Genomic DNA, 115,343 nt, shown 5'->3' with positions numbered 1-115,343 from the left:
GCCTCGCTGGAGGAGATGTTCCACGGGGTGGTCGGCGAATCGGAGACGGTGCGGGACCTGGTGGCGGGCGGCACCTTCCGGGGGCCGGTGCGGGTCGAGCAGGACTTCAGTTACGTGGCCGACGAGTTCTGCGGGCCCGGCTACTTCATGGCGGGCGACGCCGCCTGTTTCCTGGACCCCCTGCTGTCGACCGGCGTGCACCTCGCCATGTACAGCGGGCTGCTGGCGGCGGCATCGATCAACGCGATCGAGCACGGCGACGTGACCGAGCCGGAGGCGCAGGGCTTCTACGAGGCCCTCTATCGCAATGCCTACCAGCGGGCGTTCTCACTGGTCTCCGGGATGTACGGCAAGTACCAGGGCCGTAAGCACTACTTCTGGCTCGCGCAGACCCTGCTGCGCGAGGGCAGCCGCACCGAGGAGCCGGACAGCGCGTTCGGCGCGATCATCGCGGGGCTGAGCGATCTGCAGGACGCCACATCGGGGCGCGGCGTCGCCCCGGCGCTCGGTCTCGGCGAGGCAGCCGAAATAGCCCGCCGGCGGGCGGTGGACCAGCAGCAGCCGTCCGGAATGACCACGGCGCCGATGAAGATCGACCCGGACGATCTCTACGACGCGGTGTCGGGGCTCAGCCTGGTCACCGAGGACCGGCTCGGCATCCGCCGCCGCGTCTGACCGGGCGGCCGTACCGGGTTCTGAGCGAGGTACAAGTGAGGGGAAGTCATGCCTGTGCGCACCACCTATGACGCCGGTGCGGCCTGCTGGATCGACCGCATCTCCGCGGAACCGGCCGGGGCCGAGGCGTTCTACGCCGCGCTGCTCGGCTGGGAGTACGCCGAAGAGGGCGGTTACCGCACGGCCCGAAGTGCCGGGGAGCTGGTGGCCGGGTTCGGTACGGCGCCGGGGCGGCTGGAGCTCTGGGTGGTCTATCTGGCCGCGAAGGACCTGGACGCCACGGCGGCACGGGTCGTCGAACTGGGCGGCACCGTGGTGCTCGCGCCCCTGGACGCGGGGGAGAACGGCCGGTTGCTGCTGGCCGCCGATCCGGCAGGCACCCTGGTCGGTTTCTGGCAGGGCCGGCGCGCGGACGGGGTGGTGCTGGCAGACGAGACCGGCGCCGCCTGCCGTTACGAACTGCACGTACCCGAGACGGCCGCGGTGGCCGGTTTCTATGCCGGTCTGGGCGCGGACCCGGCCATCCGGCTGGTGGCGGACCCCTCCGGACCCGCGCACTGGCTGGTGCACTTCGGCGTCGACTCGCTGACCGGCGCGGTGCGTACGGCGCTGGCCGCGGGCGCCCGGGTCACCGGGTACGACGACGGATCCGTGCGGCTGCTCGACGCGCGCGGTGCCCGCTTCGGTCTCGTCGCGACGGACGTGCCGGCGTCCGCCGCGTGAACGGGTCCATGCGTAATCGGATACGCAGCCGAGATACGTACTGCCGAAGAAACTGAAGTATGTTCGAGCCATCGCCCCCGTGATTGACTTGTCCCGCATTCAAAGAAAGCAAGACAACTTTGAGCCAGGGGGGCAGAGAATTGGAGCGTCCTCGTCTAAAAGCGCATTTCAATACGGAAATCGTGGACGGCGACAAGGTGTTTCTCGTCGCTGAGGACCAGCACTACATGGTCCGCGGCGCCGATCCGGTGGCGGTACTGCCCTATCTCGACGGCCGACGGACCGTCGGCGACATCGTCCAGGCCCTGCACGGCGAACTCTCGATTCCCCGGGTGCTCACGGCTCTGCGGCGTTACGAGGCGGCCGGTCATCTGGCCGAAGGCCGCCCCGAACTGCCCGATCAGGTACTCGCCTTCTGGGACGCCCAGGGCATCGACCCGGCCGCCGTGGCCGCAGGGGCGAAGGGCGTGACCCTGATCGCGCTCGGCTCCACCGATCCGGCCCCGGTCGCGGAGGCGCTGCGGGCCAACGGGGTACGCGTCGCGGCGGGCGACGAAAGTGGCGAGGCCGGACTGGCCATCGTGCTCGCCGACGACTACCTCGATCCGGCGCTGGCGGAGGTCAACGACCGGCGGATCGCCGACGGGCGTCCCTGGCTGCTCGCCAGGCCGGCCGGAGTGACCGCCTGGCTCGGTCCGCTGATGCAGCCGGGACAGACCGGCTGCTGGTCCTGCATGGCCCAGCGGATATCCGAGAACCGGCAGGTCGAACGGTACTTGTCGGGGAAGCGGGGCGAATCGGTGCCCCGGCACGCGACCGCCGCCGCGCTGCCCACCGGACAGCAGGCGCTGGCCGGCCTGCTCGCCACCGAGGCCGCCCGGTTCCTGGCCACCGGCGAATCCGCCGCGCTGGCGGGCCGGATGGTGACCCTGGACCTGGCGGTCCTGGGCACCAACGAGCACACCCTGGTACGCCGCCCGCAGTGCCCCTCCTGCGGTGACCCGGCGATCACCGCGCAGCGCAGCCCCAAGGTCGTCCTCAGCCCGGGGGCCGCCCGGCACACCACCGACGGCGGCTACCGCACGCTGCCTCCGCAGCTCACCTATGAGCGGCTCAAGCACCATGTCAGCCCGCACCTCGGGGCGATCACCAAACTCGGGGCGCACGACGACATCGGAAACGGCATCACCTACGCCTTTACGGCCGGCCACAACTTCGCCATGGTCAACGACAACATGGATTTGCTGCGCCGCAATATGCGCGGCCAGAGCGGCGGAAAAGGCAGGTCGGAAACACAGGCGAAAGTCAGTGCGCTCTGTGAGGCGATCGAGCGTTATTCGGCGGTCTGGCGCGGTGGCGAACCGGTCCGCCGCGCGGCCTACGAAGAACTCGACCCGGCCGTCGCGCTCCACATGGACGAGCTGCTGAATTTCTCCCCGGCCCAGTTCGCCGGACGCGACGCCTGGAACGCCGATCCGGAGCACCGTATCCACCTCGTGCCGGAACGTTTCCGCACTGACCTGGAGCTGGACTGGTCGACCGCGTGGTCGCTCACCCACGACAGCGAGCGGCTCGTCCCGACCGGTTACGCCTACTACGGCCACCCGGACCTCGCCCGGCACTTCTACTGCGTCGGCGACTCCAACGGCGGGGCCAGCGGCAACACGCTCGAAGAGGCGATCCTGCAGGGGTTCTGCGAGGTCGTCGAGCGGGACGCGGTAGCGGTCTGGTGGTACAACCGGCTGCGCCGCCCAGCCTTCGACCTCGACTCCCTCGAAGACCCGTACATCGACGCGCTGCGCCGGTTCTACGCGGGCATGGACCGCGATCTGTGGGTCCTGGACATCACGTCCGACCTCGGCATCCCCACCTTCGCCGCGCTCTCCCACCGGCGGCACCAGGTCGAGGACATCATGGTCGGCTTCGGGGCCCACCCCGACCCGGCGATCGCGGTGATGCGGGCGCTGACCGAGGTGAACCAGTTCCTGCCGTTCGTCGAGCGGCGGGACGCGGACGGTAACACCGAGTACCGCACCGACGACGTCGAGACCCTCAAGTGGTGCCGCCAGGCCCGGTTGCAGGACGAGCCGTGGCTGCTGCCCGACCCGGCGCTCCCGACCACCACCCTCGCGGACCACCCGGGACTGCCCGGCCACGACCTCGCGAGCCACATCCGCGAGTGCGTCGCGCGGGCCGGGAAGGCCGGGGTCGAGGTGATCGTGCTCGACCAGAGCCAGCCCGACCTCGATCTGAACGTGGTGAAGGTGATCGCGCCCGGCATGCGGCACTTCTGGCGCCGGCTGGCCCCAGGACGCCTCTACGACGTACCCGTACAGCTCGGCCTGAGAGACCGGCCGACGCCCGAGGAGCAGGTGAACCCGTGGAACGTGTTCTTCTGACCGGACCCGCCCCGGCGCCCGGACCCGCCCCCGTGCCCGCCTCCGTAGCCGCCGCCCGCACCGTGCTCGGCCTGCGGTCCGACGCGGTGCTCACCGTCACCGACGAGGCGCTGGTGGTCACCGGACCGCTCTGCGTCCTGCGGCTGCGTGAACTGCCCGCGAGCGTGCGGGCGGTGGTCGCGGATCTCGCCGCGGGCGAGCACACCGAGGAGGACCTCGGTGCGGCAGTGGTGGCCGGGGACGGACTGCCGGCCCTGCTCCGGCTGCACGTGACGCTGCGTCGGCTCGACGCCGAGGGGCTGCTCGACCACACCCTGACCGCGGGCGGTCTGCCGCTGGTGCGGCTGCGACCGGTCGGCCGTGGCCGCACCGAGCTGCCGCCCGCCCCGGCGGCCGACACTCCCGTCAAGCTCTCCCGGTTCGCCCTCGCCCAGGTGCAGGACGGGCGGTTGACGGTCGCCGCACCCGGCAGCCACCTCAGGGTCGAACTCGCCCCGGCCGCCGCTGCCCTGCTCGGCGCGCTGGCCGACTGGACCACGCCGGCCGGCATCGGAACGCTGCCCGGGCTCCCGGAGGCCGGCCAGGCGCTGCGGCTCTTCGGCGCCGCCGGGCTGCTCGCCGCCGGGGGGCCCGGGGACGACACCGAGTCGCAGGAGCCGTCCCAGGCCCTGTGGGAGCCGTCCGACCTGTGGTTGCACGCCCGCAGCCGGGGCCCGATGACCGTCACCGAGTACGGCGGCACCTATCCGGGCGCCGGCCGTTTCGAGCCGCTCCCCGCCGTGCCGCCCGCCCGCTCCACCCGTACGGTCGCGCTGCCGGTACCCGACCTGGCGGCGGTCGCCCGGCAGGATCCCTCGCTCACCGAGGCCCTGGAGAGCCGCCGTTCGGTCCGCGAGCACGACGACGCGGCGCCCATCACCGACGTACAGCTCGGCGAACTCCTCTACCGCGCGGCTCGTTGCCGGCAGACCTTCACCGGCAGCGACGGTCAGGAGCTCGCCGACCGTCCCTACCCCAGCGGCGGCGCCGTTCACGAGCTGGAGATATATCCGCTGATCAGCCACTGCGCCGGTCTCGACCCGGGCCTGTGGCACTACCGCACCGACCGGCACGCGCTCGAACGGGTCGCCGAGGCGGGACCGGCGACGGCCGCACTCGTCCGGGGTGCCCGCGAGGGCGCCCTGATGGAGAGCGACCCGCAGATCGTGCTGCTGGTCGCGGCCCGTTTCGGCCGGGTGATGTGGAAGTACCGGACGGTCTCCTACCCGCTGTTGCTCAAGCACGTCGGCGTCTTCTACCAGACCGTGTACCTCATCGGCGCGGCCATGGGACTCGGCGTGTGCGGACTGGGCGGTGGGGACGCCGCCGACTTCGCCGCCGCCACCGGCCTCGACCCCCGCACGGAGGGCAGCGTCGGCGAACTCGTCCTCGGCAGCCGGCCCGCCGTGCTGCGGCACCCGTCCGGGGTGCCGGTGATCCAGGGGCGGGGCAGCGACGGGCCGGTCATCGCGGGTCCGGACATCGAGGGGGAGGAGCGGCCGTGAACTTCCGGTTCAAGGCGCTGCAGCGGATGCGCGAGCCCGACGAGCTGGACTCGCCGACGCTGCTGGCCGCACCGCGCGGCTGGATCGCTGTCTTCGTCGTCATGATCATCATGGCCGGTGCGACCCTCTGGGCCTTCCAGGGGAGCCTGCCCATCAGCGTGTCCGCACCGGGCCTGCTCACCCGCCCGCTGGGCAGTGCCAGCGTGCAGAGCCCCGTTCCCGGCACCGTGCGGCGTGTCCTGGTGCACGTCAAGGGCACCGTCGCGGAGGGCCAGCCGGTCGCCACGATCGAGGGAGCGGACGGCCGGAGCACCGACGTCACCAGTCCCTTCTCCGGTCATGTCGTCGGTCTCGGCGTCAGCCAGGGGCAGGTCGTGCCGGCCGGCTCGTCCGTCGCCACGGTCGAGCGCACCGACGCCTCCGACGACCGGATGGTCGCCATGGTCTTCGTGCCCGCCGCCCGCGCCGTCGGCCTGGCACCGGGCAAGTCGGTGGACCTCTCGGTGTCCACCGCGCCGCCTCGCTCCTTCGGCCTGCTGCGCGGACGGATCAGCTCCGTGAGCCCCTATCCGCTGACCTCCGGCGAACTCTCCGGTCTGGTCGGCGGTGAGCTCGCCGCCCGGAGTTACGTCTCGACCAGCCCACCCCGCCTGGTCGTCGTCGACCTGGTCAAGGACGCCGGTACGACATCGGGTTACGCCTGGTCCACCACGAACGGCCCGCCGAGTCCGCTGAGCACCCAGGTGTCCGTCAAGGCCACCATCAATCTGGGCAGCCAGACGCCGTTCAACCTGATCCTCGGGCGCTGAGGGGACAGCCATGTCACAGACCATCGACACCGATGCCCGTAAGAACGGCGATCCGTCCCCCGCCGCGAAGACCGAGCCGCCGGCCGCGCTCGATCCCCGTACCCGCACGATGCGGTGGCGGCACAAGGTGCCCACCGTCATCCAGATGGAGTCGGTGGAGTGCGGCGCCGCCAGTCTCGCCATGATCCTCGGCTACCACGGGCGGTTCGTCCCGCTGGAGGAGCTGCGCGGCCTGTGCGGGGTGTCCCGGGACGGCGCCAAGGCCTCCACCGTGCTGGCGGCCGCCCGCGCCCACGGAATGATCGCCAAGGGTTACCAGGCCGAGGCCGAAACGCTCAAGGACCTGTCCGCGCCGGTCATCATCTTCTGGGCCTTCCAGCACTTCATGGTCGTCGAAGGCGTACGCAGCCGGTTCGGCCGGACCGTCGTCGCCGTCAACGACCCCGCGGCCGGACCCCGGCTGATGGACTGGGAGGAGTTCGACTCCGGGTTCACCGGGATCGTGCTGTCCTTCGAGAAGGGTCCCGACTTCCGCCCCGGCGGCAAGGAGGGCAAGGTCGGTGCCGCGCTGCTGCAGCGCCGGCTGCCCTCCGGACGGGCCCTTCCGCTGGTCCTGCTGGCCAGCGCGCTGCTGGTACTGCCCGGCATCGCGGCTCCCGCCTTCAGCCGGGTCTTCATCGACCGCGTTCTGTCGGGCGGTCAGCAGGACTACCTGATGCCCCTGGTGATCTTCATGGTGGCCGCGGGTCTCGCCACCCTGATCCTCACCTCCGTACAGCGGCACTATCTGCTGCGGCTGGAAATGCGGCTGGGTCTGGCCGGCTCGGCCCGGTTCTTCCGGCATCTGCTGCGGCTGCCCATCGACTTCTTCCTGCAACGGCGGCCCGCCGAGGTCGCCAAACGGGTCTCCGGCAACGACGTGGTCGCCGAGATCCTCTCCCGCGACCTGGCCCTTTCGGTCATCAACCTGGTGCTCGTCAGCTTCTACGCGGCCATCCTCATCCGGTACGACGTCCTGCTCGGCGTCATCGGCATCGGCATGGCGCTGCTCAACATCGCCGTGCTGCGCTGGGTCTCCCGCAGCCGCACGGACGCGGTGGTGGCGCTGCGCGCCGACCGGGGCAACCTGACCGCCACCACCTTCACCACGCTCAGCCTGATCGAGACCGTCAAGGCGACCGGTTCCGAACCCGACGCGTTCACCCGCTGGGCCGGCTACCTCGCCAAAGTCATCTCGGCGAAACAACGCCTCGGCCCGCCGACCGCCGTGCTGACCGTGGTACCCGCCATGCTCGCCGCGCTCAACAGCGGACTGATCCTGCTGGTCGGCGGCGAACGCGTGGTGGACGGGGCGATCAGCGTCGGCATCCTGGTCTCCTTCCAGACCCTGCTGTCCGCCCTGAGCCGCCCGGTCACCCAACTGACCAACCTGGGCAGCCGGCTCCAGGAGGTCACCGCCGACATCAAGCGGCTGTACGACGTCGAGCGCTACCCGGCCGCCGCCGTCTTCGATCTCCCCGACGACGACACCCTCAGCCGGCTCGACGGCTATCTGGAGTTCCGCGACGTCCGCTTCGGCTACAGCCCGCTCGCCGAACCGGTCATCAAGGACCTCAGCCTGAATCTGGTACCCGGCCGCCGGGTCGCCGTCGTCGGCAGCTCCGGCAGCGGCAAGTCCACCCTGGGGCGTCTGATCACCGGACTCTACGAACCCTGGTCCGGGCAGATCCTGCTGGACGGCAGGCCCCGCCAGGAGATCGCCCGCACCCAGCTCGCCGCCTCCGTGGCCTACGTCGACCAGGACATCGCCCTGTTCGAGGGGACCGTCCGCGACAACCTCACGCTGTGGAACAGCGACATCCCCGACGACGACGTGATCGCCGCCCTGCGGGACGCGGCGCTCTTCGACGTGATCGCGGCCCGGCCCGGCGGCATCAACAGCCTCATCGCCGAGGACGGCCGCAACTACAGCGGCGGACAGCGCCAGCGCCTGGAACTCGCCAGGGCGCTGGCCGTCCACCCCACCCTGCTGATCCTGGACGAGGCCACCAGCGCACTCGACCCGGAGACCGAACGGCAGATCATGGACAACCTGCGACGCCGCGGCTGCGCCTGCCTCACCATCGCGCACCGGCTCTCCACCGTCCGCGACGCCGACGAGATCATCGTCCTGGAGCAGGGCGTCATCACCGAACGCGGCACCCACGACGAACTGCTGGCGCTGAGCGGGCAGTACACCGCGCTCATCGAGTCCAGCCGAAGAGCGCAGGAGGACGCGTGACCGCCGCACCCAGCCTGGCCGGCGAGGAGTTCGTGCCGTTCCTCACCGAGGCCGCCACCCCGGTGGAACTCACCGGCGACCGTTTCGTGCACTTCGACGACATCCGCCGGGTCCTGCTCGTCGAATCCGGCGCGGTGGACCTCTTCGCGGTCGAGATGCGCGACGGCGTCCCGCACGGCCGCTGGACCTTCCTCAACCGGGTGGAACGCGGCACGATCCTCATCGGTACGCCCTACGGACCGCGCCACCGCATTGTCGGACGTCCGGTCCTCGGCTCCCGGCTCTCCTACCTCCCGTTCTCGCACGTCGAATCGCTCTCCGGTGAGGGCGCCCGGAGGCTGCCCGACGCCGAGTACCGGGCCACCGTCGAGCAGTTCGTGACCGGCGTCGAGCAGGGCATCGTGGCGCTCGCCGAGGCCCTGCGCAACGCCCTGCCACCCCGCAGCTTCGTCCCGCTGGCCGACACCGGAAGCACCGAGGCCGCCGACGGGCAGGCCATCCGTACGGTCGACGGGGTGCGCTGGGTGCTGATCGAAGAGGGCTCGGCGGAGATGGTCGAGGGGGTGGCCGGCCGCATCGGCCCCGGCACCGACATCTGTGTCACCGAGCGGGACTGGCTGATCGCCCACGGGGCCACCCGGCTGTACGCCCGCTCGCTGCAGGACCTGCTGCACAACGGCGAGTTGTGGGGGCGCTGGGTCACCCACGCCGCACGCCTGCTCTACGTCATCGACCGGCGGGTGGAACGCCGCCGCGTCGAGGAGGCCGAGACGCTGCTGCGCCGCCGGGCCCGCGACCGCTCCACGATCGTCACCGCGGCCCGCGGCTTCGAGTCCGTCATCCGGGACACCGAGGCGCGCATCAAACTCACCGAAGTGGCCGCCGACCCGGCGCCGCTGGCGGCGGCCCGGCTGGTCGCCTCGCACCAGGGCTTCACCGTCAGGACGCCCGTGTCGGGCAGCGGATACGGCCGGGACGTGAGCGATCTGCAGGCCATCGCGCTGGCCTCCGGAGTACGCACCCGCGCGGTCCGGCTGGACGGCGACTGGTGGCGGCAGGACCTCGGCCCGATGATCGGGTACCGGAAGATCGGCGACGCCCCGGTGGCCCTGCTGCCGATCGGCCGCGGCTATGTGCTGGCCGAGGGCGGCACGGTCGTGCCCGTGACGGCCAAGGTCGCCGGGGACCTCACCGGGCAGGGCACGGTGCTGTACCGGCCGCTGCCCCCCGGAGTGAAGTCCATCGCCGGACTGCTGCGCTTCGGCTTCCGCAACAACCGCCGGGACCTGTGGACGTTCGCCGTGATGGGGCTCGCCGTCTCACTGGTCGGGCTGCTCGTGCCGATCATGACGGGCGAGGTGCTGGGCGTCTTCGTGGCCGAGGCCCGCCGCGACCTCATCGTCGAGGGAGCCCTGGTGGTCATCGCCTCCGCGCTGGTGGTCGCGGCCCTATCCATCCTGCAGAACATCGCGGTGCTGCGCATCGAGAGCCGCACCACCGCGGCCATGCAGGTCGGCATGTGGACGCGGCTGCTCTCGCTGCCCGCGTCGTTCTTCGCCAGGTACTCCACCGGAGAACTCGGTACCACCGTGCTGGGCATCAGCGCGGCCCAGGAACTGCTCTCCGGCATGATGACCACGGCCGCCATCGGCCTGCTGACCGGGCTGGCCAACCTCGGCCTGGTCTACTTCTACAGCGTTCGGCTGGCCCTGCTCGCGACCGTACTGGTCGCGGCCGGCGCGCTGTTCGCGCTGGTCGCCGGCTACTTCGAGGTGCGCTCGCAGCGCCGCCTGTACACGTACGAGCAACGCATGTCGTCGCGGGTGTTCCAGCTGCTCACCGCCATCACCAAGCTGCGGGTGACCGCGTCCGAGGAGCGGGTCTTCGGGGTGTGGGCGGCGCTGTTCAGCAAGGGCCGGACCCAGGCGGCGGTCTCCCGGCGGGTGCAGAACGCGGTCACCACCTTCAACGCGGCCTACCCGGTGTTCTGTTCGGCGATCCTGTTCGCCGTGGTCGGCGGCCCGTTCAGCGGCAAGGTGCCGATCGCCGCCTTCCTGTCCTTCTTCGCCGCGTTCAATCTGCTGCTCGCCTCCAGCCTCCAGTTCACGGCCGCCGCCATCACCGCCATGGGCGTCGTACCGATGCTGGAGGAGCTGCGGCCGCTGCTCGAGGCGGAACCCGAGACGAACGACATCCAGGCGGACCCGGGTGACCTGTCGGGCAGGATCGCGCTCTCCCATGTCGCCTTCCGCTACAAGGAGGACGGGCCGCTCGTCCTCGACGACGTCACGCTGACCGTCGACCCGGGAGAGTTCGTCGCCCTGGTCGGCCCGTCGGGCAGCGGGAAGTCCACCGTGCTGCGGCTGCTGCTCGGCTTCGAGCAGCCGGGTGCGGGATCCGTGCTGTACGACGGCCAGGACCTCGCGGAGCTCGACGTGTCCGCCGTTCGCCGGCAGTGCGGGGTGGTGCTGCAGCACGGCGCGCTGCTGGCCGGCAGCATCAAGACCAACATCGTCGGCAGCAGCAGCTACACCGCCGACGACGCCTGGGAGGCCGCGACGATGGCGGGCATCGCCACCGACATCGAAGCGATGCCGATGGGCATGAACACGGTGCTCTCCGAGGGCACCAACACGCTGTCCGGCGGTCAGCGGCAACGGCTGATGATCGCCAGGGCGCTGGTGGCCAGGCCCCGCATCGTCTTCTTCGACGAGGCGACCAGCGCGCTCGACAACCCGACCCAGAAGCTGGTCGCGGAGTCCACCCGCAAGCTGAACGCCAGCCGGGTGGTCATCGCCCACCGGCTGTCCACCGTCGCGGACGCCGACAAGGTCGTCGTGCTGGACGGCGGCAAGGTCGTCCAGCAGGGCCGGTACGAGGAGCTGCTGGCGGACACCGGCGGCCTCTTCGCCCGGATGGCAAGCCGCCAGATCTCATGAAGCCACGCCAATCCGAGGGGGATGCCATGGAGTTCGCGCTGCTCATTTTCGGCGAGGAGAAGAGCTGGGACCAGATGTCCGAGGCGGAACGCGAGGAGCGGTTCACCGCCAACCGCGTCTTCGGCCGGTCCCTGGCCGAGGCCGGTGTCACCGTCAGATACGGCGCCCGGCTCGCCCGCCCCGAGATCCTCGAGGCCGAACCGCGGGCCGGGGACAGCGCCCTGGAGCTCGGCGGCATGTGGTTGATCGAGGTGGCCACCGAGGAGGAGGCCCTGGCGTGGGGCGAGAAGGTCCCGGTCGGCGAGGGCAACCGGGTGGAAGTGCGCCGCTGCGACCGGCCCCGGCCGGCCGGAGCGTGAGGCGGATGCGCACCGCGACGGCAGCGAAGGCAGCGCACGGCGCGTCCGAACCGAGCGCGTCCGAACCGAGCGCGTCCGAACCGAGAGGAACCAGAGTGAACGAGCGTACCGACGAATACTTCCTGTCCTGCTACCTGACCCCGCCGGGACCCGGGGCGATCTTCTCGGTCCGGCACGACCAGAACGTGGTGCTGTGGCGTCGTTCCGGCTCGTCCGTCGAGCTCGTACGCCTCTGGGAACTGGAACGTGTCAGCGGCCAGAAGCACCACTTCTGGCCGCTCTACACAACCGAGCGCACCGAGGCGTTCCTCGCCGCGCTGCTGGCCGAGGAAGGGCTCACGCCCGCCGACATCAGCGTCTGCTGGGGCACCCCCGGACTGCCCGCGGCGCAGCCCGTCCCGGTGCCTGCGGGCGCCGGTGACTTCCCGGTGCACAGCCTGGCCCATCTGTTCAGCGGTCTGATGACGGACACCCGGATGTTCCGGCAGGAGAAGATCGTCGCCATGGCGATCGACGCCCTGCCGGACTACGTCCAGGACAACGGCCCCACCCGCTACTGGTACGCGGGCTGCGTCGCCGACCGGGGGAGACTGACCTTCGCCCCCGTCGAGTCCCCGGCGCCGCTCTACACGGCGGCCGAAACCCTCTTCGGGCAGGAGCCGGGCACCCTCATGGCGCTCGCGTCGGCGAGCCGCACCGAGATCCGTTTCGACGCCGCCGCCGCGATCGCGGGCGTCAGCCTGCACGGGGGGCAGGTGCAGCCGTGGAAGGAGGCGTTCGCCCTGGTCCGGGCCATCGTCGACGCGGCCGAGGCCCAGCTCGACTCGGTCGCACTCGACGGCGCGTTCACCCGCGAGGAGAACCTGCGCAGTGCCGCCATGAAGGTGGTGCAGCGCTGCTCCGAACTGGTCGCCATCCGCAACGTCGAGCAGCTCATCGAACTCGGCGACCTGCGACCCGAGGAGTGCTATCTGTCGACCAGCGGCGGCTACGCGCTCAACTGCCCCACCAACACACTGCTGATGGACCGCTTCGGCTTCCGCGGCCTGCTCACCCCGCCGTGCGCCAACGACTCCGGGCAGGGCATCGGCCTCGGCCTCCTCGGACTGCACGGCACCGGCGTCCTCGCCGAAGCCGAGTTGCGGATCGACTCCGCCTACCTGGGCCGTGCGGCCGGTGATACGGAGGAGGCGCTCGCGGAATTCGCCCCCTGGGTCGAGTCGGCGGACGCGGCCGAAGCCTTCGACCCGGAGCGTTTCGTCACCGACGTGACCGACTCGGTGGTCGCGTGGGTCGACGGCCGCGCCGAGATCGGGCCGCGCGCACTCGGCCACCGCAGCCTCATCGGTGACCCGCGTTCCCCCCGGGTCAAGGACCTGCTCAACGGCTACAAGCAGCGCCAGTGGTGGCGGCCCGTCGCACCGATGGTGATGGCCGAACACACCGGTGAATGGTTCTCATCGGACCGCGAATCGCCGTACATGCTGGAAGCCGTGCAGGTCCGTCCGGAGGTCAGGGACCAGGTTCCGGCCATCCTCCACCTGGACGGCTCGGCACGCCACCAGACGCTCTCCGCCGACGCCAACCCGCTGCTGCACCGGGCACTGACCGCCTTCCGGGACGCCACCGGGGTGCCGATCCTCTGCAACACCTCGCTCAACGACCGGGGCGAGGCCGTCGTGGACACGGCGGCCGAAGCGCTCAACTTCTGCGTACGCAAGGGCATCGGTGTGCTCTACCTCAACGGCCGCCGCATCGCCCTGCGGACCGGGGACGAGCAGCTCGCCGCCCGCGCCCCGGCGGGACCCCGGCCGCGCGCGGTGGAGTTCTTCGCCGGCCAGGAGGAGGACCGCGACGCGATCTGGCAGGACTGGCTGGACCGGGGCTACACGGTCCCCGGCATGTTCCTGCTGGCCCGCTCGCCCGAGCTCCGCGCCGAAGGCACACTGGCCACCCCGGAACGCGTCAACCTGCTGGCCGGCTACCGGGCCTCGGTCGACGCCTCGTTCGCCGGCCTCGCCGACAACTTCCGCCGCACCCACGGCCCGGGTGCCTCGTTCTCCGACCCGTCCACGCTGACCGGGGCGTTCGGTGTGGTCAACGCGCTGCGAAACGGTGGAAGTTCCGCATAATTGACGCGTAGGCGTCACAGGGGACTACGGGGGCACACTGGTGATAGCGAGCAAGGAGGCAGCGGATGGGCCGAGAAGACCGGCGGGTCCGCTGCTGCACCGGGACGATGAACTGGCGGTCCTGGACGCGACCATGGCCGAGCTGGCCGAAGGACAACCCGCGGTCATCGCGATCCAGGGCCCCCGTGGCATAGGCAAGAGCTCGCTGCTGCGGGCCGCCCTGGCCCGGGCGCCCCGGCAGAGCGTGGTGCTGCGGGCCCGCTGCCACGAAAGCGAACGGGACTTCCCGTACGGGGTCGTCCGTCAGCTCTTCGACCGGGTGCTGGCCCAGCCGGGGCGGACGGGTACGGCCGGCCTCGAACTGCGGGCCGGTACCCGCGCCGAAGCCAGCGGCGCCGAGGTGCACGAACAGCTCCAGGACCTCTTCCAGGCGGCCCGTTCGCTGTCCGGCGGCAAACCGGTCGTCATCGCCGTCGACGATCTGACGTTCGCCGACCCGGCGTCCCTCGCCTGGCTCTCGTACATCGTGCGCCGCCTGGAGGGACTGCCGCTGGCTCTGGTCTTCACGGTGGACTCCGACGCCCACGACGCCCTGCCGGCCGATTTCGACACGCTCTCCCCCACCCGGCTGCTGCGGCCGGGGCCACTCTGCGACACCTGCGCGGCACGGTGGATGGCACAGCGGTTCGGCGCTCCGCTGGACACCGAACTGGCCTCCGCCTGCCACACCCTCTCGCTCGGCAACCCGCTGGTCCTCAGGGAACTCACCGACCGGCTGCTCGCCGCAGACGTCTCGGCGGGCTCACCGGACCCGGCCGCGGTCCTGGAGATCGGCGCCGCGACACTCTCCGACACCACGGTGGAGTGGCTGCACCGGAGCCGGCCGGCCGCCGTGGAACTGCTCACCAACCTGGCCGTACTCGGCCCCGGCGGGGACATCGAGACCGCCGCCGCCCTCGCCGGCCAGGGCGAGTTCGAGACCGCGCTGGCCGGCGAGGAACTGCGCCGCAGCGGGCTCATCGACCCCGGGCCGCCGCAGCGGTTCCGTCACGAGCTGGTGCGTACGGCGATCCTCTCCCGTATCGAGCCCAGGACCCGCCTCGATCTGCACGCCCGGGCCGCCGCCCTGCTGGTACGTCTCGGCGCCCCGGCCGCGCAGACCGCCGAGCACCTGATGTCGATGGGCGCCACCGGGCAGACCTGGGCGCTGCCCATCCTGCGTACCGCCGCCCGCGAAGCCGCGGCAGCCGGTGACTGGGCCACCGCCGCCCGCTATCTGCGCCGGGCTCTCGCCGAGTCCGCCGATCCGGAGACGGTCCTCGCGGTGACCGGCCAGCTCGGGGCCGTCGAACTCCACCAGGACGTGGCCGCCTGCGCCCGGTACGCGGCCACCGTCGCCGCGTCCGTCGGTCCACCGCCGGCCCGGGCCCGCGCCCTGCTGCCCTTCGCCGATGCCGTACTGACCCTCGACTCCCCCATGGCCGCCCGCTCCTTCGTGGAGGCTGCCGCAGCCCTGGACACCGGTTCCGGTGCCTCGCTGGAACTGCTGCTGCCACTCGGCACGCAGGCCCTGCTGGCCGGGCACCGGGGCACCGCCCGCCGCACCCTGGCAGCCCTGCGCCGGTCCCCGGGCAGGCAGGTCGCGGGCCCGGCCTTCCTCGGCGCGCTGGCCGCGCTGACCGCGGCGGGCGGCCGCTTCCCGCTCCGCGCCCAGCGGCTGGCCGAGCGGTGTGCGGAGGCCACCGCCCCGGCCGGGGCAGGCACCGGGGCGCCCGGCGCGGCCCTGGCGCTCGCCTGGTCCGGCCGGCTGGAGGATGCCGCGGCCCTGGCCGGTCGCGCGGTGCTCACCGCCCGGATCGCCGCGCACCCCGGCGAGCTGGCCCTGACCCTGCTGGTACGAGCCGACATCGCCCACCGCATGGACCGCACGGCAGCCTGCCTGAGCGATGCGCGGGAGGCGCTGCGGCTGGCCGAATCGGTCCGGGCGGCCGGTCTGGCCGCCGCGGCCGCCGCCTGCGCAGCCCGGGCCCTGGTGGTCCGCGGCCAGCACGAGGCGGCCGGCGCCGTACTGGCCCAGGCGCCACCCCCGTCCGGCGCGCACCCGCTGATCCGGGCGCTGTCGCTGCAGGCGAGGGGGGTGGTCGCGGCAGGTCTCGGCGAGCACGAGCAGGCGCTGCAACTGTTCCTGGAGTGCGGCCACCAGCTGGCCGCGCGGGGCATCGCCAACCCGGCCTGCGTGCCGTGGCGTGAGCATGCGGCGCGCGCGTACGAGCAGTTGGGCGAGCCGGGCGCCGCGCGAGCCATCGCGGGTGACGACGTGCCGGGCCACCGCACCGGGCTGCCCGCACCGCGCCCCGCGGCCGGGGCGGCCACCGCCGGGACGGAACCGGGGAGCCTCGCCGGCCCCGGGAGCCCCGTCGCTTCCGGGACTTCGGCCGCTCCGGTCGGCGCGCGACGGGTCGGACTCACGGCGAGCGAACGGCGGGTCACCGACCTGGTGCTCACCGGTCTCAGCAACCTGGAGGTGGCCGAGCGGCTGTTCCTGAGCAAGCGGACGGTGGACACCCACCTGGGCCGTATCTACCGGAAACTCGGCATCCGGGGCAGGCCCGAACTCGGCGAGGCGCTCAAAGAGCTGTGACCGCCGGGGGTACGGCCCACAGGCCGTACCCCCGGCGGTCACAGCGGTCGCGGACCGCGCGTCAGATCTGCAGTGATGCTCCGGCCGCCGCCGCGGCTTCCTCGACGCCACCGCCGGCCTCCGCCGTGCGGTCGTCGATCAGCCAGGCCGCCTCCTCGGCGCCGCCCTTGTCCGGCAGTTCCAGGCAGTAGTTGGGCAGCCCGGTCAGCTCGGCCGCCGCCTCGGGAGGCCAGACCGGCGGGGCGCTCCCGGCCGGCGACAGCCGGACCGCTTCGCCCGGCCCCCGGCACAGCTGCACCAAGGCCGGTGGCCCGAGCCGGGCCTGTCGCGGCACGGTACCGCCCAGCCGTTCGGGACGCACCTGCAGGACCGGGTGGCCGAACGACGACGGCCGACGGTTCCAGGTGCCGTCGGGCAGCGCGTCGGTGTTCACCCCGGCTGCCGACGCGCCATGGAATTCGAGCGGCACCAGATACGGCAGCACCCGACCGAGCGCCCGGTCCACGACGAGGAGCTGACCGGAGACGAACTGCCAGGACCGCTGCGCGAGCGCGACGGCGACGTCGGCCCGGGGCGAATACGGGCTGCCCATCAGCGCGACACTCACCGGCCCCTTGGCCAGCACCACCGCGGGAGCCAGCCAGAACCGCTGGGCGAGCGCGGCGAACGGCGGAACGGGCGGTGGCACGTTCGTCCAGGCCCGGAAGGCCCGGCGCAGCATCGGCGTACCGTCGGCGCCCCGCACCAGGAACTGCGCCGCTCCGCCCGGCCGTTCCTCACCGAACTCGACCAGCAGCCGGTCGGCGCCCCGGGCCTCCGGGACCAGATGCGGCGCGAAGCGGAAGCGCAGGGCGGCCAGGCCGGTGGCAGCCGTGACCGTCACCCCGATCCCGAAGAACTCGGCACACAGCGTCTCCACGCCCGTCGGATTGACGCCCGTCGGTTTCATTGGCCCCCGTCTCCTACTACCGCTGTTCCTGCTGTTGTTGCCGGCCGTGTGCAGCCCGCGGTGCGATGACACCGGGCCGGCGGGTCAGCAGCCGCACGATCGGCTCGGCCGGGTACGGCTCGCTTCCCGGCACCGGGTCGACGGTGTCGATCGTGATGCCGTGCCCGGCCCACTGCCGGACCGGCACCCAGGGACTCGGGTCCCCGCCGCCGTCCCCGCCCGGCGTACGCCGGTTGAGCAGCACGACGCGGCCGGGCCGTCCGGTGGCCCGTAGCGACTGGGCGATGGCCCAGGTCAGCCGGAACGGCACGGGCAGGGCCGGCCACGGTACGTCGGGCGTGGCCGGCCCGGTGGTGAGATCGTCGGGGTCGACGGGCGAGAGATCGACCAGTGCGTCCAACGGGCCCAGATCGGTGGCCAGGTCCGCGAGCAGCCGGGCGATGTCCTCGATGTTGCCCGGCCGGCTGTGAAAGGGCAGAGCGAGCAGTCCCGACGCGGTCAGATCGCGGCACAGGTAGGCGGCGGTGACCGGCTCCGGTGCGCAGATCCCCAAGGTCACACCCTGGTTGCCCAGGCCGGCGGCGACTGCCCGCGCGGTCGGAGTCATCTCACCGGCAAGGAGTACCGTCGGGGAGATCTGTGAGCGAAAGTCCACCGGTCATTACCTCGGGGTTGTCGGCGCACACGCGATCGAGTGCGTCCTCGGGAGCGTCGTCCCAGCGGAAGTCGACGCTGTGCACGGTCGGGGCGTTGGAAACGGAAGTGCGCGCACCGGTGCCGGTGCGGCCGATCAGGCGGCGGGCCGCCGGTACCCGCCTGTCGTGGTGGGTGCTGCCGAGAAGCCCGGCGGAGCCGAAGGCCAGCCCCGTCAACAGGACCGCTGCGGCGCAGCTCAGTGTGGTCAGCAGAACGACGGAGCGGCGCACGGTGGATCTGCTCAGCATGGAAAATCCCCCTGGTTCGTCTTGCACGTCTTCGTCTTGCACGTCGTGGGTCTTGCGGTGCCCGGCGGCGAGATCGAGCCAGGCTGTCCGACGTGGACAAGCGAACACCGAATTCATGGTTCTGCGGGGGTTCTGTGAAGGCCAGGAAGCTGCCTGGCACCAAGCTGCCTGACCTGCCGTGACTTCGCGCGGCCCGGGGTGCCGGGTGATCGGCGACCGGCAACTTCCGTGTGACCCGGCCGATTTCGTACTAGTATCTTCCTGATCGCGGTGACAGGCGGAATGTGGGCCGTCCTGGGGACCGGGTCCGCGTATGGGGGTGCGCTGTGGATCTGCCGGTCGGACTGGATCAGGACAGCCTGGCGGTCTATCGGGCCGTCCTGCTCCATCAGGAACAGGCCGTGCCCGCCCTCGCCAAACACCTGGCGCTGCCGGAGGACCGGGTCCGCGTCGCTGTCGACCGGTTGATCGGGTTGTCGTTGCTGACCCCTTCCTGGGACCAGCCGGGCAACTTCAGGGCGGTGAGCCCGACCCTCGGCCTCGAGGTCCTCATCCAGCAGGAACAGCGCGAACTCGCCGACCGCCAGTGGCGTATCGAACAGAACAGGGCAGCACTCGCCGCCCTGGCAGCCGAGTACACCGCGCAGGGCGAAGCCGGCGGGCTGACCGGTACGGAGCGGCTGGTCGGCATGGACCAGATCCGCACCCGGTTGGAGATGCTCTCCGAGGACTGCCGGTCGGAAGCGCTGGCGATCCACCCCAGCAGCATCCTGTCGGAAGAGGGCACCAAGGCCGCACAGCCCCTCAACCAGCGCGCGTTGGACCGGGGCGTGCGCTTCCGCAGCATCTACCTGGACAGCATCACCAAGGAACGGGCGACCCTGGAGTACGTCCGCTGGGTCAGGGAACGCGGCGGGGAGATCCGTACGGCTCCGTCCCTGCCGATGCGGCTGCTCATCGTGGACAACCGCTGCGTCGTCGTCGGGGAAGGAACCGAGGACGGGCGGCCCACCGCACTGGTGCTCGCCAATCGCACCATGGTGACTGCGATGACCGCCCTCTTCGAGTCGTACTGGAAGCACGCCACCCGCCTGGGCGTCCCCGCCCCGCCGGGCGACGGGGGCCTCACCCCCCAGGAACGCGAACTGATCCGCCTCCTCGCCTCCGGCGCCAAGGACGACGCGATCGCCCGCGCCCTGGGCATCGGTCTGCGCACGGAACGCCGGATGGTCGCCGAACTGTCCGAGCGCATCGGCGCCTCCAGCCGCTTCGAACTGGGCGCGAAGGCAGCACGGGCGGGCTGGCTCTGATCCGGGCCCCCGACCCCGCCCTAGTTCCGGGGATCAGGTCCCGGCCGGTACCCCGGCCCGTGCCGCGACCGTGGCGCCACGCTCCCCGAGGTGCGCGGTAGCGACCCGGGCCGTCTCACGGGCGGAGAGCGCGGCGACGACGGGCGGCAGACAGAGGGCTGCGGCGAAGAGGGCGACGCCCGACCAGTTGTCTCCGCCGGGGCCGGCGATCTGCGAGGCGAAGGCGGCCGCGAAGCCGGCGACGGCGAAGCCGACCTGGGTGCCGATGGCCATTCCCGAGAGCCTGACCCGGGTGGGGAACATCTCGCCGTAGAAGGAGGGCCAGACGCCGTTGGCCGCGCTGTAGATGATGCCGAACGTCAGTATCCCGAGGATCAGCACCAGAGGGTAGCTGCCGGTGGTGATCGCCCACAGGTACAGCGGCATCACCACGGCACTTCCGACGGCGCCGATCAGGAAGACCGGCCGACGTCCGATCCGGTCGGAGAGCCGGGCCCACAGCGGAATCGCGAAGAGGGCCACCAGGTTCGCCAGCGCGCCGACCCACAGCATGCCGGTCCGGCCCATGCCCACGGCGTCGCTGGTCGCGAAGGCCAGGGCCCATACCGTGAACACGGTGCTGACCGTGGCGATCAGGGCCGCTGCGACGACCCGCAGCACATCGCTCCAGTGGTCGCGGAAAAGCACGGCCAGCGGCAGCTTCGCCACCCCCTCGCTGGCTGCCTGCTCCGCGAAGACGGGGGTCTCCTCCAGGGTGCGACGGATGACGTATCCCGTCACGGCGACAGCGGCGCTCAGCCAGAACGGGATGCGCCACCCCCAGGAGAGCAACTGGTCCTCGGGCAGAGCGGCGACCGGGATGAAGACCAGGGTCGCGATCAGCTGGCCCGCCTGGGTGCCGTTGATCGTGAAGCTGGTGAAGTACCCGCGGCGGTCCTGCGGTGCGTGCTCCAGACTCATGGAGTTGGCGCTGGCCTGCTCACCCGCCGCCGAGAAACCCTGCAGGACGCGCAGGAGTACGAGCAGGACGGGGGCGCCGCCGCCGATCGCCGCCCGGCTGGGCAGACAGCCGATGAGGAACGTCGAGAGCCCCATCAGGAGCAGCGTGAAGACCATGATCTTCTTGCGCCCGAGCCGGTCCCCGACATGTCCGAGGAAGAACGCGCCGACCGGGCGGGCCGCGTAGGCGACACCGAAGGTGGCCAGCGACAGCAGCGTCGCGCTCGCCGGATCGGACGCGTCGAAGAAGACCTTGGGAAAGATCAGAGCGGCGGCGCTGCCGTAGATGAAGAAGTCGTAGTACTCCAGGGCGCTGCCGATCCAGGCGGCGAGTGCGGCCTTACGGGGCTGGGCCTGGGGCGGGGGACCGGCGGCAGGGGCGTGAACGGTCACGTCTGACTCCTTCGGGGACGTTCCGTGGGGACGGCCGCCGCTAATTAACGCACTGGATAGTTAATAGCGGGGTGGCTACGGATGTTGCGGGGATCTCGCCTCCACGTCAAGGGGTCGGGTCGAAAACAACACCGGCGGAAGTCGGAGAAGGAGCCGGACCGCGGGTGTGCCGCTCAGGCGCCGCGCTCCGCCGTCAGATAGGCGATGACCATGTCGCCCAGCATGTTCCGGTAGTGCGCACGCTGGTCGGCGGCGACCAGGTCGCGGCCGAAGAGTGCGCCGAAGGTGTGCCGGTTCGCGACCCGGAAGAAGCAGAACGAGCTGATCATCGCGTGCAGGTCCACGGCGTCCACATCCGCCGTGAACGCCCCCGAGGCCCGCCCGGCGTCGAGGATCCGACGCAGCACGTCGATGGCGGGGGAGCCGATCCGGGACAGCTCCTCGGAGGCGGTGATGTGCTCGGCCTCGTGGATGTTCTCGATGCTGACGAGGCGGATGAAATCGGGGTGATCCTCGTGGTGGTCGAAGGTCAGCTCGGCCAGCCGGCGGATCGCGGCGGCGGGGTCGAGGTGCTCGACGTCCAGCCGCTGCTCCGTCTGCCGGATCTCGTTGTACGCGCGTTCCAGGACGGCGGTGAACAGCTGCTCCTTGCCGCCGAAGTAGTAGTAGATCATCCGCTTCGTGGTGCGGGTGCGGGCGGCGATCTCGTCGACCCGCGCCCCGTCGTAGCCGAGCCGGGCGAATTCCCCCGTCGCCACCGCGAGGATCTCGGCCCGGGTGCGGGCCGCGTCGCGAGTGCGTCCGGAGGGGCGCGCGGGCTCTTCGGTGGTGGTCATCCGGATCCTTCACAGGCGGTCGGTCGGGTCTGGTGATTGTAGAAGCCGGCGAGGGACGGGCGACGAAATCGGTCGCGGGGCTTTCCAAGTCCACGCCCGTCCGGTATTACTAACTAACCAGTCCGTACATTGATGGGACGAACGATGCCGAACCACACCGGCACAGCGCCGGGCATCCCGGTGCTTGTACTGAACGGCCCCAACCTCAACCTGCTCGGCCTGCGCGAACCGGCTGTGTACGGCAAGGACACCCTCGCCGACGTCGAGGAGCTGTGCCGGAGCGCTGCGCGCACACACGGGCTGCGTGCCGACTGCCGGCAGAGCAACCACGAGGGCGGGCTCATCGACGCCGTGCACGAGGCCCGTACCGCGCACCGCGGCATCGTGATCAACCCGGCGGGCTACAGCCACACCTCCGTCGCACTGCGTGACGCGCTCGCCGCCGTCGAGCTGCCGGTGGTCGAAGTACACCTGTCGAACATCCACCGGCGGGAGGCCTTCCGGCACCACAGCTACGTCTCGGCGGTCGCCGACACCGTCATCTGCGGGGCCGGCGCCCATGGATACGCCGTGGCTCTCGACCATCTCGCCCAGCTCGTGAAGGAGACCCGGTGAGCCCCGACTCGTACCTCGTCGGCCTGGTGGGCTCCGGCATCGGCCCCTCGCTCAGCCCCTCACTCCATGAGCGCGAGGCGGACCGGCAGGGACTGCGCTACCTCTACCGCCTCATCGACATCGAGGCACTCGGCGTTCCGCCGGAGAAGACCGGTGAGCTCGTCCGCGCGGCGGGTGATCTCGGGTACGACGGACTCAACATCACCCACCCCTGCAAGCAGCAGGTACTCGCCCACCTCGACGAGCTGTCCCCGCAGGCCGCGGCGCTCGGCGCGGTGAACACGGTGGTATTCCGGCGGGGCCGGGCGATCGGCCACAACACCGATGTCACCGGCTTCGCCGCTTCCTTCGCCCGCGGTCTGCCCGAAGCGCCGCTCGACAGGGTCCTGCAGATCGGCGCGGGCGGGGCCGGAACCGCCGTCGCCCACGCACTGCTCACGCTCGGAGCCGGCTGCCTGACCCTGGTCGATGCCGAGCCGGCCCGCGCGGTGGCGCTCGCGGACTCCCTGAACCGGCACTTCGGCGCCGGACGCGCCGTCGCGGCCGGTGTTCCCGCGCTCGCCGCGGAGCTGGCCCGCGCCGACGGCCTCGTCCATGCCACCCCCGTCGGAATGGCCGCCCACCCCGGACTGCCGCTGCCCGCCGATCTGCTGCACCCGCGGCTGTGGGTCGCCGAGGTGGTCTACCGACCGCTGGAAACCGAGCTGGTGCGCACCGCCCGCGTGCTGGGCTGCGCCACCCTGGACGGCGGAGGCATGGCCGTCTTCCAGGCGGCCGAGGCGTTCCGACTGTTCACCGGCAGGGAACCCGACACCGCGCACATGCTCGCCGACATCGCCGATCTCACGGCAACCCACTGAGAAGGCTGTTGCTTCTGAGAAAGCTGTTGCTTCTGAGAAAGCCGGAGCCGGCCAAGCCGTCAGGAGAACCGAAATGCGCACCTCCATCGCCACCGTCTCGCTCAGTGGACCGCTCACCGAGAAGCTCACCGCGGCGGCGCGGGCCGGCTTCGACGGCGTCGAGATCTTCGAGAACGACCTCATCGGCTGCCCGCTCGGCCCCGAGGAGATACGGGACCGAACGGCCGACCTCGGCCTGACGATCGACCTGTATCAGCCGATGCGCGACATCGAGGCCGTGTCGCCGGACGAGTTCGCCGGCAACCTGCGGCGCGCCGAACACAAGTTCCGGCTGATGCGGCGGCTCGGCGCCGACACCGTGCTGGTCTGCTCGAGCGTCTCGCCGCACGCCGTGGACGATGACGCGCTGGCCGCCGCACAGCTGCGCCAACTCGCCGGACTCGCCCAGGGCTTCGGCATCCGGGTCGCCTACGAGGCGCTCGCCTGGGGGCGTCACGTCAGTACCTACGACCACGCGTGGCGCATCGTCGAAGCGGCGGACCACCCGGCTCTCGGGGTCTGCCTGGACAGCTTCCACATCCTGGCCCGGGGTTCCGACCCCGCCGGCATCGCGGCGATCCCCGGCGACAAGATCTTCTTCGTACAGCTCGCCGACGCCCCGCTGATGGCCCTGGACGTACTGCAGTGGAGCCGCCACTACCGGTGCTTCCCGGGCCAGGGCGACCTCGACGTGACCGCGCTGGTCCGCGCGGTGGTGCGGGCCGGCTACCGCGGCCCGCTCTCACTGGAGGTCTTCAACGACGTCTTCCGCCAGGCCGACGCCGGGCGCACCGCCACCGACGCCCAGCGCTCCCTCGCCGTACTCCAGGAGTCCGCAGGTCTGACCACGCCCCCGGCGCCGGTACTGCCCACCGGGTTCGCGTTCGCCGAGATCGCGACCGCGGACACCGAGCGGGTCGCCCCGCTGCTCACCGCGCTCGGCTTCTCCCGTACGGCCCGGCACCCGGGAAAACCGGTGGACCTCTGGGAACAGGGGGAGGCCCGCATCCTGCTCAACACCGACACGGACGGCCACCGCCCCGACCCCTGGCTCACCGCCATCGGTCTGGAGAGCCCCGACCCGGCGGCAGCCGCGTCCCGCGCCGAAGCCCTGCTCGCCCCGGTGCTGCCCAGGCGGCGCGCACCCGGGGACGCGCCCTTGGACGCGGTGGCCGCACCCGACGGCACGGAGTTCTTCTTCTGCGCCACCGACCGCCCCGGCCACCCGAGCTGGACCGGCGACTTCCCGCCCGCCCCGCACCGGCCGGGCGGCGACGGCATCGGCATCCGGCGCATCGATCACGTGGCGCTGACCCAGCCCTGGCACCACTTCGACGAGGCGGCCCTCTTCCACCGCAGCGTGCTCGGCCTCCAGCCGCACGCCAGCGTCGACCTGGCCGACCCGTACGGCCTGCTGCGCAGCCGCGCCGCCAGCAACCCCGAAGGCACCGTCCGTATCGCACTCGGCGTGGGCCCGTCCCCCACGGACGATCCCGCCCGCCCCCAGCACCTGGCCTTCGCGACCGACGACGTCGTCACCGCGGCCCGCCGCGCCCGCGCCGCGGGCCTGCCGATGCTGCAGGTCCCTGCGAACTACTACGACGACCTGGCGGCACGCCACGCGTTCGCCCCGGGCGAGCTGGAGACGTACCGCGAGCTCGGCATCCTCTACGACCGCGACGAGAAGGGGGAGTTCCGGCACTGCTACACCGAGACGATCGGCCGTCTCTTCTTCGAACTCGTCGAACGCCTCAACGGCTACGACGGCTACGGCGCCCAGAACGCCCCCGTTCGTCTCACGGCTCAGCGGACGTGACGCCTGGGGATGCGCGCCGCCGGAACGGCCCGCGACGCGCCGGTGTCCGGCAGGGTCGATCACCCTGCCGGACACCGTGAGCACAGATCGGACGGGAGATCAGCAGGCGCCGAGGTCCTGCCAGACACCCCACTCACCGGTGGTGCCCGGGGTCTCCCCGGTCGTCCACCACTTGGCCTTCCAGGTGTGGCCGCCGTACGAGACGGTGTTGCCGCCCACGTAGACCGCCGACTTGTTCCACTGCGCCGCGGTGCAGGCGGTGGCGCCGCCGGTCACGGTCAGCGTGTAGGTGGCCGCGTGGCTGGTGGAGCCCGCCGTGCCGGTCACCCGCAGGGTGTACGTGCCGGAGACGGCGGACGAGGTGGTGGAGACCGACAGGGTCGCGTTGCCGCCGGCGCTGACCGATCCGGGGCTCACCGAGGCGGTGACACCGGCGGGGGCGCCGCTCACCGCCAGGCCGACCGACTGGGCCGATCCCGCGGTGACGGCGGTGTGCACCGATGAGGTGGCGGAGCTGCCGGCCGCGACGGTGGCCGAGGCGGGGGACAGCGACACCGAGAAGTCGTTGGTGGGTGGCGGCGGGGTGGTGGTGCCGCTGGTGAACGGCTCGAAGGTGTGGCTGAACTGCCAGGTGCTCTGGTTGATCCCGGAGCAGGAATCCGAGGCTCCCTGGCCGGGGCAGCTGCCGTTGTCCCGCTGCAGCGCCCAGATGGACAGGGTGTTGATGCCCTTGTTGACAGCCCAGTTGTAGACGGCGGTGGCGTTGTCGGTGGTGAAGGTCTCGGCAGCACCGAAGTCATCGATACCCGGCATCTCGGTGACGCCGATCATGCCCCACAGTTGCGCGTCCGTCTTCGACGGGTACAGCGCCGCCAACTGGTCGTGCAGGCCCTGCGCGGCGGTCTGGGTGTCGTTGGCCATGTTGTGCGCGGCGTTGTCGTAGTAGTCGAACGTCATGAGGTTCGCGACGTCGATCCTGGCGCCGTTGGAGACCGCGTTCTTCAGTACGGCCAGACCGCTGGCGGCCAGTCCGTGCGTGGTGGTGGGCAGCGTGTAGGAGAACTGGACGGTGCGCCCGTTCGCGGCTGCCCAGTCCTGGACCTGCTTGACGGCCTTGTTGCGCCGGTCGATGCCCGCGGAGTTGGTGAGGGAGTTGTCCTCGGTGTCGAGGTCGATCCGGGTGATGTCGTAGGTGCTGATGACGCTCTCGTACGCGGCGGCTATCCGGCTGACGTCGGTGCAGCTGTCGGCTATCTCGGTGCCGGTGTTGTCGGCGGTGTAGCCGCCGAACGAGGCGATGACGTCACCGCCGCCCGCCTTGATGGTGGTGATGTCGCTGCCGAAACTGGCGGCCGAGATGGGCATGCTGCTGTCGCCGTTCCAGTACGGCGTGCAGGAACCCTTGGTCGCCGCCTGGATGAACGCCATCGTCAGGTACTTGTTGCCGGACTGCTGGGCCAGGGCAGCCGGGCTGTCCCCGGTCCAGGCTTCGAAGTACGGGGCGTACACGTGCGCCGGCATCGGCGCCGCCGCCTGGGCGGCGCCACCGCCGACGGTGACGAGCCCGGCCGCGGCGGCGGCCGTGACGAAGGCGGTGAGAAGAGAACGGATCGGTCTCATGCAATCTCCAGAGAAGAGAAGACCAGAGGGGGGTGGGGGCCCGCGACGCCCGGCCGGGGTGGGACGGCGGGGATGGATGGTCCCCGGCCGGGCATCGCGGGAGTTACGGAGTGATCAGCAGGCGCCGAGGTCCTGCCAGACCCCCCATTCACCCGTGGTGCCGGGCTCCTCGTTGGTGGTCCACCACTTGGCCTTCCAGCTGTGGCCCTTCCAGGAGACCTGGTTGCCGCCGACGTAGGTCGCGGACGCGCTCCAGGACGGCAGGGTGCAGGCGCCGGGCGGCGGGGTGGTCGGCGGTGGCGTGGTGGGCGGCGGTGTCGTCGGGGGCGGCGTGGTGGGCGGCGGGGTGGTGGGCGGCGTGGTCGGAGGCGCCGAGCAGGAGGACGCGGAACCGTTCGTCGCGGACACGATCTTGTTGAAGAGGGTGGCGGCGGGGTCGAGGTCGAGCAGCGAGTACATCATCGAGCCGGCCAGACCGTGGCAGTGCGCGTAGTCCGCCTTGGCCTGGATGCCCTTGTCGCCGAGGCCGGTCCAGAACTCCGTACCGTTGTAGAAGTAGTTGGACTGGGTGGCCGCGTCGTAGAACGTGGTGGACGGGTTGGCGACGATGCCGGTCAGTTCCTTGTAGTACGCGGTGCCCGCGACCTGACTGATGCCGCGCGCCTGCGCCGGTCCGGTGGCCGACCGGTACAGGCCGTGGCTGCTGCCCGCCGAAACCCCGGTCCAGCCGCGGTAGTACAGGGGGTAGCCCATGGTGATCTTGTTGGCTGGGAAGCCGCCGGGTATGCCGTAGGCCGGGTCACCGGTGGTCCACGCCTTGATGGCGTTGTCGGTGGAGTACTTCTCGGTTCCCGGTGTTATCGGCGTCGACGGGTCGTCGGGCGACACGTACGTCGGGTCCTGGTGGTTGGTCGGACCGGTCGCGTCCCAGGCGCCGTGCATGTCGTACGTCATGATGTTCGCGTAGTCGAGGTACTGGCCGAGCTTGTCGGTCTCGAGGTGCGCGATCTTGTCCTGGCCGGCCGGCAGGGCCGCGGTGAGCAGCATCTTCCTGCCGCCGTTGGCCGCGCCGTAGGCGTCCAGCTCGGTGCGGAACTCGGCCATCAGCTTGGTGTAGTTGGCCTTGTCGTCGGCGCTGTAGTGGTTGCCCGTATGTCCGTTGGGGGAACCGGGGTACTCCCAGTCGATGTCGAAGCCGTCGAAGATGCCGGCCGCGGTGCCGGCGCCGCCGTAACCGCCCTGGACCGGCAGGTTGCCCTTGATGAACATGTCGATGCAGGAGCTGACGAGCTTCTTGCGGCTGGCGTCGGTCGCGGCCGCGTCGGAGAAGAACTTGGAGTACGTCCAGCCGCCGATCGACGCGACGATCTTCAGCTTGGGGTACTTCGCCTTCAGCTTCTTCAACTGGTTGAAGTTGCCGACGATCGGCTGGTTCCAGGTGTCGCCGACCCCGTCCACGCTGATGTCGGCGCCGAACGACTTCTGGTAGTCCGCGAAGGCGTCGCCCGCGCCGTCACCGGCATTGGGGTCGCTCTCGTTCGTCGAGTCGGACGCCTTGTTCGCCTCGAAGCAGGTGTGGGTCGTCGGGTCGATGTTCTCGAACGAGTAGTTGAGGACATCCAGCTTGCCGGCGATCCCCTCGGTGTCGAGGTTCTTCGGGTAGAACGCGTTGCCGTACACGCTCCACTGGTCGTAGTACGCGATCTTGACGCCGCCGCTGCTCGCGGCGGCGGCCGCCGGTTCGGCGGCGGACGCGGTATCCGCCTGGGCGCTGTTGACACCGGCGGCGAGTGCGGTGAGCACTCCGGCGGCCAGCGCCGCGCTCGTGGCGGCCGCCACGAGCGTTCTCTTTCTGGACCTCACGCGAACCTCCAGATGGGGGATGTGGCACACCGTCATTCGCAGCGCGGATGCCAATGGGATACCGAGGTCCGGAGGGGCGCGTCAATAGTCTGGACTAATTGAGGACTAGACCAATTTCGGCGTGACTGGCGTTGTCATGGTCCTGACGCTGGGCGATTTGGACTAGACCAATTGTCAACCATGTGGGGGTGGTGGGAGCCCGTGGTGGGGCATCGGCGCCCCGAGGGGTGGCCGGCCGGCTGGGGGTCCGGGTGTCGTAAAGCCACCCCCGGGGCCGGGCCAGCACTCCGCCGGGTTTCGAAGCGTGGGCCGACGCGCTGACGGCGAGGCAGCAGCTGGAGGGGTCGCGGCCTCCCGTTGTGGGGTGGCCGGTGATCTGCCTCGGCCGCGCACTTGGGGGCGGGAGGATCTCGTACGCGCCTGGCGGCCTCGGTAGTCATAGCCGCTCAGTCCCCTCCGCCGTGCACGGCGGCAAGGACGGCTGCACCCGGCAGTTCAATGCGGGGAACCGGCTTCCTCGCGCTGTGGTCAAGCCGTCGGAGTACCACTCATGCGCCCAGGTGAGGAGGAGGTCACGTGCTCGCCCGGAGTCGTCGTCTCCGGCCAGGTCGTACGCGTCGGCTCCGAGCTCGGCGCCCGTGGCACTGAGGAAGTCCAGGAACGGTTCAGGACGCGTGCGCCCGGGAGGAGACCCCGGGCAGCGGATCGGCGCGGTGGGCCACGTCCAGGAGCGCCAGCAGTGGCCGTTCGGATAGGCCCAGACGGGGCTGCCACTGGGCGACGATGCTGACCGGGCGAATCTGCCCGGCGAGCGGCAGCTCGACCAGCTCGCCCTCCGTCAGCTCCCGCTGAACCGTGAGCTCCGGCAGCAGTGCGAGACCGCGACCATGCGCGGTCAGCCGCAGCAGTGCGGACAGCGAGCCCGTGATCACCGCGGTCTCGGCCCCCGCGAGCAGGTCGCGCCCGAAGCGGTCCACCAGCATCTCCGCGGTGCAGCCCGGCTCGGACACCAGGAAGTCGTATGCCAGCGTCTGTTCCGGTGTCACTGACTCCGCTCGCGCCAGCGGGTGGGCAGGCCCCGCCACGAGCACCGCGCGGTCGTGTCCGACCACCCTGTGCGGACCGAGCGCCCGTGCCCCGTTGTCGTACTGGAAAACCAGGTCCAGTTCACCGGCAGCGAAGGCGCGTTCCAGCCGGCTCCGGGACGCGACCGTGAGCTCGACGTCGACGCCCGGTCCGGGGCCGCTCGCGCCGTACTCCAGCGCCGTCAGCACCTCCGGCATCCACACATGCGCCAGCGACTCCTGAGCGCCGATCCGCAGTCTGGGCCTGCCGCCGAGCGTGGCCCGGCGCATCCGCTCCTCCAGTTCCAGCGCCTCGCGGGCGTGCGGCAGCAGCCGCTGCCCGGCCTCGGTGAGGGTCGCACCCGTCCCCGCACGCACCAGCACGGTCGTGCCCAGGTCCGCTTCGAGGCGCTTGAGCTGGGCGCTCACGCTCGACTGCGCGTACCCCAACTGCTGGGCGGCAGCGGAGATCCCACCGTGGTCTGCGACAGTGACGAAGGCGCGCAAATAGCGAGTGTCCACTCGGCCAGCGTACCGGCGTCCATCGGACATCCCGATGGGGTCATCGAAGTTACGCCGTCGCCTACCGGAGGCATGCCGGGCCACGCTTCCTCCATGACGACCGACAGCGTGGCCCCCGCCACCCGGACCACCTCACCCACCGCGCCGCCTGCCGTGGCGGTTCCCCCCTCAGCCGCCTGGCGCCGCCTCACCTTTGCCGGAATCGCGACGGGAAATCTGCTCGTCCCCCTCGACACCTCCATCCTCAATGTCGCTGTTCCCGACATGCAGAGCTCCCTCCACCCGGCTGCGGCCGCACTGCCCTGGGCCGTCGACGCGTACACCGTCGTCTTCGCCGGACTGCTGCTGGCCGGCGGGGTGTTCGCCGACAGGTGGGGTGCGCGCCGGGTCTACGGTTACGCGCTCGGCGCCTTCGCTGTGCTCTCCGTACTGTGTGCCCTCGCGCCCGACGTCGGTTCCCTCATCGGCGGTCGCGCCCTGCTCGGCGCCGCCGGAGCCGGACTTGTGCCCGCCTCGCTGGCACTGCTCATCCACATCAGCCCGGACCCTGCCCGCCGTACCCGTGCCATCGGTTCCTGGGCCGCGTTGAGCGGCTTGGGCGCCGCTGCCGGACCGGTGCTCGGTGGGGGTCTGGTCGAACTCGGCGGCTGGCGGCTGGTGTTCCTGGCGAACCCGCCCATCGCGCTCGCCGCCCTGCTGCTCGCCCGGCGTCTCCCGTCTTCGCCCGTCCGGGCAGCGCGCGCCCTCGACCGCGCCGGACTGCTGCTGTCCACCACAGGACTCGGCGCGCTCACCTTCGGACTGGTGGAGGCGGGCATCAAGAGCTGGAGCTCGCCCTACGCACTGTTCCCGATCGGTATCGCGGTGCTCGCCTTCGCCGCACTGACCGCCGTGGAGCGCCGCGTCGTCTCCCCGGTGCTGCCGCCCGCGCTGCTCGCCCTCCCGAAGGTACGCGCCGCCATGGTGGCCGCAGCGGTGTCCTGCTTCGCCTACTTCGGCGGTATGTACATGCTCGCCGTCTGGCTGCAGCACACCTACCAGCTCTCCCCGTTCAAGGCCGGTCTGGCCTCGTTGCCCATCGCCTTTCCGGTCTGCGTGATGCCCTTCTTCACCGGCCGGCTGGTGGCCAGATACGGACCGCGACCGGTACTGCTGTCGGGTATGTCCGCCTCCGTGCTGTCCGGTGTACTGCTGATCTTCACGACGGGGCATCACCCGTCGATCGTCCTGGTCATCGCGGCCGAGCTCGCACTCGCCGCCTCGGGCACTCTCTCCATCCCCGGTGCGGCCGCCGCGATGGCCCTGTCCGCGCCACCCGAGTACGCCGCCACCAGCCAGGGCGCGCTCAACGGCATTCGGCAGGCGGGCTCGGCGCTCGGCGTTGCGGCACTCGGCACGCTGGCCACCCTGCCCACGGCCGGGTTCGTCCTCCTCGTCGTGGGAGCGATCGCGGTCGTACTCGTCGCAAGCGCCACTTCGAAGGCCGGCGGTAACCGACACAGTCGTCGCCGCCAGGGGGCATAGTGCCAGGAACGCTGATGAGGCCCCGGTCGGTAGGACCGCGGCCTCATCAGCTCAGGCATCAGCTCAGCGTCGGTTCCCGACGCCTGTCCGGGCCCGGCGGCTCAGCGGAAGCGTGACATGAAATGTCGGCTCCGGGGATTCCGGGATCCGGCTGCCCGCCCCCTAGGAGCCGCACGTCGCCCCGCCCGCCGGGAAGGTTCACCCCGACTGGGCCATCGACCGGATCCGCACCGGACTCGCCAATCCCGGCCGCGAGCCCGCACCCTGATCAAAATCTCCCCGGTATCGGCGAAGGGCCCCTGCTCGGGAGCGCCGCGTCCGGTCCGCTACGGACGGGGGTAAGCCGTGACGGTCTCCTGGGCGTGGGGCGGCAGCGACGATCGCTCGCCGCCGGATGCCTCCCTGAGCCGGACCGGATCAGAGGCGTTCGAGTTCCTCCGCACGGCGCAGGTCCTTCGGGCTGCCGACCGCTCGGCGCATGCGGAACAGATCATCGCGCCGGACGTAGTCGACATCGAAGCCGCCCGGGGCGGCGACGGTCAGGCGCTGCGCCTGAACTGGGTCGCCGTCCCACAGCAGGTAGAGGTCCCCGGTCAACTCAGGAGAACCGTGCAGGATGCCGGCTACCTGACCGATGACCTTGGCGCGGGCGTCAACCTCGTACAAGGACCTGAGCAAAGGCAAGGGATCGAAGCCGTGCGCGTCAAAGCGGGCCCAGGGGCGAGTGTCAGTGACAAGCAGGGAAGTCCGTCGCTTATGCGTTCGCTACGGAGCGCCCGCTACGGTGCTGCGCACCAGCAAAAAGGCCCTCCCGGAGGGAGGGCCTGACGCCGTGCGGGCGGTGTGCCCCCGGCAGGACTCGAACCTGCGGCCAAGCGCTTAGAAGGCGCCTGCTCTATCCACTGAGCTACGGGGGCCGGACATGTGGCCTCGGTGGCCTGGAGCCCCGGGTCGGACGGGTGCGTGACCTTGCCGGGGAACAGGATAGGGCTCCGTTCGCCTGCACCCCGATGCTCCACCTCCATGACACGATGTGGAGGTTCGGTGAAGCGAACCGATAATCGCAGGCGGGTACGAATCTCGCACGGATTTTGGCGCCTCGCGGCCCGGGTGTTGTGCACTCGTTATGCCTGCGTCCCACTCGTCCCGAGTGTCCCTCGTGTCCGAACGGCCCTGATCACCCCCGATCGGCGCGCAGAAGTGGCTATACGCTTCAAAAAGCGAACCAAATTGGGCATTCTTCCCATGTGGTGACCTTGGATGTACGGCCTCAGCTGATTGACGCACTCTCCGCCCTGCGTGACCGAGTCGCCGCCGTGCGCCTTCCGCTCCCCCTCCCCGGGGCGCCGCGTGCGCGCCGGACACGGACCGAGCTGCTCGCACAGCTCGACGACTATCTGGTACCCCGGCTCAGATACCCGGAGGCGCCCCTGCTCGCCGTGATCGGTGGTTCGACCGGGGCCGGGAAATCCACCCTGGTCAATTCCCTGGTGGGTCGGCGGGTCAGTGAGGCCGGGGTGCTCAGACCGACGACCAGGACCCCCGTGCTGGTCTGCCATCCCGACGATCAGCACTGGTTCGCGGGACAGCGGGTGCTGCCCCAACTCACCCGGGTATGGCTGCCGGAGCAGGACGACACCGGGGACGACGCCGGATCGCACGAGTCCGCGCAGGGAACCTGCAGCACGCTCCGGGTCGAAGTGGCGGAGAGCCTGCCGCGCGGGCTCGCTCTGCTCGACGCGCCGGACATCGACTCGCTCGTCGCGGGCAACCGCGCCCTGGCAGCCGAGCTGATCTGCGCCGCCGACGTGTGGGTCATGGTTACCACGGCCTCGCGCTACGCGGACGCCGTGCCCTGGCATCTGCTGCGTACCGCGAAGGAGTACAACGCGACGCTCGTCACCGTGCTCGACCGGGTGCCGCACCAGATCGTCGGAGAGGTGTCGCGGCAGTACGGCGCGCTGCTCACCCGGGCCGGCCTCGGCGACGCGCCGCGGTTCACCATCCCCGAGCTCCCCGAGTCCGCCGGCGGCGGCAGCGGGCTGCTGCCGACCACAGCGGTGGCGCCGCTGCGCGCCTGGCTCACCCACCGGGTGCAGGACCCGGCCGCCCGGCAGCAGTCGGTGGACCGCACCGCCAACGGGGTGATCGATTCGCTCGGCTCACGGCTCCCCGAGCTGGCCGCGGCCGTTGCCGTGCAGTACGCGGCCGCCGTACGGCTCACCGGCACCGTCGAGGAGGCGTACGCGAGGGAAGGCGCGCGGGTGCGGGCGCGGCTGCGGGCCGGGGCGGCGCTGGCCGGCGACGCGCGGGCCAGATGGCGCGGTTATCCGCTGGTCAGCTCATCCGGGGAGTTGCTGGACGCGCTGGTGGAGAGTTTGACGGTCCTGCTGGAGTGCGCGGTGGCCGCCGCCGACGAGCGGGTGCGCGACACCTGGCGCCAGGAGTCCGCGGCGGCCGAGCTGCGGACGGAGGTGATGGACACCGGTGAGCGTGTCGGCGTCGCGGTGCGGCGCTGGCGCCGGGTGCTCGAGGAACTGGCCGAGGAAGAGGTGCAGCATCTCGACCGGCAGTCCGCGCCGGACCCCGAGGCGGTCGCGGCGCTTCTCGCCGCCGCGCTGCTCGGCGGGCGCCGGACACGCCGGGCGGGGGAGCGGCTGGCCGAGTGGATCGGCGCACAGGGGGTGCTGCGGCTACGGGACAAGGGCGGCGACCTGCTCAGCAGCTATATCGACCGGGTACTGCACGCCGAACGTGACCGCAGACTCGCACCGCTCGACGCACTCGATGTGGGGCCCGAGCCGCAGGCCGCACTGATCGCCGCGTTGTCCGTACTGCAGAAGGAGAGGTACCTGCGATGACCGGAACCTTTGGGGCGATCGAGGCCCGTGGCAGTGGGGCTCGTGATGCCGGCGATGCGGTGGATCGGGCCGATGCAGAGGATTCCCGTGAGGACGGCGAGGTGTTCGGCAGGCGTGAGGTGAGGGGTGAAGCCGCGGTGAACGGTGCGACCGGAGTCGCCGACGCACGCGATACGGAAGACGCCGCCGGCACCGACGGTCGCTCCGGCACCGCCGGAGCCGCCGAGCACAGCGCCGCCGCCGGGGCCGACGAGGCACCCGGGAGAGCCACGGCCGCGGGATTCCAGGACCTGGGTGACAGGCTCGGCGCCGCTGATACCCCGGATACGGCAGACGCTGCCGAGCCTTCCAGTTACCAGTGGGACGACGGCTTCATCGCCCGGCGCGCGACGGCGCGGGACGACGAAACCGGCGACTCACCCGACTTCGACCTGCGCAGGCTGCTCGAGCCTTACGAGGACTTCCCCCGCACCGTCGCATTCGGCACCGAACTCCGCACCCGGCTGGGCGCGCTGCGCGAGCTCGTCGGACTCTCCCGCACCCGGCTCGCGGAGCCGACACTCGGCGAGGCCGGCCGGGTGCTCGATGAGGCGTCGGCCAGGCAGCGGCTCTCCTCGCAGCACACCGTCGTCGCCATCGCGGGCGCGACCGGCAGCGGCAAGTCGACGCTTTTCAACGCCCTGGCCGGGGTGGCGATCTCCGAGACCGGGCTGCGCCGGCCCACCACGTCCGCGCCGCTAGCCTGCAGTTGGACGGACGGCGCCGCGGGACTGCTCGACCGGCTGTCGATTCCGGGGCGGCTGCGCCGCAGGCCTTGGATGAGCGCCGGACCGGGCGAGGCACTGCACGGGCTCGTCCTCATCGATCTGCCGGACCACGACTCGGCTGTGACCGCCCATCGCGACCAGGTGGACCGGGTGATGGAGCTGGTCGACGCGGTGATTTGGGTCGTCGATCCGGAGAAATACGCGGACGCGGCCCTGCACGACCGCTATCTGAAGCCGCTCGCCGGCCATGCCGAGGTCACCTTCGTGGTGCTCAACCAGGTGGACCGGCTGCCGGGGGACGCCACCGACCAGGTGCTCGACGATCTGCGCCGCCTGCTCGACGACGACGGCATGGCACTCGGCGAGCACGGTGAGCCGGGCGCCACCGTGCTGGCGCTTTCGGCGCTCACCGGTGACGGGGTGGGCGAACTGCGGGAGCTGCTGGGGCGGTTCGTCCAGGAGCGTGGCGCCGCGGCACGGCGGCTGTCCGCGGATGTCGACGCGGCGGCGAACGGGCTCCGTCCGGCGTACATCGCCGACCGGCACCCCGGGCTCGACGAACTGACCCGCGAGGAGTTCGGTGAGCGGCTCGGCGACGCGGTGGGCGCGGCGGCCGTGGGCGAGAGCGCGGAGCGCGAGTGGAGCCTGAACGCCATGAAGGCCTGCGGGACACCGTGGCTGCGGCTCTGGCGCTGGTACGAGTCCACCCGGGCCCCCGGCGGGCTCGAACCGACCGTGCAGGAAGCCGAATCGGAATCGGCGGGGACGAAGACGGAGCCGGAGGCCACCTCCCGGCACGAGGTGGAACAGGCGGTGCGCACGGTCGCCGACGAAACGACGGACGGGCTGCCGACGCCATGGGCCTTGGCGGTGCGCGAAGCGGCCGTACGCGGCGCGGAGTGCCTGCCCGAGGCACTGGACGAGCTGGCGGAGAAGGCGGTCGAGCAGGCCACCGACGGCAGCTCGTCCCGGCCGGCCTGGTGGCGGGCCGCCGTACTGACTCAGATCCTGATGACGGTGCACCAGGTCCTCGGCGTGCTCTGGCTGCTGGCCGAGGCGGCGGGCGTTCTGCACGCGGGGCCGCTGACCCCGGTGCTGGTCATCGTGGCCGGAACCGCCGGTGGCCCGCTCGTGGAGTGGCTCTGCGCGATGGCCGTACGGGGCCCGGCGCGCCGGCACGGCCAGGACGTCGAGCGGCGGCTGCGGGAGGCCGCCGGAGCCTGCGGGCGGGCCAAGGTGCTCGACCCGGTCGCGGGGGAGCTGCTGCGGTACCGGGAGGTGCGCGAGCAGTATGTGACGGTGGACGGTTTGTCCACAACCGACAAGTAATCCACAGGCTTGAGCGGGATCGCCCTTCTCCGGCCAGCATGGTCCGGAACAGGAAGGGCCAGGGATATGAACGACACTTTGGTGACGCTGGTAGGAAATGTGGCGACCCAGCCGGAATTCCGCGATTCGGTGACCGGAGGAATGGTTCGATTCAGGTTCGCGGTCACTGCGCGGCGTTGGGACCGCGGGCAGCAGACCTGGTCGGACGGACCAACGAGCTTCTACACCGTCTGGGCATGGCGGACGCTGGCGGCGAATCTGGCGGGTTCGGTCTCGGTGGGTGAACCCCTCGTGGTGCACGGCAGGTTGCGGGTGCGGGAGGAGGACCGCGACGGACAGCGCAGGTTCTCGGCGGACCTCGAAGCGGTCGCCGTGGGCCATGACCTGACGCGCGGAACATCGGCGTTCAAGCGGGTGGTCAAGGCCGACCCGGCCCTCGTCGAACGCACGAAGGAGCCGGTGCCCTGATCCCGCGCGGACGGCCGGCCGCGGCGTTGCCGAGGCGAAAACGCGCCAACTGCCCCTGACCGTAGAGATTTGTCGATATGCCCAGGTGGGACGGGGGTGTGATAACGATTTTGATTCAGAATGGTTATCTGACGGCATGTGTGGAGACTCTGTTGCCTCTGCGTCTCTAGGATCCGTGGATACTCACGGGGCATTTGAGTCCAGCGAGGAACCTCCCCACGCGCACCCGCGCCGCGCTTCGCGCGAAAGGTCCTTGCCCGAAGGGAATTCTGTGTTTTCTGGTTCTTCCATACGGCGACGGGCCACGTCCCGCCTTGCCGCTGCGGCTGTGGCCGCAGGACTGGTTGCCGGCGGCACGCTTGCCGTTGCCGGCCCTGCGTTTGCTGACGACTCGCCGACCAGCTCCTCCGGCGTCACCGCGACGCTCGACAAGGCGACCGTCGCGGTCGGCGACACGGTACAGATCGACGGTAAGGATGAGGGCGCCGGCCTCTTCGAGTTGAAGGTGGACGGCGGCGGGTCGATCAAGACCTACTGCATCGACCTGCACCACTACACCCAGCCGATGACCTCCTACAAGGAGGTCACCTGGGCCGAGTCGTCGCTCGTGCACAACGACAATGCGGGCAAGATTCGCTGGATTCTGGAGCACTCCTACCCGCAGGTGTCGCCCGACGCACTCGGCAAGACGTTCGGCGTCACGCTGAAGGAGGGCCAGGCGGCCGCCGCCACCCAGGCCGCCATCTGGCACTTCTCGGACAACGTCGACGCCACGTCGAAGAACCCGGACGTCCAGAAGCTGACTGACGCGCTGGAGCACGAAGCGCAGAACGTCGGCGAGCCCGGTGCGTCGCTGTCGCTCGGTTCCGCGGAGGTGGCCGGCCACCCGGGCGAGTCGCTCGGTCCGGTGACCGTGCACACCAACGCCTCCAGCGCCGAGGTCGCGCTCGCCCCCGGCGCGCCGCAGGGCGTCACCGTCGTGGGGAAGGACGGCAAGCCCGTCACCCAGGCCACCGACGGCGCGCAGCTGTTCTTCAAGGTGCCCGCCGGCACGCAGCCCGGCTCGGCCAAGCTGACCGTCAGCGCGCAGACCACGGTGCCGATCGGCCGTGCCTTCGTCAGCGAGTCCAAGAGCCAGACCCAGATCCTGGCCGGCACCAGCACCGCGTCGGTCGCGGCGGTCGCCACGGCCAACTGGGCCAGCAAGGGCGCCATCCCGGCGGTCTCCGCCATGAAGGACTGCGCCAAGGGCGGCGTCGACATCACCGCCAGCAACAAAGGTGACCAGCCGTTCACCTTCGAGCTGGGCGGCCAGAAGCACACCATCGAAGCGGGCAAGTCCCAGACGGTGACCATCCCGGTCGCCGAGGACCAGGCCTACGACTTCACCATCAAGGGCCCGAACGGCTTCGAGAAGCGCTTCCAGGGCGTCCTCGACTGCAAGACGGCCGGCACCCCCGCCCCCAGCGCCACCCCGTCGTCGCAGCCCAGCCCGGCCTCGGCCGGCGGCAGCTCCTCGGGCAGCAACGGTGGCGACCTCGCCGAGACCGGTAGCTCCAGCTCCACCCCGATGATCGCGGGCATCGCGGTCGTCCTCGTGGTCATCGGTGGCGGCGCGGTCTTCATGCTCCGCAGGAAGAACGCTTCGGGTCAGTAAGCCCCGCAGCGTAAGCAGTCGGTCAGCACGGCGTGAACGTGTGATGGCTGCTGCGGCCCCGGTACGCCTCGGCGTACCGGGGCCGTTTCCGTCGCGGCGCCCCCACCGGGTTGCCGGACGCGGAATGCCTGTCGGCGTGCACGCGTTGCTGATCATGCGACGGGCGTCCCGTCGACTCGGAGAAGGTGAAGGGCAGTCATGAGCGCATCGAATCCGGCCGTTGGACTGAGCGTTCGCTATGTCGGCGGGCCCACCGCGGTCCTCGAGTTCGCGGGTCTGCGGCTGCTGACCGATCCCACTTTCGACGCGCCGGGGGACTACCCCCTCGGCGACCGGAAGCTCGTCAAGAGTGTGGGCCCGGCGCTCGGTCCGGTCGAGATCGGCAGGGTCGACGCGGTGCTGCTTTCCCACGACCAGCACCCGGACAATCTCGATCGCTCTGGCCGCGCATACGTTGCCGAAGCCGCCCTGACCCTGTCGACCGCTTCCGCGCGCGAGCGACTCGGCGGAAACGTGCGGGCGTTGGCCGACGGCGAGCTGGTCGAGTTGAGGCGCCCGGACGGCGGAACGCTGCGTGTCACCGGAGTACCCGCCCAGCACGGACCTGACGGCAGCGAGCACCTGGTCGGAGAGGTCGCCGGCTTCGTGCTGTCCGGCGATGACCTGCCGACGGTCTACGTCAGCGGCGACAACGCGTCACTGGACGTGGTCCGTGCCATCGCTCAGCGGTTCGGGCCGTTCGACGTGGCGCTGTTGTTCGCAGGTGGCGCCCGGACCCCCCTGGTCGGCGACGCATATCTCACCCTTGCCAGTGATCAGGCCGCAGAGGCGGCCGCGCTCCTCGGCGCCCGGTGGGTCGTACCGCTGCACTTCGAGCACTGGGGGCACTTCACCCAGGGCGCCGAGACGCTGACCGAGGCGTTCGGGAAGGCCGGTCTGGCCGATCGGTTGCGGCTGCCGAAGCCCGGGGAGCGGATCGAGCTGTAACAGCCGCGGACGTGTGCCGCTCTCAGCCGGCACTTCCGCAGTAGCGCGGCCGTTGACGCGCTCACGTCATGGGCTTACCTTTTCCGTGTTCATGAACACACTCACTGTTCATGTGCGTGAACGCGGAGGTGCGGAGAGTTTCCGCGCCCCTGACCGAGACCACTGAGTCGACGGGAAGGCACCCCCCATGCGTACCCGCACGCTGTTCATCTCCCTGGCCGCTGTGACCGCCGCCTTCGGCGGCTTGGCCCTCGTGGCCCCCGTCGCGTCGGGCGCACCGAGCGCTCCGCGCCCCGCGCCCGCTGTGCAGGACGGGTCCCACGGCGGCGCCCGGGTCCTCGCGGACCCGTCGGTCGCACCCGGGGGCAACTTCGATCTGTCGGTGTGGCAGCTCCAGGAGCCGGTGGGCTCGGCGGGGCACCCGACCACGATCTCGTCGTCCCGGCTCCAAGGGGCGGACGGGTTCCAGGACTCGTACTTCTACACCGACACTCGCGACGGCGCGATGACGTTCTGGGCGCCTGAGAAGGGCGTCACCACCCCGAATTCCCACTACGCCCGTTCCGAACTGCGCGAGATGAACCGCGACGGCAGCGCCGCGAACTGGTCGCTCGGCGGCAGCCACCGCCTGAGCGCGACACTGCGGGTGGTGTCGGTGACATCGAACGTCTGCGTCGGGCAGATCCACCTCGGCACGGGCGGTTCGTCCACCAAGCCGCTGGTGGAGCTGTACTACCGGTCGAACGGCGACATCGTCGTCGGTACGGAGGACTCGCCTTCGGGCGGCCAGACGACCCATACGGTGGGCCACGTTTCGGTCGGCAAGACATGGAGCTACACGATCGCCGTCTCGGGCGGCCACACCATCGACCTGACGGTCAACGGCAGCACCACGCACTACGCCATCCCGTCATCCTTCAACGCGTACAAGCAGTACTTCAAGGCGGGCTCGTACAACCAGTCGTCCTCCAGCAGCACCACCAAGGGCGCCCGCGTCGGCTTCTACGGGCTCGCCGTCTCGCACGGCTGACTGCGCACGTCTCCGCACCCTGGCCGGAGGCCCGGCTCACGAAAGCCAGGCCTCCGGCGGGTTTGTCGGCCCGACGCCCACCGGACGCGGCAGACCCTCGCGAGCCGGTCCAGGCCGGCCAGTTGATCTGTCCGTGAGGGTGAGTCGTCTCGACCGGCTGCCTGTCCGGCGAGCGGGGGCGGAGCGGCAGATATTCCCCCGACCACGCGGAGAACGGCCAGCACTGGGAGAACCCGACGCTCGACAGGTTCCTGGAGTCCCTGGAAGCCTGGGTCGCCGGGGCTCCGGCCTGGTACCGGAACTCCGAGCACGAGCTGCCCCCCGATGGTGACTGCGCGTTCTTCGCTCGGGCCCTGACCGCTGCCCGGATCTACGAGTAAGCGCAACAGGCCATCGACTTTGATCAAGGACGGCGTCGGGCCGTCCCTGGGCCGCGCGCGGTCGCTCGGCCGTGACCGACAGCGACGGGCAGTGACAGGCCAGTTACCGGCGGGACAGGCGAAAGGCCAGGTCACGGCCCCTCGTCCATACGGGTTTCCATCCGGGGATGGACGTCAGGCAAGATGGGGTGTATCTGCCCACACATCTATTGCCGGACGGTTTCTCTTGGCTGAGTTCATCTACACCATGCGCAAGACGCGCAAGGCGCACGGCGACAAGGTGATTCTCGACGACGTCACCCTGAACTTCCTGCCCGGCGCGAAGATCGGTGTCGTGGGCCCCAACGGTGCCGGTAAGTCCACGGTGCTGAAGATCATGGCGGGGCTCGAGCAGCCCTCCAACGGCGAGGCGTACATCTCGCCCGGTTACAGCGTCGGCATCCTGATGCAGGAGCCGCAGCTCGACGAGTCGAAGACCGTGCTGCAGAACGTCCAGGACGGCGCCGCCGAGCTCATGGGCAAGCTGCAGCGGTTCAACGAGGTCGCCGAGCTGATGGCGACCGACTACTCGGACGCTCTGATGGAGGAGATGGGCAAGCTCCAGGAGGACCTGGACCATGCCAACGCCTGGGACCTGGACGCGCAGCTCGAGCAGGCCATGGACGCCCTGGGCTGCCCGCCCGGTGACTGGCCCGTGGTGAACCTCTCCGGTGGTGAGAAGCGCCGCGTCGCGCTCTGCAAGCTGCTGATCGAGGCGCCGGACCTGCTACTGCTCGACGAGCCCACCAACCACCTGGACGCCGAGTCGGTGAACTGGCTGGAGCAGCACCTGTCGAAGTACCCCGGTGCCGTGGTGGCCGTGACCCACGACCGGTACTTCCTGAACAACGTCGCCGAGTGGATCCTCGAGCTCGACCGCGGCCGCGCGCTGCCCTACGAGGGCAACTACTCCACCTACCTCGACAAGAAGGCGGCCCGCCTCAAGGTCGAGGGCCGCAAGGACGAGAAGCGCGCCAAGCGGCTCAAGGAGGAGCTGGAGTGGGTGCGCTCCAACGCCAAGGGCCGGCAGACGAAGTCCAAGGCGCGCCTCGCCCGCTACGAGGAGATGGCCGCCGAGGCGGACAAGATGCGGAAGCTGGACTTCGAGGAGATCCAGATCCCGCCGGGCCCGCGGCTGGGTTCCATCGTGGTCGAGGTCGAGAAGCTCTCGAAGGCCTTCGGCGACAAGGTGCTCATCGAGGACCTGTCCTTCACCCTGCCGCGCAACGGCATCGTCGGCGTCATCGGTCCGAACGGCGCGGGCAAGACCACGCTGTTCAAGATGATCCAGGGTCTGGAGACACCGGACACCGGTTCCATCAAGGTCGGCGACACGGTCAAGATCTCGTACGTCGACCAGACCCGGGGCAACATCGACCCGAAGAAGTCGCTCTGGGCGGTCGTCTCGGACGAGCTGGACTACATCAACGTCGGCCAGGTCGAGATGCCCTCGCGGGCGTACGTCTCGGCGTTCGGCTTCAAGGGGCCGGACCAGCAGAAGATGGCCGGGGTGCTCTCCGGTGGTGAGCGCAACCGCCTCAACCTGGCGCTGACCCTCAAGGAGGGCGGCAACCTGCTGCTCCTCGACGAGCCCACCAACGACCTCGACGTGGAGACGCTCTCCTCGCTGGAGAACGCGCTGCTCGAATTCCCCGGTGCGGCCGTGGTCATCTCCCACGACCGCTGGTTCCTGGACCGGGTCGCCACGCACATCCTGGCGTACGAGGGTGACTCCAAGTGGTACTGGTTCGAGGGCAACTTCGAGTCGTACGAGAAGAACAAGATCGAGCGCCTCGGCGCGGACGCGGTCCGCCCGCACCGTGCCACGTACAAGAAGCTGACGCGAGGCTGACCGTGCGGCACATCTACTCCTGCCCCCTGCGCTGGTCGGACATGGACGCCTTCGGGCACGTCAACAACGTGGTCTTCCTGCGGTACCTGGAAGAGGCACGGATCGACTTCATGTTCCGGCTCGCGCCGGGGGACGGTTCGCCGTCGTTCTCCGGCGGGTCGGTGGTGGCCCGGCACGAGATCGACTACGTCCGCCCGCTGGTCCACCGGCACGAGCCGGTGACCGTCGAGTCCTGGGTCACCAAGATCGGCGCGGCTTCGCTGACCATCGCCTACGAGGTCAAGGACGCCGAGCAGGTGTACGTACGGGCGTCGACGATCGTCGTCCCCTACGACCTCCGGGCCCAGCGGCCGCGGCGGATCACCGCCGAGGAGAAGGCCTACCTCCAGGAGTACCTGGACGCGCCGGGAGCGCTCGTCGCATGACGGCACGCCTGGCGTTCGCCGACGCGGGGGAAGCGGCCGATCTCGCCGCTTTCCTGTCCCGGCTGATCCACTACGACCGGGCGGCCGCGGTGCGGCTGCAGGCGGGCGCGGCCGGTGGCGGCGCCGGGCCCGGTGGCGCGCACAGCCTCGCGGTCTTCGGGCGCCCGCCCTCCTTCGAGGTGCTGGCGATCCGCACGGCCCGTCTGGCGACGCCCGCCGCGCTGGACGTCACGGTGTCCGCGGGGGAGCTCCTCGAGTCGGTCGACGAGACCACCGGCACGGCCGCCGTCCCCGCCGCGGTCACCGGGCCGCCCTGGGCCGGTCTGCTGCCGCCCCGCAGCGGCTGGCGGCAGGTCCAGGGCCTGCCGGCGCCCGAGGCGATACGGTCCGCCGTCGCGGCCGTCGTCGCCGAGTTCCGGGCGCGTACCGAGGGATTGGCCGCCGACCGGCGAACCCGGGCGGAGTTCGACCGGATCGGCCGGGAGATCTGGTCGCGGCCGGTCGGCGACACCGAACTCCCGGTACGGGCCGCGCACGCCGCCCAGTCGCTGGGTTTCCTGCGGCCGGTACGGGTCGCGGTGCCGGACTTCGGTACGGCGGGCGGGCCCGGCGAGCCGTTGGCGCTGCTCGCCGCCGGTTCCTGGCTGCGGCTGCGCACCCCGTACGGCTCGGTGGCGGTGCGCAGGGCGACGGAGTCGATCGGTCTCGGCGGGCTGAGCGTCACCCCGGCGTAGTACGGGTCCTGCGGCGGCCGGGCGGCGCGCGCCAGGCCTCGGACGCGGTCTACGCCGACCGGTCAGGCCTCGGACGCGGTCTACGCCGACCGGTCAGGCCTCGGGCGCGGCCTGCGCCGATGTGTCGGGCCACACCCCGATGTGGTCCTGTTCCAGCTCGAGCGCCACCCGGTCCCGCATCTGCAACGCCTCCGTGTACTCGGTGGGAAGCTGCAGCCGCCCCGCGCGGTCGAGCATCGCGTACTCGCGGGCCACCACCGACTCCTCACCGGTCGCCGCGTCCACCTGGGTGCGCCGCAGTACCTCCGTCGAGGTGCGCCCGTCGCGGATCGCCACCGTCCGCCGTACCTCGCTCGCGACGGCCTGGTCATGGGTGACGATCACGATGGTGGTGCCCAGTTCCTCGTTGGCGGTGCGGAAGGCGCCGAAGATCTGCTCGGCGGTGTGCGAGTCGAGTTCGCCCGTCGGTTCGTCCGCCAGCAGCACCGACGGTTCGTTGGCGAGGGCGACCGCGATCGCCACCCGCTGCTGCTCGCCGCCGGACATCTGCCGGGGCCTGCGGTCGCGGCAGTGTGCCACACCGAGCAGGGTCAGCAGCCGCTCCGCCCGCTCGGCCTTCTTGCGGGACCGGCCGCGCAGTTGCATCGGCAGCGCCACGTTCTGTACGGCGGTGAGATACGGCAGCAGGTTGCGCGCCGTCTGCTGCCAGACGAAGCCGACCACATCACGCCGGTAGCGCAGCCGCGCTCCGGCGTCCATGGTGAGCAGATCGCGGCCGGCGACGGACGCGGCGCCCGCCGTCGGGACGTCCAGCCCCGCCAGGATGTTCATCAGCGTCGACTTGCCACTGCCGGAAGCGCCGACCAGAGCCATCAACTCGCCATCGGCGACCAGCAGATCGAGCCCCTGGAGGGCCTGCACCTCGACCCCGTCGGTGCTGAAGATCCGTACCAATCGGTCGCAGGCGATCAGCGCGTCATGGCCGTACTGCGGCCTGCCGCGACGTGCCGTCGCCCGGCGTTCCAGCTCGGCGAGCGTCGTACCGGGAGTGGTTCCGGTGGACGGTGTGTCGGAGGTGGTTCCTGTCATCGCGCGTCTCCTGCCCTGAGTTCGGTGATCGATCCCCTGCGCCCGGACCACCAGGCCTGTACCGCGGCGACCCCGGCGGCGAGCAGCACGACGCCCAGGGTGGGCAGCGCCAGGGACCACGGATCCGCCCGCAGTTGGGCTTCGCCGCCGGGGGCCAGCGTGCTGGTGGTGGCCAGCGCGAGGCCGGTCAGGTCGATTCCGGGGGCCAGCAGGCGTACCGCCACCCAGCCGGTGAGCGCGCCGCCGGCTGCCGCGAGCACCGCTTGGGGCAGTGCCTCAAGGACAAGCAGTCTGCGGCCCTGTCCGCGGGCGAGCCCCATGGTGCGCAACCTGGCCAGCAGGGCCGTCCGCTCCGGAGCCGTCCGCAACAGGGAAAGCAGCAGCGCCAGCAGCGCGTACCCGGCCCCTGCCATGACCCCCACCCGGTAGATCCGCCCGGCGCCCCGCTGCATGGGCGAGTCGGCGTACTTCGCTCGCTCCTCACCGCGCGCCAGCAGGCCGGCGTCGGCGCCGCGCACCAACGCCCGCAGCGCTCCGGCGTCGGACGGGGGACCGGTGATCATCAGCGTGGTGGGGTCCGTCCTGCCGAGCCCCGCCGCGTTCACCACGATGAAGTCGGAGCCGGGCAGCACCGGCGTGAGGCGGTCCACCGAGGCGATCCGCAGCGGGATGTCGTATCCGGCGATCTTGAGCGTCCGGGACCCGGTGCCGAGCCGGTCGGCGACATCCGGCGAGACGATCGCGGGCAGCGGGTCCGAGTGGGCCGGCCGTTTCAACCGGTCGGCCGGGAACGCCCCGAGTCCGGTGCTGCGGGCGAGTTCCGCATACGAATCCGGGTCGACGCCCAGCACCGGCACGGCTTGCCCGGAGTCCGGCATCACCACGTCGTCCTCGATACGGACCGGCGCCACCGACCGCACCCCGGGCACGGCCGCGGCCTTCTTCGCCAGGCCGGCGGGCAGCGCGCCCGCTCCCGTCACCCGAAAGTCCCCGCCGGTCGACAACAGGGCCGCCCGGTCGCGGGCATGAGCGATCCCGGCCAGCACCGAGCCACCGAAGGCCGCGGTGCTCAGCGCGGTCAGCAGGGCGAGCAGCGGTAGCACGCCGCCCGCGGACGAGCGGCCCGCGCGGGCCAGCCACAGAAAGCCGACGGTGCCGCGCAGCCGGCTCGCAGGCCCGGCCAGCAGGCGCAAGGGGAACGGGTAGAGACGCACGAGTACCAGCGCCGCGATGACCCCGAGCAGTACCGGGGCCGCGCTCACCAGCTCGCCGCCACCCGCTGTGCCGCGTCGGCGCAGCGCCACCACCGCGCTCACCGCAAGCACCAGCACGGTGAGTTCGGCGACCGTACGCCGTCCGGACGGGCGGCTGCGGACGATGTCCTCGCGCGCGCCGTTCATCCGAAGTCTGCGGTGCGTGGCCACGGCGCGGACCGGCAGCGCCAGGCAGGCGACCACGGCCACCGCCAGCGCGCCCCACAGCCCGGGCCACCACCGGCCGTGCGGCACCGTCACGACCGCCAGACCCAGGCCGAGCGCGGCCGAGGGCAGCGCCACCACCACGGTCTCGGCGAGCAGCCGGCCACCGATGCCGCGCAGCGAACCGCCGCGGGAACGCAGCAGTGACAGTTCGGCCCGCCGGCGCGCGGTGGCCAGCCCGCCCGCCATCAGCAGCACCACGGCGGCCACGGTCGCCGTGCCGAAGGCAGCCACCACCACCACCGGGCTGATGGCGTCGCGCGTCACCGTGTAGTCATGGAAAATCTCGTCGAGATCGGTGACGACCACCCCCTCCTGGCCGATGACCGTGCGCAGCCGCACCAGTCCGGGGCCACCCTCGATGGAGCCGACCGCGGAAAGGGCCGCGGGCAGCCGGGGCGTGGTGAGACGAGTGGAGGCGGGGGCCAGGTGCCAGTAGACCTCCGGATTCCCCTCGGTCATCTGCAGGACGGGCGCCGCCTGCGGAGCGAGCAGCAGACCGCCGAGCCAGTAGTGGGGCGGGTTCGGCACCTTGGACGGCACCCGGGCCAGCTGCGGGGTGCGCAGCACGGAGTCCACCGACCAGTAACTTCCCGTCGGTCGCAGCGGTTCGACGATGCCGGTGATCAGGAAGCCGACCGAACCGCGCTGCACACCCTTGACGTGCACCACCGAACCGACCTTGATGTGCAGCTTCTCGGCCGTCTCCGGCGTGACGGCTGCTTCCACGTCCTGGGTGGTCCTGGACACCTGGCCCTCCGACGACGGCAGCCGTCCATGGACCACCCTGGCGTGCGAGGCGAGGGCGGACTGGCTGGAGACGGAGACCTTCGCGGCCAGCCCTTCGGGACGCGGAAGCCAGTCGTCCAGGGTCGTCACCGCCTTGGCGGTGCGGACTCCGTACGACGACTGTGGGCGGTCGAAGGTCAGTTCTCGCGGTATCTGTGCCAGCACCAACCGGGTGACCACGCTGAGCTGGGCGGGGCGCAACGCCTTGTCCTGGTCGGTGGGGCCGAGCTCCCTCGACGGCCGGGTGGTCACCTGCACCGCGCTGCGGTCGGGGCGGGCCGAGGCCACCGCATAGCGCAGCCCTTGGTCCTCGTAGGTGTCCACACCGCGTGGGAAGGCGGCCGCCAGAGCGGCGGTGAACAGCACCAGCACGGCGAGCGCGGCGGCCGCGCCGGGCGTGGTGCGCAGCCGGGTACGGACCCATGGGGCAACAGCCGGGGTACGCATCTCAGTTGCCTCCCTGGTGGCGCAGTGTCGATACGTGGTCGGCGCGGCGCAGTGCGATGGCGGCGACGATCAGCAGGGGCACGGCCGCGATACCGGCGAGCAACAGAGCGATCCGGCCGGCCGGCAGCTCCACCAGGACCCGCGGAACCGGCTGCGCCGCCTGCCCGGTCAGCACGATCAGCGGCACCACCGCCCTGGTCAGCAGCACGCCGAACACCGCGCCCACCAGTAGGGCGACGGCGATCAGGACGCTCTGCTCCGTAGCGATCAGCCGGGCCAGCCGGCGGCGCGGAGCGCCCAGTGCGCGCAGGACCGCGAACTCCTCCGAGCGCTCCCGCAGCGAACCCGCCGCACCCACGGCGAAGCCGACTGCCGCGAGGGCGGCGGCGGCCACCGCTGCCGCCGCGAGCGCTGCCTGCGGACCTGCTCCCAGCGGATCGTTCACCAGCTGGCCGGCGATGTCCTCGCGGGCCACGATCTGATCGGCGTCGAGGTCGGGCCGGTCCCGTAGGGCGGCCGCGACTTGCTTCTGCTTGCCCGGCTCGGTGGACAGCCACCACTCAGCGGGCGAGACAGGGCTGATGACGTTGTCGGGAGCGGCGGTGAGCAGTTGGTTCGCCGCCCGCAGATCGATCAGCAGCGCGCCGCCCCAGTTGTCGTCGGAGCCCGCATCGCCGGAGCCGCTGTCGCCGGAGCCGGTGTCGTCGGAGCCGGAGTCTGCGCCCGGACCGGTCGTCGGCAGTTCGCGTACCGCTCCGACGATTCTCGTCTTGACCGTCCGGCCGCCCAGCGGCACGTCCACCGTGTCCCCGACCCGCGCTGAGGCTGCCCGCAGGAACTGGTCCGTCGCGACGGCACGGAGCGCGGCGGGGTGGCTGCTGAGTGCGGTGAGCCGCACGGTGACCACGGGGACCTGCCCGTAAAGGTCGTCCGGGTCGGCGATGGCCCCCGTCGGATAGGTGACGGAGACCGGGCCTCCCGCGGAGCCGGCGGCCGCGAGTCTGAGTGAGGGTTCCGGCAACGCGAGCCCCGCGACGGTCCGCAGCCCCGACCAGTGGCTGCTTTCCGGCAGTGCGACCGGCTGTTCCCTGCCGTCCGGGTGCGCGGCACGCAGCCCTTCGAGGGAGAGCCGGTGGGTCTCCGCGGTGAACGGCTGGGTCAGATCGGTCTCCACACCGGTCAGCGCCACCGGACCGGCCGGTGTGCCATTCGGTGCGTCGGCCTCCTTCCGCAGGTCCAGTGTGAGGGTGTGGGGGCGGCCGTCGGCCGGCAGATCGCCGATCCGGAACTGGTACGGGATCCCATAGCGGTCCTCGACCAGGGCGGTCACCGCGCTGCTCACAGCGGCGGGCGAGGCGCCGTGCGGGGCGCCCTCCGATGTGAGCCGCAGCCGGAGTCTCAGCTGCCCGGTGCCGGCGGGCAGCAGGACGCCGGTCCTCCTGGTGTCGGCGGGTGCGATGCTCTCGAGCAGCGCGGCCGGTGACGTGTCGGCGAGATCGTCCCTGAGCTGCAGGTGGTCGGGGACATGGCGGCTGTCCAGTGCGAGCACCGTCGCTTCCCGGTTACCGGACAGCGTCATGGCGGAGCGGGCGGCGGGGGCGACATCGCGCACCCCGGACAGCCCGCTGTAGGCGCCTGCTTGGCCGAATACGCTGGTACGGGATCCGAGTATCCGGATCGGGGCCCCCGACCGGAAGTCCGCCCGGTCCGCCTGCGACCGGTCCCACGACGCGCTCTGGCCCACCGCCAGGATGCCCATCGACACGGCGAGGACGAGCAGCAGCACCGGCCCCGCGTTGCGGGTGGGACGGCGGCTGAACTGCCAGCCCGCAAGGGCCGTTGACAGCCCGCGGCCGCCGGCCGCGCGGCGCTCGGCCAGCTTCGCCACGGGCGGCAGCAGCCGCAGCGTCAGCACCGTGCCGGCGAGCAAAGCCAGCGCCGGCGCCGCCACCAGCAGCGGGTCGATTCCGAGTTTGCCGTGCGTGTCGCTGCCGAGTGCTCCGCTGCCCGAGGTCTGCCGGTCCAGCTGCCAGTAGGCGACCCCGGCGATGACCAGGAGGCCGACATCGGCACCGGCCCGTACCGGCGCGGGCAGCGCCCTGGGCCGGTTCCGCCGGGGCAGGCCGGACGCGCGGGACGGTGCGAGCGCCGGAACGATCACAGCGGCCGCGCATCCCAGTGCCATGGCGGCCGACACCAGCCAGACCGTCCGGCTGGCGCCCGTGTCGAGATGCAGCCCGATCCGGGCCAGGGCGCCCTGCCCGGACAGCAGCCGGGTCAGCGGACCGGCGAGCAGCGGTCCGCACACCGCGGCGGGCACCGCGAGCAGCAGCGCCTCCAGCGCGGCGAGTGCGGCGATCCGCAGCCGGGACCCGCCCCGGGCCCGCAGCAGCTCCGTCTCGCCGGACCGCTCGGAGCTGAGCAGCCCGGCCACCAGCAGCAGCGCGTAACCGGCGAGCAGCACCAGTTGCAGAGCGACGATCAACAGCGAGGAGCGGGCCACCAGGAGGGCGCGGTCGGCCCGGTCGAGGACGGCGGGCAGCGAGGTGGCGGCGGTGCCTTGACCGCTGAGCACCGGTTCCTTCATCAGCTTCGCCGGGCCGCTCTTCGCCGCCGAGCGCAGGGCACCGATCCGGTCGGTGGTGATGCCGCGGTAGTCGGCGGACGCCAGCCAGGCCGTATCGCCGGGGGTGACGTGCCCGGCGGCGAGTACGGCCGGATCGGTGAGCAGCGGACCGTAGGTGGTGAAGTTGACCGTCCGCACCCCGCGACCGCCCACCTGGTCCAGTTGCCAATACGGATCGGTGCGGTCGGCGGGGCGGTACACGCCGGTGATCAGGACGGTCACCCGCTCGGAGGTGTGCAGCCGGTCGCCCAGCGTGAGTTTCCGGCTGGTCCTCAGTTTCAGTTGTTTCGCGGCGGTTTCGGGCAGTGCGACCTCCACCGGACCGCCGCCGGCGGAGGCGTGCGGCCAGCTTCCCGAGGAGAGCCGTACCCGCGAACGGTCGATCGCGGCGAACAGGGTGAGGTCCGGGTCTCCGGCCCGGGCTGCGGACGTCTGGAGGCTGCGCGGCAGTGCGTAGGGCCCCGAAGAGGACAGCCGCCGCACGGTGACCGGCAAGCCGTCGAAAGTCTGCCGCGCATGCTCGCGCACGACGGGGTCCGCCGCCTCGGCCCTGCCCGGCTGCAACTGTGCGTGGACGACCATCGCCGCGGATGCGGAGCTCTGGGCGGCCAGGGTGCGGCGCAGCCCGGCGTCGCCGATGGAACCTGAGAACGCGGTGAGAGTGGCGAGGACCGAGGTGGTCAGCAGCACGGCCAGCAGCGCCGCGGTGAGCAGCAGCCGATGCGCCCGCACCCGCAGAAAAACGAACCCCGTCACTCATCCCCCCGACCCACGCCCCCGAACGTCTTTCCGGATGCTGGCAGAGGATGGTGGTTTCTGAAACGGTTCGCCCGGGCACCTTCACTGGATTGTGACCGGAATACGGGGACGGAGTACCGGATTCCGCAGAGAGGGCGGGCCCGGTCGCTCAGCCTTCGGTGTTCACCATGGAAGCCGCGGCGTAGGTGAGGTACTTCCAGAGCTCCCGCTCGTGTTCCTCGGCGAGCCCTATTTCGTCCAGGGCGGCCCGCATGTGCTGCAGCCAGGCGTCATGGGCGGCACGGTTCACCTGGAACGGCGCGTGCCGCATCCGCAGGCGGGGATGGCCGCGGTTGTCGCTGTAGGTGCGGGGGCCGCCCCAGTACTGGATCAGGAACAGCGTGAGCCGCTCCTCGGCAGGGCCGAGATCCTCCTCCGGGTACATCGGCCGCAGCTCGGGATCCCCGGCGACGCCCTGGTAGAAGTGGTGGACCAGGCGCCGGAAGGTCTCCTCGCCGCCGACCTGCTCGTAGAAGGTCTGCTCCTGAAGCGTGCCGCGCGGAATCTCTGTCACTCGTCCATGGTCTCAGACGTCACGCCACAGAACCGGGGCCCCGGCTGATCTGCTTGCCCGAGCATCGCTCGCCTCTCGAGCGGGCACGCCGCACAGTGGGGATATGGGCGCAGAACACGGCGCGGACATGGGCGCAGAGCAGGAATTGCGGGCCGCGCTGGTGCGGGAGATCGCGGAGAGCGGCGCCCTGGCGGACCCGGCCTGGCGAGCGGCGTTCGCCGAGGTGCCGCGGCATCTCTTCGTGCCGTACTTCTTTGCCGGCGGCTTCCCCGAACCCGAGCGGCTGTGGGGCGAGGATTCGGACCCGGAGCGGCGCGCGCGCTGGCTGAAACGTGTGTACACCGATGAGGCACTGGCCACCCGGATGCGGGACGGTGAACTGATCTCGTCCAGCAGCCAGCCGTCGCTGATGGCGCGGATGCTGCACAGACTCGATGTGCGGGACGGGGACGCCGTGCTGGAGATCGGCACGGGCAGCGGCTACAACGCGGCACTGCTGGCCCATCGGCTCGGAGACGCCCGGGTCACCACCGTCGACCTCGACCCCGAGATCACCGAGTCGGCCCGCCGGCACCTGCGGGCCGCCGGGTACGCGCCCGCGGTGGTCACCGGGGACGGCGCCGGGGGCTGCCCGGGGCGCGGCCCGTTCGACGCGATCATCGCGACCTGCGAGCTGCCCTCCGTACCGCGGGCCTGGCTCGCGCAGTGCCGGCCGGGGGCCCGCATTCTGGCGCCCCTGTCGACCGGGCTGATCCTGCTCCGGGTGCGGGACGCGGAGCACGCCGAGGGGCGGTTTCTGCGCACGCCCGCCTACTTCGTGCCGCTGCGAGGGGGGTCGGCACAGGAGGCCACCCCGCAGGCCGAAGGGCTGCCCGGCAGTGCGGGCGAGGACGACCTCTTCCGCTTTCTGCTCACCCTGACCGGGGGCAGCCTGCAGCCGGCGGACGCACTCTCCCTCTGGGAGCGCGCGGGGCGACCGCAGAGGGAGAGATACGGCATCACGCTGAGCGACGGGCGCGAGTGGGCCTGGCTGGACGACCCCGACGGGCCGTGGGGCTGGCCGCTGGGACCACAGAGCGGGTCTTAGTCCCGGTGGATCCTGATGGTGGTCCAGGCGCCGACGTGGACCCGGTCGCCCGGTTCGAGCTGAACCGGCACGTAGGGCTGGATCGGGTCCTCGGCACCGTTGACCGTGGTGCCGTTGGTCGAGTTCTGGTCCACCACGGCCCAGGAACCGTCGGGCTGCTGGACCAGCACCGCATGCTGATGCGAGACGCCCGGGTCCTCGGGCGGCACCGACAGATCGATGTCGGGGGACTCGCCGGTGGAATGCCGGCGGCGCCCGATGGTGATCTGGTTCCCGGTGAGCGGAAGCTGCTGCTCGGGGGAGTAGGCGGGCAGGTTCAGGCCGGTGGCCTCGGGCCCGCTGCGCTGCATCATGGCCATGAAGTACTCACGGTCGGGGCCGACGGTGAGCGACCAGTTCCCGGGCCCCTGGGACTGCTGCGGCACGGGCGGCCGCTGTTGCTGAGGAGGCTGCGGAGCTTGCTGCGGTGCCTGCTGCTGGGGCTGTTGCCCGCCCTGCGACGGTGGGGGCAGCAGCCAGTCGTCGGGGCCCGGCTGTGGCGGCTGAGGCTGCTGGGGAGCCTGCGGTGCACGCGGTGGCTGTGCGAACGACGGGGGCTGGGCGAAGGACGGCGGCTGGGCGAACGACGGCGGCGGAGGCCCGGACTGCTGCTGATACGGCGACGGCGGGGGCGGGCCCTGTCGACTCGACGGGTCGTTCGTCAGCGGTTCGGCAGGACGGTTCATCTGCGAGGGCCGAGAGCTCTGGTAGTCGAACGAGTCCGGCGGCCGCGGCTGCTGGGACTGGAAGTCCGGCGGCAGGTGGGGGGCCACCGGCGTGTACGACGTCGCGGTGTTGGTGAGGAAGTTCCAGCGGCACTCCTCGCAGAACGGCGCTCCGGCCTCCCGGGGGGTGCGGCACTGCGGGCAGAGCTCCGCCTGGGCGGTGGGCTCCGGCGGGTAACCGTAACCGGCGGCAGGATGAAGATTCTGCTGGGCCGGGGCCTGGGGCTGCTGCGGTGGGGGCTGCTGCTGGGGGGCTCCGCCACCGGTGTACGCCGGGGGCGGTGGGGGAGGCGGCGGCACGGCGCCCATGCGATGGCCGCAGACCTCGCACCAGTCGTCGGAACCCGACTGGTGTCCGTTCGGGCAGGTCGGCATGGAGTCGCTTCCCCCTCTCCTCATCCGGCCCGAAGGCCGCAAAACGTTACTTCTGTTGCTTTTGGTTACTTCTTGACACGAACTGTCTTCGTGGAGCGCGTTTCGAGGGTCATCTCGTCCGCCTCCGCGACCTTTGCCTTCAGTCGCACAGTACCTGCCACCTCGTCGACGACGTCCACCACCTTTGCCAGCAGCTTCGCAGTGTCCTCGTTCCCGGAGGCCGCCGCCAGCTGTACCGCACGGCCGAGCTTCGCGGTCGCACCATCCAGATTGCCCGACTTGCGGGCATCCAATCCTTGTTGGATGGCTTGCGCCAGTTCGGCCTGTCCGGTGTAGTGCGCGACCTGCGGATTGATGGAGGTGGACGCCACCATGTCGTCCGTCCACACCGCACGCACCAGCCCCTGCGACAACGTCTGCGGGGTACCCCCGGACGGATCGGTCCCGGACGGCTGGGGGAGGACCAGCGAGACCCGGGCGGCGAGCATCTCCTGACCGATGCCGGCCTCCGGCACCTGCACGCAGATGTGGTAGTCGCGGGACTCGTCACCCCACGAGCCGGTCGGGTAGTCCCCGGCCCGCGGCCCGGCTTCGGTGCGCCGGTCCGTCAACTGCTCGACCCGGGGCGCCACTTGCTTGACGAACTTGATCTGTACGCCGACCGGCGTCCACAGTCGCAGCGAGACGTCCGCGACCTCCTTGCCCATCGCGTGCTCCATCATCCGCGTGAAGTCGGCGGCCAGGCCCGCCGGATCGGCCACGATGTCGGCCGTGCCCAGCAGCGCCGAGGCGATGCCGGTGACCTCCTTGACCTCCCAGTCGGTGCCGACGCCGCGGGCATCACAGGTGAACCGGCCGGCAGCGGCATCGATGGCGGCCCGCAGGTCCTCCGGCGACTCGTGTTCGTTGCGGCCGTCGGTGAGCAGGATCCCGTGCCGTATCACCTGCTCGCCGAGGGGGCTGCCGACCGTGTTCAGCAGCCGGTCGGTGAGCCGGAGCCAGGTGCCGATCGCGGTACCACCGCCCGCGCTCAGCCTGCGCAGCGCCTCCTTGGCCCGGTCGCGGGTCTGCGGATCGGCGATGGCCAGGCCGCCGTTGCCCGGGTAGACGTCCTTCGCCACATGGGTACCCGCGACCACCGAGAAGGCGGTGCCGTCCCGCAGGGCGTCGATGGCCGCGGCCGTCGCGTCGCGTGCGTTGCGCATCTTCGTCGGCGGATAGTCCATCGAGCCGGAACAGTCCACCATGAGCACCACGGCGGCACCGGCCGTCCCGCGGGTGGCGGGCGGCGTGGTCAGCTCGGTGAGCGTGCCCCCGCTGGTGCCGCCGCCGGTCGAGGTGACCGTCACGATGGCGTTGACCTCGCGCCCGCCCTCCGGCAGGAACTCGTTCTGATAGACGTCGACGGAGAATTGCGGCACGGCCGATTTGGAGAAGTTGGCCATCGGGGCGGCTCCTTGAGGGCACGGCTACGGGTACACGGAACCGGCCTGCGGACAGGGATCTGCGGACAGGGATCTGCGGATGCCGAATCTGTGGATCCGGGATCCGCGGATACGGATATAGCGGGCTTCACGCCTCCTTGTAGCCGGATCCTGCCCCTTGTCGCGGCACCAGGAACGGCAGAACGGCCACTGTTACGTTGTCGTGGCCCCCGCCGTCGAGCGCATGACCGACGAGCACCTGCGCGCAGTGCAGCGGTCGGGCGCCCGCGTCGGTGGTGACGACCCGGGCCATCTCCTCGGCCGATTCCGCGTAGTTCCACAGCCCGTCCGAGCAGACCACCACCACGCCGGGGCGGTCCGGTTTGAACGATGCGGTGTGCGGCTCCAGTTCGTACGCGTCGGCGCCGAGCCACCCGGTGATGGCATGGGCGCGCTCGTCCGCGTACGCCTGCGCCTCGCTCAGCAGGCCGGTCGCGACCATCTGCGCGGCCCAGGAGTCGTCCTCGGTGAGCCGTGAGGGCTGCGCGCTGCGGTCGTCGGGCACCCAGTAGACACGGCTGTCGCCGACCCAGCCGACGATCAGGAGACCCCCTGTCACGATGGAGGCGACCAGGGTGCAGGCGGGGGCGTTCTGATGCCGGTGCGGCTCGTGCTCCACGGCAGGCGGGGGCTCCGCGGCAAGGACGTTGACCGCCTCCGACGCGGCGACGATCGCGTCGTGCAGCGCCTGCTGCGGGTGGGTGCCCCGGGGGAGCGAGACCTGCAGCGCCGTATTGGCGGCGCTCGCAGCCGCCGCCGATGCCTCGTCGGGGCGGGTCGCCGATGACACACCGTCACAGACCACGGCGACCACGGCGGGTGAACCGTCGGGCAGGGCAACCGAGGAGACCGCGAAGGCGTCCTCATTGCGGTGGTGGCGCAGCCCCCGGTCGCTGACCGCGGCCACCGCGTCCAGCTGCTGCTCCATGTGGTCGCGCTCGCGCGGCTGGGCGTGCCCGCAGTTCTCGCAGTAACCGTCGTCGTCGATACGGCCGGTACGGCAGGCCACACAAACCTTTTCGCCCTCCGCCGCAGCGGTGGCGGGGACCGCCGGGGTACGCGGGTCGGGGGCGGGCAGCGGATAGTCGTCCGGCGCGGGCGGGTCGTCGCGCCGGACCTGCGGCGGCAGTTCGCCGCCGTCCGATGCGGTGCCCGGCACATCGGCCGCGGACTGTACGGGTGCCGGGTTGCCGGCGCTGTCCTTGGTGGGGGCGGCAGGCCACCCGGCCGTTCCCTTCCCCGCCTCGGCCGCGCCCGGTCGGCCGGCGCCCGCCTCGACGGCGCTCGCCTCCGCCTCCGCCTGCGCGACGGTGGTGGGCCGGGTGTCCGGCGGGCCGGGCACGGCCGACAGGTCGTACCCGCACGCGCCGCAGAACAAGTCGCCGGGTTCCAGCGGCTCCTCGCAGCTGGGGCAGGCAGCCCACTGGTTCATCTGGGACATCAACTCACACCCACGTCCGGGGGCGGAGACGGTTGGCCCGCTCCACCAGTTCGATCCTCTCCTCGCCACGCTGGGCGAGCCGGGCAAGTACCCGGAAAGAGCGTTCCAGGCCGAAGCGCAGGCCCCGCTCGTCGAGTGGACTGCCGAGCAGGGTGGTGGACTCCACCACCTGGCCGCCCCGGCCCCCGGAGAGTATCCAGTCGAGAGCCGTGCCCAGCACTTCGGTGACGAGCTGCTCCCGGCGTACGGCATCGAGACCGAACCCCTGGAGCGCCGTCACCTGGTTCGCCGCCGCCACCAGGTCGTCCAGCAGGGCATCGGTTGCGACACGCCGACGCAGCCTTGCCCGTACGGTGGCCACCCGGGCCGCCGTGTAGTGGATCGACGCCTCGGGCACCGACTCCAGCGTACGGACGGCGCCGCTGCGATCACCCGCCGCCAGCTGCACCCGCGCCAGGCCGAACGCGGCGCTGACGAAGCTCGGGTCCGTGGCCCACACCAGGTGGTAGTAGGCGGCCGCGTTGTCCAACTGGCCGAGCACCTCGGCGCAGACGCCGAGCGCCAGCTTGGGTGCGGGCTCGCCGGGAAACGCGTCGTAGATCGCGTCGAAGGAGAGCGCGGCCGTCTCGCGGTCACCGGTGACCAGCGCCGCCAGACCGCGGTACCAGACGACCCGCCAGTCGTCCGGGTGGCGCGCCTCCAGGGCCTGGATCAGCTCCACCGCGGTGTACGCGTCCTGGTTGTCCAGCCGGGCCCGTACCTGACGCAGCCTGCGCTCCAGCGAATCGCCGGGGGCGGCCTCCAGCGCGGCGATCACTTCGCTCGGCGCCGACACCAGCAGCCCGGCCAGGAAACCGGCGTCGGGGTCGTTCGGATCGACCAGCGGCACGGGGAGCGCCAGTGCGGTGGCGGATGCGTCGAGACCTGCCAGGAACGGCCGGTGCGGCGCGGTCTGCGGTGCGGCCGGCGGCGCCGTGGGCACCGGCGGCCGCTGCGCCGGAATTCCGGGTACGGTGGCGCGGCGCCGCGACGGCAGCGCGCGCATCCCGAGCACCGACACATCGCCCACCGGTTCGGCGAACAGCTCGGTGTCGGTGACCCGCACCTCGGGCCCGAACAGCGTCGAGAGCGCGGGCCGCGGCCGCCCCGTCTGCAGCGACACGGCCTCCCGCAGTACGCCGGTGAGCTGCTCGGCCATCTCCGCGGCCGAGGCGAACCTGCGTGCGGGGTCCGGGTCGGTCGCCCTGACCAGCAGCCGGTAGAAGGACTCGTACGTCCGGAAGACCTCGATGTGGTCCGGGTCGGGAAGGCTGTCCACGAACACGTTCGTGTAGCCCTGGAAGTCGAAGGTCAGCACCGCCAGGGTGCGTGCCACCGTGTAGAGGTCGGAGGCGATCGACGGGCCCACCTCGGCGACCTCGGGCGCCTGGTAGCCGACCGTGCCGTAGATGGCCGACTCGTCGTCGTCCATCCTGCGCACCGCGCCCATGTCGATCAGCTTCAGCTGGTCCTGCTGCTGGATCGCGTTGTCGACCTTGAAGTCGCAGTACAGCACGTTGCGGCTGTGCAGGTGGCCGAGCGCCTCCAGGGCCTCGATCCCGTACGCACAGGCCTGCTCGACCGGCAGCGGATCGCGCTTCCCGCCCCTGCCGCGCCGTTCGTTGGCGATCTCCTTGAGCGACTTTCCCCCGACGTACTCCATGACGATGTAGCCGTCCATGGAACCGGTGCGCTGGTCGAGGTGCTCGACGAAGTTGTAGATCCGCACGATGTTCGCGTGCTCGATCTCGGCGAGGAAACGCCGCTCCGAGATCGCGGCGGCCATCGCGTCCTGATCACCGGTGTCCAGCAGGCCCTTGAGCACCACCCAGCGGTCCGAGACGGCGCGGTCGACGGCCAGATAGACCCAGCCGAGGCCGCCGTGCGCCAGGCAGCCCATCACCTCGTACTGGCCGTGCACGATGTCGCCGGTGCCCAGCTTCGGCACGAAGGAGTACGGGTGGCCGCACTTGGTGCAGAATCCTTCCGTCCTGCCCGGCCTGTCGCCCCGTGAGCGGCCCACCTGGGCGCCGCAGTCGGAGCGGGAACAGAACCGCTTCCGCTCCGGCACCTCCGGATGCTCCATCACCGCGGAGCGCGGATCGGGGCGCGGCACATCAGGGACGGTGACCAGGCCGGCGCCGAGCCGGCTGCGGGCCGAAGAACTCGCCGGAGCCCCGGAGCTGCGCACCGACACGGAACGGGCGGAGGCCCCGCCGGACAGCGCACGCGACAGCCGCCCGGACACCGAGCGGCGCGAGGTCGACGACCGGGACGAGGAGCGCCCGGAGGCGCGGGACGACGAGCCCGGGCTACTGCGCGCGGAGGAACTGTCACCGCCGCGGCCCGCCCGGGTGAGCCCGGTCGGCGGCGAACCCAGCATGCTCGTGGAGGACACCACCGGCGCCAGGCCGCAGACACCGCAGTAGAGCTCGCCGCCGCCCATGTCCTCGTAGCTGCCCTCGCAGCCGGGCCGCTGGCACTTCTGCTGGTCGCTCATACTGCTTCCCTCACGCGTTCCCCCTGTGGTCGGCCGGCCCGGACTGCCTCGGGGCCAGGACCTCCGCCGCCGCCCGCTGGTAGCGCAGCACCGCCTGTTCGGCGACGCGCAGATCGCACGGTGCGCTCCACAGCATTCTGCGGGCCGCGTCGTACCGCTCGATCAGCAGCGGATCCTCGGCCATCCCGTGCCGGGCGACCTTCGCCTTGTACGCGTCCAGCCTGCCGCGCAGTTCCGCGCGGACCGCGAGCGGTGCGGTGACCGCCGACAACGACTCGCGGGCGCGCAGCAGTTCGTCGTCCGCCTCCCGCTCCAACGACTCCAGGAGCGGAGACAGCCGGTGCCACTGTGCATGCCTGCGGTATTCGGCTGCCGCGCGTAACTGCTCCCGCAGCACCGTCGAGGGGCCGCTCACCGCGGGCACCTCCGATGCGGCGATCTTCGCGAGGACCTCGCCGCGCGCCGATCTGGCCTCGGTGAGCGTGCGGTCGGCGCGCGACAGCACGTCCCGCAGCCGCAGCAGCCGCTGCTCGGCGTCCTGCCGCACCGTGAGCACCGCTTCGATCTCGCGCCTGATGTCGTCGAGAGCGCGGGCCGCCCGGTCGTAGCGCTCGGTGTCGGCGCGGCCGCCCCCGGGAGCCGAACTGCCCTGTGCGGGGCGCCAGTAGGCCAACGGGTCGGATATCACCTCCGCGCGCAGCGCCGTCAGCTCGTCGGTGATCTCCGCGAGCTCGTCACCCGCCGGGTGCTCGCCCGGCCGTACGCCGACGGAGTGCGCCAGTGAGCGGGTGCGGGCCAACTCGGCGGCGAGCAGGTCTATCCGGGCGGGGAGCGCGGACCACACCGAGTCGGAGGCGACGATCATGTCCAGGGACTGCGCGTACAGCTCGTTTATCCGGGTCACCAGCTCACCGAGCGAGACATGCTCGGCGAGCCTGGCCGGTCCGGTGACCGAGGACGCGGGCCCGGTGGGTGCGGAGTGGGTGGCGGCACCGGCAAGGGTGACGCCCCGGTCGCGCAGTACGTCGGTGAGCTCGGCCAGGTCCTCCCGGCTGGGCCAGCGCCTGCGCGCCCGCAACTCGCGGGCCTCGTGCAACGCCGCCGTGTAGGCGTCGAAGTACGCCCAGAGCACGGTGATGCGCTGCTCGGTGGCCGCCCAGCGGTCCTTGGTGAGACCGGTCAGCTCGGCGCCCTCGAGGAGCCTTCGGCCGGCGTGGTCCTGCAGGGCGAGGAGCGAGGTCTCGATCGCCTCGTGCTCCGCGCCGAGCCGCGCCAGTGCCCGGTCCACCTCGTCCCGGTCCATCGCCGGTCCGGGGGACCTGTCGGGCCCCTCCGGACCGGGCACGGAACCCGCGACGCCCATCGATCACCTCTCCGCTCGGATCCTGCCTTGCCCCTCCGGGCCCTGCCCTGTTCGACCCTGCTCTGAACACCCCGCCTAGCGGTACTTGGGCGGGGGCGGACCCGATATCCCCTTCATGTCGGCTGCCAGCCACTCGTTGTACGCCTGCATCCAGGGGCTGTCGGCGCCGCCCCTGCGGTAGTCGACGAGCACCTGGTTGATCCGGCGCACCAGATCGTCGTGGCCCAGCTTGGTCGCGACGCCGTAGTACTCGGTGGTGAACGGCTCGCCCTTGAGGGCGACTGCCGGGTCCTGCGCCGCCTGGCCCGCGGCCAGTGCGTTGTCCGTCACCACCGCGTCGACCAGGCCCAGCTGGATCCGCACCAGGCAGTCCAGCTGGTTGGGCACCGTGCGCTGCTCGGTCGGCGTGTCGGCGAAGATCGCGCCGAACGACTTCTGCTTCAGCGCGTCGTACGCCGTGGAGCCGGTGGCCGTGCAGACCCGCTTGCCCCTGAGCGTGTCGTTGTACCCGGTGATCGTGGAGTCCTTCGGTGCCAGCACCTGCTGTCCCGCCTGGAAGTAGGCGGTGGAGAAGGCCACCTGACTGATCCGCGCACAGTTGATCGTCATGGTCCGCACCACGATGTCGACCTTGTCGTTCTGCAGTGCTTCGATCCGCTGATTGGTCGGGATGGCACGGTAGGTGACCTTGTCGGGATCGCCCAGGATGTTCTTCGCTATGGCACGCACCAGGTCAATGTCGAAGCCCTCCAGCGTGCCGCTCGCCGGATCGCGGTAGCCCCAGCGGTAACTGTTCTGGTCGACACCGACGACGAGGCGGCCGGCCTTCTTGATCCTGTCGATGGTCGGACCGCCGGCACTGGACGGCTGCAGACTCGCTTCCGGGTCCTTGCAGGTGTCGGCCTTCACGGGCGACGCCGTCACCACCCCCTGGCCGGTCGGCTGCCCGAAGTCCTCCGGGCCGGCCGCGCCCAGGGAGAGCGGGACCAGCGTCGCCGTCGCCGTCAGCACGCAGGCCGCTGCCATCCCGGTGACACCGCCCCAGCCACGCGGCACGCTGCGCCTCCTCACCCGGCGCCCCTGCATACGGTGACGCCTCCTCATCGGTACTCCGAAAGCCTGCGGCTCACACCCAGCCCGGCGGCCGCGGCACCCAGCACCGCCAGCACCGCGGCGCCCACCGGCAGTCCGGCCAGCGCGCCGCGCCCGTCCGATGCGGCGCTGGTGAACTCGATCTGTTCATGGGCGAGTGCCTGCTCCAGCGCCTTGTCCACCTGATCGAAGCACTGGCCGGTGGAGTCCGTCCTGCCGATGACCTGTTTCAGCGCGTCCTCGTAGTCTCCGCTGTCATCGGTGCGCCGGGCGGTGGCGTGCCGGCCCTTCCAGACCTTGACGTCCGTGACCGCGGCCCGCACCGGCTTGCTGCCCGCCTTGTCATCGGCAAGGCTCACCGCCTTGTCGAGTCCGCTGACCAGGGACGCCATCTCCTGTGAGTAGGCGAACTCGTACTGGTCGTGCTTGCCGTCCTTGGTCAGCACGGCGCCGCGTGCGACCAGGGTGAGGTTCTCGTCGGAACGGGCCTTGAGCGAGCTGATCCGGGCGTCGTTGAGCACCTTGAGTGATTCCTGGCCGTGTGCCCTGGAGGTGTGCAGGTCGGCGCCCGCGACCAGATGCCCGGTGACCATCCACAACAGCACCACGGCGGAGGCGACCGAGGCAGCCAGCAGGCCGTGGTTGAACACCCGGTTGGTGCGCAGGAAGTTCCGCCGCTGCAGGTAGATCAGCCCCGCCAGCGCCAGCACACCCGCCGCGGTCCCGAAGTAGGGCCAGGCGGCGGCGGAGTCGTAGTCGTCGTACAGCCGGCCGGTCTCCGCCTCGTAGAGCTTTTCGGCGGCCGGCAGCAGCTCCGTGTTCATCTGCTGGTTGGCATACCGGAGATAGGCGCCGCCGAGCGGCAGTCCCTGCCGGTTGGTGGCCCGGGCGCGCTCGATCAGGCCGGTGTAGCGGGGGAGCTGCTCGTTGATCTGAGATATCTGCCGACCGGAGTCGGTCGAACTGTCCGTGTTGGCTGCGGCTTTCACCAGCAGCCGGGACGCCGTGGCGATGTCTTCGTCGTACCGGGCACGCACATCGGCGGGCTCCTGGGTCCCGGCGAGGAAGCCGCCGGCCGCCGCCGTGTCCGCGTCGGCCAGCGAGCGGTAGATGTTCGCCGCGTCCGCGCTGAGCGGCTGGCTGTGGTTCACCACATCATCGGCAGCCGCCGCACGGTTGGAGATCTCGAGTGCCGTCACCGCTCCGAAGGTCACCACCAGCGCGGCCACCAGCGAACCGATGACCCACAGCCGGCCCGGCTCGGTCCTCGCCGCGGCGCGGAGCCGCTTCCGGGACGGGGGCCGGCCGCTGCCGGGCGCCGGCGGGTGCGCGGACGGCGACGGCGCGGGCGCAGGGGGCTGCGCAGGCGGTGGAGCCTGCGTCGTGCCCCCGATCGACGGCTGTACCACTTGACCTCCCCCTCGGTCGCGGACCCGTGGTCACGGACGGTGTCCCGTCTCCCGCGGCGTCGGGGGACGAGTGCCCGGCCAGCAGTATGGCCGCAGGGAGCTGCCTTCACACCGGGATTGGCTGGATCCTGATCAACCCGTCGCCCGCCTCCCCGCTGTGTCCCCACCATGAATACGTGATCGCGATCATTTCGGTTCCCATTCCGGCCGTACCGATCTCCGGTTCACCCGCAGGGGCAACGGCTTGTCGCGCCGTCAGGCCTGCGACGGGCGTCAGGCCTACGTCGGGCGTCAGGCACGGGTCGCGCCGTCAGGCATACTGCGACCGAACCCGGGCCCGCGCCTCCGCGGGCGCCCCCACCCGGTCGAGCCCCAGCAGGGCGGCGCCGAGCACCGGCGACTCGGTCACCACCCGTGGCACCGCCTTCGGCGCGCGCTCGGCCAGCAGCCGGCCGATGTGGTCGTCCAACTGGGGGTGACGGGCGGCCAGTACGCTGCCGCCCAGCAGTACGGGTGTCTCCTCACCCAGCAGACCGAGCCGCCCGAGCGCCACCGTGGCCAGCGAGACGACCTCCTCGGCCTGCCGCTCGACCAGCGAGCGCGCCGTCGCGTCACCGGCCGCCGCGGTGGCGAACAGCACCGGTGCCAGTTCGTGCTTGCGCCGGGCCGGCAGCCGGCCCAGGTGCAGCGCCTCGATCAGGGCGTACATCGTCGGCAGCCCGAAATGCGCGGGCAGCGTCCGTGCCAGCGCGGTCGGGCCGCCCCGCCCGTCCTCGGCCCGCGCCGCATGCCACAACGCCTCCTCGGCCAGCCCCCCGCCACCGCCCCAATCACCCGAGATCCGGCCGATCGCCGGGAAGCGGGCGGTGCGCCCGTCAGGTGTCATGCCGACACAGTTGATGCCGGCGCCGCACACCACGGCCACCCCGCGCGGCTCGTCCACCCCCGCCCGCAGAATCGCGAAGGTGTCGTTGCGCACCTCGACCGAACGGCCCCAGTGACGGGCCCGTATCGCGACGGCCAACTCCTGCTCCTCGACGGGCAGATCGGCGTTGGCCAGGCAGGCGGACACGAAGCCGGCGAACGGCTCGTCCGCTGCGCGGCCCGCCGCCCGCGCCGCCTGGTCGACCGCCACGGCCAGCACGTCCACCGCGGCGTCGACCCCCACCACCGGCGGCTGGAAGCCGCCGGCCCGGCCCCTTCCCAGGACGGTGCCGTCCGCCGCGATGACGGCCACGTCCGTCTTGCTGTTGCCGGCGTCGATCGCCAGCACACTTGCCGTCACGCCCACGCCAGGTGCTCCCGGTTGTGCGCGAGGAGCTTGTCCGTCAGCTCATCGGCGTATGCGTACTGCCCGATCAGTGGGTGGGCGAGCAACGCCCGGAAGACCCGGTCGCGGCCACCGCGCAGCGCTGCTTCCAGGGCCAGGTCCTCGTACGCCGTGACGTTGGCGATCAGCCCGGCGTAGAGCGGGTCGATGGCCGGCACCGCGAGCGGAGTCGCGCCGCTGCCGTCCACGGTGGCCTGGACCTCGATCACCGCGTCGTCGGGGAGGAACGGCAGCGTGCCGTTGTTGTAGGCGTTCACCACCTGGTAGCGAGAACCTCCCGCCCGTCTCCCCCCGCCACCCTTGCCCGAGGGCCCTTCGGGGCCGCCCCTGCCTCCTCCGAGCAGCGACGACGCCAGGTCCACCGCCGCCTCCGAGTAGAAGGCCCCGCCCCGCTGGGCGAGCAGCGCGGGCTTCTCGTCCAGCTTCGGGTCCCCGTACATCGCCAGTAGTTCCTTCTCCATCGCGGCGACCTCGGCCGCCCGCGACGGCTTGCCGCCCAGCTCCCGCACGACCTCGTCGTGCGCGTAGAAGTACCGCAGGTAGTACGAGGGCACCACACCAAGACGGTCCAGGACCGAGCGCGGCAGGTGCAGATCGTCCGCGATGGCGTCACCGTGCTCGGCGAGCAGCTTCGGCAGCATGTCCGTGCTCTCGGGGCCACCGATGCGCACGCCCAGCTCCCAGCTGAGGTGGTTGAGGCCCACGTGGTCGAGGAACACGTCGGACGGCGCGACATCGAGGCGCGCGGCGAACTTCCGCTGGAAGCCGATGGCGACGTTGCACAGCCCGACGGCCTTGTGCCCGGCCTGCAGCAGCGCCCGGGTGACGATGCCGACGGGGTTGGTGAAGTCGATGATCCAGGCGTTCGGGTTGGTGCGCCGGACCCGTTCGGCGATGTCCAGCACCACCGGCACCGTACGCAGCGCCTTGGCGAGGCCGCCGGCCCCCGTCGTCTCCTGTCCGACGCAGCCGCACTCCAGCGGCCAGGTCTCGTCCTGCAGCCGGGCCGCCTGTCCGCCGACCCGCAGCTGGAGCAGTACGGCGTCGGCGTCGGCGATGCCCGCGTCCAGGTCCGAGGTCGTGGTGATGACGCCCGGGTGGCCCTGCTTGGCGAAGATCCGCCGGGCCAGGCCGCCCACCAGCCCGAGACGGTCGGCCGCGGGGTCGACGAGTACCAGTTCGCTGATCGGCAGCGTGTCCCGCAACCGGGCGAAGCCGTCGATGAGTTCGGGCGTGTAGGTGGACCCGCCCCCCACTACTGCGAGCTTCATGTCAGCTACCCCTTCACTCCGGTCAGTGTGACGCCCTCGACAAAGGCCTTCTGCGCGAAGAAGAAGACGAGGATCACAGGGGCCATGACCAGTACGGTCGCGGCCATGGTCAGGTTCCAGTCGGTGTGGTGCGCACCCTTGAAGGACTCCAGGCCGTAGGAGAGTGTCCAGGCCGCCGGGTTCTCCGAGGTGTAGATCTGCGGTCCGAAGTAGTCGTTCCAGGCGTAGAAGAACTGGAAGAGCGCGACGGCCGCGATGCCCGGTTTGGCCATCGGGACGATGACCCTGATCAGCGTGCGGAATTCGCCGCAGCCGTCGACCCGGGCGGAGTCGATGTACTCGTTGGGGATGGTCAGCAGGAACTGCCGCAGCAGGAAGATGGAGAACGCGTCGCCGAAGGCCATCGGGATGATCAGCGGCCAGAGCGTGCCGGAGAGGTCCAGCTGCTTCGCCCAGAAGAGATACATCGGGATGATCACGACCTGCGGCGGCAGCATCATCATCGAGATGACGAGCATCAGCGACAGATGCCGGCCGCGGAAGCGGAACTTGGCGAGCGCGTAGGCCACCGGTAGGGAGGACACCACGGTCAGTACGGTGCCGAGACCGGCGTACAGCAGGGTGTTGCGCCACCAGGTGAGGAACCCGGGGGTGTCGAAGACCTTGCGGTAGTTGGACCACTCGAAGGTGTGCGGCCACAGATCCCGGGTGAGGGTCTGCTGGTCGCTCATCAGTGAGGTGAGGACCACGAACACGAACGGCAGCACGAAGAAGAGCGCGGCGGCCACCCCCAGGGCGTGCACCGCGATCCAGTGCAGCAGGGCGCTGCGGCGCGCCGTCCGCCGGGCTTCGGTCACGTCGTCCGGTCGCGGCGAGGGCCGGTCGACGGTCCGGGTGAGCTGGGTCATGACGTCAGTCACCTGCCTGTACGAGTCCGCTGCGACGCCGCATCAGGAGGGCGGTGAAGGCCATGGCGAGGGCGAAGAGGACCAGCGCGACCACGCAGGCGGACCCGTAGTCGAAGCGCTGGAAGCCGAGCGTGTAGACGAGCTGCGGCAGGGTCAGCGTGGACTTGTCGGGGAAGCCGGGCTGGAACTGCTGGCCGCTGCCACCGATGATGCCCGATGCGACCTTCCCGGCCACCAGCGGCTGGGTGTAGTACTGCATCGCCTGAATGATCCCGGTGACCACCGCGAACATCACGATCGGTGAGATGTTCGGCAGCGTCACGAACCGGAAGCGCTGCACCGCGGACGCCCCGTCCAGTTCGGCCGCCTCGTACTGCTCCTTCGGTACGTCCAGCAGCGCGGCCATGAAGATCACCATCAGGTCACCGATGCCCCAGACCGCGAGCATGGTCAGTGCCGGCTTGGACCAGCTCGCGTCGGTGAACCAGCCGGGCGTCGGCAGGCCGATGTCGCCGATGATCGAATTGACCGGACCGGTACCGGGGTTGAGCAGAAAGACGAAGGCGAGGGTGGCCGCGACCGGGGGCGCCAGATAGGGCAGGTAGAACAGGGTCCGGAAGACCCCGGCACCGGTCTTGATCCTGGTGATCAGCAGCCCGATGCCGAGACCGAAGACCACCCGGCAGGCGACCATCACGATCACCAGCCAGAGGGTATTGCGCATCGCCGGCCAGAAGTCCGGGTAGTTCGCGAAGACGTACGTCCAGTTCTTCAGGCCGTTGAAGACCGGGGCCTTGAAGCCGTCGTACTCGGTGAACGAGAAGTAGACGGTCGAGACCAGCGGGTAGACGAAGAAGACACTGAACCCGATGAGCCACGGCGACATGAAGGCCGCCGTCCGCATCGCCGATCTCCGGCGCTTCGAACTCAGGGTGTAGGTGGCCATGGTGGGGCTACTTCGCCTTCTCGATGTCCGTGTCGATCTGGTCCGCGGTCTTCTGCAGACCCGCCTGCAGATCCTTCGCCTTGCCGGACTCGAAGTCGTAACCGAAGTCCTGCAGGGTCACCTGGTAGGTGCCGCCGTTGACGGAGGCCGGGGTGGTGTTGGACTTCGGGTTCTGCGCGATGTCCAGGAAGGTCTGCAGGCGCGGGTCGAACGTCAGCTTCGGCGACTTGAGCGCGGCCAGCGTGGAGGGGACGTTGTGGATGTCGTTGGCGAAGCCGACCACGGCGTCCGTGTCGGTGGTGATGTACTTGACGAACTCCCAGGCGGCGTTCTGCTTCTTGCTGGTCGACGCGATGCCGACGACGGTGCCGGTGATATAGCCTTTGCCGTAGCTGTCGGCCTGGTCCGCGGGCACCGGCAGCGGCGCGACACCGATGTCCACCTTCGACTTGGCGTCCTCAGCCATGCCGAGCCGCCACTCACCATCGACCTGCATCGCGACCTGGCCGGTCTGGAAGGGGTGCTTGGCGCCCCACTCGTCGCCGAAACCGGACCGGAACTTCTCCAGCTTGGTCAAGCCGCCGAGTTTCTTCACCAGGCCCTGCTGCCAGGTGAACATCTTCGCGAAGGCGGGGTCCTTGGCGACGTCGGACTTGCCGTTCCGGTCGAAGTACGTCGGGCTCCACTGGGCGACCAGGTGCCCGGGGGTGGACTCGTAACCGTGGAACGTCGGCATGAAGCCCAGCTGCTGATACGAGTCGCCCTGCGGCTCGGTGAGCTTGACCGCGTCCTGGTCGAACTCGGTCCAGGTCCTCGGCGGGGAGGTGATCCCGGCCGCTTTGAACGCGTCCTTGTTGTAGTAGAGCGCGTACGCGTCACTGAGCAGCGGCAGGGTGCAGCGCTTGCCGTCGAACTGGGTGTACGCCTGCAGCGGCTTGGTGAACGTCGTGTCGAGGTCGATCTTCGACTTGTCGAGGAACGGCTTGAGATCGGCGAAGGCACCGGACGAGCAGAACTTCCCGACGTTGTCGGTGGTGAACGACGAGACCACGTCGGGGGCGTTCGAACCCCCGGCCCGCAGCGCCTGGTTGATCTTGTCATCGGTCATATTGCCGACGGTCTTGACCGTGATGTTCGGGTGCGCCTTCTCGAAACGGTCGACGTCCGCATGGATCGCCTTCACCTCGCTGGGGGCGCTCCACCCGTGCCAGAAGGTGAGGGTGGTCTTCGCGTTCGGGTCGTCGGTCGCCCCACCGGAGCTCTGGCCGGTACAGGCGGCGGCGAGCAGCAACATGGAGGCAGCGGCGACGGCGGCCGCGGCAGCTCGGCGGTTTCTGGGCATGACGGAATCTCCCTCTGGCGGATCCGGGGCTGTACGGGGCGGTGCGGGGTCGGAGCGAGTGGTGCGGGAGCGGCTCGTGCGCGAGGTCAGTGGGACGAGGTGTCGAAGACCTCGTCGCGGGTGGTGGCGAGGGCGCTCTCCAGCGCGCCGCGCAGTACGGGATGTTCCTGCACGGTGCCGAGCACCAGCCGCGGCCGGGCGGCGGCCAGCTCGGCGAGCTCCCCCTGGACGAGTTCACGCAGCGGTTCCCCGCCGGCCACGATCAGGTCCCCGGACAGCACGAGCAGTTCGGGATCGAGCACCGCGACCAGCGAGGCCAGACCGGTGGCGATCCCGGTGGCGAACACCTCGAGCAGCCGCCGGTACGGCCCGGAGCCGGCCCGCGCGGCCTCGGCGATCAGCGCGCTCGCCACCTCGGCGTGAGAACCGTGCCCGATGTCCTCGATACCGGCCTCGCGGGCCAGCCGGGCCAGCGCCTGGGACCCGGCGAGTTCCTGGAAGCCGCCGGCGTTGGCCTTGGTGACCTGGCGTACCAGTGGCGCACCGGGCACCGGCATGAACCCGACCTCACCGGCGCCGCCGGTGAAGCCGCGGTGCAGCCGGCCGCCGAGGACGACGGCGGAGCCGATGCCCTCCTCGTTCCAGAGCAGTACGAAGTCGTCGTGCCCGCGGGCAGCGCCGAGCCGCTGCTCGGCGACGGCGACCAGATTGACGTCGTTCTCGTACTCGACCGGCATCGGCAGGGCGCCGGCCAGTGCGTCGAGCAGCGTGGGGGAGTGCCATCCGGGCAGGTGCGAGGCGTAGCGGAGCCGCCCGGTGTTCGGGTCGAAGGCGCCCGGCGTGCCCATCACCACCCGCCGCACATCGGCTCGCACCAGACCTGCGGCCTTCACCGCACCGTCGAGGGCGTCCGTCACCTGCCGCACGACACCGGTGCCGCGCCGCCCCGGGGTCGCCAGCCGGAACTCCCCGACGGTCCGCCCGGTGATGTCGGCCACGGCGGCCCGGATGCGCTGCGGGTTCACATCGATCCCGGCCGCGTAGGCGGCCTGCGCGTTGACCGCGTACAACTGCGCGCTGGGTCCGGGGCGGCCCTCGCTGGTGCCGGTGGCCAGCACGAGTCCGGCCGCTTCGAGACGCGCCAGCAGCTGGGAGGCGGTCGGCTTGGAAAGGCCGGTGAGCTTGCCGATCCTGGTGCGGGACAGCGGCCCGTGCTCCAGCAGCAGATCGAGCGCGGCCCGGTCGTTCATCGCTCGTAGCACCCGGGGTGTACCCGGGGTGGCTCCACCGGCCATGTCGCACGCACCTGCCCGTGTCAGGAAGTCACTGTCAGGGAATCCCTATCAGCCGCGCTGTCAGCGACCACTGCGGGAATCACTGTTAGGAAAGTTTCCAATCCCTGAGGAGGAACGTAGGCCGCAGGTCAGCCGGCCGTCAATGGGCAGCCCCGCTCCGGCGACCAAAGCGTTACCCGGACACGACGCAGGGCGCCCCCGCGGAGTACCCGGGGACGCCCTGGTGGAGAAGGAGAGCTGCTGTTACTTCAGGTGTTACTTCGAGAGATCCTGTGAGGGGATCGGTGATGCCGCGATGGACTGCGGAGAGGTCGGGCTGGCCAGCGCCGAGGGCGCCGCCCCCGCGACCGAAGCGTCGACCGGCGGCTCCTCGGTATCCACCGTGACCGGCCCGCCCACGATACGGATGCCTGCCTCGTCCAGCGCTCGCTTGAGCCGCCAGCGCAGCTCCCGCTCCACGCCCAGTGCCTTGCCCGGCATCGTCTTGGCCGAGACCCGCAGCACCATCGAGTCGAGCAGCACCGAGTCCAGGCCCAGCACCTCGACCGGGCCCCAGAGGCGCTCGTTCCACGGCTCGGACTTCGCCAGGTCCTCGGCCACCGTGCCGATGACCTCGCGCAACCGCTCCAGGTCCTCGGTCGGTTTCACCTGAACGTCCACCGCCGCCGTCGCCCAGCCCTGGCTGAGGTTGCCGATCCGCTTGATCTCGCCGTTGCGGACGTACCAGATCTCGCCCTTGTCACCGCGCAGCTTGGTCACCCGCAGGCCGACCTCGATGACCTCGCCGGAGGCGACGCCCGCGTCGATGGTGTCCCCGACCCCGTACTGGTCCTCCATGATCATGAAGACGCCGGACAGGAAGTCGGTGACCAGATTGCGGGCACCGAAGCCGATCGCGACACCCGCGACACCCGCCGATGCGAGGAGCGGCGCGAGATCGATCTTCAGCGTGGAGAGGACCATCAGCGCGGCGGTGCCGAGAATCACGAACGACGCCACCGAGCGCAGCACCGAGCCGATCGCCTCGGAGCGCTGGCGGCGCCGCTCGGCGTTCACCAGCAGGCCGCCGAGCGCGGTGCCCTGAACGGCGGTGGCATGGCGGTTCATCCGGTCTATCAGCCGGGTGAGCGAGCGCCGGATGATGGAGCGCAACACCACCGCGATGACCAGGATCAGCGCGATCCGCAGACCGACCGACAGCCAGGTGGCCCAGTTCTGCTCCACCCAGGCGGCGGCGCTGTCGGCCGACCGCTGTGCCCCGTCGAGGCTGCCGGCCGACCCGGCCCCGGCGCCGTCGCCCGCCGCAGCGAACCAGGTCACAGCAGTCACGACGGGAACCTCCAGAAGCACGGGCGGACGTTCCACACTAACGGCGCAGCGGTCCTTCTCCGCGCCCCTCCGCGCCGACGAGACGTCTCTCACCTGCGATGGAGCGGAGTGTGGGCGAAAACACTCCGAGCCCGTTACCTGACGTTGGTAGCGCTTCGACCAGGCAGGAGTAGAGACTGAGAGCAGATCGTCCCGGCGCGAGCCACGCGCCGCCGGCGTACAAGGAGGCATCCGTCGTGCCGCATGTCCTGGTCCTCAACGCGTCGTACGAGCCGCTCGGCGTCGTACCGCTCCGTCGCGCACTCGTCCTCGTCCTGGAGAACAAGGCAGTCTCCCTGGAAGAGTCCGGCGCCTTCATGCACAGTGCCACCCGCATCGTCCCCGCGCCCAGCGTCGTACGACTGAAGCGGTTCGTCCGAGTCCCCTACCGGGGGCCCGTCCCCCTCACCCGCCGCGCGCTCTTCGCGCGGGACGGCGGGCGCTGCATGTACTGCGGTGGCGTCGCAACCAGCGTCGACCATGTCATTCCGCGCAGCCGCGGCGGACAGCACCGCTGGGACAACGTGGTGGCCGCGTGCCGCCGCTGCAACCACGTCAAAGCCGACCGACACCTGCTGGAACTGGGCTGGCGGCTGCACCAGCAGCCCGCCCCGCCGAACGGACTGGCCTGGCGCATCATCGGCACCGGGCATCGCGACCCGCGCTGGCTGCCGTACCTGCAACCCTTCGGTGCGGACGACGCGCTGGCTCGGATCGACGGCATCTCCGCCTGAGGGGTCCGGGGCGTCGGCGGCAGGTCTCACGTTGTGCTGTTCGGGTGGTGAGCGCACCACCTCCGTGGCGAAGGTGTCAACGCGTGGCGCCGGTGTGTCTGAATTGTCTGCGGAGAGGAAGTGTGGACTGGCCCCGCAGGGAACAGAAAGTGATCCGGAACACGTTGGCTGAATGTATACGGATGGGGCCGCGCCCAGTGGGTAGGGCTGTGTCCGACCTTGTAGCCGACCTTACGGAGGCCTCTGTGGCCGCTTCAGTCCAGCTTCTGCCCCCGGCCCTGTCCAAACGGGTGCCCGAGCTCATGCCCGTCCTGATGACCGACCCCGATGCCAGCACCAGCTCCATGGAACTGCCGCTGACGAGCGAACCGCCGCTCGCCGATGTCTCGCCCCTCACCAGCGAGCCGCCGCTCGCCGATGCCACGCCGCTGACCAGCGAACCGACCGCATACGGAACAGCCGCCGGAATCTGACGCCGCAGCCCGCAGCCCGCCGCCGGAAAACGGAAGCCGCAGCAGGATCCGCAGTCCGAAGCCGGCCGCCCGAGCCCGAACGGGGAGTCCGCATGAGTCTTGCCAGGCTCGCCGCGCTGCACGGAGTCGCCACCTCGTACGCGCCCTCAGCAGACGTCACCGTTCCGATCCGCGACGCCACCGTGATCGCCGTGCTCGCGGCGCTCGGCGTCGACGCGTCGACGCCGGAGGCGGTGCGCGAGGAGCTCGACCGGCAGGCGGCGGCCGCAGGGAGCCGGCTGCTGCCGGGGACCGTGGTGGCCCGGGGCGATGTGCGGCCGCAGGCGGTCCGTGACCTTCCGGACGGGACCACGCTGCGTATCGAGACCGAGCAGGGCACGACCCTCGACGCCTGGCATCAGCTGCCGTTAGGGGTGCACCGGCTGCATGCCGAGGCGCCCGACGGGCGGAGCGGGCAGGCCACACTCGTGGTGGCGCCCGAGCGGGTGCCGCAGCCACCCGGGCGCACGCACGGCTTTCTGGTCCAGCTCTACTCGCTGCTGTCCGCCCGCTCCTGGGGGATGGGCGACCTCGGCGACCTCGCGGACCTCGCCGCCTGGTCGGGTCGGGTGCTCGGTGCCGGGTTCGTACAGGTCAACCCGTTGCACGCGGCGGTGTCGGGCACGCCCACCGACCCCTCGCCCTACCGGCCGTCGTCCCGCCGCTTTCCCGACCCCGTCCATCTGCGGGTGGAGGCGGTTCCCGAGTACGCGTACGTCGAGGACCAGGGACGGCTGAAGCAGGCCGCAGCACTGCGCGACGCCGTTCTGCGGGAGGGCGGACTGATCGATCGCGACGCGGTGTGGGCGCTGAAGAAGGAAGCCCTGGAGCTGGTGGCGCGCATCCCGCTCGCCCCCGGGCGGCGCGCCGCCTACGCGGACTTCCTCGCCGCGCAGGGCCAGGCCCTCGACGACCACGCCACCTGGTGCGCACTGGCCGAAGTGCACGGCTCCGACTGGCACGGCTGGCCCCCGGGACTGCGCGACCCCCGCTCGGCCGAGACGGCCCGGGCCCGCGTGGAGCTGCAGGACCGGGTGGACTTCCACATGTGGCTGGCCTGGCTGACCGACACCCAGCTCGCCGCCGCGCAGCGCGCCGCCGTCGACGCGGGAATGGAGATCGGCGTCGTCCACGACCTGGCCGTCGGTGTGCACCCGGGCGGCGCCGACGCCTGGGCGCAGCAGGACGCCTTCGCCGCCGGCATGTCGGTGGGCGCCCCGCCGGACGCCTTCAACGCCCGGGGGCAGGACTGGGGCCTGCCGCCCTGGCGCCCCGACGCACTCGCCGCTTCGGGTTATGCGCCCTTCCGGGGGCTGCTGCGCGGCATCCTGCGCAACGCCGGGGCACTGCGCATCGACCATGTGATGGGTCTCTTCAGACTCTGGTGGGTGCCGGACGGCGTCGACCCCACCGAGGGCACCTACGTCCGCTACGACGCCGAGGCCATGCTCGCCATCCTGGCGCTGGAGGCCCACCGGGCCGGTGCCGCGGTCATCGGCGAGGACCTCGGCACCGTCGAGCCCGGTGTGCGGGAGGCCCTGTCGAGCTCCGGCGTACTCGGCACCTCCGTGCTCTGGTTCGAGCGCGACTGGAGCGATACGGGGCGGCCCTTGCCACCCGACACGTGGCGGGAGGGCTGCGTGGCGACCGCCACCACCCACGACCTGCCGTCCACCACCGCTCGGTTGACCGGTGAACACGTCGAACTGAGGCACCGCCTGGGCCTGCTCACACGTCCCCTCCGGCAGGAGGAGGCCGAGGACCGCGCGGAGGTCTCCGAATGGCTCGGCCTCTTCTCCCGCAGCGGACTGCTGCCGGAGGGCCCCGGCTGCGAGGAGGGCGAGGTCCGCGCCGTCTACCGCTTCCTGCTCCGCACCCCCGCGCTGATGACCGGCGTCTGGCTGCCGGACGCGGTGGGCGACCGCAGGCCGCAGAATCTGCCCGGCACCTGGGACCAGTACCCGAACTGGCGGCTGCCGATCGCCGATGCGCAGGGCCACCCCGTCGCCCTCGAGGAGTTGACCGCATCACCCCGTCTGCACCGGCTGATGAGTGAGTTCCCGGCGCGTAGGACACCCCCGGGCGCTCCTCGCGCTCAGGCGTTCGCTACGTTGGGTCCGTGGACAAGAAGAACGCCCTGCGCGCCGGCGCCGTAGCAGCCGGTACGACGCTGATGATGCTGCTCATGTCGTCCCCTGCGCTCGCGGTGACCCGCGACAACGGCGACGACCCCGGTCCCGGCCTGAGCGTGATCCAGACGATCGGCCTCTACGTGCTCATCCCACTGGCGCTGTTCGCGATCATCGCCGGACTGGTGATGGTGCTCGACAAGTCCCACAAGAAGGCCTAGCACCACCGCCGGCGTACCGGCCGCACCACGGTCCGACATGCTTTTCCGAGGCGCTGCGGAGTTGCCCACGCGACTCCGCAGCGCCTCTGTGCGCGGGATAGGTTGCGGGGCATGACCGAGTGGGACATCAAGAAGCTCCGGATCCTGCGCACCCTGAGCGAGCGCGGGACCGTGACGGCCACCGCCGAGGCGCTGCTGATGACCCCGTCGGCCGTCTCCCAGCAGCTCACCAATCTCTCGAAGCAGCTCGGTGTCCCGCTGCTGGTGGCCCAGGGCAGGCGGGTCAGGCTCACCGACGCGGCCCATCTCGTACTCCGCCACGCGGAGGCGGTGTTCGCCCAGCTGGAGCGCGCCGACGCCGAGTTGGCCGGTTATCTCCACGGCGAGGCCGGCGAGGTCCGGGTCGGGGCCTTCTCCACCGCGGTGCCGGCCCTGGTGGTGCCCGCCGTGGCTGCGCTGCGGGCGACCAGTCCGGGTGTCGGTGTCCGGGTCAGGGAGGCGGAGGCGGCCGAGGCGTACGAGCTGCTCTCCGGCGGCGATGTCGATCTGGCCCTCTCGCTCGCCGCCCATGCGCCGACGGCGGGCGACCCGCGCTTCACCCGGGTGTCCCTGCTGGCCGACCCGCTCGACGTCGCACTGCCTGCCGGGCATCGGCTGGCCACCGCCGAGGGGTTGCGGCTCGCCGACCTCTCCGCCGAGGCGTGGATCTTCGGGGGCAGCGGCCCCTGGTCGGAGATCACCACCGTCGCCTGCGAAGCTGCCGGATTCGTCCCCGAACAGGCGCACAGTGCGGCGGGCTGGACGGCGATCCTGGCCATGGTGGAGGCGGGGATGGGCATCGCGCTGGTCCCCAGGATGGCCGCCGCGGAGCGCCGTACCGGTGTGGTGACCCGCGTGCTGAGCGCCGATCAGCCGCGGCGCCAGGTGATCGCCGCGGTGCGCCGCGGTGCGCAGGACGGTCCGGCGGTGGCCCGGGTGCTCGCGGCGCTGCGCGACGCGGCGGCGGCTCGCGGCCACCAGGAGAACGTTCAGGATTACTGAAAGGATTGTCCGGAAACTTTCGGTGGACATGACCGGTTCGGCCGAGGCAAAGTCGAGTCATGACTTCGACTGATGCACCGGACTTCCAGGACCCGCACGCCAACGACGCAGCCCCCTACGGCGGCGGCGACCCGTACGCCGACTACCGCACCGGGGACTTCCCGTTCACCGAACTGGTGGACCTCGCCGACCGCAGGCTCGGTGCGGGCGTCGTCGCCGCCAATGACGAGTTCTTCGCCGAGCGGGAGAACCTGCTGGTCAGGGAGCGGGCCGTTTTCGACCCCGAGCGCTTCGGTCACAAGGGCAAGATCATGGACGGTTGGGAGACCCGCCGCCGCCGGGGAACGTCGGACGCGCCGTTCCCCGCCCCCGACGAGCACGACTGGGCGCTGATACGGCTGGGAGCCCCCGGCGTGATCCGCGGGATCATCGTCGACACTGCGCACTTCCGCGGCAACTACCCGCAGCGCGTCTCGGTCCAGGCCACCTCGGTCGAGGGCTCGCCGAGCCCCGAGCAGCTGCTCGCCGGTGACGTGAAGTGGGACGAGATCGTCCCGCCGACCCCCGTGCTCGGCCACGCGGCCAACGGCTTCGAGATCACCACCGGCCGCCGTTACACCCACATCCGGCTCTGCCAGCACCCCGACGGAGGCGTGGCCCGGCTGCGCGTGCACGGCGAGGTCGTCCCCGACCCGGCCTGGCTGGAGCTGCTCTCCACCGTCGACCTGCTCTCCGTACTCAACGGCGGCACCTACGAGGACGCCTCGGACAAGTTCTACTCGTCACCGACCCAGATCATCCTGCCGGGCACCTCCCGCAAGATGGACGACGGCTGGGAGAACCGCCGCCGCCGGGTCCGCGACACCAACGACTGGGTCCGCTTCCGGCTCGCCGCGCAGGGCGCCGTACGCGCCGTCGAGATCGACACGGCCTATCTGAAGGGCAATGCGGCCGGCTGGATCGCGCTGAGCGGACGCGACGGCGAGACCGGCGACTGGTTCGAGATCCTGCCCCGCACCGCCCTGCAGCCCGACACTCTGCACCGCTTCAAGCTCGCCGGTACGGCGACCGTCACCCATGTACGCCTGGACACCTTCCCGGACGGCGGCGTGGCCCGCATGCGGCTGCACGGCACCTTCACCGAGGCCGGCACCGCCGACCTGCGCGCCCGCTACCGGGAACTGACCGCCTGATCCGGCCCCTCCACCCGAAACCCCGGCCCCGTCCGGAAAAACAAGCCCGTCCTGGGGGCCCCTCCCAGCGGTAGCTGGGGGAGTTTGAGGACCGGGGCCCGGGGCGGAGCCGCGCAGCAGCGGACCCGCACGGTGCAAGCAGCAGCAGGCGGGCGGGGCCGGCCGGCAAGGCCACCCCGCCCGCCGCACCGTCACTACAGGCGGGCAGCCGCCGCATCCGCGGCCTGCGCCCGCAGTGCCCGCTCCACGCCCGCTCGCGACTCCGACATCAGCCGCCGCAGCGCCGCGCTCGGCTCCGCCGACGCCAGCCAGGCGTCCGTCGCGTCCAGCGTGTGCTGCGACACCTGCAGCGCCGGATAGAGCCCGATCGCCACCTGCTGGGCCATCTCGTGGCTGCGGGATTCCCAGACGTCCTTCACCGTGGCGAAGTACTTCTCCGTGTACGGGGCGAGCAGGTCGGTCTGGTCGGTCTGGACGAAGCCGCCGATGACCGCTTCCTGCACGGCGTTGGGCAGCTTGTCCGACTCGACGACCGACTCCCAGGCCTCCGCCTTCGCGCTCTCGGTGGGCCGGGCGGCCCGGGCGCTCGCCGCGTGCCGCTCACCGGCCGAGGTGGGGTCGCGCTGCAGCTCGCTGGTGATCTCCTCGGTGTCGAAGCGGCCGACCGCGGCGAGCCGGTGTACGAACGCCCAGCGCAGCTCGGTGTCGACGGCCAGACCCTCGATGGTCTGCTCACCCTCGAGCAGGCCGTACAGCAGGTCGAGCTGGATCGGGGTACGCGCCGTCGCCGCGAAGGCCCGGGCCCACGCCAGCTGGTGGTCGCTGCCCGGCTCGGCGGACCGCAGGTGAGCCAGCGCCGCGTCCGTCCACCGGGTCAGACCGCTCTCCCGCCACGCCGGGTCCGCGTACAGGTCGAGTGCCAGCTTCACCTGCCGGTGCAGCGACTGGACGACACCGATGTCCGACTCCTTGGCGATGCCGGACAGTACCAGTGCCAGGTAGTCGCGGGTGGCGAGCTCGCCGTCCCGGGTCATGTCCCAGGCGGAGGCCCAGGACAGGGCACGCGGCAGCGACTCGGTGAAGTCGCCCAGGTGCTCGGTGACGACCCGCAGCGACTCCTCGTCGAGTCGCACCTTGGCGTACGAAAGATCGTCGTCGTTCAGCAGAATCACCGCGGGACGCGCGGTGTTCTCCGGGAACGGCACCTCGGTCCGCTCGCCGTCCACGTCCAGCTCGATCCGGCTGGTGCGGACCAGCTTGCCGTCCTCGTTCAGGTCGTAGCAGCCGATCGCGATGCGGTGCGGGCGCAGCGTCGGCTCCCCCTTCGCACCGGCCGGCAGCGCCGGGGCCTCCTGCGTCACGGCGAAGGAGGTGACATGGCCGGCGCCGTCGACCTCGACCTCCGGGCGCAGGATGTTGATGCCCGCGGTCTCCAGCCACGCCTTCGACCAGGCCTTGAGGTCACGCCCGGAGGTCTCCTCCAGCGCGCCGAGCAGGTCCGGGAGGCGGGTGTTGCCGAAGGCGTGCCGCTTGAAGTACGCCTGCACGCCCCGGAAGAACTCGTCCGTGCCGACATAGGCGACCAGCTGCTTCAGTACCGAGGCGCCCTTGGCGTAGGTGATGCCGTCGAAGTTGACCAGGACGTCGTCGAGATCGTTGATCTCGGCCATGATCGGGTGGGTGGACGGCAGCTGGTCCTGGCGGTACGCCCAGGTCTTCTCGGAGTTGGCGAACGTCGTCCAGGAGCCCGGCCACTTCGAGTTCGGCGCGTGCGCCAGGCAGGCGACCGAGGTGTAGGTGGCGAACGACTCGTTCAGCCACAGGTCGTTCCACCACTCCATGGTGACCAGGTCGCCGAACCACATGTGCGCCAGTTCGTGCAGGATCGTCTCGGCGCGCGCCTCGTAGGCGGCGTCGGTGACCTTGGACCGGAACACGTACTGGTCGCGGAAGGTCACCGCCCCGGCGTTCTCCATCGCCCCGGCGTTGAACTCCGGTACGAAGAGCTGGTCGTACTTGGCGAACGGGTAGTCGTAGTCGAACTTCTCCTGGAACCAGTCGAAGCCCTGCCGGGTGACGTCGAAGATGGCGTCCGCGTCGAGGAACTCGGCCAGCGAGGGCCGGCAGTAGATCCCGAGCGGCACCGTCCTGCCGTCCTTCTCGTAACTGCTGTGCACCGAGTGGTACGGGCCGGCGATCAGCGCCGTGATGTACGTCGAGATCCGCGGCGTCGGTTCGAAGCGCCAGACCTGGTCCGCGGGGGTCGCATCCGCAGGACCCTGCAGCGGCGAGTTCGAGATGACGGTCCAGCCCTCGGGGGCCTTCACGGTGAACGCGAAGGTCGCCTTCAGGTCGGGCTGCTCGAAGCTGGCGAAGACCCGGCGGGCGTCCGGAACCTCGAACTGGGTGTAGAGGTACGCCTGGTCGTCCACCGGGTCGACGAAACGGTGCAGGCCTTCTCCGGTGTTGGTGTACGCGCAGTCGGCGACGACCCGCAGCTCGTTCGGCCCGGCGAGCAGTCCTGCCAGGGCGATCCGGGAGTCCTTGAAGACTCCGGCGGCGTCCAGCGCGGCGCCGTTGAGCACCACCTCGTGCACGGTGGGCGCGATCAGGTCGATGAAGGTCTCGGCCCCGGCCTCGGCCGAGTCGAAGCGCAGGGTCGTCACCGACCGGTAGGTGCCCCCGGCCTGGGCCCCGCTCAGGTCGAGGTCGATTTCGTACGCGTCCACGGTGAGCAGGCGCGCCCGCTGCTGCGCCTCTTCGCGGGTCAGATTCGTGCCAGGCACCAGGAAATCTCCTCGGTATGCGACGTTTAGGGAGTCATCCTTCCACGTCGCACCCGTGCACAGCAGAGGATATCCGGGCCGCCCCGATCAGCCGGTGAGCTCGGCCGCCACCAGCTCCGCGATCTGGACGGCGTTCAGCGCGGCGCCCTTGCGGAGATTGTCGTTGGAGACGAAGAGGGCGAGACCGTTCTCGACGGTCTCGTCGTTGCGGATCCGGCCCACGTACGACGGGTCCTGGCCGGCCGCCTGGAGGGGGGTGGGGATCTCGGAGAGCTCCACGCCCGGCGCGTCCTTCAGCAGCTCGTAGGCCCGCTCGACGGTGATCGGACGCGTGAACCGCGCGTTGATCTGCAGGGAGTGGCCGGAGAAGACCGGGACGCGGACGCAGGTGCCGGAGACCTTGAGTTCCGGGATCTCCAGGATCTTGCGGGACTCGTTGCGGAGCTTCTGCTCCTCGTCGGTCTCGAACGAGCCGTCGTCGACGATCGAACCGGCCAGCGGGAGCACGTTGAAGGCGATCGGGCGCTTGTACACACCGGGCTCGGGGAAGTCCACCGCCGCGCCGTCGTGGGTCAGCTTGTCCGCGTCGGCCGCCACCTTCGACGCCTGGCCGTGCAGCTCGGCGACACCGGCCAGCCCCGAACCGGATACGGCCTGGTAGGTGGCGACGATCAGCGCGGCGAGCCCGGCCTCGTCGTGCAGCGGCCGCAGCACGGGCATCGCAGCCATCGTGGTGCAGTTCGGATTGGCGATGATCCCCTTGGGGCGGTTCGCGATCGCGTGCGGGTTGACCTCGGAGACCACCAGCGGGACGTCGGGGTCACGGCGCCAGGCGGACGAGTTGTCGATCACGACGGGCCCCTGGGCGGCGACCTTCTCGGCGAGCGCCTTGGACGTGGCGCCACCGGCCGAGAAGATCACGATGTCCAGACCGGAGTAGTCCGCGGTCGACGCGTCCTCGACGGTGATGCCCTTGCTCTGCCAGGCGAGCGTGGTGCCTGCGGAACGGGCGGAGGCGAACAGCCGCAGCTCGTCGACCGGGAACTTCCGCTCGGCGAGGATCTTGCGCATGACTGTGCCGACCTGACCGGTGGCTCCGACGATTCCGACCCTCACGCTGACTCCTCCGTACGTGTGCGCACCTACTGCGCGTAACTGCTGCCCTGGTGGTCACACCATGATGCGTATGTCCGACGGCACCTTGTCCAATCCATTGTCCGGGGTACGGACAGCGAACGGGCAGTGGGGCAGGCACCGGTCCTGGTGCCTGCCCCACTGCCCTTGGTCTCACACCTTCTACGTCAGGTGCGTCACCCGGTCACGGTGTGACTTTGGCTATCTGCACACTGCCGACCCCGGCGACCGTGCCGCCGGTGGTGACCAGCTGCACCTCGCCGAAGAAGCTGCGCCCCTCCGGGGCCGCTCCGGCGGCGACGATCTTGGCGCCGACCTGGGTGGAGGCCCCGTTGGCCAGCTTCACGACCGTGTTCTCGTCCACCTTGACCGAGCCGAGCGACGGCGCGAAGTACACATCGCGGTAGTCGTAGGTCGTCGACCCCGAAGGAACCGCGTAGGCGTCGACCTCGATGGTGTACGTACCGGCGGCCGGCTTGGTCAGGCTGACCGACTCCTCGGAGTCGCCGTCCGCGGAGTAGCCGACCTGGGTGGCGCCCTTGTAGACGTACAGATCCAGGTCCGCGCCGGTGTCCGACGTACCGCCGATGGCCACGTCCAGACGCTCGACGCCCGCCGCGATGGTGACCGTGGTGGTCCGGCTCTCACCGGCGGCGATGGTCGGCGTCGCGTCCTGCGCGGAGCCGAGCGAGCCGCCCTTCAGCTTGCCGTCGATGGCGGCGAAGCCATTGGTGACCTTCCAGTCGACCGGGGCCGGGGTGCCGACCTTGGCCTCGGGGAGGGTCTGCACGGCCGGGTCGAAGGCGGCGCCGAGCAGGGCGACGTTCAGCTTGTACGGGTTGTCGAGGTACGGCGACGTACGGCGGGCCTCGACCTCGATCTCCCAGACGCCCGGCGCCGGGTCCGCGTACGCACGCAGATCGGGGCGGCAGGTGTTGGCCGGGTTGTCGTAGTTCGGGTAGCAGCTCGGCGTCCCCGTGTCGTCGACCGGCACGCCGTAGGGGTGGATCGAGATGAACCGGGTCTGGCTGCCCGAGCGGAGCGCGCTCATGCCCACCTCGAGCGCCTTCGCGCCCTCCGGCACCGTCACGAAGTACGACCTGGTGCTGTCACGCTCCACCGAATCCGAGGCCGTGAAGGTGTACGAGGGCTTCGCCAGCGGCGTCGACACCATCACGGTGGCCAGGATCTGCTGGTCCACACCCACCGTGCGGGCGTCGTCCACCTGCAGGACGGCACTGTGCGTACCGGCCGTCCTGGCCTTCGCCTGCACCTGCACGGTCACCGGCTCGCCCAGCGGAAGGTCCACCCGGCTCGGTCCGACGATCTTGAAGGTGCCGTCGTCGTTCTTGAGGGACAGCCGGTGCGACAACGCCCTGTCCGGCCCCGTGGTGCGGGTGACCGTGACCTTGTAGGTCTTCTTCTGGCCGGTCTTCAGGCCGCCCTCGCGGTCATAGATGCCGGTGCCGAAGCCGGGCGTCTTCAGCGCGTAGGAGATCGCCGTGTCGACCGGGGCCTTCACCGTGTACTCGTGAGCCGGCGCCCGGTGGCCCTTCGCGCCCTTCTCGATCAGTTTCCAGGCGCCGATGATGTTGATCAGGCCCGCGCCCTCGGCATGCGCCGGGATCCCCTTGATGTGGGTGGCCGTGCTGGTCAGCGCGGTGCGCAGATCGGCGGGCGGCAGCTCGATGTGCTGCTGCTTGGCAGCCGAGAGGAGCAGCGCGCTCGCGCCTGCCGCCTGCGGCGACGCCATCGATGTGCCCTGCAGCATCGAGTAGCCGGCGGGCAGCGAGTAGCCCGCCTCCTTCACCGGGGAGCCGGGCAGCCAGGTCTGGGTGGAGTTGATGGCGGCGCCGGGCGCGGAGAGCGTCGGAGCGAAACCGCCGTCCTCACGCGGGCCGCGCGAGGAGAACGGCAGCATGTCGTACTTCTTGCGCACCGCGGAGCCGTAGTTCGACGCCCAGGTCTCCTTGGAGATGGTCGCGCCGACCGAGATGACGTGGTCGGCGAGGCCCGGGTCACCGATGGTGTTGACACCGGGGCCGTCGTTGCCCGCCGAGATGACCAGCTGAACGCCGTAGGTGTCGATGAGCCGCTTGTAGAGCTCGTCCCGGGCGTTGTTGCCGTCGTTGAGCGGCGGCAGACCGCCGATCGACATGTTCACGATGTCCACGCCGCGGTTCACGACCAGGTCCATCATGCCCTCGGTGAGTGCGACGTTGGTGCAGCCGCCGCTCCAGGTGCAGGCCCGGGACGAGACGATCTTCGCGCCGGGCGCCGCGCCGTTCATCTTGCCGCCGAACAGGCCGTTGGCCGCGGTGATGCCCGCGACATGGGTGCCGTGCTCGCTCTCGATGACGCCGATGTTGACGTAGTCGGAGGCGTCGCCGGCGCCGTCGTAGACGACGTTCTTGCGGATTTCGACGACGAAGGGGACGCGCTCGGCGACCTGGGTCCTCGGGTCGTCCTGACCGAAGTAGCCGATCTGGAACTTGTCCTTGTACGGCTTCATGGCGGCGTCGTCGGTGAAGTCACCGTTGTTGTTGAGGTCCACCCGCACGGTTCCGGCGACCGGGTCGTACAGCACGCCCCAGACATCGGTGGTGTCGCCGTCCCGGTTGAGGTCGCCCGCCTCGTCACCACCCGTGGTGACCTTCTCGGCGAAGGTCTGCAGCCGGTACGAACCGGCCGGGGCCTTCCAGGTGCGGCCGCCCGCGGTGAAGGACGGACCGGTCACCGCGGTGTTCATCCGCAGCCAGGTGCCGTCGCCGTCGGAAACCGGGTCGGTGGACGTCACCCAGTCGACGATCTTGCGTTCACCGGTGGAGGTCTTCTTCAGCGCGGGATGGCTCAGGTCGACACCGGCGTCCAGGATGCCGATCGTCACCCCCCGGCCGTCCGCCTTCGGGTGCTGCTTCACGAAGTCCACCGCGCCCGTCTCGAACGACGGGTTGTACGGGTTCTTCGCCGGGGTGTTCTTCCCCGGTGCGCCGTAGGAGCCCGAGGACGCCTGCGTCCTGGCGCTCTTCACCGTGTCGGCGGCGGGCGTCGGGTCGTCGAGCTTGATCTCCTGCTTGAGATCGATGCCGTGGACCGAGGAGAGCTTCTCGGCGGCCTTGATCGCCGAACCCGCCCTGGGGGTGGGCAGCGTGGCCCGCACATAGCCGAGCTTGTCGTCGGTCTTGCCGACGATGGCGCCGGACACCGCGCCGAACTGCTTGCGCACCTGCTCGGTGGCGCCGGGCGCGGTGGCGACCATGACCGTGACGGTCCTGGTGCCCTTCGCCTCGGCCTGGTCCAGCAGTTGCGCGTCGGACGCGCCGAGCTTGTCCGCAGGGGACTTGGCGGATTTCACGTCACCCGGGCCGGGATCGTCCGAACCGGTCGCGGCGAGCGCGGGAGCCACCCCGGAGGCGGCCAGCGCGAGTACGACGCCGGCCGCTGCCGCGATACGGGCCGTGCGTCTCGCCCGTGACACGGAGCCGGGTATGGAACGGGGGAATTCGAGGGTCATCTGCATCCCTGTATGTCAAAGAGGGTCCGAAATTCGGTGCCTGATGACCGGTAATCTTTACGTAAAGGACAGGTCTTTGGGGAGAGATGGTCTTGACGTGATGAGTTCATGGCGGACTTCCGCCATACGCCACGGCGGACACAGCGGGACGAAAGGTGACAGCGGCCCGCGTCCGGCTGCCCGTCGTCGACCAGGTCGTAACCTCACTGAATGAACAAGGAGCTCAGGGTGGCCGCGTACGCCATCTGCGTACGCGACGAACAGGTCCTGCTGGCCCGCTGGGTGGCGCGCGACGGAGCCAAACGCTGGACGCTGCCCGGCGGCGGGATGGACCACGGCGAGGATCCTCTCGACACGGTCGTCCGCGAGGTCGACGAGGAGACCGGGTATCGGTGCGAACCGGTCCGGCTGCTCGGCCTCGACTCGATCAACCGCGTCTACCCGCGCAAGCTCGGCATGTTCGCGGACTTCCACGGGCTGCGCATCGTGTACGAGGGCCGGATCACCGGCGGCGAACTGCGCGCCGAGACCAACGGCTCCACCGACCTGGCCGCCTGGCATCCGCTGCACGCGGTTGACGCCCTGAACCGGGTCGAGCTCGTCGACGTCGGCATCGGCCTGTGGCGGGAGCGGCCACCGCTGGGGCGGGTAGACCACCCCGTGCGGTGAACGCCGCGCGCCCCGGCGGGCGCCCCGCATACCGTGAACGGCCCGGCGGTGGCCTCACCCCCGCGGCAGCACCACCAGATAGGCGGCGGGCTCCCGGTCGGCCGCGGCCATCAGCGCCGTGCGCACCACCACGGCCTGGTCCGTGGGGGCGGCGCGCAGTTTCCTCGGCGGGATGTGCACGACCGTGACGCCCAGCCTTTCCAGGTGTTCGCGCTTGCGGGCGTACGGTGTCGCGGACGAGGTCTCCAGTTCCACCGCCACGGCCTCCTCGGGCCAGTACGCGTCGACGCCGCCCAACTGCGGGCCGCCCGGCAGCCTCAGATCCACGTTCCACAGCGGGTCGGGCAGCGCGTGGCTGCGCACCATCGCATAGAGCCGGTCCTCGGCGATGGCCCGGCCCTCCGCCACCAGCGAGTCCACCGCGTCCGCCACGTGCGGCAGGGTGAGCAGCTGGCAACCGGTCAACTCCCGTACTACCGCTGCCGGTTCGCAGTGTCCGCCGCGCACGGCCTCGGTGAGCAGCCGGCGTACCACCTCCGGATCCGAGAGGTGCGCGACCGCGTCGGCCAGGGCGCGCGCCACCGGCGCCACCGGCACATCGGCGATTAGCTGCGGCCGTGGCAGCGCCCGGACACGGATCAGCCGGGCGCAGCCCGTGGAGCGGAGCCGGCGGGTGCGCTCCACCAGTACATCGATCCGATCGAGCGCGATGAGCGGGGGAGCGGCCGAGAAGCCGTGCAGCGCGAGCGCGGCGAGGCCGGTGACCATGGCACTGCCGTACGCGGACGGGGCGGCCGACGCATTCTCGGCGGCTGCGTTCCCGGCCGATGCGGGCCCCGGCTGGACCGGCACCCGGACGGTGTGTTCCGCGGGGGACCGCCCGGCGTAGAGCAGGGCGCCGTGCAGCCGCTCCTCGCCGGTGGGCGGCCCCGGATGCAGCAGGAAGACCCCTGGCAGCAGCTGCTGCCAGGGGCCTCCGGGGCGGCACCGGTCGGTGGTACGGGCAGCGGTCACGCCGTGTTCACGCAGCTGGGCAGCGGAGAGCACCCGGTGCTGGACGGACAGGTGGATGAGGGGGCGGGGGGAGAACGAGGACGAGGTCTCGCCGCCGCAGAGGGGGGAATTGCGATCCATGCCCCGCAGATTCCCGCGTCGGAGCCGCCGGATAACCGGTGTTACAGGACCGTCGACAAAACCGGACAACACCGCTCTAAAGTACGGACGTTCGACTGCCGATCAGGCCGTCGCCCGGATGGCCCAGGCGACGACCCTCGGATGGCGCACGGCTCAGGAAACCGCCGGGCTCGCAGCCGCGTCGCACGCCTGACCGCGCAGCGAGCGCGCCAGGTCGTCCCGGGCCTCCAGTACCAGCCGCCGCAGCGCGGGCGCCGCGTCCGGGTGCCCGTCCAGCCAGCCGTCGGTCGCGTCCAGCGTGGCCCGGTCGTCCTGCAGCCCCGGGAAGAGGCCCCGTACCACCAGCACCCCGATCTGAATCGAACGCGTCGACCAGACCCGCTCGATCGCCTCGAAGTACTTCGGCGTGAACGGCGCGGTCAACTCACGCTGCGAGGGCCGCCCGAATCCGGCGATGGTGGCCTCCACCAGCGCGTTCGAGAGCGCGTCGGACTCGACGAGCGCCGCCCATGCCTGGGCCTTGACCTCAGCCGTCGGCCGCGAGGCCAGGCAGCGTACCTGGTGCCGTTTGCCGGACGCGGTGTCGTCCCGAGCCAGCTCGGCGTCGATCATCTTCTCGTCCGCGATGCCGTGCGCGGCGAGCGGTGAGAGCAGCGACCAGCGCAGCTCCTGGTCCACCTCGAGCCCGTCGATCTGCGCGGTACCGTCCAGCAGCCCTTCGAGCAGCTGGAAATCGGAGTCGGTGGCCGCCGTGTCCGCGAAGAACCGGGCCCAGGCCAGCTGATGCTGGCCACCGGGCCCGGCCGCCCGCAGCTCCTTCAGCGCGCCCGCAGCGAGCAGCCGGCCACCCTCCTCGCGCCAGTCGGGCGCCGCGTAGTGGATGAGCGCGCTCTGCGCCCAGGCGTGCAGCATCTGCAGCACGCCGATGTCGCTCTCGCGCCCGGCGAACCGCAGCACCAGCGTGATGAAGTCCCGGGCCGGCATCAGCGCGTCCCGGGTCAGGTTCCACAGTGCGGACCAGCACAGCGCGCGGGCCAGCGGATCGGTGATGTCGCCGAGATGCGCCCGCAGGGTGTCCAGCGACCCCGCGTCGAAGCGGACCTTGCAGTAGGTCAGGTCGTCGTCATTGACCAGCACCAGATCGGGCCGCTCGGCGCCGGTCAGTTCCCCGACCACGGTGCGCGGCCCCGACACGTCGACCTCGGCGCGCGCATAGCGCACCAGCGCGCCCGACTCGTGCCGGTAGAGGCCGACGGCGACCCGGTGCGGGCGCAGCTCCGGGTGGCTCTCGGCGGCGTCCTGGAGGACCGCGAGCTCGGTGATCCGGCCGCCGGCGTCGTAGATGACCGCGGGGGTCAGCGAGTTGACCCCGGCCGTCTGCAGCCAGGACCGGGACCACGACGCCAGCTCCCGCCCACTGGTCTCCTCGAGCACCGACAGCAGGTCGCCGAGCCGGGTGTTCCCGTACGCGTGCCGCTTGAAGTAGCGGCGGGCGCCCTCCAGGAAGGCGTCCTGCCCGACGTACGCGACGAGCTGCTTCAGCACCGAGGCGCCCTTGGCGTAGGTGATGCCGTCGAAGTTGAGCTTGGCGTCCTCCAGGTCACGGATGTCGGCCGTGACCGGATGGGTGGACGGCAGCTGATCGGCGCGGTACGCCCAGGACTTGCGGTTGTTGGCGAAGGTGATCCAGCCGTCGGTGAAGCGGGTGGCGTTCACCATCGAGAAGGCCCCCATGAAGTCGGCGAACGACTCCTTCAGCCACAGATCGTCCCACCACACCATGGTCACCAGATCGCCGAACCACATGTGCGCCATCTCGTGCAGGATGACGTTGGCCCGGCGCTCGTACGCCGCCTGCGTGACCTTCCCGCGGTAGATGTACTCCTCGCGGAAGGTCACCAGGCCCGGGTTCTCCATGGCCCCCAGGTTGTACTCCGGAACGAACGCCTGGTCGTACTTGCCGAACGGGTACGGGTAGTCGAAGTGGTCGTGGAAGAAGTCGAGCCCCTGCTTGGTCACCAGGAAGACGTCGTCGGAGTCGAAGTGCTTGGCGAGACCCTTGCGGCAGAGGGCACCGAGCGGGATCTCCAGCTCCGTACCGTCGGCGAAGGTCCGCCGGTAGACGTCCGTCACCCGGTGGTACGGACCGGCGACGACCGCGGTGATGTACGTCGAGATCGGCTCGGTCTCCGCGAAGCTCCACGTCCCGTCGACGAGTTCGCCGACGCCGTTGCTCCACGCCGTCCAGCCCTCCGGCGCGGTCACCTCGAAGAGGTAGGGCGCCTTCAGGTCCGGCTGCTCGAAGTTGGCGAAGACCCGGCGGGCGTCGGCCGGCTCGTACTGCGTGTAGAGGTAGACCTCGCCGTCCTCCGGGTCGACGAAGCGGTGCATGCCCTCGCCGGTCCTGCTGTACGCGCACTGCGCGTCCACCATCAGCACGTTCTCGGCGGCCAGGTCGTCCAGCGTGATCCGGGCCCCGTCGAACACCACCGCCGGGTCCAGCGCCCGCCCGTTCAGCGTCACCGCGTTGACCGAGGGCGCCACCAGATCGGCGAAGACCGACGCGCCCGCCTGCCGCGACCGGAACCGGATCGTGGTCACCGAGCGGAACGTCCGCGGCTCGCCGTCCGGGCCGTCCCCGATCGCCGAGCGGAGATCGAGGGCGACGGCGTACCCGTCGACTGAGAGCAGCTCCGCCCGCCTCCGGGCTTCGTCGCGGGACAGGTTCTCACCGGGCACGGGACACTCCTTCGTGTATACGATCCGTGGTCCGAATCCTCCCACGGGCCGCTCGGCGGCGGCATCCGGGAATGGCCGAAGCACCGGCGGACGTTGCCGGGAGAGAGACCGAAGCCCTTCCGAGGAGAGACATGTCAGAGAAGACCCCCGTCGACTTCTGGTTCGATCCGCTGTGCCCGTGGGCATGGATGACCTCCCGCTGGGTGCTCGAGGTCGAGAAGCTCCGGGACATCGAGGTCCGCTGGCACGTGATGAGCCTGGGCGTCCTCAACGAGGACAAGCTCGACCAGCTGCCCGAGGACTACCGTGAGCTGCTCACGGTCAAGGCCTGGGCCCCGGTGCGGGTCGTCGTCGCCGCTCAGCAGAAGCACGGCGACGAGATCGTCGGCAAGCTCTACACCGCGCTCGGTACCCGCTTCCACAACGAGGGCCAGGGCCCGACCCGGGAGGCGATCGCCGCGGCGCTGAAGGACGTGGGCCTGCCCGCCGAACTGCTCGACTACGCCGACCAGGACCCCTTCGAGTTCGAGGCCGAGCTGCGCGCCTCCCACAAGGAGGGCATCGACAAGGTCGGCCAGGAGGTCGGTACCCCGGTCATCGCCGTCCCCGGTGCTGACGGCGAGCAGATCGCCTTCTTCGGTCCGGTGGTCACCCCCGCCCCCAAGGGCGAGGAGGCGGCCAAGCTCTGGGACGGCACCCTGATGGTCGCCTCGATCCCCGGCTTCTACGAGATCAAGCGCACCCGTACCCAGGGCCCCATCTTCGACTGACCCGCAGTCCCCACCCGCGCCCGGTACGCAGGCAGCCGGCCCCGCGAGTCACATCCTCGCGGGGGCCGCGGCAGGAGTGCTCGTGAGGGCTGATGGCTCAGGGGGCGGGTTGCCCGGACACTCCCTCGGTCCGTCGCCCGAGCACCTCGCGTACGCCCGCGACCACCAGCACCACCGCGGTCGCACCGAGCGACCAGAGCAGCTGCGGACGCGCCGTGTCGTCGGTCAGCATCAGGACGAGGACGGCCGCGAGCCCGGCCAGGGTGGCCCAGGTCAGCCAGGGGAACGCCCACATCCGCAGCTGCAGCAGCTCCGGCGTGTCCCGTTCGATCTTCCGGCGCAGCCGCAGTTGCGAGGCCGCGATGAGCGCCCAGACGAACAGCAGCACCGCGCCGACCGCATTGAGCATGTAGAGGAAGACGGTGTCCGGCCACTCGAGATTGAGCAGTACGGAGATGAACCCGAAGAGGACGGACGCGAGCACCGCCCGGCGCGGCACACCGCGGGTGACCTCGAGCAGTCCGCGCGGCGCCTCCCGCCGTTCCGCCAGCGAGAAGATCATCCGGGACGATCCGTACAGATTGGCGTTCAGCGCGGACAGCATCGCCACGAAGACGACGATGTTCATGATGGTCCCCGCCGACGGCACGCCGATCGCGTCAAGCACGGTGACATAGGGCGAAAGCCCCGCCTGCTGCGCCGTCCAGGGCAGCACGGTCACGATGACCAGCATCGACCCGACATAGAAGAAGAGGATGCGGAACATCGCGCTGCGCACCGCGCGCCCGACGGCGCGCGCCGGGTCGTCGGTCTCGGCGGCCGCGATCGTCACCACCTCGAGGCCACCGAAGGCGAAGACTACCGTCAGCACACCGGATATGACGCCGTGCCAGCCGCTCGGCAGGAAACCGCCGTCACCGGTGAGGTGGGAGAGACCGACGGGATCGGTGTCCGGGAGCACGCCGAAGACCGCGAGCAGCCCGAGCACCAGGAAGAGGACGATCGCGCCGACCTTCAACGTGGCGAACCAGAACTCGAATTCACCGAAGTTCCGCACCGCCGCCAGGTTGGCGACGGTGAAGACCACCATGAAGACCAGCACCCAGGTCCACTGCGCGATACCGGGCACCCAGCCATGGGCGATCCCCGCCGCGGCCGTCGCCTCCACCGCCAGCACGACCACCAGCAGGAACCAGTACAGCCAGCCCACGGTGAACCCGGCCCACCGCCCGAGCGCCCGCTCGGCGTGCACCGAGAACGAACCGGACGCGGGCAGCGCCGACGACATCTCACCGAGCATCCGCATCACCAGCATCGCGAGCGCGCCCGCGATCAGATACGAGACGACGATGCCGGGGCCGGCGACCGCGATCCCGGCGCCCGAGCCGACGAAGAGTCCGGCGCCGATCACCCCGCCCAGCCCCAGCATGGTCAAGTGGCGTTGCTTCAGCCCGTGGGAGAGGGGCTCTGCGGGGAGTCCTGCGGGGGGTGAATCGGACATGGTGCTCGACGCTCGCGATGCTTGTGACGTTTGGGGGAAGCCCACAGTCTGTCCGGGCGGATATCAGATGCGCAATGCTGACCGTGAGCCCCGTACCTCCAGTGACGAGCATCACGCCGCCAGGTGGTTGAACCCCTGCCTTTGTATGAAACCAACCAAGCCGTCAACCCCCGCTTTGTGGGCCGCTGATGGTGATCCGGCACCGTCCGCCGGGCTAACGTCACTCTGTTCCACCTGCCCTCGCCCGCCCTGCCCTCACCCGCGGAGTCCAGATGAGCACTGCTGCCGTCACCACCCGACCCGGAACGGTCCTCGCCGATCTGCTGCCGGCCACCCGTACCCGGGACATCGCGCTGGTGCTCGGCGGCGCCGCGCTCACCGGCGTCGCCGCGCAGCTGGCGGTGCCGATCCCCGGCTCGCCCGTTCCGGTCACCGGTCAGACCTTCGCCGCGCTGCTGGTGGGCACCTCGCTCGGCGCCCGCCGCGGTTTCCTCTCCCTCGCGCTGTACGCGGTGCTGGGTGTCGCCGGGATGCCGTGGTTCGCCGACGGCGCTTCCGGCGCCGGTAGCGTCTCCTTCGGCTACGTGCTGGGCATGGTGCTCGCCTCCGCCGTGGTCGGCGGCCTGGCCCGCCGGGGCGGCGACCGGTCGGTGCTGCGCACCGCGGGCACGATGGTGCTGGGTTCCGCGATCATCTACGCGATCGGCGTGCCGTACCTGGCGCTGGCCACCGGGATGTCGGCGACCGCGGCCATCGCCGCGGGGCTCACCCCGTTCCTGATCGGCGACGCGGTCAAGGCGGCGCTGGCCATGGGCGCGCTGCCGAGCGCCTGGAAGCTGGCAGGGCGCCGCGGCTGACCGAGGGCCGGCCGGGTACGGACCCATCCCGGGGCCGCGCACGCGAGGGGCCCGCATCCGGTTGTCACCGGGTGCGGGCCCCTTCGTACGTCGCCGAGCCGGAGCCGGCGGTCAGGGACCCGTCTCGACGGCGTCGGTCCCGGACGCAGCCGCCGCCGCCGGAGCGGTCACCGCCCGCCCTGTCGCTGTCCTGCCGCGCTGCCGTACCAGCGCGACCACCAGCACCAGTACCGCTACCAGGACCGAAAGCAGCATCTGCTTGCGCCCGTCGGCGTCGTACAGCATGTATCCGACGACGAAGAGGATCAGCGTGATCGTCGCCCAGGTCAGATACGGATACAGCCACATCCGCACGGTCAGCCGTTCGGGCGCCTCCCGCTCGATCTTCCGGCGCATCCGCAACTGCGAGAAGCAGATCACCAGCCAGACGAAGAGCGCGACCGCGCCCGAGGAGTTCAGCAGGAACTGGAAGACCGTGTCCTTGGCGATGTAGTTGAAGAAGACCGCCACGAAACCGAAGGCGACCGACGCCCAGATCGCGACGGCCGGCACACCGCCCTTGTTGACCGTGGCGAAGGCTTTCGGCGCGTCGCCGCGCTGCCCCAGCGAGAAGGCCATCCGGGACGCCGTGTAGAGACCGGAGTTGAGGCAGGAGAGCACCGCCGTCAGCACTACGATGTCCATGATCGTGCCGGCGCCGGGGATGTCGAGCGAGTCGAGCACCGCGACATAGGGGCTGGCCGCCACGGACTTGGAGTTCCACGGCAGTAGCGCCACGATCACGAAGATCGAGCCGATGTAGAAGAGCGCGATACGCCAGATGACGCTGTTGACGGCCTTGCGCACCGCCTGCACCGGATCGGGGGACTCGGCCGCGGCCAGCGTGACGATCTCGGAGCCCATGAAGGAGAAGACGACCAGCAGCATCCCGGAGAGGATCGCGCCGGGACCGTTCGGCAGGAATCCACCGTGCCCGGTCAGATTCGACATCCCGGAAGGATGGCCGCCCGGCGGCAGTCCGAAGACGGCGAGCAGGCCGATCACGATGAAGACGATGATCGAGACGACCTTGATCCCGGCGAACCAGAATTCGAACTCGCCGAACGACCCGACCGATACCAGATTGGTCCCGGTCAGCACGAGCATCACCAGCAGCGCCCACGCCCACTGGGGTATCGCGGACACCCAGTTCGTCAGGATGCCGGCGGCAGCCGTCGCCTCGACGGCCAGCACCACCGCCCAGAAGAACCAGTACAGCCAGCCGATGGTGAATCCCGCCCAGCGGCCGAGCGACCGGTCCGCGTAGGTGGAGAAGGAACCGGAGACCGGATCGGCCGCCGCCATCTCGCCCAGCATCCGCATCACCAGCACGACCAGCAGCCCGGTCAGCGCATAGGAGAGCAGGATGCCCGGCCCGGCGGCCGAGATGCCCGCCCCCGAACCGACGAAGAGACCGGCGCCGATCACCCCGCCGATCGCGATCATGGACAGATGCCGGTTCTTCAGGCCCGCGTGGAGACCATCGGGGGAGTCACCGGTCGGGGGACGGTCAGCGACCTGCGGGGGAGGGGTGTCGCTCATACGATCTGTCCTTAGTGTCCATGACGGGGCGGAATGTCCCTAACGGGGCGCCCGGTAAGCGCCCCGGTCAGGCGTCCTTCCTACCCCTCGTGCCACACTCGATGCATGCGCGTGTACCTCGGCTCCGATCATGCCGGTTTCGAACTCAAGAACCACCTCGTCGAGTGGCTCACGGCCCAGGGCCACGACCCTGTGGACTGCGGCCCTCACCTCTACGACGCGGTGGACGACTACCCGCCGTTCTGCCTCCGGGCTGCCGTGCGGACGGCCGCGGACCCGGAGAGCCTCGGCATCGTGATCGGCGGCTCCGGCAACGGGGAACAGATCGCCGCGAACAAGGTCAAGGGCGTCCGCGCGGTGCTGGCCTGGAGCGAGCAGACCGCCGCGCTCGGCCGCGAGCACAACAACGCCAACGTCATCTCGGTCGGCGGCCGGATGCACACCCGGGACGAGGCGGTGAAGTTCATCGAGACCTTCCTCGCCACCCCCTACTCCGGCGCGGAGCGCCACCAGCGCCGGATCGACATGCTCTCCGCGTACGAGGAGACCGGCGTCCTGCCGCCCGTTCCGGCCCACCACCCGCAGCCCGAGGCCTGATGCCCGAGGGGCACACGATCCACCGACTGGCCGCCGACCACTTCGAGAGGTTCGGCGGCCGGCCTGTGCGCGCGTCCAGTCCGCAGGGGAAGTTCTCCGACAGCGCCGCCCTCATCGACCGCCAGGTGATGGAGACCACGGAGGCACACGGCAAGCATCTCTTCCTGGGCTTCGGGGCCGGCGGCTGGGTCCATGTCCACTTGGGCCTCTTCGGCAAGCTGGGCTTCGGGACGACCCCCGCGCCGCCGCCCACCGACACCGTCCGACTGCGTCTGCTGGGCGACGAGGCCTACGCCGATCTGCGCGGGCCCACCACGTGTGCGCTGATCACCGACGGCGAGAAGCAGGCGATACACGACCGCCTCGGCCCGGACCCGCTGCGCCCCGACGACGTACCGGACAAGGCCTGGGCGCGGGTCTCCCGCTCCCGTACCACCGTGGCCGCCCTGCTCATGGACCAGAAGGTCATCGCGGGCGTCGGCAACGTCTACCGCGCCGAGGTCCTCTTCCGGCACGGCATCGACCCGTACCGTGAGGGCCGGAGCCTGACCCGCGCCGAGTGGGACGGCATCTGGGCGGACCTCGTCAACCTGATGCGTGACGGCGTACGGAACAACCGCATCGACACCGTGCGTCCCGAGCACACCCCCGAAGCCATGGGCCGCGCACCGCGGGTCGACGACCACGGCGGCGAGGTGTACGTCTACCGGCGCGCCGCCCTGCCCTGTCATCTCTGCGGTACCGAGATCCGCACCGCACCACTCGCCGCCCGCAACCTCTTCTGGTGCCCGGACTGCCAGCAGGACCGGGCCCGGCGCTAGAACCCGTGGGGCAGCCACGGCGCGACATCGGAGCCGAAGGCGAGCGACGCCTCGGCCACCGCGCCCTGCCGGAGCTCCCGCACCAGACCCGCGGCCGCCAGCCCGGACAACGGCGTGCCGCCGAGGTAGGCCGCCGCCAACTCCTTGACAGACAGGGCCAGATCAGCGGGCTCGTCGACCCGACCGCAGGACGCGCCTTTCGCGTCTCCGGTCAGCCGCCACGTTCCGGTGTTCCAGGGACAGAAGTCGTCCACCACGTCGAACACGACGTCCACCGGCGCCTGGTAGGTGCGGGCTTCGAGTGCCGCGCCGACATCGACCAGGCGCACATGCAGCACATCGCGCACCTGGAGACCGCACCTGCGGATGTCCGACACCAGGTACTGCCACGGGTCGTCGAGCGGCCGGTTGCGCACCCGGACGGTCGAGGTCAGATCCACCCCGAACAGGAAACGCCACAGCGCAGCGTGGGCCGCCGGATCCAGCGCGTCGACGTGTTTCACCACGACGGCACCCCGGGGGCCCGCCGCATCCCACGCCGGCTTGATGTGAAAACGGGTGTATCCGACGATGTCGCCGTCCCGCTCGGCGACGACGCACTGCAAGGGCGATCCGCCCTCACGCTCGGACGGCGGATCGAGGAGCGCCAGACGCTCCCAGCCCGGGGTACGGACGATCATGCCGGGCCGGGAACCGGATGTACGGGCATAGAGCGCCTCGCACTGCTCCGCCACGTCCTGCGGTGCGGCGAACCGCAGTCGCACGTCGTCCGTCCCGGCCGGAATCGTCAACGTCACCCGCGAGGTGTCGATCTCGGCCGAAAGCTGTCGGGTCGCGCCGCCGTATCCGAAGCGGCCGTAAATGGCCGGTTCCGATGCGGTCAGTATCGCCAGTGGCTCGCCCAGCGCCCGTACGTCGTCGAGCTGCCGCCGCATCATCGAGGTCAGAATGCCCCGGCGCCGGTGCGTCGCGGCGACGCTGACCATGGTGACCCCGGCCGCCGGTACCCGTGCCCCGCCGGGAACCGTCACGTGGAAGCTGAACGCCCCCGTCGTGCCCACGCAGAGGTCCCCGTCCCAGGCGCCGATGCACCGGTCGTTCTCGGTGAGGGTGTCCCAGAGTTCACGCTCCTCGGGAGACTCCGGGGTGCCGCCGAAGGCGAGCAGCAATCCCGAATACCAGGTGTCACGATCGGCCGGACGCAATACTTTCAACTCTGTACGCATGGGCCATGCCTACCAGCGGGGGTCCACGCCGGGCGAGTCGATTTCGAACAAGATGTCAGAGGGGTCCCCTGCACGGGATCCGGGCGGGTGGATAAGGTCCGAACAATGGCCCGTGGCTCCGCAACAGAAGCGTTCACGGCCCGGATGCGGAAGTCGGCGCACCGGGCCCGTATCGGCCTGCGCAGATCCGGCGTCGACTACTTCCGCGGAGACGGCTCGGACTGGATCGCCCTGGTGGGTCTGCTGCTGACCGTACCGGCGCTGGCCTGCGCCACCATGCTGATTCCGGTCTGGTGCGCACCGTCGACGCTGGTCCTGCCGATCGTGGCCGGCGGCTTGCTGCTGCGCCCGGCGAGCCTCCTGGGGCTCTACGCGGCAGCTGCGGCGGCCCTGATCATCGAGTCCGTCAAGCTCGGGCCCTACACACAGGGCCCCGCACGGGTCACGCCGGGAACGGTCCTCGTGGTGGCCGCCTGCGGACTCTTCGGCCTGCTCATAGCCCAGTTCCGCAGCCGGGTCGGAGTTCCGTGGCGGCGCGGCGGGACCATGCTCTTCGACCTCCGTGAGCGGATCCGCGTCCAGAGCAAACTCCCCGGGCTGCCGCAGGGCTGGCACCGCGAAATGGCGCTGCGCCCCGCAGGCGGCCAGTCCTTCTCCGGCGACTTCGTGGTCGCCGCCCGTACCAACGGTGGCCGCACCCTGGAGGTCGTCCTCACGGATGTGTCCGGCAAGGGCATGGACGCGGGCTCCCGCGCCCTGCTCCTCTCCGGTGCCTTCGGCGGCCTCCTCGGCTCGCTACCGCCGCCCAGCTTCCTGCCCGCGGCCAACGGGTACCTGCTCCGCCAGGACTGGGACGAAGGCTTCGCCACCTCCATCCACCTGGTCCTCGACCTGGACACCGGCGACTACGAGCTTCTCTCGGCCGGCCACCTCCCCGCTCTCCAGCTCCATGCGGGCAGCGGCCGCTGGGTGGAGAAGTCCGGCGAGGGGCCCCTCCTGGGCGTCTACGACGGCGCCCAGTTCGACCCCGCCAAGGGTTCGCTGGCACCCGGCGACGTCCTGATGCTTTTCACCGACGGCCTGGTGGAGGCACCGGACCGCGACATCAGCGAGGGCATCGACCGGTTGACCGGGGAAGCGGACCGGTATGTGTCCTCGACGTTCGAGGGAGCCGCCTGGCACCTGATCGAAGCGGTCGCGAAGGACGTCAACGACGACAGGGCGCTCCTGCTGATCTGCCGTGACGCGGACGCCGGACCGATGCTCTAGGGGGCACGCCCCGTCCCCGACCGGCCTCGCCTCGACCGACCCCGACCGACCCCGACACCGACCGGCCCGGCGGACCGGGCCGGCACCCGTCGCTACGCCGGCACCCGCTCCCGCTGCCGCGCCCCTTCCACCGCGTCGGACCGGAACGCCCAGGCCATCTCGGGCTCCGTGGCGAACCGCATCACCCGCCGTACCGGCTTCGTGCAGAACAGCGTCACCGCGGCCGCCATGAACAGCGTCGAGAACACCTCGCCGAGCGGGCTCTTCAGCCAGCTGTAGTCGTCGATCCAGCCGGCGTACTCAATGGTCTTGATCAGCAGACCGTGCAGCAGGTAGCCGCAGAGCGTGCCCGCACCCAGGGTCGTGAACCAGGTCCTGCCGCGCGGCACCAGAGCCAGGAAGCACGCGGTCAGCACGAGCGAGCAGGCGGTGAGGCCGAGCGCCATGACGACCCCCGTCCACCAGTCCATGCCCAACTGCTGGGCACTGGTACCGCGGTAGAACCAGCTGAGGGTCATCCGGGGCGCCGCCCAGTATGCGAACACCAGACTGGCCACCATGACCGCGACGGCGATCGGCCGTGCGCCACGCCGCTGCACCAGCCGGAAGTGCTCGGGCTTCAGCCGCAGGCCCAGTACGAAGAACGGCAGGAACTGCAGGACCCGCTGGAGATCGAGGTCGTCACCGATGTTCGGCGTGATCGACGCCAGCACCGCGATGACCACCGAGATGGTCAGCGGATAGCGCAGATTGCGCCAGATCGGTGTCGTCATCCGCCAGATGAACAGCGCGGCCAGGAACCAGGTCAGGTAGTACGGATCGAGCAGGCTGATCTCGTGACCGGGGTCGTTGTTGCCCCACTTCTCGTAGAGCGAGTAGGCCGTCTCGAAGATGACGTACGGGACAACCACTCCGGTGACCAGCCGGCGCAAACGATCGGGCCGCATGTCGAAAGTACGGGAGAAATAACCCGAGATAATGATAAATGCGGGCATGTGGAACGAGTAGACGACCATGTACAGCGCCCTGGTGGTACGACTGCCGTCCATCAGTGGTTCCCACGCGTGCGCCGTGGCCACCAGCACGATCGCGAGGAATTTCGCGTTGTCGAAGAGCGCGTCCCGTTGCTTCTTCGCGCCCGGGGCGGCCGTCGGTACGTGCGCCGCGTCCGGTCTGGGGGGAGCCTGTGCCGTCGGGGGATCCGGGAGTTCCGTCTCCCGCTCCAGGGGGAGCGCGGCCCGCTGATATCCGTGTGGAGCGTGAACCATTCGAGGCACCCTAGCGTTGCTCGAGGGATTTCGTAAAACCCTCTCCGACCTGTGTGATATTCGCAGTACGTATACCCCGGTCGGCTGCATCCAACGGGCCCGCCTTATGTCCATATATGTTCATTCGTGACCGGTATAAATAGGGCATAACCGAGAACGCCAGCCGCCGTTCCCGGGCCTCTCTGCCCTTATCGCAATGGACTGTGAGCAAAATGTGTGAGCCCTGAAACGATCAATCCATATTCGCGTTCGCAAGTGATGGGGCGGACGGTCCGGGCCGGGCTCGCCGGTGCGTAGGGCGCACCCGTACGCCCGGAGCGAGCGGCGGACGCGCGTAGTGCGCCGGATGGCGCGATCCGATCGGCGGCGATTCGCCACGAGGCAACCAGCAGGGGGGTGTTGATGGCACGATGGTCATGCGGAAGAGTGCTGGAGCGTCGCCGCTCCCGGCCGGCAAGGCGGACCGACCAAGGGTGTGATCAGTTGTGGCCATTTCACTGTCTGTGGTGGTGCTGTTGGCGATCGTCCTTGTGGTGTTGATCCGGGGCGGATCCATCAAGGCGGGCCCGGCCATCGTCGCCGTACTCTTCGGCTTCTTCCTGGCATCGACGGGTATGGCGCCGTCGATCAACAGGTTCCTCAACTCGATAGCCGACACCATCAACCAGATCAACTTCTAGGCCGACGTCCTCCGGACCTCCGTCGCTCGGCTGCCGGCCCGGAGGACGCCCGCCCCAGAACGCCAACGGCCCGGCACGGTGAGACTCACCGTGCCGGGCCGTTGTTCTGTGGAGCGGGCGACGGGAATCGAACCCGCGTAGCTAGTTTGGAAGACTAGGGCTCTACCATTGAGCTACGCCCGCAAGCGGTGCGCCACAGGTCGGGACCGACCGCGGCACGAGATGCATCGTAGCGGGTCGGACCCGGTCGGCGCACACCGTCCCACAGCGCAGAAAGCGCGCGCGACGTTGCGTCCGGGCATGTACCCTACGTGTCGCACCAACGGGGTGTGGCGCAGCTTGGTAGCGCGTCCGCTTTGGGAGCGGAAGGTCGTCGGTTCGAATCCGGCCACCCCGACCACCGGCACGACCCGATCAGACCAGCAGTAGAGCCGTTCATCGGCAGGACCCGCTCGCATTGTGGGTCTCCTCCCGCTTGCCGTTACTATGCAAGCTGTGTGCCCGCGTGTCTCTCAACCGGGCAGAGATTCTGAAGTCAGCCCCCAAGGAGACCGAACCGTGAAGAGCGCCGTGGAGACCCTGAACCCGACTCGGGTTCGGCTCAGCATCGAGGTGCCCTTCGAGGAGCTCAAGGACAGCCTCGACGCGGCGTACAAGAAGATCAACGAGCAGGTCACGGTGAAGGGCTTCCGCAAGGGCAAGATCCCGAACCGCGTCATCGACCAGCGCTTCGGCCGTGGTGCCGTCCTGGAGGAGGCCGTCAACGACGCCCTCCCGAAGTTCTACACCGAGGCCGTCAACGAGGGTGAGCTGAATGTCCTCGGCCAGCCCGAGGTCGACATCACCGAGCTCAAGGACGGCGAGCTGCTCGCCTTCACCGCCGAGGTCGACGTCCGGCCCGAGATCGCGATCCCGGACTACTCCGGCATCGAGGTCGAGGTCGACGCCGTCGAGGTCAGCGACGAGGACGTCGACAAGGCCGTCGAGGAGCTGCGTGGGCGCTTCGCGTCCACCAACCCCGTCGAGCGCGCCGCCGCCGACGGCGATGTCGTGACGATCGACCTGGAGGCCAAGGTCGACGGCGAGGTCCTGGAGGACGGCGTGGCCGAGGGTGTCTCGTACACCATCGGCTCCGGTGAGCTGCTCGACGGCATCGACGAGGCCGTGACCGGCCTGGAGGCCGGTGGCGAGGCCACCTTCACCTCCGAGCTGAAGGGCGGCTCCGCCGAGGGCAAGGCCGCCGAGGTCTCCGTCAAGGTCACCGCGGTCGCCGCTCGCGAGCTCCCCGACCTGGACGACGACTTCGCGCAGCTGGCCAGCGAGTTCGACACGCTGGACGAGCTCAGGGCCGACAGTCGCAAGCGCCTCGAGAGCAACAAGCAGTACGAGCAGGCCACCCAGGCCCAGGAGCGTGTCCTCGACAAGCTGCTGGAGCTGGCGGAGGTCCCGATCCCCGAGAAGCTCCTCGAGGACGAGATCAACACCCGCAAGCACAACCTGGAGCACCACCAGCTCGGCCAGATGGGACTCGACCTCGCCAAGTACCTGGAGATCCAGGGCAAGAGCGAGGAGGAGTTCACCGCCGAGACCAAGGAGCAGGCCGAGAAGGGCATCAAGACCCAGTTCATTCTCGACGAGCTGGTCAACAAGGAGAAGCTGAACGTCAACCAGGAGGAGCTCACCGAGCACCTCATGCGGCGTGCGCAGTCCTCCGGCATGAGCCCCGACCAGTTCGCCCAGGCGGTCGTCGAGGGCGGCCAGGTTCCGATGCTCGTCGGCGAGGTCGCCCGCGGCAAGGCCCTCGCGGTCGTCGTGGAGAGCGCCACGGTCAAGGACACCAAGGGCGAGATCGTCGACCTCACCGACGACGAGGACGAGACCGACGAGGCTGCCGGGTCCGCGGACGCCGGCTCCGAGCCCGAGTCCGCCGACGCGGCCGAGGGCGACGAGAAGACCGAGGCCTGAGCCTCTTCTTCCCGTACCGGTGACGCGATCCCGGCGCGTCGCCGGATCGCCGGGTGACCGGGTGTGATCGCGAGCGAAGGGTCCGGACGTCCTGTGCGTCCGGACCCTTCGTCGTCCGCGTGACGCGTCCGTGTGAAGTACGCGTGAACAGGTGGCTACCTTGCGCTCCGAGCGAACAGTTCCGGAACCGGGATGGCGTTGTCCTACCTGCGCGTTAGGGTCCATGAAGAGGAGGGCAGGGGAGTACCCGACCCCAGCACTCCTTCAGTACGAAGACGCTGAGACGGCCGCAGCCGTCAGAGACGAGCAGGTGGATACGTGACGAATCTGATGCCTTCCGCCGCCGGCGAGCCCAACATTGGTGGCGGCCTCGGCGACCAGGTCTACAACCGACTGCTCGGCGAGCGGATCATCTTCCTCGGCCAGCAGGTCGACGATGACATCGCCAACAAGATCACCGCACAGCTGCTTCTCCTTGCCGCCGACCCGGACAAGGACATCTACCTCTACATCAACAGCCCCGGCGGCTCGGTGACGGCAGGCATGGCGGTCTACGACACCATGCAGTACATCCCGAACGACGTGGTCACCATCGGTATGGGCCTCGCGGCCTCGATGGGCCAGTTCCTGCTGACCGGTGGCAGCGCCGGCAAGCGCTTCGCGCTTCCCAACACCGACATCCTGATGCACCAGGGCTCGGCGGGCCTCGGCGGCACCGCCTCGGACATCAAGATCCAGGCCGAGCAGCTGCTGCGTACCAAGAAGCGCATGGCGGAGATCACTGCCCGGCACTCCGGTCAGACCGTCGAGACGATCATCCGAGACGGTGACCGCGACCGCTGGTACACGGCGGAGGAGGCCAAGGAGTACGGCCTCATCGACGAAATCATCTCCTCCGCCTCGCGCGTTCCGGGCGGCGGCGGCACCGGAGCCTGAAGCTCCACGGCCCCGCCCACGAGCCCGACCGACCACCGAACGCCACCAGGATGGTGAACACCCACATGAACGACCACTTCGCTTCCGCCGGCGGCCTGTACACCGGCCCGCAGGTCGACAACCGCTACATCGTCCCGCGCTTCGTCGAGCGCACCTCGCAGGGCGTGCGCGAGTACGACCCGTACGCCAAGCTCTTCGAGGAGCGGGTGATCTTCCTCGGGGTGCAGATCGACGACGCCTCCGCCAACGACGTCATGGCGCAACTGCTCTGCCTCGAGTCGATCGACCCGGACCGGGACATCTCGATCTACATCAACAGCCCCGGCGGCTCGTTCACGGCCCTCACGGCCATCTACGACACGATGCAGTTCGTGAAGCCGGACATCCAGACGGTCTGCATGGGCCAGGCGGCATCCGCCGCCGCCGTCCTGCTGGCGGCCGGCACCCCGGGCAAGCGCATGGCCCTGCCGAACGCCCGCGTGCTGATCCACCAGCCGTCCTCGCAGACCGGCCGTGAGCAGCTCTCCGACCTGGAGATCGCCGCCAACGAAATCCTGCGCATGCGCAACCAGTTGGAAGAACTGCTGGCGAAGCACTCCACCACGCCGATCGAGAAGATCCGCGACGACATCGAGCGCGACAAGATCCTCACAGCCGAGGACTCGCTCGCATACGGCCTGGTCGACCAGATCGTTTCGACCCGCAAGGGGTCCGTGGGGATGATGACAACCTGACGGGCGTTTGATTTGCCTGCCGTCCCCTGGCACGGTTCACGTCACAGTGAACCGTGCCAAGGGGGGCCCGAACGGGGGGCCCGGCAAGGTACCGTCGAATATGAGGCACCAGGAGACGCTGAACGTGGCGACTCCCAGGCGAAGGGGAAGCACCTCGTGGCACGCATCGGTGATGGCGGCGACCTGCTCAAGTGCTCGTTCTGCGGCAAGAGCCAGAAGCAGGTGAAGAAGCTCATCGCAGGCCCCGGGGTGTACATCTGCGACGAGTGCATTGACCTCTGCAACGAGATCATCGAGGAGGAGCTCGCAGAGACCTCCGAGGTGCGATGGGAGGAACTCCCCAAGCCACGCGAGATCTACGAGTTCCTCGAGGGGTACGTCGTCGGCCAGGAGCCCGCGAAGAAGGCTCTCTCGGTAGCGGTCTACAACCACTACAAGCGCGTCCAGGCCGGTGAGAACGGCGGCGGTGCCAACCGCGAGGACGCGATCGAGCTGGCGAAGTCGAACATCCTGCTGCTCGGCCCCACCGGCTCCGGCAAGACCCTGCTCGCCCAGACGCTGGCCCGGATGCTCAACGTTCCGTTCGCCATCGCGGACGCGACGGCACTGACGGAGGCCGGCTATGTCGGCGAGGACGTCGAGAACATCCTGCTGAAGCTGATTCAGGCCGCTGACTACGACGTCAAGAAGGCCGAGACCGGCATCATCTACATCGACGAGATCGACAAGGTCGCCCGCAAGAGCGAGAACCCGTCGATCACCCGCGATGTCTCCGGCGAAGGCGTTCAGCAGGCGCTGCTCAAGATCCTGGAAGGCACCACCGCCTCGGTGCCGCCGCAGGGCGGCCGCAAGCACCCGCACCAGGAGTTCATCCAGATCGACACCACGAACGTGCTGTTCATCGTGGGCGGCGCCTTCTCCGGCCTGGAGCGGATCATCGAGTCCCGGGCGGGCGCGAAGGGCATCGGCTTCGGCGCGACCATCCGCTCCAAGCGCGAGATCGAGGCGAGCGACCAGTTCCAGGAGGTCATGCCGGAGGACCTGGTGAAGTTCGGGATGATCCCGGAGTTCATCGGCCGCCTCCCGGTCCTGACCTCGGTCCACAACCTGGACCGCGAGGCGCTGCTGCAGATCCTGGTCGAGCCGCGCAACGCGCTGGTGAAGCAGTACCAGCGCCTCTTCGAACTCGACGGCGTGGAGCTGGAGTTCGACCGCCCGGCGCTGGAAGCCATCGCCGACCAGGCGATCCTGCGCGGCACCGGCGCGCGCGGCCTGCGCGCCATCATGGAAGAGGTCCTGCAGTCGGTGATGTACGAGGTGCCGTCCCGCCAGGACGTCGGCCGCGTCGTCATCACAGCGGACGTCGTCCGGAACAACGTGAACCCGACCCTCGTCCCGCGCGAGCCGCGGATCGTCGGCAACGACGGCCGGCACGAGAAGTCCGCGTAGCGGTTGGAGTACGAACGCATAGGGGCGCCCGGTCGGTTCACCGACCGGGCGCCCCTATGCCGTTGCGGCCCCGCCCGTTACTTGACCGGGACGCGGACCTCCTTGCGGAGGTCGGCGGTCACCTTGGCCGAGTCGTCCAGGTTGAGGCCGCCCCCAGCGCCCTGCGAGGGAATACCGACGCCGAGGGTGCTGTAGTCCGCCCACATACAGATGTACTCGGTGTTCGTCTTCTTCGTCGCGACGTTCTCCCCCTGCGCCTGCTGGCACTTCATCACGGCGCCGTCGAGGCTGTCGGGGGTGACCGCTTTCGGGTCCCCGATCCACTTCAGTTTGCTGTCGTTCTTCTTCAGGCCGGCGAACCCCTGGTCCACGGCGGCCGCCGGGTCCTTCACCTTGCCGTACAGGCCCAGGAAGGTGACGGTCCGGGCCCCGGCGATCTCCAGAGGGTTCACCTTGGACGGGTCACTCATGTCGATCGTCGAGTAAAGGGCGCCGACCGACTTGGCGTTGGTGATGCCGCTGCCGGCCAGATCCTTCTCGTCGCTGGCCGACGCGTCCTCCGGGGGTTGGTTCTCCCCCGACCGCTTGTAGTCGCCGAGCACCTTCGCCGGCGTGATCAGCTTGTGCGGCCCGTCGTCGGCCACCGAGCTGTTGCCACCGCCCTTCGTCAGCAGATAGACCCCGCCGCCGATCACCGCTACCGCCACCACGGCCGCGACCACGATCAGGCCGGTCTTCTTCTTCGGTGCCTGCGGCGGAGGCGGCACCTGACCGTAAGGGGGCTGCTGACCGTAGGGCCCCGGCTGCTGTGGCGGCTGCTGGTCGTACGGGCCCGGCTGCCCCGGCTGCTGCTGCGGGTAGCCGTAGCCCGGCTGCTGGGGCGGCACACCCTGCGGGGCCTGCTGCGGGTATCCGTAACCGGGCTGCGGCTGCCCGCCGGGCTGTCCGTACGGTCCCGGCTGCTGCGGCGGCTGCTGGCCGTACGGTCCGGGCTGCGGCGGCTGCTGGCCGTAGGGCCCCGGCTGCTGCGGAGGTTGCTGGCCGTACGGGCCCGGCTGGTTGTAGCTCATGGACTGGGTTCCCCCTCTGAATACTTACGTCTCGTGAACATCCTGACGGACGCGGTCACAGCGAAGTGCGACGGGGCACACAGTGGCACCAAACATTCTCGTTTCAGTACGGGACCGTGACGCCCTTAAACTGAGCCGGTGACCGAGAACTCATCGCAGCAGACTCCAGCGCCCCTGCCCTCTCAGGAATTGCCGACCCAGTACGCGCCGGCCGAGGTAGAGGGGAAGCTGTACGAGCGCTGGGTAGAGCGCGGTTACTTCGAGGCCGACGCGAAGAGCGAGAAGCCCCCGTACACCATCGTCATCCCGCCGCCGAACGTCACCGGTTCGCTCCACCTCGGGCACGCCTTCCAGCACACGCTGATGGACGCGCTCACCCGCCGCAAGCGCATGCAGGGCTTCGAGGCCCTGTGGCTGCCCGGCATGGACCACGCCGGGATCGCCACCCAGAACAAGGTCGAGCAGCAGCTCGCCGAGGAGGGCAAGTCGCGCCAGGACCTGGGGCGCGCCGAGTTCACCGAGCGGGTCTGGCAGTGGAAGGAGGAGTACGGCGGCAAGATCCTCGGCCAGATGCGCCGCCTCGGGGACGGGGTGGACTGGTCGCGCGAGCGGTTCACCATGGACGAGGGTCTGTCCCGGGCCGTTCAGACGATCTTCAAGAAGCTGTACGACGACGAGCTGATCTACCGCGCCGAGCGCATCATCAACTGGTGCCCGCGCTGCCTGACCGCGATCTCCGACATCGAGGTCGACTACCAGGACGACGACGGCGAGCTGGTCTCGCTGAAGTACGGCGAGGGCGAGCAGACGGTGGTCGTCGCGACGACCCGGGTCGAGACGATGCTCGGTGACACCGCCGTCGCCGTCCACCCCGACGACGCGCGGTACGCGCACCTCATCGGCAAGCGGATCAAGCTGCCGCTGACCGACCGGACCGTCCCGGTCGTGGCGGACGCCCATGTCGACCCGGAGTTCGGCACCGGAGCCGTCAAGGTGACGCCCGCCCATGACCCGAACGACTTCGCCATCGGGCAGCGGCACGGCCTGGAATCCATGACGATCATGGATGAGCGCGGTGTCATCACCGTGCCGGGCCCCTTCCAGGGCCTGGATCGTTTCGAGGCGCGTTCCACGATCGTCGAGGCCCTGCGCGAGCAGGGCCGGATCGTCGCCGAGAAGCGTCCGTACACGCACTCCGTCGGGCACTGCTCGCGCTGCAAGACGACCGTCGAGCCCCGGCTCTCCCTGCAGTGGTGGGTCAAGGTCGAGACGCTCGCCAAGGACGCGGGCGACGCGGTCCGGGACGGCCGCGTCAAGATCCACCCGAAGGAGATGGAGAAGCGGTACTTCGACTGGGTCGACAACCTCAACGACTGGTGCATCTCACGGCAGTTGTGGTGGGGCCACCGGATCCCCGTCTGGTACGGCCCGCAGGGCGAGGTCGTCTGCCTCGGACCCGGCGAGGAGGCCCCCACCGGCGAGGGCTGGCGGCAGGACGAGGATGTCCTCGACACCTGGTTCTCCTCCGGCCTGTGGCCGTTCTCCACGCTCGGCTGGCCGGAGCGGACCCCGGACCTGGAGAAGTTCTATCCGACCGACGTGCTGCTCACCGGGCACGACATCATCTTCTTCTGGGTGGCCAGGATGATGATGTTCGGTCTGTACGCGATGGACGGCGTCGCGCCGTTCCACACCATCGCGCTGACCGGTCTGGTCCGCGACGAGAACGGCAAGAAGATGTCCAAGTCGTTCGGGAACGTCGTCGACCCGTTGGACTGGATGGACGCCTACGGCTCCGACGCCGTCCGCTTCACCGTGGCCAACGGCGCCAACCCCGGCGCCGACGTGCCGATCGGCGAGGACTGGGTCAAGGCGTCCAGGAACTTCGCCAACAAGATCTGGAACGCCACCCGCTTCGCACTGATGAACGGCGCGAACGTAGAGGGCGAACTGCCGTCAGCGGAGCGGCTGTCGGCCAACGACCGCTGGATCCTGTCCCGGCTGAACGCGGTGGTCGCCGAGGCCGACACGTACTACGACGACTACCAGTTCGGGAAGCTCGCCGACACGCTCTACCACTTCGCGTGGGACGAGGTCTTCGACTGGTACGTCGAGTTGTCGAAGACCACGTTCTTCGCGGGCGGCGAGCCGGCGCAGGTGTCGGCCCGGGTCCTCGGCGAGGTGCTCGACGTGATGCTGCGGCTGCTGCACCCGATCGTGCCGTTCGTGACCGAGACCCTGTGGACCACCCTCACCGGCAAGGAGTCGGTCGTCATCGCCGACTGGCCCCGGGACTCCGGCTTCCGTGACCGCGCGGCCGAGCAGGAGATCGCGCTGGTTCAGCAGGTCGTCACCGAGGTCCGCCGGTTCCGTTCCGACCAGGGCCTGCAGCCCGGCCAGAAGGTTCCGGCCGAGCTGGACCTGTCCGGCACGGCGCTGGCACCGCACGAGGCGGCCATTCGTCAGGTGCTGCGGCTGCAGCCGGCCGGTGAGGGCTTCCACGCCACCGCGTCGCTGCCGGTCGCCGGTGCGAAGGTCGCCCTGGACCTGTCCGGCACGATCGACGTCGAAGCTGAGCGCAAGCGTCTGACCAAGGACCTCGGCGCGGCCGAGAAGGAGAAGACGCAGGCGCTCGGGAAGCTCGGCAACGAGGCGTTCCTCGGCAAGGCCCCCGACCACGTGGTCGACAAGATCCGCACCCGGCTCGCCAAGGCCGAGGCGGACATCGAGCGGATCGAGGAGCAGCTGCGCGGCCTGCCGGCCGCGTAGGGCGGGTCGCGAGAGAAGCGCCGGCCGGGCTCACCCGGCCGGCGCTGCGCCCGGTACCGGAGCGTTCCCACGGCACCAGGGGCGGCCGTGGACCCACGGCGAGGGGGCGGGGCGCAAGTCCTCGCGCCGTATCTCCGTAGACTGGTCCTGTGAGCGAGCCCGACCCTTTCGACGAGATCGTCGACGCAGAGACCAAAAGCGACCCCGACCTGGCGGTGATCGAGGCCGGTAGCCGTACCCTGCGTACCCAGTCCGGCCCGCCGCCGGGCGACGGCATCCCGGCCCGTCCCGCCGATCCGGAGGTGGAAAAGGCGCTGCGGGCGGTGGAGCAGGAGCTGCTCGGCCGCTGGCCGGAGACCAAGCTCGACCCTTCACTGGTCCGGATGGAGGCGCTGCTCGACCTGCTGGGCGATCCGCAGCGGGCGTACCCCTCGATCCACATCACCGGGACCAACGGCAAGACGTCGACGGCCCGGATGATCGAAGCACTGCTGGGCGCGTTCGAGCTGCGCACCGGGCGGTACACCTCGCCGCACGTGCAGTCGATCACCGAGCGGATCAGCCTCAACGGCGCCCCGATCGAGGCCGAGCGGTTCATCGAGACGTATCAGGACATCAAGCCGTACATCGACATGACCGACGCACAGCAGGAGCACCGGCTGTCCTTCTTCGAGGTGCTCACCGGCATGGCGTACGCGGCCTTCGCCGATGCGCCGGTCGATGTGGCGGTCGTCGAGGTCGGGATGGGTGGCAGCTGGGACGCCACCAACGTCATGGAGGCCCCGGTCGCCGTGATCACCCCGATCGCGCTGGACCACACCGACCGCCTCGGCGACACGCCCGGCGAGATCGCCGTCGAGAAGTCCGGGATCATCAAGCAGGGCGCCACGGTCATCCTGGCGCAGCAGCCGGTCGATGCCGCGCAGGTGATGCTGAAGAAGGCCGTCGAGAAGGATGCCACCGTGGCCCGTGAGGGCATGGAGTTCGGCGTCGGCAGCCGCGAGATCGCGGTCGGCGGGCAGCTGCTGACGCTGCGCGGGCTCGGCGGTGAGTACGAGGAGATCTTCCTGCCGCTGTACGGCGCCCACCAGGCGCACAACGCCGCGGTGGCGCTCGCCGCGGTCGAGGCGTTCTTCGGCGTCGGCGCGCAGCAGGCGGGCCTGCTCGACGTCGACCTGGTGCGCAAGGCGTTCGCCTCGGTGCTCTCGCCGGGCCGTATGGAGGTCGTGCGGAGCTCGCCGACCGTCGTCCTGGACGCCGCGCACAACCCGGCGGGCGCGCAGGCCGCGGCCGCTGCCATCACGGAGGCCTTCGGCTTCTCGCGGCTGATCGGTGTGGTCGGGACGAGCGGCGACAAGGACGTACGAGGGCTGCTCGAAGCCTTCGAGCCGATCTTCGCCGAGGTCGTGGTCACCCAGAACTCCACCCACCGGGCGATGAGCGCCGACGATCTGGCCGCGCTGGCGGTGGAGGTCTTCGGCGACGACCGGGTGGTCGTCGAGCCGCGTCTCGACGACGCGCTGGAGACGGCGATCACGCTGGCCGAGGAGGAGGACGAATACGCAGGAGCAGGTGTTCTGATCACCGGCTCCGTGATCACCGTCGGCGAGGCCCGGCTGCTTCTGGGGAGGGGCTGACCCATGCGGACGCTCTGCGCTTCCACCCTGATCGGGGAGTTCTTCGTGATCGGCTTCGCCGGTCTGGTCGCCATGAAGGGCGACATCTCCGGCACCACCGTCTGGACGGTCTGCGGTATCGCGATGCTGCTCTCGGTACTGCTCTGCGGGATGCTCGGCCGGCCGGGTGCGATCCAGATCGGCTGGGCCCTGCAGATAGCGCTGGTGCTCAGCGGCTTCGTGGTCCCCACGATGTTCTTCCTCGGCGCGGTCTTCGCAGGTCTGTGGTGGGCCTCGATCCACTACGGCCGCAAGATCGACGAGGCGAAGGCCCGCTGGGCCGCTCAGGAGGAGCAGGCATCCGCAGGGCCTGACGCTGCGTAACGGTCGGCGGATGCGGCCCTGTAACCTCGGGGGACGCACCCCGCGAACGAAGGAGTCCGCCCCGTGAGCCAGCGCACGCTCGTCCTGCTCAAGCCCGATACCGTACGCCGCGGCCTGATCGGTGAGGTCATCAGCCGTATCGAGCGCAAGGCGAACTGGACCATCTCCGCGCTGGAGCTGCGCACCCTCGACCAGGAAACGCTCGAGCAGCACTACGGGGAACACCAGGGCAAACCGTTCTACCAGCCGCTGGTGGAGTTCATGGCTTCCGGCCCGATCGTGGCGCTGATCGTCGAAGGCGATCGGGTGATCGAGGGCGTCCGTACGCTGGCCGGACCGACCGACCCGATTGCAGCAGCGCCCGGCTCCATTCGTGGTGATTTCGGGACCATCGTCCGGGAGAACCTCATCCACGCCTCGGACTCCGAGGAGTCCGCAGAGCGAGAATTGAAACTTTTCTTTCCGGCCGTATCCTGACGTCCTGTCAGCCGCATAGCGTCTGTGGCCTCGGGCGACCGAACTAATTCGGTCGCCCTTCGGCATATGCCCGGCGATTCCGGGAACGCATCGCTCCAACATGACGTCACCATGACTGAGGCGGGTGTATCTACCGCCCACATGGCGGAGACCCTCGCGCGATGTTCGTGCAGGCGGCACTACGATGAAGCCTTCACACCCACAGCGCTCACTTCGCCTACCCATTGCCCACCAGCTCCACTTGGGAAAGGCCCGACGCATCCTCATGGGGAACAAGGGGAACTCAATGTCGTTCATCGGCCGTGACATGGCTATTGACCTCGGGACTGCCAACACGCTGGTGTACGTCAGAGGTCGCGGGATCGTCCTCAACGAGCCGTCGGTCGTCGCCATCAACACCAACACCGGCGGGATTCTCGCCGTCGGCGCCGAGGCCAAGAAGATGATCGGCCGTACGCCGGGCAACATCGTCGCCGTACGGCCACTGAAGGACGGCGTGATCGCCGACTTCGAGATCACCGAGCGCATGCTCAGGTACTTCATCCTGAAGATCCACAAGCGCCGCTACCTGGCCCGTCCGCGGGTCGTCGTCTGTGTGCCGTCGGGCATCACGGGCGTCGAGCGCCGCGCCGTCATCGAGGCGTCCACGCAGGCCGGCGCCCGCCAGGTCCACATCATCGAGGAACCGATGGCCGCGGCCATCGGTTCGGGACTGCCGGTTCACGAGGCCACCGGCAACATGGTCGTGGACATCGGCGGCGGCACCACCGAGGTCGCCGTGATCTCGCTGGGAGGAATCGTCACCGCGCAGTCGATCCGCGTCGCGGGCGACGAGCTGGACAACGCGATCATCCAGCACATCAAGAAGGAGTACTCCCTCCTGCTCGGTGAACGGACCGCGGAACAGATCAAGATCACGATCGGCTCGGCGTTCGACCTGGAGAAGGACGAGCACACCGAGATCCGCGGCCGCGATCTGGTCTCGGGCCTGCCGAAGACCGTGGTCATCTCGGCGGCCGAGGTCCGCAAGGCCATCGAGGAACCGGTCAACGCGATCGTCGACGCGGTCAAGACGACGCTCGACAAGTGCCCGCCGGAGCTCTCCGGCGATGTCATGGACCGGGGCATCGTCCTCACCGGTGGCGGCGCGCTGCTCCGCGGCTTGGACGAGCGGCTGCGCCACGAGACCGGAATGCCGATCCATATCGCTGAGGACCCGCTGGACTCGGTCGCGCTCGGCTCCGGCAAGTGCGTGGAGGAGTTCGAGGCGCTCCAGCAGGTCCTGGACGCCCAGCCACGGCGATAGCCGGACACCGGGCGGAACACGCCGTTCCGCCGTCACCGGGTGCGTCCGCCCGGTACGGCGGAACGTTGATATACACAAGCGCATAGGAATTTTCGACGAGGAAGGCACGGCCTCCGCACGTGAGGGACACACGAGAGAGCCGGCTGCTCCTGGTGCTGCTGATCGTCATCGCGTTCGCGCTGATCACGGTGGACATCCGGGGCGGTGAGGCGTCACCGGTGGACGGCGCCCGTGAAGCCGCCGCCACCGTCCTCGGACCGGTCGAGAACGGCGTCGCGAACGTCGTGAACCCGGTGGGCAACGCGATCGGCGCAGTACGGGACTCCGGCGACCGCCACGATCGCATCGCCGCGCTGGAGCGGGACAACGCCGCTCTGAAGCAGCGGCTCGGCAGCACCGACCGCAACCGCAGCCGGGTCCGCCAGCTCGACGCCATGCTCAAGACCGCGGCCACCGGCCAGTACGGCATCAAGGGCGCCGAGGTCATCGCGGTCGGAGCGGCTCAGGGCTTCTCCTGGACGATCACGATCGACGCCGGATCCGCCGACGGCATAATGCGCGACATGACGGTGCTCAACGGGTCGGGACTCGTCGGCCGGGTCACCACCGTCGGACCGCACACGGCGACCGTCCTGCTCGCCAACGACCCCGACTTCACCGTCGGCACCCGCATGGAGAACACCGACGAGATCGGCTTCGCCACCGGACGCGGCGACCGTCCGCTCGCCGTCCAGCTCCTCAACGGCAAGGCCAAGGTGAAGAACGGCGACCGTCTGGTCACGTTCGGCTCCAGCCACGACAAGCCCTTCGTACCGGGCGTCCCGGTCGGCCAGGTCGTCAAGGTCGATCCCTCGCGCGGTGACCTGACCCGGACCGTCTACGTCCGTCCGTTCGTCTCGTTCACCAAGCTGGACCTGGTCGGCGTCGTGGTCGAACCGCCGCGTGAGGACCCGCGCGACACGGTGCTGCCCGCCAAACCCGCGAAGCCGAAGCCGACTCCCACGGTCACGGTCACCGTCACCCCGTCGGCGAACGCCGGCGCCGGCACTGATGCCAACGCCGATGCCGGTGCCAACACCGATGCCGGTGCCAACACCGATGCCGGTGCCAACGCCGGTGCCGGTACCGACGCCGGTACGGACGCCGGCAGTGACCCCAACGCCGACACCCCCCAGTAGTAGGAGCTGATCCGCATGCGTCTCAACCGGATGCTGCTTTCGGCCACGCTGGTGGTCGTCGCCCTGGTCGTCCAGGTGAGCGTGCTCGCCCGACTCCAACTCCCCGGCGCCGTACCGGACCTGCTGCTGCTCACAGTGGTCGCCCTCGCGCTCGTCTACGGCCATCTGGCCGGCGCGTTCATCGGCTTCGGCGCGGGACTGCTCGCCGACCTGGCACCGCCCGCCGACCACGCCGCCGGACGGTACGCGCTGGTGCTCTGTGTCGTCGGCTACGCCGTCGGGCTCGCCCGACCGGAGAACGGCCGCATCAGGTCCGTCGTCGGACCGATGATCGTGGTGGTGGCTGCGGCGATCGGCTCCACCCTGCTGTACGCCGGGGTCGGTTCGCTGGTCGGCGACACCGCCGCTCGCCATGTGGGCCTCGCCGGTCTGCTGTTCAGCGCGGCCGTGTACGACCTGCTGCTCGCGCCGTTCACCGTTCCGTTCATCATGGCGCTGGCCAGACGCACCGACAACGATCCGCTCGCCGATGCCCAGGGCGGCGGTGGCGCGGGCGATGTCGCGACCGGCTGGCTGGCCACCGGCACCGGACTGCAGATCGGGAACCAGCGTGGCGGTCTGCGTTTGCGGGCGGCACGGTCGCGGGCGAACAAGGCAGGACGCATCAAGGGGGTCAAACGACTGTGACGCGACGTCATCCTGGGGACGGTCCCCGGCGGCATCTGCCGGGGGCCGACGCCGGTACCCCCAGCCGGGCCGCCATGCGCCGGAGCGCACAGGGCCGGACAACCCCGAGCCGGAGCACGCAGTGAGGCTGTATCTCCCGGGGGCCGACCCCCGTACCCCCAGCCGGACAACCCCGAGCCGGAGCACGCAGTGAGGCTGTATCTCCCGGGGGCCGACCCCCGTACCCCCAGCCGGACAACCCCGAGCCGGAGCACGC

The 115,343-nt window shown here is 70.4% G+C and carries 86 protein-coding genes and 3 tRNA genes (1 of these 89 cut by a window edge); 50 read left to right on the top strand and 39 right to left on the bottom strand.

All coding sequences use genetic code 11. The features are described 5' to 3' along the window. The 10 genes from AB0M87_RS05565 to AB0M87_RS05520 form a co-directional block, all read left to right on the top strand. Nucleotides 1-675 carry the 3' end of an NAD(P)/FAD-dependent oxidoreductase gene (locus tag AB0M87_RS05565; protein ID WP_365850370.1) on the top strand. Its footprint begins 720 nt before the window's first position, so only the last 675 of its 1,395 coding nucleotides appear in the window; its start codon lies beyond the left edge, outside the window; the stop codon is at nt 673-675. Nucleotides 676-723: 48 nt separating this feature from the next. After that, on the top strand, nt 724-1,398 hold the full coding sequence (locus AB0M87_RS05560; protein WP_365850369.1) for a VOC family protein: 675 nt from the start codon (nt 724-726) through the stop codon (nt 1,396-1,398). An 83-nt stretch (nt 1,399-1,481) separates the two neighbouring features. Next, entirely contained in the window at nt 1,482-3,797 is a 2,316-nt protein-coding gene (locus tag AB0M87_RS05555) for a TOMM precursor leader peptide-binding protein (protein WP_365850368.1), read from the top strand. Then, entirely contained in the window at nt 3,779-5,341 is a 1,563-nt protein-coding gene (locus AB0M87_RS05550) for a SagB family peptide dehydrogenase (RefSeq protein ID WP_365850366.1), read from the top strand. Before AB0M87_RS05555 ends, AB0M87_RS05550 begins: the two co-directional genes overlap by 19 nt. Further along, entirely contained in the window at nt 5,338-6,150 is an 813-nt protein-coding gene (locus AB0M87_RS05545) for an HlyD family efflux transporter periplasmic adaptor subunit (protein ID WP_365850364.1), read from the top strand. Before AB0M87_RS05550 ends, AB0M87_RS05545 begins: the two co-directional genes overlap by 4 nt. A 10-nt stretch (nt 6,151-6,160) precedes the next feature. Continuing rightward, nucleotides 6,161-8,431: an NHLP family bacteriocin export ABC transporter peptidase/permease/ATPase subunit gene (locus AB0M87_RS05540; protein ID WP_365850362.1), complete on the top strand. Its 2,271-nt coding sequence runs from the start codon at nt 6,161-6,163 to the stop codon at nt 8,429-8,431. Then, nucleotides 8,428-11,370, top strand: coding sequence for an NHLP bacteriocin export ABC transporter permease/ATPase subunit (locus AB0M87_RS05535; RefSeq protein WP_365850361.1), 2,943 nt, complete (start codon nt 8,428-8,430; stop codon nt 11,368-11,370). Before AB0M87_RS05540 ends, AB0M87_RS05535 begins: the two co-directional genes overlap by 4 nt. Nucleotides 11,371-11,396: 26 nt before the next feature. Continuing rightward, on the top strand, nt 11,397-11,729 hold the full coding sequence (locus tag AB0M87_RS05530; protein WP_365850360.1) for a hypothetical protein: 333 nt from the start codon (nt 11,397-11,399) through the stop codon (nt 11,727-11,729). Between the two features lie 95 nt (nt 11,730-11,824). Beyond that, nucleotides 11,825-13,861: a carbamoyltransferase C-terminal domain-containing protein gene (locus AB0M87_RS05525; RefSeq protein ID WP_365850358.1), complete on the top strand. Its 2,037-nt coding sequence runs from the start codon at nt 11,825-11,827 to the stop codon at nt 13,859-13,861. A 40-nt stretch (nt 13,862-13,901) separates the two neighbouring features. Beyond that, nucleotides 13,902-16,502 (top strand): AAA family ATPase, encoded by a 2,601-nt coding sequence (locus AB0M87_RS05520; RefSeq protein WP_365850357.1) that lies wholly within the window; start codon nt 13,902-13,904, stop codon nt 16,500-16,502. A gap of 61 nt (nt 16,503-16,563) precedes the next feature. Here AB0M87_RS05520 and AB0M87_RS05515 read toward each other — a convergent pair whose 3' ends face one another. The 3 genes from AB0M87_RS05515 to AB0M87_RS05505 are packed head-to-tail and all read right to left on the bottom strand — an operon-like array spanning nt 16,564 to nt 18,395. Continuing rightward, the gene (locus AB0M87_RS05515; protein ID WP_365850356.1) at nt 16,564-17,451 is read right to left on the bottom strand and encodes a hypothetical protein; all 888 of its coding nucleotides are present in this window, start codon (nt 17,449-17,451) and stop codon (nt 16,564-16,566) included. 16 nt (nt 17,452-17,467) lie between these two features. Then, on the bottom strand, nt 17,468-18,058 hold the full coding sequence (locus tag AB0M87_RS05510) for a hypothetical protein (RefSeq protein ID WP_365850355.1): 591 nt from the start codon (nt 18,056-18,058) through the stop codon (nt 17,468-17,470). A gap of 1 nt (nt 18,059) precedes the next feature. Further along, complete coding sequence (locus AB0M87_RS05505; RefSeq protein WP_365850354.1) at nt 18,060-18,395, bottom strand: hypothetical protein; 336 nt, start codon at nt 18,393-18,395, stop codon at nt 18,060-18,062. 326 nt (nt 18,396-18,721) lie between these two features. On the opposite strand from AB0M87_RS05505, the gene AB0M87_RS05500 reads away from it, so the two are divergent. After that, nucleotides 18,722-19,705: a LuxR family transcriptional regulator gene (locus AB0M87_RS05500; RefSeq protein WP_365850351.1), complete on the top strand. Its 984-nt coding sequence runs from the start codon at nt 18,722-18,724 to the stop codon at nt 19,703-19,705. 33 nt (nt 19,706-19,738) lie between these two features. On the opposite strand, the gene AB0M87_RS05495 is transcribed toward AB0M87_RS05500, so the two are convergent. After that, nucleotides 19,739-21,097: an MFS transporter gene (locus tag AB0M87_RS05495; protein WP_365850349.1), complete on the bottom strand. Its 1,359-nt coding sequence runs from the start codon at nt 21,095-21,097 to the stop codon at nt 19,739-19,741. Between the two features lie 173 nt (nt 21,098-21,270). Next, nucleotides 21,271-21,933: a TetR/AcrR family transcriptional regulator gene (locus AB0M87_RS05490; protein WP_365850348.1), complete on the bottom strand. Its 663-nt coding sequence runs from the start codon at nt 21,931-21,933 to the stop codon at nt 21,271-21,273. A 144-nt stretch (nt 21,934-22,077) separates the two neighbouring features. Here AB0M87_RS05490 and aroQ point away from each other — a divergent pair, with 144 nt between their 5' ends. The 3 genes from aroQ to AB0M87_RS05475 all read left to right on the top strand — a co-directional run bounded on the left by aroQ (nt 22,078) and on the right by AB0M87_RS05475 (nt 25,263). Next, the gene (gene aroQ / locus AB0M87_RS05485; protein ID WP_365850346.1) at nt 22,078-22,548 is read left to right on the top strand and encodes a type II 3-dehydroquinate dehydratase; all 471 of its coding nucleotides are present in this window, start codon (nt 22,078-22,080) and stop codon (nt 22,546-22,548) included. After that, nucleotides 22,545-23,408, top strand: a complete 864-nt coding sequence (locus AB0M87_RS05480) for a shikimate dehydrogenase (RefSeq protein WP_365850345.1) — start codon at nt 22,545-22,547, stop codon at nt 23,406-23,408. The genes aroQ and AB0M87_RS05480 overlap by 4 nt, the downstream gene beginning before the upstream one ends. 73 nt (nt 23,409-23,481) lie before the next feature. Continuing rightward, on the top strand, nt 23,482-25,263 hold the full coding sequence (locus AB0M87_RS05475; protein WP_365850344.1) for a TIM barrel protein: 1,782 nt from the start codon (nt 23,482-23,484) through the stop codon (nt 25,261-25,263). Between the two features lie 99 nt (nt 25,264-25,362). Here AB0M87_RS05475 and AB0M87_RS05470 read toward each other — a convergent pair whose 3' ends face one another. From AB0M87_RS05470 to AB0M87_RS05460, 3 genes are all read right to left on the bottom strand, one after another. After that, on the bottom strand, nt 25,363-26,883 hold the full coding sequence (locus AB0M87_RS05470) for a chitinase (protein WP_365850343.1): 1,521 nt from the start codon (nt 26,881-26,883) through the stop codon (nt 25,363-25,365). 114 nt (nt 26,884-26,997) lie between these two features. Beyond that, the gene (locus tag AB0M87_RS05465) at nt 26,998-28,782 is read right to left on the bottom strand and encodes a glycosyl hydrolase family 18 protein (protein WP_365850953.1); all 1,785 of its coding nucleotides are present in this window, start codon (nt 28,780-28,782) and stop codon (nt 26,998-27,000) included. A 629-nt stretch (nt 28,783-29,411) separates the two neighbouring features. Beyond that, entirely contained in the window at nt 29,412-30,332 is a 921-nt protein-coding gene (locus AB0M87_RS05460) for a LysR family transcriptional regulator (protein WP_365850342.1), read from the bottom strand. A gap of 93 nt (nt 30,333-30,425) precedes the next feature. Between AB0M87_RS05460 and AB0M87_RS05455 the strand changes: the two genes are divergently transcribed. Then, nucleotides 30,426-31,856, top strand: coding sequence for an MFS transporter (locus AB0M87_RS05455; RefSeq protein ID WP_365850341.1), 1,431 nt, complete (start codon nt 30,426-30,428; stop codon nt 31,854-31,856). 417 nt (nt 31,857-32,273) lie between these two features. Here the strand turns inward: AB0M87_RS05455 and AB0M87_RS05450 are convergent, their stop codons facing one another. Both AB0M87_RS05450 and AB0M87_RS05445 read right to left on the bottom strand, forming a co-directional pair. Next, complete coding sequence (locus AB0M87_RS05450) at nt 32,274-32,522, bottom strand: hypothetical protein (protein ID WP_365850339.1); 249 nt, start codon at nt 32,520-32,522, stop codon at nt 32,274-32,276. A gap of 178 nt (nt 32,523-32,700) precedes the next feature. Continuing rightward, nucleotides 32,701-32,773: transfer RNA gene (locus tag AB0M87_RS05445), tRNA-Arg, on the bottom strand. Between the two features lie 339 nt (nt 32,774-33,112). Here AB0M87_RS05445 and AB0M87_RS05440 point away from each other — a divergent pair. From AB0M87_RS05440 to AB0M87_RS05400, 9 genes are all read left to right on the top strand, one after another. Next, nucleotides 33,113-34,717 carry a dynamin family protein gene (locus AB0M87_RS05440; protein WP_365850952.1) on the top strand — a complete coding sequence of 535 codons (1,605 nt, stop codon included), beginning with the start codon at nt 33,113-33,115 and terminating at the stop codon, nt 34,715-34,717. Next, the gene (locus AB0M87_RS05435) at nt 34,714-36,813 is read left to right on the top strand and encodes a GTPase (RefSeq protein WP_365850337.1); all 2,100 of its coding nucleotides are present in this window, start codon (nt 34,714-34,716) and stop codon (nt 36,811-36,813) included. The genes AB0M87_RS05440 and AB0M87_RS05435 overlap by 4 nt, the downstream gene beginning before the upstream one ends. Nucleotides 36,814-36,879: 66 nt before the next feature. Continuing rightward, complete coding sequence (locus AB0M87_RS05430) at nt 36,880-37,281, top strand: single-stranded DNA-binding protein (RefSeq protein WP_365850335.1); 402 nt, start codon at nt 36,880-36,882, stop codon at nt 37,279-37,281. A 328-nt stretch (nt 37,282-37,609) separates the two neighbouring features. Next, the gene (locus AB0M87_RS05425; RefSeq protein WP_365850333.1) at nt 37,610-38,938 is read left to right on the top strand and encodes a Cys-Gln thioester bond-forming surface protein; all 1,329 of its coding nucleotides are present in this window, start codon (nt 37,610-37,612) and stop codon (nt 38,936-38,938) included. 198 nt (nt 38,939-39,136) lie between these two features. Then, nucleotides 39,137-39,925 carry an MBL fold metallo-hydrolase gene (locus tag AB0M87_RS05420; protein ID WP_365850331.1) on the top strand — a complete coding sequence of 263 codons (789 nt, stop codon included), beginning with the start codon at nt 39,137-39,139 and terminating at the stop codon, nt 39,923-39,925. Between the two features lie 187 nt (nt 39,926-40,112). After that, nucleotides 40,113-40,955: a polysaccharide lyase family 7 protein gene (locus AB0M87_RS05415; RefSeq protein ID WP_365850330.1), complete on the top strand. Its 843-nt coding sequence runs from the start codon at nt 40,113-40,115 to the stop codon at nt 40,953-40,955. A 606-nt stretch (nt 40,956-41,561) separates the two neighbouring features. After that, entirely contained in the window at nt 41,562-43,226 is a 1,665-nt protein-coding gene (gene ettA, locus AB0M87_RS05410; RefSeq protein ID WP_365850329.1) for an energy-dependent translational throttle protein EttA, read from the top strand. Nucleotides 43,227-43,228: 2 nt separating this feature from the next. After that, nucleotides 43,229-43,651: a thioesterase family protein gene (locus AB0M87_RS05405; protein WP_365850328.1), complete on the top strand. Its 423-nt coding sequence runs from the start codon at nt 43,229-43,231 to the stop codon at nt 43,649-43,651. After that, nucleotides 43,648-44,385, top strand: coding sequence for a hypothetical protein (locus tag AB0M87_RS05400; protein ID WP_365850326.1), 738 nt, complete (start codon nt 43,648-43,650; stop codon nt 44,383-44,385). The genes AB0M87_RS05405 and AB0M87_RS05400 overlap by 4 nt, the downstream gene beginning before the upstream one ends. Before the next feature lie 93 nt (nt 44,386-44,478). Here AB0M87_RS05400 and AB0M87_RS05395 read toward each other — a convergent pair whose 3' ends face one another. From AB0M87_RS05395 to AB0M87_RS05380, 4 genes are all read right to left on the bottom strand, one after another. Continuing rightward, entirely contained in the window at nt 44,479-45,474 is a 996-nt protein-coding gene (locus AB0M87_RS05395) for an ABC transporter ATP-binding protein (RefSeq protein ID WP_365850325.1), read from the bottom strand. Continuing rightward, nucleotides 45,471-48,188, bottom strand: a complete 2,718-nt coding sequence (locus AB0M87_RS05390) for an ABC transporter permease (RefSeq protein ID WP_365850323.1) — start codon at nt 48,186-48,188, stop codon at nt 45,471-45,473. The genes AB0M87_RS05395 and AB0M87_RS05390 overlap by 4 nt, the downstream gene beginning before the upstream one ends. A 1-nt stretch (nt 48,189) precedes the next feature. Continuing rightward, nucleotides 48,190-51,570: an ABC transporter permease gene (locus tag AB0M87_RS05385; RefSeq protein WP_365850321.1), complete on the bottom strand. Its 3,381-nt coding sequence runs from the start codon at nt 51,568-51,570 to the stop codon at nt 48,190-48,192. Nucleotides 51,571-51,721: 151 nt separating this feature from the next. Continuing rightward, complete coding sequence (locus AB0M87_RS05380; protein WP_365850320.1) at nt 51,722-52,126, bottom strand: globin; 405 nt, start codon at nt 52,124-52,126, stop codon at nt 51,722-51,724. Between the two features lie 103 nt (nt 52,127-52,229). Between AB0M87_RS05380 and AB0M87_RS05375 the strand changes: the two genes are divergently transcribed. Further along, nucleotides 52,230-53,213: a methyltransferase domain-containing protein gene (locus AB0M87_RS05375; RefSeq protein ID WP_365850318.1), complete on the top strand. Its 984-nt coding sequence runs from the start codon at nt 52,230-52,232 to the stop codon at nt 53,211-53,213. Here the strand turns inward: AB0M87_RS05375 and AB0M87_RS05370 are convergent. The 14 genes from AB0M87_RS05370 to AB0M87_RS05305 form a co-directional block, all read right to left on the bottom strand. After that, entirely contained in the window at nt 53,210-54,352 is a 1,143-nt protein-coding gene (locus AB0M87_RS05370; RefSeq protein WP_365850316.1) for an FHA domain-containing protein, read from the bottom strand. The two genes, AB0M87_RS05375 and AB0M87_RS05370, sit on opposite strands and share 4 nt — an antisense overlap. Nucleotides 54,353-54,417: 65 nt before the next feature. After that, nucleotides 54,418-55,797 (bottom strand): VWA domain-containing protein, encoded by a 1,380-nt coding sequence (locus AB0M87_RS05365; protein ID WP_365850314.1) that lies wholly within the window; start codon nt 55,795-55,797, stop codon nt 54,418-54,420. 127 nt (nt 55,798-55,924) lie between these two features. Next, a complete protein-coding gene (locus AB0M87_RS05360; RefSeq protein WP_365850313.1) occupies nt 55,925-57,277 on the bottom strand; it encodes a PP2C family serine/threonine-protein phosphatase in 1,353 nt (450 codons plus the stop codon). Nucleotides 57,278-57,281: 4 nt separating this feature from the next. After that, nucleotides 57,282-59,816, bottom strand: a complete 2,535-nt coding sequence (locus AB0M87_RS05355; protein ID WP_365850311.1) for a tetratricopeptide repeat protein — start codon at nt 59,814-59,816, stop codon at nt 57,282-57,284. Nucleotides 59,817-59,826: 10 nt separating this feature from the next. Beyond that, complete coding sequence (locus AB0M87_RS05350; protein WP_365850308.1) at nt 59,827-61,179, bottom strand: hypothetical protein; 1,353 nt, start codon at nt 61,177-61,179, stop codon at nt 59,827-59,829. A 75-nt stretch (nt 61,180-61,254) separates the two neighbouring features. Further along, nucleotides 61,255-62,265, bottom strand: a complete 1,011-nt coding sequence (locus AB0M87_RS05345; protein ID WP_365850306.1) for a glutamate ABC transporter substrate-binding protein — start codon at nt 62,263-62,265, stop codon at nt 61,255-61,257. 14 nt (nt 62,266-62,279) lie between these two features. Continuing rightward, on the bottom strand, nt 62,280-63,521 hold the full coding sequence (locus tag AB0M87_RS05340) for a hypothetical protein (RefSeq protein ID WP_365850951.1): 1,242 nt from the start codon (nt 63,519-63,521) through the stop codon (nt 62,280-62,282). A 469-nt stretch (nt 63,522-63,990) separates the two neighbouring features. Next, complete coding sequence (locus AB0M87_RS05335; RefSeq protein ID WP_365850304.1) at nt 63,991-64,971, bottom strand: BadF/BadG/BcrA/BcrD ATPase family protein; 981 nt, start codon at nt 64,969-64,971, stop codon at nt 63,991-63,993. Beyond that, the gene (locus tag AB0M87_RS05330) at nt 64,962-66,281 is read right to left on the bottom strand and encodes a 6-phospho-beta-glucosidase (RefSeq protein ID WP_365850302.1); all 1,320 of its coding nucleotides are present in this window, start codon (nt 66,279-66,281) and stop codon (nt 64,962-64,964) included. The genes AB0M87_RS05335 and AB0M87_RS05330 overlap by 10 nt, the downstream gene beginning before the upstream one ends. A gap of 5 nt (nt 66,282-66,286) precedes the next feature. Further along, nucleotides 66,287-67,189, bottom strand: coding sequence for a carbohydrate ABC transporter permease (locus AB0M87_RS05325; protein ID WP_365850300.1), 903 nt, complete (start codon nt 67,187-67,189; stop codon nt 66,287-66,289). A gap of 4 nt (nt 67,190-67,193) precedes the next feature. Beyond that, nucleotides 67,194-68,135 carry a sugar ABC transporter permease gene (locus AB0M87_RS05320; protein ID WP_365850298.1) on the bottom strand — a complete coding sequence of 314 codons (942 nt, stop codon included), beginning with the start codon at nt 68,133-68,135 and terminating at the stop codon, nt 67,194-67,196. A gap of 7 nt (nt 68,136-68,142) precedes the next feature. After that, complete coding sequence (locus tag AB0M87_RS05315; protein WP_365850297.1) at nt 68,143-69,477, bottom strand: ABC transporter substrate-binding protein; 1,335 nt, start codon at nt 69,475-69,477, stop codon at nt 68,143-68,145. Nucleotides 69,478-69,563: 86 nt separating this feature from the next. After that, on the bottom strand, nt 69,564-70,772 hold the full coding sequence (locus AB0M87_RS05310) for an ROK family transcriptional regulator (protein WP_365850296.1): 1,209 nt from the start codon (nt 70,770-70,772) through the stop codon (nt 69,564-69,566). 255 nt (nt 70,773-71,027) lie between these two features. Next, nucleotides 71,028-72,101, bottom strand: coding sequence for a mechanosensitive ion channel family protein (locus tag AB0M87_RS05305; protein ID WP_365850295.1), 1,074 nt, complete (start codon nt 72,099-72,101; stop codon nt 71,028-71,030). A 236-nt stretch (nt 72,102-72,337) separates the two neighbouring features. Here AB0M87_RS05305 and AB0M87_RS05300 point away from each other — a divergent pair, with 236 nt between their 5' ends. The 6 genes from AB0M87_RS05300 to alc all read left to right on the top strand — a co-directional run bounded on the left by AB0M87_RS05300 (nt 72,338) and on the right by alc (nt 77,970). Beyond that, nucleotides 72,338-72,874: an HNH endonuclease gene (locus AB0M87_RS05300; RefSeq protein ID WP_365850293.1), complete on the top strand. Its 537-nt coding sequence runs from the start codon at nt 72,338-72,340 to the stop codon at nt 72,872-72,874. 245 nt (nt 72,875-73,119) lie between these two features. Then, nucleotides 73,120-73,347 carry a hypothetical protein gene (locus AB0M87_RS05295; protein WP_365850292.1) on the top strand — a complete coding sequence of 76 codons (228 nt, stop codon included), beginning with the start codon at nt 73,120-73,122 and terminating at the stop codon, nt 73,345-73,347. A gap of 92 nt (nt 73,348-73,439) precedes the next feature. Further along, nucleotides 73,440-75,542 carry a 4-alpha-glucanotransferase gene (gene malQ / locus AB0M87_RS05290; protein WP_365850290.1) on the top strand — a complete coding sequence of 701 codons (2,103 nt, stop codon included), beginning with the start codon at nt 73,440-73,442 and terminating at the stop codon, nt 75,540-75,542. Then, on the top strand, nt 75,506-75,736 hold the full coding sequence (locus AB0M87_RS05285) for a hypothetical protein (RefSeq protein WP_365850289.1): 231 nt from the start codon (nt 75,506-75,508) through the stop codon (nt 75,734-75,736). Before malQ ends, AB0M87_RS05285 begins: the two co-directional genes overlap by 37 nt. Nucleotides 75,737-75,847: 111 nt before the next feature. Further along, a complete protein-coding gene (locus AB0M87_RS05280) occupies nt 75,848-76,777 on the top strand; it encodes a LysR family transcriptional regulator (protein ID WP_365850288.1) in 930 nt (309 codons plus the stop codon). A 59-nt stretch (nt 76,778-76,836) separates the two neighbouring features. Next, nucleotides 76,837-77,970, top strand: coding sequence for an allantoicase (alc, locus tag AB0M87_RS05275; RefSeq protein WP_365850286.1), 1,134 nt, complete (start codon nt 76,837-76,839; stop codon nt 77,968-77,970). Between the two features lie 194 nt (nt 77,971-78,164). Here alc and pepN (AB0M87_RS05270) read toward each other — a convergent pair whose 3' ends face one another. From pepN (AB0M87_RS05270) to AB0M87_RS05260, 3 genes are all read right to left on the bottom strand, one after another. Further along, nucleotides 78,165-80,756, bottom strand: a complete 2,592-nt coding sequence (gene pepN, locus AB0M87_RS05270) for an aminopeptidase N (RefSeq protein ID WP_365850284.1) — start codon at nt 80,754-80,756, stop codon at nt 78,165-78,167. 87 nt (nt 80,757-80,843) lie between these two features. Further along, nucleotides 80,844-81,872 (bottom strand): aspartate-semialdehyde dehydrogenase, encoded by a 1,029-nt coding sequence (locus AB0M87_RS05265; RefSeq protein ID WP_365850283.1) that lies wholly within the window; start codon nt 81,870-81,872, stop codon nt 80,844-80,846. A 202-nt stretch (nt 81,873-82,074) separates the two neighbouring features. Continuing rightward, nucleotides 82,075-85,404 (bottom strand): S8 family serine peptidase, encoded by a 3,330-nt coding sequence (locus tag AB0M87_RS05260; RefSeq protein WP_365850282.1) that lies wholly within the window; start codon nt 85,402-85,404, stop codon nt 82,075-82,077. Nucleotides 85,405-85,614: 210 nt separating this feature from the next. Here AB0M87_RS05260 and AB0M87_RS05255 point away from each other — a divergent pair, with 210 nt between their 5' ends. Continuing rightward, the gene (locus AB0M87_RS05255) at nt 85,615-86,073 is read left to right on the top strand and encodes an NUDIX hydrolase (protein WP_365850280.1); all 459 of its coding nucleotides are present in this window, start codon (nt 85,615-85,617) and stop codon (nt 86,071-86,073) included. A 54-nt stretch (nt 86,074-86,127) separates the two neighbouring features. Here AB0M87_RS05255 and AB0M87_RS05250 read toward each other — a convergent pair whose 3' ends face one another. Both AB0M87_RS05250 and pepN (AB0M87_RS05245) read right to left on the bottom strand, forming a co-directional pair. Further along, a complete protein-coding gene (locus AB0M87_RS05250; RefSeq protein WP_365850278.1) occupies nt 86,128-87,207 on the bottom strand; it encodes a hypothetical protein in 1,080 nt (359 codons plus the stop codon). Between the two features lie 153 nt (nt 87,208-87,360). Next, a complete protein-coding gene (gene pepN, locus AB0M87_RS05245) occupies nt 87,361-89,946 on the bottom strand; it encodes an aminopeptidase N (RefSeq protein ID WP_365850277.1) in 2,586 nt (861 codons plus the stop codon). A gap of 131 nt (nt 89,947-90,077) precedes the next feature. Between pepN (AB0M87_RS05245) and AB0M87_RS05240 the strand changes: the two genes are divergently transcribed. Further along, on the top strand, nt 90,078-90,716 hold the full coding sequence (locus AB0M87_RS05240) for a DsbA family protein (protein WP_365850276.1): 639 nt from the start codon (nt 90,078-90,080) through the stop codon (nt 90,714-90,716). 97 nt (nt 90,717-90,813) lie between these two features. Here AB0M87_RS05240 and AB0M87_RS05235 read toward each other — a convergent pair whose 3' ends face one another. Continuing rightward, entirely contained in the window at nt 90,814-92,217 is a 1,404-nt protein-coding gene (locus tag AB0M87_RS05235; protein ID WP_365850275.1) for an amino acid permease, read from the bottom strand. 272 nt (nt 92,218-92,489) lie between these two features. On the opposite strand from AB0M87_RS05235, the gene AB0M87_RS05230 reads away from it, so the two are divergent. Continuing rightward, complete coding sequence (locus AB0M87_RS05230) at nt 92,490-93,074, top strand: biotin transporter BioY (RefSeq protein ID WP_365850274.1); 585 nt, start codon at nt 92,490-92,492, stop codon at nt 93,072-93,074. A 111-nt stretch (nt 93,075-93,185) separates the two neighbouring features. Here AB0M87_RS05230 and AB0M87_RS05225 read toward each other — a convergent pair whose 3' ends face one another. Next, nucleotides 93,186-94,655 (bottom strand): amino acid permease, encoded by a 1,470-nt coding sequence (locus AB0M87_RS05225; RefSeq protein WP_365850273.1) that lies wholly within the window; start codon nt 94,653-94,655, stop codon nt 93,186-93,188. Between the two features lie 105 nt (nt 94,656-94,760). Here AB0M87_RS05225 and AB0M87_RS05220 point away from each other — a divergent pair, with 105 nt between their 5' ends. Together AB0M87_RS05220 and AB0M87_RS05215 are read left to right on the top strand one after the other, a co-directional pair. Beyond that, complete coding sequence (locus tag AB0M87_RS05220) at nt 94,761-95,252, top strand: ribose-5-phosphate isomerase (protein WP_365850272.1); 492 nt, start codon at nt 94,761-94,763, stop codon at nt 95,250-95,252. After that, a complete protein-coding gene (locus AB0M87_RS05215) occupies nt 95,252-96,073 on the top strand; it encodes a DNA-formamidopyrimidine glycosylase family protein (RefSeq protein ID WP_365850271.1) in 822 nt (273 codons plus the stop codon). Before AB0M87_RS05220 ends, AB0M87_RS05215 begins: the two co-directional genes overlap by 1 nt. Here the strand turns inward: AB0M87_RS05215 and AB0M87_RS05210 are convergent. Continuing rightward, nucleotides 96,070-97,299 (bottom strand): GNAT family N-acetyltransferase, encoded by a 1,230-nt coding sequence (locus tag AB0M87_RS05210; RefSeq protein WP_365850270.1) that lies wholly within the window; start codon nt 97,297-97,299, stop codon nt 96,070-96,072. The genes AB0M87_RS05215 and AB0M87_RS05210 overlap by 4 nt on opposite strands. Before the next feature lie 105 nt (nt 97,300-97,404). On the opposite strand from AB0M87_RS05210, the gene AB0M87_RS05205 reads away from it, so the two are divergent. After that, nucleotides 97,405-98,568, top strand: a complete 1,164-nt coding sequence (locus AB0M87_RS05205) for a PP2C family protein-serine/threonine phosphatase (protein WP_365850269.1) — start codon at nt 97,405-97,407, stop codon at nt 98,566-98,568. A gap of 92 nt (nt 98,569-98,660) precedes the next feature. Here the strand turns inward: AB0M87_RS05205 and AB0M87_RS05200 are convergent, their stop codons facing one another. Continuing rightward, nucleotides 98,661-99,836 (bottom strand): acyltransferase family protein, encoded by a 1,176-nt coding sequence (locus AB0M87_RS05200; RefSeq protein ID WP_365850268.1) that lies wholly within the window; start codon nt 99,834-99,836, stop codon nt 98,661-98,663. 485 nt (nt 99,837-100,321) lie between these two features. On the opposite strand from AB0M87_RS05200, the gene AB0M87_RS05195 reads away from it, so the two are divergent. Continuing rightward, nucleotides 100,322-100,516 carry a hypothetical protein gene (locus AB0M87_RS05195; RefSeq protein WP_365850267.1) on the top strand — a complete coding sequence of 65 codons (195 nt, stop codon included), beginning with the start codon at nt 100,322-100,324 and terminating at the stop codon, nt 100,514-100,516. A 109-nt stretch (nt 100,517-100,625) separates the two neighbouring features. Here the strand turns inward: AB0M87_RS05195 and AB0M87_RS05190 are convergent. Beyond that, nucleotides 100,626-100,699: transfer RNA gene (locus tag AB0M87_RS05190), tRNA-Gly, on the bottom strand. A gap of 140 nt (nt 100,700-100,839) precedes the next feature. Between AB0M87_RS05190 and AB0M87_RS05185 the strand changes: the two genes are divergently transcribed. The 5 genes from AB0M87_RS05185 to clpX all read left to right on the top strand — a co-directional run bounded on the left by AB0M87_RS05185 (nt 100,840) and on the right by clpX (nt 105,600). Continuing rightward, nucleotides 100,840-100,916: transfer RNA gene (locus tag AB0M87_RS05185), tRNA-Pro, on the top strand. A 158-nt stretch (nt 100,917-101,074) separates the two neighbouring features. After that, nucleotides 101,075-102,481 carry a trigger factor gene (tig, locus tag AB0M87_RS05180; RefSeq protein WP_365850265.1) on the top strand — a complete coding sequence of 469 codons (1,407 nt, stop codon included), beginning with the start codon at nt 101,075-101,077 and terminating at the stop codon, nt 102,479-102,481. 330 nt (nt 102,482-102,811) lie between these two features. Next, nucleotides 102,812-103,417 (top strand): ATP-dependent Clp protease proteolytic subunit, encoded by a 606-nt coding sequence (locus AB0M87_RS05175; protein WP_365850950.1) that lies wholly within the window; start codon nt 102,812-102,814, stop codon nt 103,415-103,417. 50 nt (nt 103,418-103,467) lie between these two features. Continuing rightward, complete coding sequence (locus tag AB0M87_RS05170) at nt 103,468-104,151, top strand: ATP-dependent Clp protease proteolytic subunit (protein ID WP_365850263.1); 684 nt, start codon at nt 103,468-103,470, stop codon at nt 104,149-104,151. 156 nt (nt 104,152-104,307) lie between these two features. Then, nucleotides 104,308-105,600 carry an ATP-dependent Clp protease ATP-binding subunit ClpX gene (clpX, locus tag AB0M87_RS05165; RefSeq protein ID WP_365850262.1) on the top strand — a complete coding sequence of 431 codons (1,293 nt, stop codon included), beginning with the start codon at nt 104,308-104,310 and terminating at the stop codon, nt 105,598-105,600. 77 nt (nt 105,601-105,677) lie between these two features. Here clpX and AB0M87_RS05160 read toward each other — a convergent pair whose 3' ends face one another. Further along, on the bottom strand, nt 105,678-106,670 hold the full coding sequence (locus AB0M87_RS05160; protein ID WP_365850261.1) for a hypothetical protein: 993 nt from the start codon (nt 106,668-106,670) through the stop codon (nt 105,678-105,680). 138 nt (nt 106,671-106,808) lie between these two features. On the opposite strand from AB0M87_RS05160, the gene AB0M87_RS05155 reads away from it, so the two are divergent. The 7 genes from AB0M87_RS05155 to mreD all read left to right on the top strand — a co-directional run bounded on the left by AB0M87_RS05155 (nt 106,809) and on the right by mreD (nt 115,087). Next, the gene (locus AB0M87_RS05155) at nt 106,809-109,439 is read left to right on the top strand and encodes a valine--tRNA ligase (protein ID WP_365850260.1); all 2,631 of its coding nucleotides are present in this window, start codon (nt 106,809-106,811) and stop codon (nt 109,437-109,439) included. 149 nt (nt 109,440-109,588) lie between these two features. Further along, nucleotides 109,589-111,076, top strand: a complete 1,488-nt coding sequence (locus AB0M87_RS05150) for a folylpolyglutamate synthase/dihydrofolate synthase family protein (RefSeq protein WP_365850259.1) — start codon at nt 109,589-109,591, stop codon at nt 111,074-111,076. Nucleotides 111,077-111,079: 3 nt separating this feature from the next. Beyond that, complete coding sequence (locus tag AB0M87_RS05145; protein ID WP_365850258.1) at nt 111,080-111,439, top strand: DUF4233 domain-containing protein; 360 nt, start codon at nt 111,080-111,082, stop codon at nt 111,437-111,439. A gap of 63 nt (nt 111,440-111,502) precedes the next feature. Continuing rightward, nucleotides 111,503-111,916, top strand: a complete 414-nt coding sequence (gene ndk / locus AB0M87_RS05140; RefSeq protein ID WP_365850257.1) for a nucleoside-diphosphate kinase — start codon at nt 111,503-111,505, stop codon at nt 111,914-111,916. Nucleotides 111,917-112,202: 286 nt separating this feature from the next. After that, nucleotides 112,203-113,222, top strand: a complete 1,020-nt coding sequence (locus AB0M87_RS05135; protein ID WP_164261203.1) for a rod shape-determining protein — start codon at nt 112,203-112,205, stop codon at nt 113,220-113,222. A 119-nt stretch (nt 113,223-113,341) separates the two neighbouring features. Then, nucleotides 113,342-114,400, top strand: coding sequence for a rod shape-determining protein MreC (gene mreC, locus AB0M87_RS05130; protein WP_365850256.1), 1,059 nt, complete (start codon nt 113,342-113,344; stop codon nt 114,398-114,400). Between the two features lie 15 nt (nt 114,401-114,415). After that, the gene (gene mreD / locus AB0M87_RS05125) at nt 114,416-115,087 is read left to right on the top strand and encodes a rod shape-determining protein MreD (RefSeq protein ID WP_365850254.1); all 672 of its coding nucleotides are present in this window, start codon (nt 114,416-114,418) and stop codon (nt 115,085-115,087) included. Nucleotides 115,088-115,343 lie beyond the last annotated feature (256 nt).

The sequence above is a fragment of the Streptomyces sp. NPDC051320 genome (assembly GCF_040682175.1).
Taxonomy (GTDB): Bacteria; Actinomycetota; Actinomycetes; order Streptomycetales; family Streptomycetaceae; genus Streptomyces.
The sequence above is the reverse complement of the archived record's forward strand: the minus strand, read 5'-3'. Positions and strand labels throughout refer to the sequence as shown.

What these genes read in the sequence shown, in the direction of transcription:
- AB0M87_RS05560 (WP_365850369.1), top strand. Translation starts at nt 724, where the DNA reads ATGCCTGTGCGCACCACCTATGACGCCGGTGCGGCCTGCTGGATCGAC.
- AB0M87_RS05540 (WP_365850362.1), top strand. Translation starts at nt 6,161, where the DNA reads ATGTCACAGACCATCGACACCGATGCCCGTAAGAACGGCGATCCGTCC.
- AB0M87_RS05530 (WP_365850360.1), top strand. Translation starts at nt 11,397, where the DNA reads ATGGAGTTCGCGCTGCTCATTTTCGGCGAGGAGAAGAGCTGGGACCAG.
- AB0M87_RS05515 (WP_365850356.1), bottom strand. Translation starts at nt 17,451, where the DNA reads ATGAAACCGACGGGCGTCAATCCGACGGGCGTGGAGACGCTGTGTGCC.
- AB0M87_RS05510 (WP_365850355.1), bottom strand. Translation starts at nt 18,058, where the DNA reads ATGACTCCGACCGCGCGGGCAGTCGCCGCCGGCCTGGGCAACCAGGGT.
- AB0M87_RS05505 (WP_365850354.1), bottom strand. Translation starts at nt 18,395, where the DNA reads ATGCTGAGCAGATCCACCGTGCGCCGCTCCGTCGTTCTGCTGACCACA.
- AB0M87_RS05490 (WP_365850348.1), bottom strand. Translation starts at nt 21,933, where the DNA reads ATGACCACCACCGAAGAGCCCGCGCGCCCCTCCGGACGCACTCGCGAC.
- aroQ (WP_365850346.1), top strand. Translation starts at nt 22,078, where the DNA reads ATGCCGAACCACACCGGCACAGCGCCGGGCATCCCGGTGCTTGTACTG.
- AB0M87_RS05475 (WP_365850344.1), top strand. Translation starts at nt 23,482, where the DNA reads ATGCGCACCTCCATCGCCACCGTCTCGCTCAGTGGACCGCTCACCGAG.
- AB0M87_RS05470 (WP_365850343.1), bottom strand. Translation starts at nt 26,883, where the DNA reads ATGAGACCGATCCGTTCTCTTCTCACCGCCTTCGTCACGGCCGCCGCC.
- AB0M87_RS05465 (WP_365850953.1), bottom strand. Translation starts at nt 28,782, where the DNA reads ATGACGGTGTGCCACATCCCCCATCTGGAGGTTCGCGTGAGGTCCAGA.
- AB0M87_RS05455 (WP_365850341.1), top strand. Translation starts at nt 30,426, where the DNA reads ATGACGACCGACAGCGTGGCCCCCGCCACCCGGACCACCTCACCCACC.
- AB0M87_RS05435 (WP_365850337.1), top strand. Translation starts at nt 34,714, where the DNA reads ATGACCGGAACCTTTGGGGCGATCGAGGCCCGTGGCAGTGGGGCTCGT.
- AB0M87_RS05430 (WP_365850335.1), top strand. Translation starts at nt 36,880, where the DNA reads ATGAACGACACTTTGGTGACGCTGGTAGGAAATGTGGCGACCCAGCCG.
- AB0M87_RS05420 (WP_365850331.1), top strand. Translation starts at nt 39,137, where the DNA reads ATGAGCGCATCGAATCCGGCCGTTGGACTGAGCGTTCGCTATGTCGGC.
- AB0M87_RS05415 (WP_365850330.1), top strand. Translation starts at nt 40,113, where the DNA reads ATGCGTACCCGCACGCTGTTCATCTCCCTGGCCGCTGTGACCGCCGCC.
- AB0M87_RS05400 (WP_365850326.1), top strand. Translation starts at nt 43,648, where the DNA reads ATGACGGCACGCCTGGCGTTCGCCGACGCGGGGGAAGCGGCCGATCTC.
- AB0M87_RS05395 (WP_365850325.1), bottom strand. Translation starts at nt 45,474, where the DNA reads ATGACAGGAACCACCTCCGACACACCGTCCACCGGAACCACTCCCGGT.
- AB0M87_RS05390 (WP_365850323.1), bottom strand. Translation starts at nt 48,188, where the DNA reads ATGCGTACCCCGGCTGTTGCCCCATGGGTCCGTACCCGGCTGCGCACC.
- AB0M87_RS05375 (WP_365850318.1), top strand. Translation starts at nt 52,230, where the DNA reads ATGGGCGCAGAACACGGCGCGGACATGGGCGCAGAGCAGGAATTGCGG.
- AB0M87_RS05370 (WP_365850316.1), bottom strand. Translation starts at nt 54,352, where the DNA reads ATGCCGACCTGCCCGAACGGACACCAGTCGGGTTCCGACGACTGGTGC.
- AB0M87_RS05365 (WP_365850314.1), bottom strand. Translation starts at nt 55,797, where the DNA reads ATGGCCAACTTCTCCAAATCGGCCGTGCCGCAATTCTCCGTCGACGTC.
- AB0M87_RS05360 (WP_365850313.1), bottom strand. Translation starts at nt 57,277, where the DNA reads ATGTCCCAGATGAACCAGTGGGCTGCCTGCCCCAGCTGCGAGGAGCCG.
- AB0M87_RS05355 (WP_365850311.1), bottom strand. Translation starts at nt 59,816, where the DNA reads ATGAGCGACCAGCAGAAGTGCCAGCGGCCCGGCTGCGAGGGCAGCTAC.
- AB0M87_RS05350 (WP_365850308.1), bottom strand. Translation starts at nt 61,179, where the DNA reads ATGGGCGTCGCGGGTTCCGTGCCCGGTCCGGAGGGGCCCGACAGGTCC.
- AB0M87_RS05345 (WP_365850306.1), bottom strand. Translation starts at nt 62,265, where the DNA reads ATGCAGGGGCGCCGGGTGAGGAGGCGCAGCGTGCCGCGTGGCTGGGGC.
- AB0M87_RS05330 (WP_365850302.1), bottom strand. Translation starts at nt 66,281, where the DNA reads ATGAAGCTCGCAGTAGTGGGGGGCGGGTCCACCTACACGCCCGAACTC.
- AB0M87_RS05325 (WP_365850300.1), bottom strand. Translation starts at nt 67,189, where the DNA reads ATGACCCAGCTCACCCGGACCGTCGACCGGCCCTCGCCGCGACCGGAC.
- AB0M87_RS05320 (WP_365850298.1), bottom strand. Translation starts at nt 68,135, where the DNA reads ATGGCCACCTACACCCTGAGTTCGAAGCGCCGGAGATCGGCGATGCGG.
- AB0M87_RS05315 (WP_365850297.1), bottom strand. Translation starts at nt 69,477, where the DNA reads ATGCCCAGAAACCGCCGAGCTGCCGCGGCCGCCGTCGCCGCTGCCTCC.
- AB0M87_RS05310 (WP_365850296.1), bottom strand. Translation starts at nt 70,772, where the DNA reads ATGGCCGGTGGAGCCACCCCGGGTACACCCCGGGTGCTACGAGCGATG.
- malQ (WP_365850290.1), top strand. Translation starts at nt 73,440, where the DNA reads ATGAGTCTTGCCAGGCTCGCCGCGCTGCACGGAGTCGCCACCTCGTAC.
- AB0M87_RS05280 (WP_365850288.1), top strand. Translation starts at nt 75,848, where the DNA reads ATGACCGAGTGGGACATCAAGAAGCTCCGGATCCTGCGCACCCTGAGC.
- alc (WP_365850286.1), top strand. Translation starts at nt 76,837, where the DNA reads ATGACTTCGACTGATGCACCGGACTTCCAGGACCCGCACGCCAACGAC.
- AB0M87_RS05260 (WP_365850282.1), bottom strand. Translation starts at nt 85,404, where the DNA reads ATGACCCTCGAATTCCCCCGTTCCATACCCGGCTCCGTGTCACGGGCG.
- AB0M87_RS05255 (WP_365850280.1), top strand. Translation starts at nt 85,615, where the DNA reads ATGAACAAGGAGCTCAGGGTGGCCGCGTACGCCATCTGCGTACGCGAC.
- AB0M87_RS05250 (WP_365850278.1), bottom strand. Translation starts at nt 87,207, where the DNA reads ATGGATCGCAATTCCCCCCTCTGCGGCGGCGAGACCTCGTCCTCGTTC.
- AB0M87_RS05240 (WP_365850276.1), top strand. Translation starts at nt 90,078, where the DNA reads ATGTCAGAGAAGACCCCCGTCGACTTCTGGTTCGATCCGCTGTGCCCG.
- AB0M87_RS05235 (WP_365850275.1), bottom strand. Translation starts at nt 92,217, where the DNA reads ATGTCCGATTCACCCCCCGCAGGACTCCCCGCAGAGCCCCTCTCCCAC.
- AB0M87_RS05230 (WP_365850274.1), top strand. Translation starts at nt 92,490, where the DNA reads ATGAGCACTGCTGCCGTCACCACCCGACCCGGAACGGTCCTCGCCGAT.
- AB0M87_RS05225 (WP_365850273.1), bottom strand. Translation starts at nt 94,655, where the DNA reads ATGAGCGACACCCCTCCCCCGCAGGTCGCTGACCGTCCCCCGACCGGT.
- AB0M87_RS05220 (WP_365850272.1), top strand. Translation starts at nt 94,761, where the DNA reads ATGCGCGTGTACCTCGGCTCCGATCATGCCGGTTTCGAACTCAAGAAC.
- AB0M87_RS05215 (WP_365850271.1), top strand. Translation starts at nt 95,252, where the DNA reads ATGCCCGAGGGGCACACGATCCACCGACTGGCCGCCGACCACTTCGAG.
- AB0M87_RS05210 (WP_365850270.1), bottom strand. Translation starts at nt 97,299, where the DNA reads ATGCGTACAGAGTTGAAAGTATTGCGTCCGGCCGATCGTGACACCTGG.
- AB0M87_RS05205 (WP_365850269.1), top strand. Translation starts at nt 97,405, where the DNA reads ATGGCCCGTGGCTCCGCAACAGAAGCGTTCACGGCCCGGATGCGGAAG.
- AB0M87_RS05200 (WP_365850268.1), bottom strand. Translation starts at nt 99,836, where the DNA reads ATGGTTCACGCTCCACACGGATATCAGCGGGCCGCGCTCCCCCTGGAG.
- AB0M87_RS05175 (WP_365850950.1), top strand. Translation starts at nt 102,812, where the DNA reads ATGCCTTCCGCCGCCGGCGAGCCCAACATTGGTGGCGGCCTCGGCGAC.
- AB0M87_RS05170 (WP_365850263.1), top strand. Translation starts at nt 103,468, where the DNA reads ATGGTGAACACCCACATGAACGACCACTTCGCTTCCGCCGGCGGCCTG.
- AB0M87_RS05160 (WP_365850261.1), bottom strand. Translation starts at nt 106,670, where the DNA reads ATGAGCTACAACCAGCCGGGCCCGTACGGCCAGCAACCTCCGCAGCAG.
- AB0M87_RS05145 (WP_365850258.1), top strand. Translation starts at nt 111,080, where the DNA reads ATGCGGACGCTCTGCGCTTCCACCCTGATCGGGGAGTTCTTCGTGATC.
- AB0M87_RS05135 (WP_164261203.1), top strand. Translation starts at nt 112,203, where the DNA reads ATGTCGTTCATCGGCCGTGACATGGCTATTGACCTCGGGACTGCCAAC.
- mreD (WP_365850254.1), top strand. Translation starts at nt 114,416, where the DNA reads ATGCGTCTCAACCGGATGCTGCTTTCGGCCACGCTGGTGGTCGTCGCC.